This is a genomic window from Streptomyces sp. NPDC008121 (assembly GCF_042957155.1).
Taxonomy (GTDB): domain Bacteria; phylum Actinomycetota; class Actinomycetes; order Streptomycetales; family Streptomycetaceae; genus Streptomyces.
Genome location: NZ_JBIBHT010000001.1, coordinates 1 through 114890, shown reverse-complemented (window position 1 = coordinate 114890; position 114890 = coordinate 1). Strand labels below are relative to the sequence as shown.

The 114890-nt window shown below is 72.9% G+C and carries 92 protein-coding genes and 5 pseudogenes; 53 read left to right on the top strand and 44 right to left on the bottom strand.

Going from position 1 to position 114890, the window contains the following annotated elements:
* The first annotated feature begins 146 nt into the window (after window positions 1-146).
* Window positions 147-731 carry a hypothetical protein gene (locus ACFZBD_RS00485; protein WP_391132948.1) on the top strand — a complete coding sequence of 195 codons (585 nt, stop codon included), beginning with the start codon at window positions 147-149 and terminating at the stop codon, window positions 729-731.
* A 152-nt stretch (window positions 732-883) separates the two neighbouring features.
* Here ACFZBD_RS00485 and ACFZBD_RS00480 read toward each other — a convergent pair whose 3' ends face one another.
* Window positions 884-1315, bottom strand: coding sequence for a response regulator (locus ACFZBD_RS00480; protein WP_391132945.1), 432 nt, complete (start codon window positions 1313-1315; stop codon window positions 884-886).
* Window positions 1312-1680: a hypothetical protein gene (locus ACFZBD_RS00475; RefSeq protein ID WP_391132942.1), complete on the bottom strand. Its 369-nt coding sequence runs from the start codon at window positions 1678-1680 to the stop codon at window positions 1312-1314. The genes ACFZBD_RS00480 and ACFZBD_RS00475 overlap by 4 nt, the downstream gene beginning before the upstream one ends.
* A gap of 196 nt (window positions 1681-1876) precedes the next feature.
* Between ACFZBD_RS00475 and ACFZBD_RS00470 the strand changes: the two genes are divergently transcribed.
* Entirely contained in the window at window positions 1877-3484 is a 1608-nt protein-coding gene (locus tag ACFZBD_RS00470; protein WP_391132939.1) for an ATP-binding protein, read from the top strand.
* Window positions 3481-4671, top strand: a complete 1191-nt coding sequence (locus ACFZBD_RS00465; protein WP_391132936.1) for a SpoIIE family protein phosphatase — start codon at window positions 3481-3483, stop codon at window positions 4669-4671. Before ACFZBD_RS00470 ends, ACFZBD_RS00465 begins: the two co-directional genes overlap by 4 nt.
* Before the next feature lie 118 nt (window positions 4672-4789).
* Here ACFZBD_RS00465 and ACFZBD_RS00460 read toward each other — a convergent pair whose 3' ends face one another.
* Window positions 4790-5794, bottom strand: coding sequence for a GNAT family N-acetyltransferase (locus ACFZBD_RS00460; RefSeq protein ID WP_391132932.1), 1005 nt, complete (start codon window positions 5792-5794; stop codon window positions 4790-4792).
* A gap of 181 nt (window positions 5795-5975) precedes the next feature.
* On the opposite strand from ACFZBD_RS00460, the gene ACFZBD_RS00455 reads away from it, so the two are divergent.
* The 7 genes from ACFZBD_RS00455 to ACFZBD_RS00425 all read left to right on the top strand — a co-directional run bounded on the left by ACFZBD_RS00455 (window position 5976) and on the right by ACFZBD_RS00425 (window position 21549).
* Window positions 5976-7112: a trypsin-like serine protease gene (locus tag ACFZBD_RS00455; RefSeq protein WP_391132929.1), complete on the top strand. Its 1137-nt coding sequence runs from the start codon at window positions 5976-5978 to the stop codon at window positions 7110-7112.
* A 348-nt stretch (window positions 7113-7460) separates the two neighbouring features.
* A complete protein-coding gene (locus tag ACFZBD_RS00450; protein ID WP_391132926.1) occupies window positions 7461-8318 on the top strand; it encodes a DUF4132 domain-containing protein in 858 nt (285 codons plus the stop codon).
* Window positions 8319-8434: 116 nt separating this feature from the next.
* The gene (locus ACFZBD_RS00445; protein ID WP_391135817.1) at window positions 8435-13291 is read left to right on the top strand and encodes a DNA-binding protein; all 4857 of its coding nucleotides are present in this window, start codon (window positions 8435-8437) and stop codon (window positions 13289-13291) included.
* A gap of 184 nt (window positions 13292-13475) precedes the next feature.
* Window positions 13476-14633, top strand: coding sequence for an AAA family ATPase (locus ACFZBD_RS00440; RefSeq protein ID WP_391132923.1), 1158 nt, complete (start codon window positions 13476-13478; stop codon window positions 14631-14633).
* Window positions 14630-18526 (top strand): DUF5682 family protein, encoded by a 3897-nt coding sequence (locus ACFZBD_RS00435; protein ID WP_391132920.1) that lies wholly within the window; start codon window positions 14630-14632, stop codon window positions 18524-18526. Before ACFZBD_RS00440 ends, ACFZBD_RS00435 begins: the two co-directional genes overlap by 4 nt.
* Window positions 18523-20451, top strand: a complete 1929-nt coding sequence (locus ACFZBD_RS00430; protein WP_391132917.1) for a hypothetical protein — start codon at window positions 18523-18525, stop codon at window positions 20449-20451. The genes ACFZBD_RS00435 and ACFZBD_RS00430 overlap by 4 nt, the downstream gene beginning before the upstream one ends.
* A 192-nt stretch (window positions 20452-20643) precedes the next feature.
* Entirely contained in the window at window positions 20644-21549 is a 906-nt protein-coding gene (locus ACFZBD_RS00425) for a DUF817 family protein (protein WP_391132914.1), read from the top strand.
* Between the two features lie 73 nt (window positions 21550-21622).
* Here ACFZBD_RS00425 and ACFZBD_RS00420 read toward each other — a convergent pair whose 3' ends face one another.
* Complete coding sequence (locus ACFZBD_RS00420) at window positions 21623-22141, bottom strand: hypothetical protein (protein WP_391132911.1); 519 nt, start codon at window positions 22139-22141, stop codon at window positions 21623-21625.
* Window positions 22141-22386, bottom strand: coding sequence for a helix-turn-helix transcriptional regulator (locus ACFZBD_RS00415; RefSeq protein ID WP_055639523.1), 246 nt, complete (start codon window positions 22384-22386; stop codon window positions 22141-22143). The genes ACFZBD_RS00420 and ACFZBD_RS00415 overlap by 1 nt, the downstream gene beginning before the upstream one ends.
* A 452-nt stretch (window positions 22387-22838) precedes the next feature.
* Here ACFZBD_RS00415 and ACFZBD_RS00410 point away from each other — a divergent pair, with 452 nt between their 5' ends.
* The 4 genes from ACFZBD_RS00410 (at window position 22839) to ACFZBD_RS00395 (ending at window position 25807) form a co-directional block, all read left to right on the top strand.
* The gene (locus tag ACFZBD_RS00410) at window positions 22839-23309 is read left to right on the top strand and encodes a lamin tail domain-containing protein (RefSeq protein WP_391132907.1); all 471 of its coding nucleotides are present in this window, start codon (window positions 22839-22841) and stop codon (window positions 23307-23309) included.
* Between the two features lie 298 nt (window positions 23310-23607).
* Complete coding sequence (locus ACFZBD_RS00405; RefSeq protein ID WP_391132904.1) at window positions 23608-24039, top strand: 2'-5' RNA ligase family protein; 432 nt, start codon at window positions 23608-23610, stop codon at window positions 24037-24039.
* Window positions 23975-24175: a hypothetical protein gene (locus ACFZBD_RS00400; protein WP_391132901.1), complete on the top strand. Its 201-nt coding sequence runs from the start codon at window positions 23975-23977 to the stop codon at window positions 24173-24175. Before ACFZBD_RS00405 ends, ACFZBD_RS00400 begins: the two co-directional genes overlap by 65 nt.
* Before the next feature lie 246 nt (window positions 24176-24421).
* On the top strand, window positions 24422-25807 hold the full coding sequence (locus tag ACFZBD_RS00395) for an FAD-binding protein (protein WP_391132898.1): 1386 nt from the start codon (window positions 24422-24424) through the stop codon (window positions 25805-25807).
* A 9-nt stretch (window positions 25808-25816) separates the two neighbouring features.
* On the opposite strand, the gene ACFZBD_RS00390 is transcribed toward ACFZBD_RS00395, so the two are convergent.
* Window positions 25817-26296, bottom strand: a complete 480-nt coding sequence (locus tag ACFZBD_RS00390) for an ATP-binding protein (RefSeq protein ID WP_391132895.1) — start codon at window positions 26294-26296, stop codon at window positions 25817-25819.
* A gap of 298 nt (window positions 26297-26594) precedes the next feature.
* Between ACFZBD_RS00390 and ACFZBD_RS00385 the strand changes: the two genes are divergently transcribed.
* The 4 genes from ACFZBD_RS00385 to ACFZBD_RS00370 all read left to right on the top strand — a co-directional run bounded on the left by ACFZBD_RS00385 (window position 26595) and on the right by ACFZBD_RS00370 (window position 32350).
* The gene (locus ACFZBD_RS00385; protein WP_391132892.1) at window positions 26595-27407 is read left to right on the top strand and encodes a DeoR family transcriptional regulator; all 813 of its coding nucleotides are present in this window, start codon (window positions 26595-26597) and stop codon (window positions 27405-27407) included.
* Between the two features lie 97 nt (window positions 27408-27504).
* The gene (locus ACFZBD_RS00380) at window positions 27505-28587 is read left to right on the top strand and encodes a substrate-binding domain-containing protein (RefSeq protein ID WP_391135814.1); all 1083 of its coding nucleotides are present in this window, start codon (window positions 27505-27507) and stop codon (window positions 28585-28587) included.
* A 286-nt stretch (window positions 28588-28873) separates the two neighbouring features.
* Entirely contained in the window at window positions 28874-29713 is an 840-nt protein-coding gene (locus ACFZBD_RS00375; protein ID WP_391132889.1) for an SUMF1/EgtB/PvdO family nonheme iron enzyme, read from the top strand.
* A 624-nt stretch (window positions 29714-30337) separates the two neighbouring features.
* A complete protein-coding gene (locus ACFZBD_RS00370; RefSeq protein WP_391132887.1) occupies window positions 30338-32350 on the top strand; it encodes a hypothetical protein in 2013 nt (670 codons plus the stop codon).
* A 165-nt stretch (window positions 32351-32515) separates the two neighbouring features.
* On the opposite strand, the gene ACFZBD_RS00365 is transcribed toward ACFZBD_RS00370, so the two are convergent.
* Entirely contained in the window at window positions 32516-35281 is a 2766-nt protein-coding gene (locus ACFZBD_RS00365; protein WP_391132884.1) for an AAA family ATPase, read from the bottom strand.
* A 348-nt stretch (window positions 35282-35629) separates the two neighbouring features.
* Here ACFZBD_RS00365 and ACFZBD_RS00360 point away from each other — a divergent pair, with 348 nt between their 5' ends.
* Window positions 35630-36244: a TetR/AcrR family transcriptional regulator C-terminal ligand-binding domain-containing protein gene (locus ACFZBD_RS00360; RefSeq protein WP_391132881.1), complete on the top strand. Its 615-nt coding sequence runs from the start codon at window positions 35630-35632 to the stop codon at window positions 36242-36244.
* Between the two features lie 34 nt (window positions 36245-36278).
* Here the strand turns inward: ACFZBD_RS00360 and ACFZBD_RS00355 are convergent, their stop codons facing one another.
* The 3 genes from ACFZBD_RS00355 to ACFZBD_RS00345 all read right to left on the bottom strand — a co-directional run bounded on the left by ACFZBD_RS00355 (window position 36279) and on the right by ACFZBD_RS00345 (window position 38402).
* The gene (locus ACFZBD_RS00355) at window positions 36279-36782 is read right to left on the bottom strand and encodes a hypothetical protein (RefSeq protein ID WP_391132878.1); all 504 of its coding nucleotides are present in this window, start codon (window positions 36780-36782) and stop codon (window positions 36279-36281) included.
* Window positions 36783-36921: 139 nt separating this feature from the next.
* Window positions 36922-38025, bottom strand: a complete 1104-nt coding sequence (locus tag ACFZBD_RS00350; RefSeq protein ID WP_391132875.1) for a SpoIIE family protein phosphatase — start codon at window positions 38023-38025, stop codon at window positions 36922-36924.
* Between the two features lie 119 nt (window positions 38026-38144).
* On the bottom strand, window positions 38145-38402 hold the full coding sequence (locus ACFZBD_RS00345) for a WHG domain-containing protein (RefSeq protein ID WP_391132872.1): 258 nt from the start codon (window positions 38400-38402) through the stop codon (window positions 38145-38147).
* 271 nt (window positions 38403-38673) lie between these two features.
* Between ACFZBD_RS00345 and rox the strand changes: the two genes are divergently transcribed.
* Window positions 38674-40101 (top strand): rifampin monooxygenase, encoded by a 1428-nt coding sequence (rox, locus tag ACFZBD_RS00340; RefSeq protein ID WP_391132869.1) that lies wholly within the window; start codon window positions 38674-38676, stop codon window positions 40099-40101.
* A gap of 89 nt (window positions 40102-40190) precedes the next feature.
* Here rox and ACFZBD_RS00335 read toward each other — a convergent pair whose 3' ends face one another.
* On the bottom strand, window positions 40191-41336 hold the full coding sequence (locus ACFZBD_RS00335; RefSeq protein WP_391135812.1) for a DUF6596 domain-containing protein: 1146 nt from the start codon (window positions 41334-41336) through the stop codon (window positions 40191-40193).
* 22 nt (window positions 41337-41358) lie between these two features.
* Window positions 41359-41766 carry a YciI family protein gene (locus ACFZBD_RS00330; RefSeq protein ID WP_391132867.1) on the bottom strand — a complete coding sequence of 136 codons (408 nt, stop codon included), beginning with the start codon at window positions 41764-41766 and terminating at the stop codon, window positions 41359-41361.
* Between the two features lie 189 nt (window positions 41767-41955).
* Here ACFZBD_RS00330 and ACFZBD_RS00325 point away from each other — a divergent pair, with 189 nt between their 5' ends.
* Window positions 41956-42348: an SHOCT domain-containing protein gene (locus ACFZBD_RS00325; RefSeq protein WP_391132864.1), complete on the top strand. Its 393-nt coding sequence runs from the start codon at window positions 41956-41958 to the stop codon at window positions 42346-42348.
* Window positions 42349-42420: 72 nt separating this feature from the next.
* Window positions 42421-44316, top strand: a complete 1896-nt coding sequence (locus ACFZBD_RS00320) for a glycoside hydrolase family 15 protein (protein ID WP_391132861.1) — start codon at window positions 42421-42423, stop codon at window positions 44314-44316.
* Here ACFZBD_RS00320 and ACFZBD_RS00315 read toward each other — a convergent pair.
* Window positions 44313-45734: an MFS transporter gene (locus ACFZBD_RS00315; RefSeq protein ID WP_391132858.1), complete on the bottom strand. Its 1422-nt coding sequence runs from the start codon at window positions 45732-45734 to the stop codon at window positions 44313-44315. The genes ACFZBD_RS00320 and ACFZBD_RS00315 overlap by 4 nt on opposite strands.
* A 236-nt stretch (window positions 45735-45970) precedes the next feature.
* On the opposite strand from ACFZBD_RS00315, the gene ACFZBD_RS00310 reads away from it, so the two are divergent.
* The gene (locus tag ACFZBD_RS00310) at window positions 45971-46456 is read left to right on the top strand and encodes a hypothetical protein (RefSeq protein ID WP_391132855.1); all 486 of its coding nucleotides are present in this window, start codon (window positions 45971-45973) and stop codon (window positions 46454-46456) included.
* Window positions 46457-46507: 51 nt separating this feature from the next.
* On the opposite strand, the gene ACFZBD_RS00305 is transcribed toward ACFZBD_RS00310, so the two are convergent.
* Entirely contained in the window at window positions 46508-47227 is a 720-nt protein-coding gene (locus tag ACFZBD_RS00305) for an adenosylcobinamide amidohydrolase (protein ID WP_391132852.1), read from the bottom strand.
* A gap of 92 nt (window positions 47228-47319) precedes the next feature.
* Between ACFZBD_RS00305 and ACFZBD_RS00300 the strand changes: the two genes are divergently transcribed.
* Entirely contained in the window at window positions 47320-47949 is a 630-nt protein-coding gene (locus ACFZBD_RS00300) for a GPP34 family phosphoprotein (protein ID WP_391132849.1), read from the top strand.
* Window positions 47950-48004: 55 nt separating this feature from the next.
* On the opposite strand, the gene ACFZBD_RS00295 is transcribed toward ACFZBD_RS00300, so the two are convergent.
* From ACFZBD_RS00295 to ACFZBD_RS00270, 6 genes are all read right to left on the bottom strand, one after another.
* Window positions 48005-48301, bottom strand: coding sequence for a DUF1232 domain-containing protein (locus ACFZBD_RS00295; RefSeq protein ID WP_391132845.1), 297 nt, complete (start codon window positions 48299-48301; stop codon window positions 48005-48007).
* A gap of 135 nt (window positions 48302-48436) precedes the next feature.
* A complete protein-coding gene (locus ACFZBD_RS00290) occupies window positions 48437-48973 on the bottom strand; it encodes a transglycosylase SLT domain-containing protein (RefSeq protein WP_391132842.1) in 537 nt (178 codons plus the stop codon).
* Between the two features lie 516 nt (window positions 48974-49489).
* Entirely contained in the window at window positions 49490-50710 is a 1221-nt protein-coding gene (locus ACFZBD_RS00285) for a phospholipase D-like domain-containing protein (RefSeq protein WP_391132839.1), read from the bottom strand.
* Between the two features lie 124 nt (window positions 50711-50834).
* Entirely contained in the window at window positions 50835-51371 is a 537-nt protein-coding gene (locus tag ACFZBD_RS00280; protein ID WP_391132836.1) for a DUF4916 domain-containing protein, read from the bottom strand.
* Window positions 51372-51503: 132 nt separating this feature from the next.
* Window positions 51504-52754 carry a protein kinase gene (locus ACFZBD_RS00275; protein ID WP_391132833.1) on the bottom strand — a complete coding sequence of 417 codons (1251 nt, stop codon included), beginning with the start codon at window positions 52752-52754 and terminating at the stop codon, window positions 51504-51506.
* Window positions 52755-52988: 234 nt separating this feature from the next.
* Window positions 52989-53342, bottom strand: a complete 354-nt coding sequence (locus ACFZBD_RS00270; protein ID WP_391132831.1) for a phage holin family protein — start codon at window positions 53340-53342, stop codon at window positions 52989-52991.
* A gap of 202 nt (window positions 53343-53544) precedes the next feature.
* Here ACFZBD_RS00270 and ACFZBD_RS00265 point away from each other — a divergent pair, with 202 nt between their 5' ends.
* Window positions 53545-54072, top strand: a complete 528-nt coding sequence (locus tag ACFZBD_RS00265) for a GNAT family N-acetyltransferase (RefSeq protein WP_391132827.1) — start codon at window positions 53545-53547, stop codon at window positions 54070-54072.
* Window positions 54073-54563: 491 nt separating this feature from the next.
* Here the strand turns inward: ACFZBD_RS00265 and ACFZBD_RS00260 are convergent, their stop codons facing one another.
* The gene (locus ACFZBD_RS00260; RefSeq protein ID WP_391132824.1) at window positions 54564-55535 is read right to left on the bottom strand and encodes a TetR/AcrR family transcriptional regulator C-terminal domain-containing protein; all 972 of its coding nucleotides are present in this window, start codon (window positions 55533-55535) and stop codon (window positions 54564-54566) included.
* Between the two features lie 166 nt (window positions 55536-55701).
* Between ACFZBD_RS00260 and ACFZBD_RS00255 the strand changes: the two genes are divergently transcribed.
* Window positions 55702-56811 (top strand): FAD-dependent monooxygenase, encoded by a 1110-nt coding sequence (locus ACFZBD_RS00255; RefSeq protein WP_391132821.1) that lies wholly within the window; start codon window positions 55702-55704, stop codon window positions 56809-56811.
* Window positions 56812-56836: 25 nt separating this feature from the next.
* Here ACFZBD_RS00255 and ACFZBD_RS00250 read toward each other — a convergent pair whose 3' ends face one another.
* The 4 genes from ACFZBD_RS00250 to ACFZBD_RS00235 all read right to left on the bottom strand — a co-directional run bounded on the left by ACFZBD_RS00250 (window position 56837) and on the right by ACFZBD_RS00235 (window position 64825).
* Window positions 56837-60709, bottom strand: coding sequence for a CHAT domain-containing protein (locus ACFZBD_RS00250; RefSeq protein ID WP_391132818.1), 3873 nt, complete (start codon window positions 60707-60709; stop codon window positions 56837-56839).
* A gap of 180 nt (window positions 60710-60889) precedes the next feature.
* Window positions 60890-63106 (bottom strand): SpoIIE family protein phosphatase, encoded by a 2217-nt coding sequence (locus ACFZBD_RS00245; protein WP_391132815.1) that lies wholly within the window; start codon window positions 63104-63106, stop codon window positions 60890-60892.
* A 7-nt stretch (window positions 63107-63113) separates the two neighbouring features.
* Window positions 63114-63503 (bottom strand): anti-sigma factor antagonist, encoded by a 390-nt coding sequence (locus ACFZBD_RS00240; RefSeq protein ID WP_391132812.1) that lies wholly within the window; start codon window positions 63501-63503, stop codon window positions 63114-63116.
* 206 nt (window positions 63504-63709) lie between these two features.
* Entirely contained in the window at window positions 63710-64825 is a 1116-nt protein-coding gene (locus ACFZBD_RS00235; protein WP_391132809.1) for a hypothetical protein, read from the bottom strand.
* Between the two features lie 265 nt (window positions 64826-65090).
* On the opposite strand from ACFZBD_RS00235, the gene ACFZBD_RS00230 reads away from it, so the two are divergent.
* Window positions 65091-66128 carry a hypothetical protein gene (locus tag ACFZBD_RS00230; protein WP_391132806.1) on the top strand — a complete coding sequence of 346 codons (1038 nt, stop codon included), beginning with the start codon at window positions 65091-65093 and terminating at the stop codon, window positions 66126-66128.
* 103 nt (window positions 66129-66231) lie between these two features.
* Here the strand turns inward: ACFZBD_RS00230 and ACFZBD_RS00225 are convergent, their stop codons facing one another.
* Window positions 66232-66858, bottom strand: coding sequence for a hypothetical protein (locus tag ACFZBD_RS00225; protein WP_391132803.1), 627 nt, complete (start codon window positions 66856-66858; stop codon window positions 66232-66234).
* A 33-nt stretch (window positions 66859-66891) separates the two neighbouring features.
* A complete protein-coding gene (locus tag ACFZBD_RS00220) occupies window positions 66892-67707 on the bottom strand; it encodes an isocitrate lyase/phosphoenolpyruvate mutase family protein (protein ID WP_391132801.1) in 816 nt (271 codons plus the stop codon).
* 186 nt (window positions 67708-67893) lie between these two features.
* On the opposite strand from ACFZBD_RS00220, the gene ACFZBD_RS00215 reads away from it, so the two are divergent.
* The 4 genes from ACFZBD_RS00215 to ACFZBD_RS00200 all read left to right on the top strand — a co-directional run bounded on the left by ACFZBD_RS00215 (window position 67894) and on the right by ACFZBD_RS00200 (window position 70461).
* Entirely contained in the window at window positions 67894-68265 is a 372-nt protein-coding gene (locus tag ACFZBD_RS00215; protein ID WP_391132799.1) for a VOC family protein, read from the top strand.
* 93 nt (window positions 68266-68358) lie between these two features.
* Window positions 68359-69135, top strand: a complete 777-nt coding sequence (locus ACFZBD_RS00210; RefSeq protein ID WP_391132796.1) for a transglutaminase domain-containing protein — start codon at window positions 68359-68361, stop codon at window positions 69133-69135.
* A 190-nt stretch (window positions 69136-69325) separates the two neighbouring features.
* Window positions 69326-70063: an SOS response-associated peptidase family protein gene (locus ACFZBD_RS00205; RefSeq protein ID WP_391132793.1), complete on the top strand. Its 738-nt coding sequence runs from the start codon at window positions 69326-69328 to the stop codon at window positions 70061-70063.
* Between the two features lie 152 nt (window positions 70064-70215).
* Window positions 70216-70461, top strand: coding sequence for a DUF6479 family protein (locus ACFZBD_RS00200; RefSeq protein WP_391132789.1), 246 nt, complete (start codon window positions 70216-70218; stop codon window positions 70459-70461).
* A gap of 159 nt (window positions 70462-70620) precedes the next feature.
* Here the strand turns inward: ACFZBD_RS00200 and ACFZBD_RS00195 are convergent, their stop codons facing one another.
* On the bottom strand, window positions 70621-71397 hold the full coding sequence (locus tag ACFZBD_RS00195) for an NAD(P)H-dependent oxidoreductase (RefSeq protein ID WP_391132786.1): 777 nt from the start codon (window positions 71395-71397) through the stop codon (window positions 70621-70623).
* Between the two features lie 205 nt (window positions 71398-71602).
* Between ACFZBD_RS00195 and ACFZBD_RS00190 the strand changes: the two genes are divergently transcribed.
* Window positions 71603-72502, top strand: coding sequence for an EamA family transporter (locus ACFZBD_RS00190; RefSeq protein WP_391132783.1), 900 nt, complete (start codon window positions 71603-71605; stop codon window positions 72500-72502).
* A gap of 176 nt (window positions 72503-72678) precedes the next feature.
* On the opposite strand, the gene ACFZBD_RS00185 is transcribed toward ACFZBD_RS00190, so the two are convergent.
* Window positions 72679-74061 carry an STM4012 family radical SAM protein gene (locus ACFZBD_RS00185; RefSeq protein ID WP_391135809.1) on the bottom strand — a complete coding sequence of 461 codons (1383 nt, stop codon included), beginning with the start codon at window positions 74059-74061 and terminating at the stop codon, window positions 72679-72681.
* A 264-nt stretch (window positions 74062-74325) separates the two neighbouring features.
* Here ACFZBD_RS00185 and ACFZBD_RS00180 point away from each other — a divergent pair, with 264 nt between their 5' ends.
* Window positions 74326-75426, top strand: a complete 1101-nt coding sequence (locus tag ACFZBD_RS00180) for a DUF1152 domain-containing protein (RefSeq protein WP_391132780.1) — start codon at window positions 74326-74328, stop codon at window positions 75424-75426.
* Window positions 75427-75648: 222 nt separating this feature from the next.
* Here ACFZBD_RS00180 and ACFZBD_RS00175 read toward each other — a convergent pair.
* Window positions 75649-76161 (bottom strand): annotated as a pseudogene (locus ACFZBD_RS00175) (transposase family protein).
* A 10-nt stretch (window positions 76162-76171) separates the two neighbouring features.
* Complete coding sequence (locus ACFZBD_RS00170; RefSeq protein ID WP_391132778.1) at window positions 76172-76606, bottom strand: hypothetical protein; 435 nt, start codon at window positions 76604-76606, stop codon at window positions 76172-76174.
* A gap of 107 nt (window positions 76607-76713) precedes the next feature.
* Between ACFZBD_RS00170 and ACFZBD_RS00165 the strand changes: the two are divergent.
* A pseudogene (locus ACFZBD_RS00165) lies at window positions 76714-77253 on the top strand (transposase family protein); the annotation flags it as partial.
* Here the strand turns inward: ACFZBD_RS00165 and ACFZBD_RS00160 are convergent.
* Both ACFZBD_RS00160 and ACFZBD_RS00155 read right to left on the bottom strand, forming a co-directional pair.
* Complete coding sequence (locus tag ACFZBD_RS00160) at window positions 77203-77838, bottom strand: Imm21 family immunity protein (RefSeq protein WP_391132775.1); 636 nt, start codon at window positions 77836-77838, stop codon at window positions 77203-77205. The pseudogene ACFZBD_RS00165 and the gene ACFZBD_RS00160 overlap by 51 nt on opposite strands.
* A gap of 143 nt (window positions 77839-77981) precedes the next feature.
* Window positions 77982-78176 carry a hypothetical protein gene (locus ACFZBD_RS00155; protein ID WP_391132772.1) on the bottom strand — a complete coding sequence of 65 codons (195 nt, stop codon included), beginning with the start codon at window positions 78174-78176 and terminating at the stop codon, window positions 77982-77984.
* A 215-nt stretch (window positions 78177-78391) separates the two neighbouring features.
* Here ACFZBD_RS00155 and ACFZBD_RS00150 point away from each other — a divergent pair, with 215 nt between their 5' ends.
* Window positions 78392-79111 (top strand): leucine-rich repeat domain-containing protein, encoded by a 720-nt coding sequence (locus ACFZBD_RS00150; RefSeq protein WP_391132769.1) that lies wholly within the window; start codon window positions 78392-78394, stop codon window positions 79109-79111.
* Window positions 79112-79192: 81 nt separating this feature from the next.
* Here the strand turns inward: ACFZBD_RS00150 and ACFZBD_RS00145 are convergent, their stop codons facing one another.
* Window positions 79193-79744 (bottom strand): YciI family protein, encoded by a 552-nt coding sequence (locus tag ACFZBD_RS00145; RefSeq protein ID WP_391132766.1) that lies wholly within the window; start codon window positions 79742-79744, stop codon window positions 79193-79195.
* Between the two features lie 169 nt (window positions 79745-79913).
* Between ACFZBD_RS00145 and ACFZBD_RS00140 the strand changes: the two genes are divergently transcribed.
* The gene (locus tag ACFZBD_RS00140; RefSeq protein WP_391132762.1) at window positions 79914-80318 is read left to right on the top strand and encodes an SgcJ/EcaC family oxidoreductase; all 405 of its coding nucleotides are present in this window, start codon (window positions 79914-79916) and stop codon (window positions 80316-80318) included.
* A gap of 842 nt (window positions 80319-81160) precedes the next feature.
* Here ACFZBD_RS00140 and ACFZBD_RS00135 read toward each other — a convergent pair.
* From ACFZBD_RS00135 to ACFZBD_RS00120, 4 genes are all read right to left on the bottom strand, one after another.
* On the bottom strand, window positions 81161-82285 hold the full coding sequence (locus ACFZBD_RS00135) for a heparin lyase I family protein (protein WP_391132760.1): 1125 nt from the start codon (window positions 82283-82285) through the stop codon (window positions 81161-81163).
* A 290-nt stretch (window positions 82286-82575) separates the two neighbouring features.
* Complete coding sequence (locus ACFZBD_RS00130; RefSeq protein WP_391132757.1) at window positions 82576-83625, bottom strand: dienelactone hydrolase family protein; 1050 nt, start codon at window positions 83623-83625, stop codon at window positions 82576-82578.
* A 585-nt stretch (window positions 83626-84210) separates the two neighbouring features.
* Window positions 84211-85734: an aldehyde dehydrogenase family protein gene (locus ACFZBD_RS00125; protein ID WP_391132754.1), complete on the bottom strand. Its 1524-nt coding sequence runs from the start codon at window positions 85732-85734 to the stop codon at window positions 84211-84213.
* Between the two features lie 56 nt (window positions 85735-85790).
* Window positions 85791-87083 carry a GAF domain-containing protein gene (locus ACFZBD_RS00120; protein ID WP_391132751.1) on the bottom strand — a complete coding sequence of 431 codons (1293 nt, stop codon included), beginning with the start codon at window positions 87081-87083 and terminating at the stop codon, window positions 85791-85793.
* A 422-nt stretch (window positions 87084-87505) separates the two neighbouring features.
* Between ACFZBD_RS00120 and ACFZBD_RS00115 the strand changes: the two genes are divergently transcribed.
* Window positions 87506-87892, top strand: coding sequence for a hypothetical protein (locus ACFZBD_RS00115; protein WP_391132748.1), 387 nt, complete (start codon window positions 87506-87508; stop codon window positions 87890-87892).
* 213 nt (window positions 87893-88105) lie between these two features.
* Here ACFZBD_RS00115 and ACFZBD_RS00110 read toward each other — a convergent pair whose 3' ends face one another.
* Window positions 88106-88768, bottom strand: a complete 663-nt coding sequence (locus ACFZBD_RS00110; protein ID WP_391132746.1) for a TetR family transcriptional regulator — start codon at window positions 88766-88768, stop codon at window positions 88106-88108.
* Between the two features lie 78 nt (window positions 88769-88846).
* On the opposite strand from ACFZBD_RS00110, the gene ACFZBD_RS00105 reads away from it, so the two are divergent.
* The 10 genes from ACFZBD_RS00105 to ACFZBD_RS00060 all read left to right on the top strand — a co-directional run bounded on the left by ACFZBD_RS00105 (window position 88847) and on the right by ACFZBD_RS00060 (window position 101260).
* Window positions 88847-89827 carry a sterol desaturase family protein gene (locus tag ACFZBD_RS00105; RefSeq protein WP_391132743.1) on the top strand — a complete coding sequence of 327 codons (981 nt, stop codon included), beginning with the start codon at window positions 88847-88849 and terminating at the stop codon, window positions 89825-89827.
* 20 nt (window positions 89828-89847) lie between these two features.
* Window positions 89848-90438: an SRPBCC family protein gene (locus ACFZBD_RS00100; RefSeq protein WP_391132741.1), complete on the top strand. Its 591-nt coding sequence runs from the start codon at window positions 89848-89850 to the stop codon at window positions 90436-90438.
* 509 nt (window positions 90439-90947) lie between these two features.
* Window positions 90948-92645, top strand: a complete 1698-nt coding sequence (locus ACFZBD_RS00095; protein WP_391135806.1) for a SpoIIE family protein phosphatase — start codon at window positions 90948-90950, stop codon at window positions 92643-92645.
* Window positions 92642-93973 carry a cobalamin-dependent protein gene (locus ACFZBD_RS00090; RefSeq protein ID WP_391132738.1) on the top strand — a complete coding sequence of 444 codons (1332 nt, stop codon included), beginning with the start codon at window positions 92642-92644 and terminating at the stop codon, window positions 93971-93973. Before ACFZBD_RS00095 ends, ACFZBD_RS00090 begins: the two co-directional genes overlap by 4 nt.
* Window positions 93970-94374 carry an STAS domain-containing protein gene (locus tag ACFZBD_RS00085; RefSeq protein ID WP_391132735.1) on the top strand — a complete coding sequence of 135 codons (405 nt, stop codon included), beginning with the start codon at window positions 93970-93972 and terminating at the stop codon, window positions 94372-94374. The genes ACFZBD_RS00090 and ACFZBD_RS00085 overlap by 4 nt, the downstream gene beginning before the upstream one ends.
* Before the next feature lie 111 nt (window positions 94375-94485).
* Window positions 94486-95430 (top strand): RNA polymerase sigma factor SigJ, encoded by a 945-nt coding sequence (gene sigJ / locus ACFZBD_RS00080; RefSeq protein WP_391132731.1) that lies wholly within the window; start codon window positions 94486-94488, stop codon window positions 95428-95430.
* A gap of 146 nt (window positions 95431-95576) precedes the next feature.
* Window positions 95577-96842, top strand: coding sequence for an FAD-dependent oxidoreductase (locus tag ACFZBD_RS00075; protein WP_391132728.1), 1266 nt, complete (start codon window positions 95577-95579; stop codon window positions 96840-96842).
* A 251-nt stretch (window positions 96843-97093) separates the two neighbouring features.
* On the top strand, window positions 97094-97582 hold the full coding sequence (locus ACFZBD_RS00070; RefSeq protein ID WP_391132726.1) for a carboxymuconolactone decarboxylase family protein: 489 nt from the start codon (window positions 97094-97096) through the stop codon (window positions 97580-97582).
* A gap of 797 nt (window positions 97583-98379) precedes the next feature.
* Window positions 98380-99684: a serine hydrolase gene (locus tag ACFZBD_RS00065; RefSeq protein ID WP_391132723.1), complete on the top strand. Its 1305-nt coding sequence runs from the start codon at window positions 98380-98382 to the stop codon at window positions 99682-99684.
* Window positions 99685-99904: 220 nt separating this feature from the next.
* Window positions 99905-101260, top strand: coding sequence for an amino acid permease (locus ACFZBD_RS00060; protein ID WP_391132720.1), 1356 nt, complete (start codon window positions 99905-99907; stop codon window positions 101258-101260).
* A 37-nt stretch (window positions 101261-101297) separates the two neighbouring features.
* On the opposite strand, the gene xdhC is transcribed toward ACFZBD_RS00060, so the two are convergent.
* From xdhC to ACFZBD_RS00040, 4 genes are all read right to left on the bottom strand, one after another.
* Window positions 101298-102107 (bottom strand): xanthine dehydrogenase accessory protein XdhC, encoded by an 810-nt coding sequence (gene xdhC, locus ACFZBD_RS00055; RefSeq protein ID WP_391132713.1) that lies wholly within the window; start codon window positions 102105-102107, stop codon window positions 101298-101300.
* A gap of 1 nt (window position 102108) precedes the next feature.
* The gene (gene xdhB, locus ACFZBD_RS00050) at window positions 102109-104589 is read right to left on the bottom strand and encodes a xanthine dehydrogenase molybdopterin binding subunit (protein ID WP_391132710.1); all 2481 of its coding nucleotides are present in this window, start codon (window positions 104587-104589) and stop codon (window positions 102109-102111) included.
* Entirely contained in the window at window positions 104586-106049 is a 1464-nt protein-coding gene (locus ACFZBD_RS00045; protein ID WP_391132707.1) for an FAD binding domain-containing protein, read from the bottom strand. The genes xdhB and ACFZBD_RS00045 overlap by 4 nt, the downstream gene beginning before the upstream one ends.
* A 518-nt stretch (window positions 106050-106567) precedes the next feature.
* Window positions 106568-107068 (bottom strand): cupin domain-containing protein, encoded by a 501-nt coding sequence (locus ACFZBD_RS00040; RefSeq protein ID WP_391132704.1) that lies wholly within the window; start codon window positions 107066-107068, stop codon window positions 106568-106570.
* 226 nt (window positions 107069-107294) lie between these two features.
* Between ACFZBD_RS00040 and ACFZBD_RS00035 the strand changes: the two genes are divergently transcribed.
* The 6 genes and pseudogenes from ACFZBD_RS00035 to ACFZBD_RS00010 all read left to right on the top strand — a co-directional run.
* On the top strand, window positions 107295-107657 hold the full coding sequence (locus tag ACFZBD_RS00035; protein ID WP_391132701.1) for a PRC-barrel domain-containing protein: 363 nt from the start codon (window positions 107295-107297) through the stop codon (window positions 107655-107657).
* A 186-nt stretch (window positions 107658-107843) separates the two neighbouring features.
* A complete protein-coding gene (locus ACFZBD_RS00030; protein ID WP_391135803.1) occupies window positions 107844-108470 on the top strand; it encodes a methyltransferase domain-containing protein in 627 nt (208 codons plus the stop codon).
* A gap of 403 nt (window positions 108471-108873) precedes the next feature.
* Window positions 108874-109215 (top strand): annotated as a pseudogene (locus ACFZBD_RS00025) (DUF3662 domain-containing protein); the annotation flags it as partial.
* A 1839-nt stretch (window positions 109216-111054) separates the two neighbouring features.
* Complete coding sequence (locus tag ACFZBD_RS00020) at window positions 111055-111966, top strand: AAA family ATPase (RefSeq protein ID WP_391135800.1); 912 nt, start codon at window positions 111055-111057, stop codon at window positions 111964-111966.
* A 1642-nt stretch (window positions 111967-113608) separates the two neighbouring features.
* A pseudogene (locus tag ACFZBD_RS00015) lies at window positions 113609-114145 on the top strand (IS110 family transposase); the annotation flags it as partial.
* A gap of 40 nt (window positions 114146-114185) precedes the next feature.
* Window positions 114186-114233, top strand: a pseudogene (locus ACFZBD_RS00010) (hypothetical protein); the annotation flags it as partial.
* An 18-nt stretch (window positions 114234-114251) separates the two neighbouring features.
* On the opposite strand, the gene ACFZBD_RS00005 reads toward ACFZBD_RS00010, so the two are convergent.
* Window positions 114252-114485 carry a hypothetical protein gene (locus ACFZBD_RS00005; RefSeq protein WP_391132698.1) on the bottom strand — a complete coding sequence of 78 codons (234 nt, stop codon included), beginning with the start codon at window positions 114483-114485 and terminating at the stop codon, window positions 114252-114254.
* Between the last annotated feature and the right edge of the window lie 405 nt (window positions 114486-114890).

The following is a 114890-nucleotide window of genomic DNA, read 5'->3' as shown; positions in this document are numbered from 1 at the left end:
CGCTCGGGGCGAGCACGTTCGCGGACCTGTTCACCGGCCTGTGAGCTACGGAAAGAGTGATCGCGGTGTGTAGCAACGCGCGCACGCCTAGCATCGGAAACCGTTCCTGACCCGCCCGGGGCAGTCCGTGGGAAAGCGAGTCGCCGATGCGTCACACCACCCTCCGCCGGTCCTTGATCGCCGCGGTGCTCCTCGCGGGGTCGGTGGCCTGCGCCGCCCCCGCGTCCGAGCCCGGTTCCGACGGCGAGGGAAGGCCGGAGACACAGGCCCCCACGAGCGTGGACAGTGCGACCGGATGCCCGGACGCGGCCCTGCTGGAGCCCGTCCTCGGGCGGCCGCCGTTCCATCTGGCGCGCCACGTCGCCTGGGACGACGGCGGATGGCACTGCCGGTACGAGCCGGCGGGGCGCAACCCCCTCGGCTTCCGCCTCGACGTCTTCGCCCGCCCGAAGGACGCCACCATGGGCAAGCCCGGCACGGCGTCCGGCTTCGGGGCGCTCCCCGCGTTCGGCCAGGAGGCGTCGTTCCGCACGAGCTGCCCCGACGACCCCGGCACCGGCCGTCTGAGCGCCCACTTCGCCCGCAAGGGGGGACAAGCGGCCAACACGCAGGAACTCGTCTTCGAGTCGGCCGGAGACGTGATCCACGACTGCGACCGCCAGCTCCCCCTGATGAAGGCCCTCGTCAAGGTGTTCTACGACCATCAGATCGACCCGCCGGCCCGGGGCTGAGGTCCCGGCGGGCCCGAGGCGCTCCCGCAGCCGGAGACGTGCCGGCAGCCCGGGACGAGCCTACGGCCGGAGACGCGCCGAGGCGGCAGCCTCCCCGGCTGCCGCCTCGCCTACGCGTGTCTCGAAAGTCCCGTCCGGCCGTGGGCCCAGGTTCAGGCGCGCGGCGCCCGGGTGGCCGTGTCGAGGTAGAACGCGTCGATGCTCTGGACCGCCTTCTCGAACTCGTCGAGGTTGACCGGCTTGGTGACATAGGCGTTGGCGTGGCTGTGGTACGCGCCGGCGATGTCCTCCGGGGCGGACGAGGTGGTGAGGACGACCACGGGGATCGACTGCAGTGCCTCGTCCGTCTTCAGGATCTGGAGCAGGTCCCGGCCGTTCATCCGCGGCATGTTGAGGTCGAGGACGATGAGGTCGGGCCGGACGGTCCCCGGGGCGCGCAGGTGCTCCAGCGCGGCGACCCCGTCGGTGACCTGGACCAGATTGCGGGCACCGCGCTCGGAGAGCGCTTCCTCGATGAGCATGGCGTCGGCCATGTCGTCCTCCACGAGCAGGACGTCGTAGGCGCGGGCGGGGGCGGTCATCATCGGTGCTCCGTGGGGTTGTCGCAGGAGTGGTTCAAGAGTCCGGGCCAGCGCCGTCGGGCGCCCTGCCGCGTGATGGCGCAGGCGTCGCCGAGCTCCGGATAACCGGCGCCCGCACGGGCCGCGTCCGCGGCCGCGTTCTGCTGGAGGCGCTCGGCCGCCTTCCGTACCTGGTCCAGTACGTGCAGCAGGGCCAGCGCCTGACGGGAGCTGTCCGCCTGCGGCTGCGGCTGCGGTGGGGTCGGGCCGCCCGGAAGCCGTCCGCCGGACAGCATCTGACGGGTGAGGCGCTGCGCCAGATCGGCCACCGCCGAGTCGGCGAGGGCGGCCGCCCCCTCCGGCGGCGGTGCGAAGTTCTTACCCGGCATGCCTGGCACTCTAGGCCCTCGGCAGGACCTCGACAACAATAGTTGTCCTCCGGCACTTATGGTGTGCAGGCCGCACATCGACGGGGCAGTGATCCCGGCGGCGGCCGGACAACGGTCCGCGCATGGCGCGGACGGCGTCCGGCCGTGGTGCGGACGGTGTTCACGAAGAGTCGAGACGACGGCGGAGGGTAAGGCGATGACCGGCGAAAAGGGGCTGCCGCGCCCGCGGGGTCTGTCCACATGGACGACCCGGCGGTGGCTTCGTGTGGGCGTGGCCTCGTCACTGGTGGTCCTGACCCTGCTCGGTCTGGTGGGCGCCTGGGTCCTGAGCCGGACGGCCTCGATCAGCCAGGAGCTGGTCGACGTGAAGTCCACGGCGCTGACCTCCGCGATCCGTCTCGAATCGGCCATGCTCAACCAGGAGACCGGAATCCGCGGTTACGGCCTCACCGGCAACGCGGACTTCCTCGTCCCGTACGACCGTGGGCTGAAGGACCAGCGGGAGTCCTCCGCCCGGCTCTCCGCACTGGTCGGGGACGACGCCTCCGCGGTGGCCCGCCTCGGCACCGTCGACCGGGCGGTCGAGAGGTGGCAGCGGATCGCCCGGCCCATCGCCGCCTCCCCACCCGGCACGCCCGCCCCCGCGGGCACCGTGCGCGCCGCCGAGGGCAAGGCCGCCTTCGACGCCCTGCGGACGGCGATGGCCGACCAGCAGCGGGAGCTCCAGGCCGACACCACGCGCGCGCGAAACGACCTGGTCTCCACCATGCGCCTGCGGAACTGGGTCTTCAGCGCGATCGTGGTGGTGATCGCCCTGCTCGCCGGACTGGTCTTCGAGGGGCTGCGCCGCGGCATCACCATGCCGCTGGAGAAGCTCGGCGCGGACGCCCGGGCCGTCGCCGCCGGTGACTTCGCCCACCCCATCACCCCCACCGGCCCCGCCGACCTGCGTCGGCTCAGCGCCGAGATCGACACCATGCGGCAACGGCTCGTACGGGAACTCGCCTTCACCGAGGAGGCGCGCCAGCGCCTCGACGCGCAGGCCGCCGATCTCAAGCGGTCCAACGACGAGCTGGAGCAGTTCGCCTACGTCGCCTCCCACGACCTCCAGGAGCCGCTGCGGAAGGTGTCCAGCTTCACCCAGCTCCTGCAGCGCCGTTACGGCGGACAGCTCGACGCCAAGGCGGACCAGTACATCGCCTACGCGGTCGACGGCGCGAACCGCATGCAGACCCTGATCAGCGACCTCCTCGACTTCTCCCGGGTCGGCCGGGTCCACCACACCCACCAGAGCATCGACCTCGACTCCGTGCTGAAGCAGACCCTGTCGTCCCTCAGCATCAGCATCGAGGAGACCGGCGCGGAGATCACCCACGACCCGCTGCCGAGCCTGCTCGCCGACCCCACGCAGATGGAGATGCTCTGGCAGAACCTCGTCGGCAACGCCGTGAAGTTCCGCCGCCCCGGGGAGGCCCCGCGGATCCACGTGTCGGCCGAGCGGGAAGGCGAGCTGTGGCGGTTCGCCGTCACCGACAACGGCATCGGCATCGCCCCCGAGTACGCCGAGAAGGTCTTCGTGATCTTCCAGCGGCTCCACACCAAGGACGTCTACAGCGGCAGCGGCATCGGCCTGGCCATGTGCAAGAAGATCGTCGAGTTCCACGGCGGCACCATCGCCGTCGACCCCGCCTACACCGAGGGCACCCGCATCACCTTCACGCTCGCCACCGCACCGCGCGAGAACACCGAGCAGGTGCCGGACGAGCCGGAAGCCGGTCACGAGCGCGCGGAGCGGGTGTCATGACCGAGACCACACCCCAGCCGACCGAGCCGACGTACCGCATCCTGCTCGTCGAGGACGACGAGGCCGACGCCCTGCTGGTCGAGGAGTTGCTCCACGACACCGGACTGCGCTTCGAACTGACCACCGCCGCCACCCTGGCCGCGGCCCGTGTCGAGCTCGCCGGCCGCCCGTTCGACTGCATCCTCCTCGATCTGCACCTGCCGGACCTCTCGGGCGCCGTCGGCGTCACCACCGTCCGTACGCTCGCCCCGCACACCGCCGTCGTGGTCCTGACCGGCCTCTCCGAGCGGCAGGCGGGCGCCGACGCCATGGCCGCCGGCGCGCAGGACTACCTCGTCAAGGGCAAGGTCGAGGCGGACCTGCTGCGCCGCACGGTCCGCTACGCCGTCTACCGCAGCAAGACCGAACGCGCGAGCGCCGAGGCGCAGGCCGTGCGGCTGCGGGCGGAGGAGAACGCCCGTCTGGAACGCGGACTGCTGCCGCAGCCGATCCTCGACACCAGCACCGTCACCGTCACCACCCGCTATCTCCCCGGCCGGGAGCAGGCCCTGCTCGGCGGCGACTTCCTCGACGTGGTCGAGGGCGACGACGGCGAGCTCCACGCGGTGGTCGGCGACGTCAGCGGGCACGGACCCGACGCCGCCGCCCTCGGCGTCTTCCTCCGCATCGCCTGGCGGTCCCTGATCCTCGGCGGCCACCGCGGCCCCGACCTGCTCCACCTGCTCGAACGCATCCTGATCGCCGAGCGCGGCGAGGAGTCCATGTTCGCCACGTGCAGCCTGCTCACCCTCGACCAGGAGGTGGGTACCGCCACCCTGCACCTGGCGGGCCACGACGCACCCCTGCTCACCACCGCGGAGGGCACCCGCGAGACCCCCTCCGCGCACGGTCTCGCCCTGGGCATAGCCCCGCACCTGCGGTGCTGGCCGGCCACCGTCATCCCCCTCCCCAGGACCGGCGCCCTGACCCTGTACACGGACGGGCTCACCGAAGGGCACAACGGCACGGCGGACGAACGCCTGGGGGTCGAGGGGCTGGTCGCCCTGATCGAGAAGCTGCCCCCGTCGGACCCCGGCGCACACGTCGACCTCCTCATCAAGGAGACCCGCGCCCTGAACGCCGGGCGGCACACCGACGACCTCGCCGTCCTGCGTCTGGACTGGAGCAGACGGGAGCGGGAGGCCTGAGCGGCTGACCGCCGCCGCCGCGGGGCGCTCCCGTCCCGGCCACCGGCCGCGCCCGTCGCCGTCCTGCTCGGTTTCGGCCGGGGCGGGGCGGGGCCCGGGCCGGTGGTGGCGGCTGCGGTCAGGGAACGGCGGGCGCGTCGTCCCAGGCCAGCGACGCCATCCGCCATCCCGCGGGCGTCCGCAGGAACTGGGTGGTCTTGTGGCCGGAGCCCTCGAACCACTCGCCGCGGAGGAAGCCGGACTTGCGGTACTCGCTGAACCGGTGGGCGATCGACCCGAAGACCTCGGTCCGCTCGGAGACCTCCCACTCCGAGAACTCCGTCAGCGTCCCGTCGGTGAGCATCCTCCGCCGGGGCTCGATGAACGCGTCGAGGTCGTGGACGACGGGGTCGCCCCCGAGGTTCGCGATGATCCGCCCCTCCGGGATGAAGAGGTCGCGGATGACGTCGAGGTCCGGCCGGTGGCCCCCGGTGTTGGTGAAGGCCCCGACGAACGTGCCCATCAGCCGGTCGAGTTCGGCCACGACGCCGGACCTGGCGGCCGCCTCCGCGTCGGCGGGCCACTCGTCGGCCAGGATCGACCAGACCTCGCTGTCCTGCCGCTCGCCCCGGTAGGCGAAATTCCGTCGCAGCACGCCGTCGCGGCTCATGCCCAGACGGCGGGCGACGGCGATGCTGCGCGTGTTGCCGGCGGCGACCCACCATTCGACCCGGCTCATGCCGCGTTCCCGGAACGCCCAGTCGATCAGTACCCGGCAGGCCCGGGTCACCAGGCCCCGTCCCTCCCCGGCCCGCTCCGTCCAGCAGCCGATCTCGCTCACCCCGGCGGGGCTGTCGAAGCGGGTGAACATGACGCCGCCGACCAGCGTCCCTTCCCGCCAGATTCCGTAGATCCGTCCGCCGTCCTGCGCCTGGCGGTCGGCGTAGCGGCGGAGGGTGGCGGTGGCCGACTCCAGGTCGGTGCTGAGGGAGGCCCACGGGATCCACGGGTCCACGGAGGCGCGCGCACGGTCGATGTGCGCGAGGAACTCCGGCGCCTGCCAGGGCTCCAGCGGGCCGAGCCGGGCATCGTCGCCGAGCGGCAGGGTGAACATGGGCGCCTCGCTCTCCTGGGTACGTAACAAGCGTTCGGTACGTACGTTAGCAGCGGCCGGTTCGCGTACGGAGCCCGCGGAGGTGGGTGGCCGTGCGATCCGGCCATGGCCGAGGTGCATGGTATGGACCTGACAAGTGCGACGGGCTAGCGTGGCCGCCATCCTTCCTGAGAGCGCTCTCAGGAACCCTTTTCCACGCCCGGAGGTACTTGTGAGACGTACATCCGCCCTGTGCGCCGCCGCGGCCTTCATGCTCAGCCTCGGCCTCGGCGCCGCCTACACCGGCCCGGCCAGCGCCGCCCCCGTCGGCGAGACCACCGTGTCCGACGGCCTCCTCGACGCCATGAGCCAGGACCTCGGCCTGACGAAGAGCCAGGCCCGGGACCGCCTGGAGGCCGAACGGACGGCGGCGCGCGTGGAGCGCGACGCCCAGCGGACCGCCGGTCCCTCCTACGGCGGCGCGTGGTTCGACCCGACAGCGGGACGGCTCGTCGTCGCCCTCACCGACCGCGGAGAGGAAGCCGACGTCCGCGCTCTGGGCGCCGACACCCGGCTCGTCCGGCACAGCGCCGCCGCGCTCGACCGCACGAAGACCCGCCTCGACGCGCTCTCCGCCCCCGACGGCGTGGCCGGCTGGCACGTCGACCCCCGCTCCAACAGCGTCGTCGTCACCGTCGTCCGCGCCGACCGGTCCCGAGCCGCCGTGCGCGCCTTCGTCGACCAGGCCCGTGCCACCGGCCCCGTCACCGTCGAGGAGACCGCGGCCGCGCCCCGTACGTACGCCGCCGGAACCGTCGGCGGCGACCCCTACTACACCGGCAACGTCCGCTGTTCCATCGGCTTCTCCGTCCACGGCGGCTTCGTCACCGCCGGACACTGCGGACGGGCCGGGGCCGCCGTGCGCGGCTGGGACGGCTCCGCGATGGGGACGTTCCAGGGCTCCTCGTTCCCCGGCGACGACTACGCGTACGTGAGCATCCACAGCGGCTGGTGGACCGTGCCCGTCGTCCTCGGCTGGGGGACCGTCCCGGACCGCCTCGTCCGAGGATCGGCGGAAGCCCCCGTGGGCGCGTCGATCTGCCGCTCCGGCTCCACCACGCGCTGGCACTGCGGCACGGTCCTCGGCAAGAACCAGACCGTCAACTACAGCCAGGGCGCCGTGCACCAGATGACGAAGACCAGCGTGTGCGCGGAGGGCGGCGACTCGGGCGGCGCCTTCATCAGCGGCGACCAGGCCCAGGGAGTCACCTCCGGAGGCTGGGGCAACTGCTCCTCCGGCGGCGAGACCTGGTACCAGCCCGTCAACGAGATCCTCGGGCGCTACGGACTGACCCTGCACACCGCCTGACCCCTCTCTCCCCCCCCGCACCGGCCGTGCCGGCCCCTTCCACGGGCCGGCACGGCCGGTGCGTCCGCGTCGAGGCCGGGTTCCCGGTGGGGCGTGACCGACCGCCCGCCCCTTGCCGCCCCTGGGCTCGCCCCCGTCGCCCTCCCGGCCGCGCTCGCCCTCGTCCGCAAGGCGCGCACCCGCGCAGCGGTGTGACGTTCCGTCCGCCGTCCCCGCGCCGCCTTTCCCCACCCGAGCGTGCGTTGTCAGTGGCCCTCGTTACTGTCCTCTCATACCGCGGTTCAGGGGCTTCGACCCCGTCGTTCGAGCTGCGCGGATTCTGACGGAACAGGCGGAGGGGCACGGCTGATGGCGTGGCTGGCAGCGGGTGAGGCGTACGAGATCACCCTCGATGACGGGCGTGTGGTCGCACGACGCGCCGGGGGACGGCAGTTGAAGAGCCTGCCGAAGGCATTGCGGGACCATCCGGACGTCGATCGGCTCCGGCGCCTCGCCGAATGGCTGGACCGGCACGTCGCTTCCTGCGTCGCCCAGGTCGATACCTGGATGGTGTCCTCGCTCCCCGTGCCCACCGAGCTGATCGCCCGCGTGTGGCCCGACGAGGCGTGGCAGTCCGCCCTGCGCGACATGGCCGTGGTGGGCGACGACCCGGACGAGGTCGGCTTCCTGCGCGACGCCACCGCGGACGGCGAGCTGAAGGTCGTCGACCTCGACGGCGAGACGGTACGGCTCTCCCCGCGCACCGTGACCTTCCCGCACCCCGTCCTCCTGCCGGACCTCGACGACGTGCGGGACTTCGCCGCCGAACTGGGCATCACCCAGCGGGTGGAGCAGATACACCGCGCCACATGGGCCAAGCCGGACGCCGCGCACCCCGCGACGGCGACGGAGTCACGGGAGTACGCGGGCGGGAAGTACGCCTCCCGCTTCGGCCTCGCGGCACGCGCCACGAGCCTCGGCTACCGCGTCTCCGGCGGCTACGCCACGGCCAAGGTCCGTGACGGCGGACGCGGCACGGAGGCGTCCGTCTGGATCGGCGAGCCGTACTGGGACGGGGAGTCGGAGACCGGCGCGCTCAGCTGGCACGACGAGGACGGCCGCGCGATACGGCTGAACGACGTCGGGCCCGTCGCCTGGTCCGAGGGGATGCGCATGGCCGCGGCGCTCTACGCCGGCCGCACGATCGAAGAGGGTGGGGACGCGTGACCAGCACGACCGCTTCCGGCGGCACGACGACGGCGGCCGGCACGCCGGCTTCCGGCGACGACACCGCGACGACCGGGACCGCCTCCGCCCACGCGGAGCTGCTCAAGGCCGGGGCCGTGCTCCCGGTCGGCACCGAGGACGCGGGCGCCTCGGCGGTCGCGCTGACCGCGCGGAGCTACGGCCATCCCGTGCTCGGCGAGGACCGGGTCGTCATCCGCCTCGCCGCCGCCGAACTCGGCCCCGCCGAGGACCTCGCCGCCGGCTTCCTCGGCCTCGAGCCACAGGGAGAGCCGGTCGTGGTGGGCCTCGGCCGGCGCCGGGAGCTGGGCTTCCCGGAATGGGTGCTGGTGCACCACCCGGAGGACGGGCACCACGCCCTGGCGGTCGTGCCCGAGCTGGACCGACTGGCCCGGCAGGCGAAGACCAAGCCCAAGGCCGCCCTGGACGCCTGCCAGGAACTGGCCGGGCGGCTCGCCTCCGCCGTCCCGCACTTCCTGCCCGTCTTCTACGAACAGACCGCGCGGATCTTCCTCGCCGTCGAGAACACCACCTACGCCGGCCAGCTGTTCGGCCGCGCCCGCACCAGCGAGGCCCAGCACGGGCTGGCCGTCGACGAGGACCGACTCGACGCCGTCTTCCTCGAGTTCGCCCTCGCCGGGGCGCTGCCGGTGAAGGTGCTGAGCGGCTACGGCAAGGAGCTCGCGGCCCGGCTCGACCCCGCCGAGGCATACGCCCGCTACCGCCGGCTCTGCGTGCGCCGCACCGCGGGCGGACTCGCCCCTTCCGCCCAGGCCGCCGTGGAGCTGCGGCGCTTGGCCCGTGCCGCCGGCCTGTCCGGCGACGAGGCGGAACAGGAGTACCTCGCCGAGCTCCTGCCGCTGCCGGCCACGCTGCGGGCCGCCTCCGGCTGGTGGAAGTCGCACCGCGCGGCGCTCGTCGCCCTGGCCTGCCGTACGCCGGCCGTACGCGGCACGCTGCTGTCGATGACCCCGCCCGGGGACGACGGCGACCTGAGCGACCGCTGGCTGGGGATCCTCTCCGAATCGGGCGCCGAAGCCGGCCTGACCGCGGACGTACCCCCGGAGGAGCGCTGCGCCGACGGCGCAGCGGGCTGGCTGGAGCGCTACCACGCGGCCAGGCACCGGGGTTGGGGCCCGCGCCCCACGCCGCCCGCCCTGCTGGACCTCGTGCGACGCGCTGCCGGGCGGCTGCGCGCCGACCTGGCGGCACGCCCCGCCGGTGAGGAGGTCCTGCGGATCGGCGTCGAGGACGTCGACCTCCTCGACCTGCTGCTCTCGCTGGGCATCCCGGTCGCCGCCCCGACGGCCGACGCCCGCAACGGCCACCGCGATGTCCTCAACCTCACGGACTGGGCCGCCGGAGAGAGCCGCCGGGACCTCGTCGCGCTCGAAGCCGACCCCCGCTTCCGCCCCGCCTTCCGGCGCAGCGCGGACAACTGCACCGAAGGCTCCACCGGGGTGACCGTGATGCGCCGCCTCGCCGAATCCGCCGGCGGCCGGCCGATGCTCACCGAGTGGATGCGCGACGTGGCCGGCGCCTCGGTCGCGGCCGGGCTGCCCGGTCTGCCGAAGGCGATCGCCCGGCTGTCGTGGCTGCCCGCAGAAGCCTTGGCGCTTGCGCCGCGGGAGGTCGCGGCGGCGGTCGGCGCCGACCTCGGAGCCACCCTGGCACGCACCCTGCGCGGCGGCCTCTTCGAGGAACTGACCTGGCCTGCGTGGGAAGAGGCCCTGGCGGAGCTGGCCCCGGGGCGCCACCACGTCGACGACCTGACCGTCGTCGAGGCCTGGCCGTACCTGATCGTGGCCGGCACCAGCCAGGTCCGCGTCATCGACGCCGACTCCACCGTGCTCACGCACGACCTGCGCGTGCCCCAAGGCTCCCACCGCCGGTACGGCTTCCACTACGTGGACGGCGCACTGCTGGTGTTCTGGAGCGGCTACGGCCACAGCGCCGGCACCCAGGCCTACTGGCACACCGCGCCCGACCACGTGTTCACCCTGGACGGGCCCGGCTATTGGTCCTTGCGCTCGGAGCACCTCAGCCTTCCGCTGCCCGGCGGCGGCCGCACCACCGGCGGCGGTGTCCTGCACCGCGGGGACACGAAACTCCCGGCCGAACGCCCGGTGCTGTCCGACGGCACCTCGTTCTGGGTGTGGGAGCAGGGCGAGCGGCACGGCGACGGCGGCTGGGCCGAGTACGACCCCGCCCAGGGCGTCCAAGGCCGGCGCTCGCAGCCCGGCTTCCTCGCCGACGCGCTGCGCCCCCACCCCGCCGGAGCCGAGCTCGCCGCGTACTCCTCGTGGGTACGGCCCGCGGTGACGGCGAACGGCCCCGTGCCGGGCACGTCCGCGGACGGCCTGCTGGGCTGGCGGGTCGTCCGGCTGCCTGGCGGCGGCTGGTACGCCGAGGACACCGCCGGGCGTGCCGTCACCGTGCCCCGGGGCTCCGTCCTGCCGATCGCGGCCCTCACCTTCCCCGGTGACGACCGGCCCCGCGCGTTGACCCACCAGTGGCGCGCCCTGTCCCTCCACGACCCGGACGGCGTGGTCACGACGACGAGCGCCGGCGACCGGAGCGAGCTGTACGGCACAGCCGCCGCGGCCCTCCCGCCGCTCGCCTTCCTGCACATGCTGAGGCCCCGTGACCCGCGCGGGTCGGCCGCCCTGCGCGCCGCCGACGCGGAGAGCGCCGGCACCCTTCTGAAGGCGGCCGCCGTGGCCGACCGCGCGGCGGACCTTCCGGCGCTGGTGAGCACCGCGCTGCCCGCCCTCACCGCCCCCGAGCTGATCGCCGGCGTGGCCAAGGCGCTGGCCTTCGCCGTCCGGCAGCGCAAGGCCCTGGACGCCGTGGCCGCCCGGCTCGACCCGGCGGCCGGACCCACGGCGCCCCGCGTCGAAGGCCCTGCGGACTCCCTGATCGCCCAGGCGTTGAACGGAGTCATGGCCTCCGGGTACTCCCGGTGGGGCGCCGACTCCGACGTGACCCACCGCTTCCTGAACGGGCTGGCGGCCGCCCGGGCCGACACCTCCGCCACGCCACCGCCCGGACGGGTCCACTTCGACCTGCCGACGCTGCCGTACTCCGGCCTGCCCTTCACCCCCCTCCTGGACGACCCGGCCGCCCTCGCCTACCGCGCCGTCGCACCCGGAAGCGATGCGGAGCACCGGGCCGCGCTGCTCGACGTGCTCGGCCTGGTCGACACCCTCGGACTGGCCTCGGCGGCGGGCTCGGCCGGCCACTGGCGCCGCGTCCTGGTCCACCTCGGCACGCCGTATCTGCACACCCCCGACGGCCTGGAGCGCGGCCACGCCCACCGCAGCGTGCTCCCGCTCGGCGGCGGAGCGGCCCTCGGCATCACCGAGCACCACGCCGGCGTCGACGACGGGCGGGAGTTCGGGGCGCTGCTGTACGACCCGACCGGCCGTTTCGAGGTCCCCGCCCCCTACACCGTGCGCGACGTCACGGCCGTGGGGGACCGCACCCGCGGCCCCGGCTGGCTGACCGCCTTCCTCCGGGAGGCCAAGGCCCACGCCGAAGCCCCCTTCCTCCCGGAGGCGGCCGAGGAGTTCGGCCGTCTCACCGGCACGTCGAAGGCGCTGGCCCGGCTCGTCCTCGCGGGCATGCCGGGCGTGGACAGCTGGGAGAACAACTTCCTGCCGGCGGAGCTCCGCAAGACCCTCGGCCTGAAGGTGGCCGAGGCGCGGGAGGCCCGCGACCAGCTCCGCACGCTCACCGTCGAGGTGCGGCGGGCCGTGGTGGCGGCGCTCGTCCCCGAGGACCCGGCGCGGCTGTGGAGCGACGGGCCCGACGCGGCAGCGGCGGCGGCCGTGTGGAACGCCCGCGTGGGACGGCGGACGCCGGTGCCCGACTGGCTGGCCGCGGAGGCGGCGCGGGCCGCCCGCGGGGGCTGGCCCGCCCACCAGGCGCTCTCGGCCCTGCTCGACCCGGCGTCGTCCACGGAGCTCGGCGCCGACGTCCCCTGGCACATCGAGGGCGACAAGGCGGCGACCGTCGCCCCGGCCGAGGCTCCGTTCACCTCGACCGTGTTGACGGGCGCGATGGGCCTGACGGCCTGGCTGGCCCACCGGCTGCCCGCCGGCGATCCCGTACGGGCGACGCTGCCCAGCGCGCTCAGCGCCGTACGGCAGCGCCTGGCCGCACCCGAACTGCTGCTCGCGGCCGGGCACTACACCAGCCTCGCGGACTTCCGGAAGGTCGCCGGAACCCCGACCGAGACGGCACCCGACCACGAGCGGTACGGCGCGGTGCTCATGGCCACGTACGACGGCCAGCCGCAGCCGGCCGTGCGCCCCGTGCTGCTGGACTCCACCGGATCCGACCCGTACCTGCCCGCCCTGCGCGGCCAGGACCAGCAGCCGACCGCGCTGGAAGCGGCGCTGCGGCGCGCACACGACCCGGCGTTCGCCCGGCTCCTCGCCGACCCCGGCGCCCCCGCGTCCGGAGAGCGGGACGCGGAGGGCACGTGGTGGCCGCAGGACCCGTCGCGGTCGGTGCCCGCGCTGGTGGCGGAGGTCGCCCGGGCCCACGCTCTGGGGGACGACGCGGCGACGCTGTACCTGACGCTGCTGGCCATGCCCGACCCCACCGACCGCAACACCGCGCGGTGGACCGGATGGAAGCCGGCCCGCCTCAAGGCGGCCCGAGCCGAACTGGCCGCCACGGACCTGGTGGTGTCGGCGGTACGGGCCCGCGCGGGACGCTCCCTGTTCCTGCCCGGCGGCTGGGCCGAGCAGACGTCACCCGGGCTCCCCGTCGAGCAGTGGAAGCTGCCGATGTACGGGCCCGTGGCGGGCGGCAGGCCGGTCCTGGGGGCCCTGGTGCCGACCGAACCGGCCACCGAGCTGTACGCCCGAGCGTGGCAGCGGATCCTCGACGGCGACGTCCCGCGCTTCGAGGAGCTGAAGGTCCGCCGCACCAGGCGCCGCCGCTGACCCCCGCCGCCGTCCAGAGCGGCGCGGCACGACCGCCCACCGCCGTCCAGAGCGGCGCGATGGCCCACCGCCCTGGTCCGGACGGCGCGGCCCGGGCCGCGCCGTCCGCCCTCAGGCGCGGCGCACCCCGCCCGGGTGCGCCGCGCCGGCCACCCGTACCCGAACCATTCGGAGGAACACCCGCATGACCCTCACCGACCAGCCCGCCCCCGCCGCCCGGCAGATCCAGCCGGCCGAGGAGCGGTACGCGGCGGAACTCGCCTTCCTCGCCGCCCAGGACCCCGGCCCGCGCCCGCCCGGCTGGGCCCTCACCCCGCGCGCGGCCGTCACCTTCGTCTGCGGCAGCGACGGCAAGGAACTCGCCCTTCCCGGACGCCGCGCCGGGCTGCCGTCGAAGCAGGCGATCGCGCCGAAGTTCGTCGGCGAACGCGCCCTCGTGGAACGCTGCGTGGTCACCCTGGCCGGCGAGCGCGGACTGCTGCTCACCGGCGAGCCCGGCACCGCCAAGTCCATGCTGTCCGAGCTGCTCGCGGCCGCCGTCAGCGGCACCAGCGCCCTGACCGTGCAGGGCACCGCGGGCACCACCGAGGACGCCTTCCGCTACGGCTGGAACTACGCCCTGCTGCTCGCCCAGGGCCCCACCCCCCAGGCCCTCGTCGACTCTCCCGTGCTCGCCGCCATGCGCACCGGACGGGTGGTGCGGGTCGAGGAGATCACCCGCTGCCTGCCCGAGGTGCAGGACGCCCTGGTCTCGATCCTGTCCGACCGCCGCATCACCGTGCCCGAACTGACCGCCACCGAGGACGCGGTGGTCGCCGCGGTCCCCGGCTTCACCGTCATCGCCACCGCCAACCTGCGCGACCGGGGCGTCTCCGAGATGTCCGCGGCGCTGAAGCGACGGTTCAACTTCGAGACGGTTGACCCGATCGCCGACGCGGACGCCGAGGCCGTCCTCGTCCGCCGCCAGGCCGTCGCGGCGGTGCAGCGCGCGGGCGCGGCCTTCGGGGTCGACGACGCCGTCCTGGACGCCCTGGTCACCGTCTTCCGGGATCTGCGCTCCGGGCGCTCCACCGAGGGCTGGGACGTGGAGCGGCCCGGCACGGTCATGTCCACCGCCGAGGCGGTCCAGGTGGCGGCCTCCCTCGGCGTCGCGGCCGCCTACCTCCCGGGCGGGGACGTCCTGGACCTGCTGCCGGGACATCTCCTGGGCGTCGTCCGCAAGGACGACCCGGCCGACCACGCGCGTCTGCTCGGCTACTGGGACGGGCCCGTCCGCCGCCGCGCCGAGAGCGGCTCGGCGATGTGGCGCCGCCTCTGGGACCTGCGCGGGAGCCTGCGTTGACGACCGTCGATCCGCGCACGGCCGTGGACGCGCTGGCCGCCTCGCGCGAGCCGTATCTCCTCGGGGTGCGCCACCACAGCCCGGCCCTCGCCGCCATGGTGCCCGCGCTCCTGGAGGAGGCGGACGCCGAGGTGGTCTGCGTGGAGCTCCCGGCCGACTTCCAGCCCTGGCTGGAGCATCTGGCCGACCCGGAGACCGTCGCCCCGGTCGCCCTCGCCGGGACCGGCGCGGGCGGACGGCTGTCGTTCTACCCCTTCGCGGACTTCTCCCCGGAACTGGCCGCGGTGCGTTGGGCCCGGGCCCGCGGGGTGGAGGTCGTCTGCTGCGACCTGCCACTGTCCGACCCTGGCTGGGTCGCCGACGCCCCTGCGGATACGGAGACGGGCGCGGCTACGGGTACGGACGCGGGACCCGCGGGGAGGGGTGAGACGCGGGAGGGGCGCCCTTCCTTCGCCGGGGCGCTCGCCGCCGCCGGCACCGGGCGGGACGGCGAGGACCTGTGGGACCGGGCCGTGGAGGTCCTGGCTCCCGGCTGCACCCCGGAAGCGGTACGCCGCGCGGCCCTGGGTGTCGGCTGGGCCCTGCGTTCCGACGCGCCCGTGCCCGCCACCGACCTCGCCCGCGAGGCCCGGATGCGACAGGTCGTCACCGAGGCATCGGCGGGCGGCCGTCGGGTCGCCGCCGTGATCGGCGCGTTCCACGCCCCCGCCCTGCTCGCCGCACCACGCGCCTCGGCCGACGCGCGCCCCGGGGGCGAGGCTCCGCAGACCGGCCGGAGCGGCTCGGCGGCTATGACCGCGCAGGAGGCCGTCCACCCGGCCGTATCGGCCGACAATCCCACCGAGACCCGGCCACGGACCGCGCCCACCGCGTCGAAGAGCGGCGCGGCCTCGAAGGGCTCCGTCACAGCGAAGAGCACCGCAGCCACGCATGGCTCCGCCACAGCGGAGAGCGGCGCGCCCACGGGAAGCTCTGCCACAGCGATGAGCGGCGCGTCCACGGAAAGCGCCACAGCGAAGAGCACCGCGCCCACGGAAAGCTCCGCCAAGGCGAAGAGCACCGCGCCCACGGCAAGCTCCGCCGTGGCCGGTGCGGTGACCTCCTTCGTGCCGTACTCCTTCGACCTGCTCGACTCCCGGTCCGGCTACCCCGCCGGAATCCGCGACCCGCTGTGGCAGCAGGCCGTCCTCACCGCCGCCGGCGACCCGGACCGCGTCCGCGAGGCGGCCGGCACCGCGATCGTCGGTCTCTGCCGGGAAATGCGCCGCGCGGGCCACACCGCGGGCACCGGCGAAGCCGCTGAGACGCTGCGTCTCGCCTGCGACCTGGCCGCGCTCCGCGGACTGCCCGCGCCCGGGCGCGGGGAACTCCTGGAGGCCGTCACCACCGTCCTCGGACAGGGCGAACCCCTCGGCCGGGGCCGGGCGCTCGCCCGCGCGCTGGAGGCCGTGCTCATCGGCACCGCCCGAGGCCGGACCAGCCCGCACGCACCCCGCTCCGGCCTCGGCCCCTCGGTCGAGGACGAGCTCACCCGACTGCGGCTGCCCCGCCCGGACGAACCCGAGCCCCGCGAGGTCCGCCTCGACCCGCTCCGTTTTCCCCTCGACGGCCGCCGCGAGGTGCTGCTCCAGCGCCTGCTGGTCATCGGCGCCTCCTACGGCGAACCCCTCGCCGTCGCGGCCACCGGGGACGGCACCGCGCTCGGCACCAAGTGGCGGCTGAACTGGACGCCGTCCGTCCCCGCGCGACTCGACCTCGCCGGAGTCCGCGGAGTCACCGCGGCCCAGGCCGCCGCCGGCACCCTGAGCGAGACGGCGCGCCGCGAGGTCGCCGAGGGCGGCCCCACCCCGGACCAGATCCTCGCCGGCCTGACCGCCGCCGCACGCTGCGACCTGCCCGACCTGGTCGAAGCACGGCTGCGCGAGGCCTCCGCCGTCCTCCCCGACACCGCCGGCCTCCCCGAACTCCTCGCCGCGCTGGACCTCTTGGAGGGCCTGCGCCGCGGCCACTACCCCGGCACCACGGCCGAGACGCGCACCCTCGCCGGAGCGCTCTCCGGTGAGCTGCTGGAGGCCGCCGTACGGTCGCTGCCCGGGCTGGCGGGAAGCGACTCCGCCGCCGACGCCGGGGCGCTGGTGGCGCTGGCGGACCGGACGGCCACCCGGCACCTCGGCATCCGGATGGACCAGGCCCTGGCCGAACTCGCCGGCACGGCCGCGCCCTTGATGCAGGGCGCCGCCCGGGCCGTACGCGTGATGCTCGACCTGGACCCCGCCGCGGGCCTGGGCGAGCGGGTGGCCGGCTGGATCGACGGGGCGACCGCCCCCGACACGCGACGCGCGCTCACGAAACGCCTCGCGGGTCTCCTCACGGCCGCCGGACCGCTGCTCCAGGCGTCCCCGGAGGCGCTCACCCCGCTGCTCGACCGGGTCGACTCCCTGGCCGACCAGGACTTCCTCGACCGGTTGCCGGCCCTGCGGGGCGGCTTCGACGCCCTGTCGCCGGCCGCCCGCGACCGGATGCTGGCCACGGTGACCGAGCGCCTCGGCGACCGGCTCGACCTTTCCCTCGACGCCCCGCCCGGCCTGCTCGCCCTCTGGGCGGCGGCCGACGCCGCAGGACTGGCCGCGCTCAAGGCCCTGCCCCTCCCTGCCCCCCAGGCGCACGGCGGGCCCCCGGCCGCCGCCGACACCCCGCCCTGCCCCGCCCCCGAAGGTGCGGACGACGCCGTACCGGCCGGCCACCCGACGGGCGCGGCAGGGACGTCCGACCGGAGACTCGGTCCCGCCGACCGGTGGCGGCTCCTCCTCGGCCGCCACGCGGACCGGCTCAGCGCCGACGCCCGCCGCTACGCCCGGGCCCTGGACGAGTTGTACGGCGGCGGACGCGGAGAGGGCGCCGACGACGTGGGCGGCGCATCCGGTCAGGGCGGCGGCCAGGAGGCCTCCTTCCCGACCGCCCGCGAGTGGGCGCAGGAGTTGGAGGCTCTCTTCGGGGCCGACGTACGCGAAGAGGTCCTCGCCGACGCCGCGGACGCGGGCCGCTCCGACGTCCTCACCCAGCTCGACCCTGCGGCGGTACGCCCCTCGGTGGAGCTGCTGAGTTCGGTCCTGTCCCTGGCCGGCGGCATGCCCGAGTCCCGGCTCGCCCGGCTGCGGCCGCTGGTCAAGCGGCTCGTCGACGAGCTGGCGAGGGAACTGGCCACCCGGCTGCGTCCGACGCTGGCCGGCCTGTCCACCCCGCGCCCCACCCGTCGGCCCGGTGGCCGGCTCGACCTCGCCCGCACCCTCCGCGCCAACCTCGCCCACACCCGGCGCACCGACGACGGCCGTGTCGTCGTCGTACCGGAACGGCCGGTGTTCAGCACGCGCGCGGGCAAGGAGTCGGACTGGCGCCTCGTCCTGGTCGTCGACGTCTCCGGCTCGATGGAGGCCTCGGTGATCTGGTCGGCCCTGACCGCCGCGGTGCTGGGCGGCGTTCCGACCCTGTCCACGCACTTCCTCGCCTTCTCCACCCAGGTGGTGGACCTGTCCGACCGGGTCGAGGACCCCCTGTCGCTGCTGCTGGAGGTCCGGGTCGGCGGCGGTACGCACATCGCGGCCGGACTCGCACACGCCCGTTCGCTGATCACCGTGCCGAGCCGCACCCTCGTCGTCGTGGTCAGCGACTTCGAGGAAGGCGCACCGCTCGCCGGGCTGCTGGGGGAGGTGCGCGCGCTGGCCGCGTCCGGCGCGCACCTGCTGGGCTGCGCGGCGCTCGACGACTCCGGGACGCCTCGGTACTCGGTGCCGGTGACCCGCCGACTCGCCGCCGCCGGCATGCCGGTGGCCGCCCTCAGCCCGCTCGCCCTCGCCCGCTGGGTGGGCGACCGCCTCCGTGGAGAACCCCGTTGAGCACCGAACTCCTGCCTCCCGTCGCCCCCGACGTCCTCGCCGAAGCCGTGGAGCAGCTCAGCGCACGGCTCCGCAAGAAGCTCGACGCCGCGATCGCCGGCTGCGCCGCGAACGCCGCCGTGGCGGGTGACGGTGCCGTCGAGGTGCGCTTCGGCGAGGACGCGGTGGTCACCCTGCGCCCGGCCCCGTCGGGCGCGGTCACCGATCCCGGACAGGCGGTCTGCACCTGCCTGCTGGCCCCGCGCTGTCTGCACCGGGCCGCTGCGCTGGGCGCCGCTCCCCTCGCGGACGCACCGACGCGGCCGGAGGCACCGGAGGAGACGGCCTTCGCCCCCGAGCCGCCCGCCGGACCCGCCGACGAGCCGGCCGGATCCACCTCGGAGGTCCCGCCCAGTACGACCGAACCCGGGCTCTCCGCCGGGACCACCGTCGACCACCGCGCCGCGCCCGCCCCGGCTTCGGCGGCCGGCCCGGCCCCCTCCGCCGATCCCGCCCCCGTCATCACCGCCACCGCCGCGCAGGTCCGGGCGGCGACCGCGCTCTGGGAGGCGGCCGCCGAGGCGCTCTCGGCGGGTGTCTCGGCGGGCGGGGCGGTGGTCCAGGCCGAGCTGCTCCGCGCCGCCCACACCGCTCGGCTCGCCGGGCTGCCCCGCGCCGAGGCCGCCACGCTGCGCGTCGTCCGCGGACTGCGCGCGGCCCGCGACCGGAGCCAGGGGCAACGCCTCGGCGACCTCGCGGCCGCCTTCCGGGAGCTGCTGGCCGGCGCCGCGCTGCTCGCCTCGGGGTCCGCCGCCCCCGACGCGGCCGGCACGACACGCCGCGCCTACGCACAGGGCGGCAGCCTCCGGGTGTACGGCCTGTGCCGGGAACCGGTGCTCTCCGCCACCGGGTACGGCGGCGTGGCCACCCACCTCACGGACCACGAGGGCGCCTGCTACACGGTGTCCGACGTACGCCCCGGGGGACTGGCCCGCGCCCGGGGGGCGGGGTCGGCGTCCGTGGCGCTCGGCGGTGCCGTCCTCGATCACGCCGGGCTGGCGCGCGGGGGCCTGCGGATCGTCGGCGCGACCGTCTCCCCGGACGGGCGGCTCGGGGCGGGCAAGGGCGTGAGCGCGACTCCGCTGCGCGGGGTGGACTGGACCGAGGAGCCCGCGGCCGCGCTCTTCGCCCGACCCGTGCACGAGGCGATGGCCGCCGCGCTCGCCGGCGGCCCGACCGAGAACGGTGAGACCGTGACGCCGCTGCTCGGCTGCGACGTGGAGGTGGTCGGCCCGGCGGGGGAGTACCTCGTGGTCCGGGTCGCCGGAGACGGCCCGTTGCTTCGGCTGCACCCGGCCCACCCCCATCCGGAGCTGCCGCACGCCGCCAACCTGCGCCGGCTCGCCCGGCACCCGGGACTCGCACTGCGGGTGCTGGGCCGCCCCGACCTGGACCTGGCGGCGACCCTCCGGCCCCTGGCGGTGGGCCCGGTCCCGGGAGCGTCGTACACGCTCCGCCTGCCGGAGGAGTGGCGGGGCCGCGCCGACCTGGGATACGACCGCCTCCAGGGCAGCCACTTCCCGCGCGGGACACCGGGCCCCGAGGCGTGCGCCCCGGTGGCGGAGGGGCCGGATCCGCTGGCGGACGCCCCGCTGTGGCGGGTGCGGCGGCTGCTGGAGACGGGCATCGCGGGCGGGCGACGGGCGGTCGCCGAGGCAGGCCGCGGCCCGGACACGGCGGCCCTCGTCGCGCCGCTGCGTAGGGCGGGCCTCGGCGGGGCGGCGGAACTGGCGGCTGCCCTGACGGCGGAGGCGGCTCACCGCCCCCGCGACGCCTTCGGCCGTCTCACCGACGCCTCGGCCGACGGCTACGCCCGCGCCTGGCTCGCCTCCGCCGTCCACCTCGCGGCGGCCGAACGGTCCCTGGTCGCGGCCTCCTGGTCGTGACCTCCGTGACCGGGCCCGCGGCGGCCATGCCCTCGGAACCTCCGTGACCGGGCCCGCGGCGGCCATGCCCTCCGAGGCCATGTCCTTCCGCGACGGTGATCAACCGGCCCGAAGGCCGCGGGGGCATGGCCGGGCGGGTGCGTTTGTGCTGGTCGGGAACCGAAGCAGGCCACGGGTACGTCATGCTCGGGCATGACGTACCAGCGGATCCTCCACGGCTGCGCGCAGTTCTGGCGTTTCGGGCTCGACCAGGTCCGGGCCGTCGCCTTCGCCGTCGTGCTCGTCGGCGGCATCGGGGCCTCCCGGCTGCTGCCCGCCGATCTGCCGGTCGCGCGCTACGACCTGCTGCTGCTCTTCGGAGTGGCGCTGACGGTTCTGGCCCGCAAGGTCGGCTGGGACGGGCCCCGGGACACCGCCGTGATCCTGGGCTGCCATCTCGTCGGGCTGCTCTTCGAGCTGGTCAAGGTGCGGATGGGCTCGTGGAGCTATCCGGAGGACGCCGTGTCCAAGATCGCGGGTGTCCCGCTCTACGGCGGGTTCCTGTACAGCGCCGTCGGCAGTTACTGCTGCCGGGCCTGGAAGATCATGGACCTGTCGCTGTCCCGCTACCGGCCCCGCACGATGGCGGTGCTCGCGGCCGCCGTGTACCTCAACTTCTTCAGCCACCATTGGCTGCCGGACGTCCGCGTCCTGCTCGCCCTGCTGCTCGTGGCCGCCATGGCCGGGACCTGGGTGCACTTCACCGTGGGCGCCGCGCGCTACCGCCTGCCGCTGGCCCTGGCATTCGCGCTGATCGGCTTCTTCCTCTGGGTCGCCGAGAACGCCGCGACCTTCGTCGGCGCCTGGAGCTACCCCCACCAACTCGACGGCTGGCAACCGGTCCCCCTCGCCAAGTTCGGCGCCTGGGCCCTGCTGATCAGCGTCACCTTCGTCCTCGTCGCCCGCACCCGTACCGCCCCGGACGCGCCCGCCCCCGCGCCCCCGGCGCCCGCGAGGCACCCCGGCCCGGTCGTGACGGCGCGGGTGGCTCCCGCCGGCCCGTGGCGGTCCCCGGCCCGCCTGTCCCGCGTGCTGCGGAGGAAGCGCCCGGTGGGGTGAACCCCGGCCACGGCCGTGCGTACCGCGGACCTCTCCCGGTCCCCGGTACGCACGGCGCGCGGTCCGACCGGCGCTACGCCTCGGCGTCGACGTCGTCGTCGCGCAGGTCGTCCTGGACGCGCAGCCCCGCCACCCACAGGGGCATGATCCAGTGCACGGCCAGCACCCCGGACAGGACCGGGGCGACCTCCGCCCGGAGAGGCTCGTCCGTCAGCGTGCCGTAGGCGACGGCGCCGATCGCCGCGGCGATGAGGAGCCACAGGGTGGCGCGGTGGGACAGGGCGCGCACCCGGTCGCGCTCGATGAGCTGGCGCTCGTCGAGCATCCGGCCGCGCAGTTCGAGCAGTCCGCGCGTGGAGCCGTTGAGGAGACCGGTGAGCAGGACCCAGGGGAGCAGGACCACGGCGATCACGGCGGCCGGCCAGAACCAGGGTCCGAAGACCGTGGCGATCCAGGCGCCCACCCCCACCGCGGTCAGGGCGACATGGGCTGCCACCACCGCCCGGCGACGGCCCGCGGTGGCGTGGAACCTCGCTGCCCGTCGGTCGTTCATCACCTGGTACATGCGCCGGTCGTAGCGCGTCGTGGTCATCACTGCTTCCTCCCGTAAACCTCGTCGGTGAGCGGCTGGAACGGCTCCAGGGAGAACAGCGCCTCCACCGGCAGGCCGAAGAACCGGGCCACTTTCAGCGCCAGATCGAGGCTGGGGTTGTACTGGCCGCGCTCGATGTAGCCGATGGTCTGGTAGTGGACACCCACCGCCTCGGCCAACGCCTGACGAGACACCTTCCGCTCAGCCCTGACAACCGCCAGCCTGTTGTGTACCTGCTCGCTCATGTATAAGAAGTACTACATCTCGACGGGTACATGCAACAAGATCGCCGACCGTCACCTCGGTCCGCCGGGCTTGGCCGTGCATGCGTACGAGAAGGCTTCGCATGAACGAAGAAACGTGCGGAACAGCCGTGACGTGGGCCCGTACCCCGGTCGGAGCAGTGCGCCGGGTGTCGTCGCACGCGTATGCGCCGGCGTCCATGCGGGATCGCCCTTGATCACCATGGGGTGGGTGTAGAGGTCAGCGAATGTCAGGATCACGACCGATACGGGTGTTTGACGTATACAAGCGACAGTTACGGAAATGTCCGCGTTCGGTAACGGCAAGCGGTCGGGCTGTCGGCGCGCTCCGAGGAGCCGCAAGGTAAGCGTCCTCGGCCCACACCGGACCGAGGTCGCACCCACATCCACCGGGAGCCTTCCGGTGGAGAAACGTTCTTGAGGGGACATCACCCATGTCTGCTTCTTCGACCGCCCGCCGCATCGCGGCGACCGTCCTGGCCGCCGGCGCGATCACCTCCGTCGCCGCCCTGCCGGCCGCCGCCCACGACGGCGACCGCCACCAGAAGCCGCGGGTCGAGATCAGCCGCGTCCAGGCCGACAGCCCCGGCCGCGACAACCGCTCCAACCGGTCGCTGAACGCCGAATGGATCGAGATCACGAACACCACCCGTCACTCGGTCAACCTCAAGGGGTGGACGCTCCGCGACGACGACGGAAACCGCTACACCTTCGACCGCGTCCGCCTCGCCGGCCGCGCCACCCTCCGCATCCACACCGGCGAGGGCCGCGACACCCGGACCGACCTCTTCCAGGACCGTCGTGACTACGTGTGGGACGACCGGCGCGACAAGGCCATCCTGCGCGACGACCGCGGCCGCACCGTGGACACCCACTCCTGGGGTCATCACCACCACCGCCGCTGACCCCCGGCCTGACCGGCCCCTCCCCCCGAGACCGTCGCGGCCGGAGGGGCCGGACAGGCTTCGCTGAACCCCGTACACGTGTGCGCCGGGCAGTCCGAACTGCCCGGCGCGCCCGTGTGTCCACGCCCCGCCCGGCCGCTTGGCGGAAGGGCTGATCGTTTCTGCGGTGAAGCCGCTCGTCCGCCCGGGTGAGGCCACTCCGCCGCCGCCCACCCGTGTCGGTCGCCGGGGCAATCCCTGCAACGTCGCCGCCCGACGCGGGATCGGCGGAGAGCACGCTCATGTACGGAGGAAGCGCATGGCGAAGGACCACACGACGAACGCCTTCATCTCCCTGAGGGTCCCCGGCACGCTGGTGGACGCCCTGGTGGAGCTGCAGCACGACTGCGCGGACCGGGTCGACCCCCAACAGCCGGAGCACATCCACATCACCCTGGGCTTCATTGGCGGCGCCGACGACCGCAGGCTGGCGGACGTCCGCGGCCTCGTCGAACAGGGGGATTGGCCCGCTCCGGTCGTCCGCCTGACCGGCGAGGTGCGGCACGGCAGCTGGAGTCTGCGGAAGGACCCCGCCTATCGCTACGACGAGGACGTCGTGCAGAAGGGCGAGCAGGTCCGCCTTGGTGTCGAACACAGCCCCGAACTGGCCCGTCCAGGAGGAGATCATGCGCGCCCTGGACATCGTCGAGGAGGACTTCTGGCCTCACGTGACGCTCGGTCTGGCGCGTGAGGACTTCCCGGCCGCCGAGGTCAAGGGCTTGAGGCTGCCGTCGGCCGGCGGCCCGGCGCCGAGCGTGGACGCGCAGAAGGAGGTGTCGCCCACCGAATACACGCTCCTCGCCCGTCGGGAACTCCCCTCCCGCTGAACGCGTGTCGCCCTCCCCGCTGCCCGCGAGTGCCCGCCGAGCGGCGTCGCCCCGGAGTCGACATGTCGCCTATCTCCTTTCCCAGGTGGATTTTTGGTGGACTCTTCGGCAGGGAAGAGATCACCATGTGAGGAAAGTGTGTCGACGTGCGGGGGCGCCCGGCCGCCTCACCGGATCGGCACACCGTCCCCCGACTCCATCCGGGCAAGGGGGACGACCCTGCCCCTGACCCGATCTGGAGTACGCGTGACGCCTTCCCACCCCGCCTCCCCGCAGCCCGACGCGGCCGCGGCCGCCCCGGCCGTCGGCGCCTTCGACGCGGTCCCCGCGCTCGACGGGGAGCTGAGCTTCGCCCCGGCCGTCCTCGACGCCGCGTCCACCGACTTCGGCGGTCTCGTCCGGCAGCCGCCCGCCGCGGTCCTGCGGCCCGGATCGGCCGAGGACGTCGCCGCGATGGTCCGCTACTGCCGGGAACGCGGGGTGAAGGTCGCCGCGCGAGGACAGGGGCACTCGACCAACGGGCAGGCGCAGGTGCCCGCCGGGCTCGTCATCGACCTCGGCTGCCTGGACGCCATCGACATCCGCGAGGACACGGCGGTCGTCCAGGGCGGAGCCCGGTGGAGCACCCTGGCCCAGGCCTCCCTGACCCGGGGGCTCACGCCGCCGGCCTTCACCGACTACCTGGAACTCTCGGTCGGCGGCACGCTGTCGGCCGGAGGCCTGGGCGGGCAGATCGGCCGTTACGGCACGCAGGTCGACAACGTCGTCGAACTCCAGGTCGTCACCGGCGAAGGCGAGCTCACGACCTGCTCGTCGTCCGAGCGCCCCGACCTCTTCCGGGCCGTCCTCGGCGGCCTCGGCCAGTGCGCCCTCATCACCCGCGCCACGATCACCCTGGTGCCCGCGCCCCGCTCCGTACGGCACTACGTCCTGATGTTCCCGAGCGTCGCCGCGCTCACCGCGCAGCAGGCCAGGCTGATCGAGGAGGGCCGCTTCGACTACCTCGTCGGGCAGGCCCTGCTCACCCCGGACGGCTGGTCCTACATGCTCGAAGCCGCCGCCTACGACGGGACGGCGGCCGACGACGCCCGGCTCACGGCCGACCTGGAGCCCACGACGACACAGGCCCAGGACGTCGACTACTTCGACTTCGTCAACCGGCTCGCCCCCGCGGTGGAGGCGTTCCGGGCGATGGGGGAGTGGCAGCGCCCGCACCCGTGGTACGACAGCCTGCTCCCCGCCTCCACGGTGCACTCGGTCGTCACCGAGACGCTGGCCGGCCTCACGTCGCGCGCGATCGGGGCGACCGCGGTCATCCTGCTGTACCCCATCCTCACCGCCAAGTGCGCGACCCCGCTCCCGGTCATGCCCGACGAGGAACTCGTCTATCTCTTCTCCCTGCTCAAGACCGCCTCCCCCGGAGCCGATCCGGCGGAGGAAATGGTCGCCGCGAACCGCCGCCAGTACGGCGCCACCCGCGAAGCGGGCGGCTGCTGGTACCCGATCGGATCGGTGCCCCTCACCCGGGACGACTGGGAGCGCCATTTCGGCGCCTTCTGGCCGGAGTTCGAGGCCGCCCGGCACCGCTACGACCCCGACGGCGTCCTCACACCAGGCCAGCGCATCTTCTGACCCGGGCGCTCAGGCCGCGGCGAGCCGCGCCCAGTGGATGGCCGTACCGTCCGGGAGGGTGTCCGTCTCCCGGACGTCGGTCAGCGCCTCGACGATGCCCAGACCCCGGCCGTGCTCCTCGTCCGTGCAGGAGGACGTCCAGGGGCCGTCGTGCGGCGCCGGCCCGCCGTCGGAGACGCCCACCCAGACGCGCCGCTGCGCCGGATCGCGGTGGAGGTGCAGGACCAGGGGCGGCAGCGCGTGCTCGACCGCGTTGGTCACCAGCTCCGAGACGACCAGCGCGACCGAGTCCGCGTCGGGCACCACCCACCGGTCCAGCAGCTCCCGCGCGAGGCGCCGAGCCGCACCGACCGCCTGCGGGCAGTGGTCGAGCGGGCGGACGACACCGGCGGTCGGGGAGTGACAGGAACGCGGCGGGAGGGAACGTACTCCCACGTCGTCACCGCCCGTGTCGAAGCGGACGGCGTCGTGGGGATCAGTGACGTACATGGGGACTCCGGAAGATCTCTCTCCAAAAGGTGACTCTTGCGAGCTTTGCCCCCCATGGAACCGTCTGGTCGGTCGGTCCGGATCGGGGAAAGTCCCTAGGTCATGTCCGGAAACTCCCGCCTGGCCCGTGACGCCTGGCCCCGGCCCGGGGCGTCCTAGGGACTTTCCCCGATCCCCTCGGTGCGCGGGCGGGCGAGCCTGGTCGGGGCCCACAAGGCCCCGGACGACGAGGCGCGAGGCCTCGGGCAGCCGAACCGTCAGCCTGCCGGATCCTCGCTGACGGCGGGACGGAGAACCTGTGAGTGACCGCTCGCGCGACACGCGCATCTCGATGATCCTGGCGCTCCTCGCGCAGAGGCGGGAAGTGCAGGTGCGCTTCCTGCCCTCCCGTCTCGGCGTCTCCGGCGCCACGGTCCGCCGCGACCTGGCCGTGATGGAGGAGAAGGGCCTGATCCGCCGGTCGTACGGCAAGATCGCCGCGGCGCACCGCGGAGCGGAACCACCCGTGAGCCTGCGCGGTTCCCAGCACACCGAGGCCAAGCGCCGCATCGGGGCCCTCGCCTCGACCCTGATACCGTCCCGGCCCCTCACGGTGGCGCTGGGGGGCGGCAGCACCGTCGGCTTCGTCGCCAAGAGCCTGGCGGGACGGGCGGGCCTCACCGTCGTCACCAACGGGCTCGACACGGCGACCTCGCTCATGGCCCGGCAGCTGGTGAAAGTGGTGGTCACCGGTGGCACGGCCCGCCCGCTCTCCCACGATCTCGTCGGGACCGTCGCCGAGAAGACCCTGCGCTCCTACCGGTTCGACGTCGCCGTCGTCGGGACGGACGGCGTCAGCCCGCAGGTCGGGCTGACGCGCTACACCGCCCCCGGCGCGGAGATCGACCGGATCATGCTCCAGCAGGCCGAGTACACGATCGTCGTCGCGGACAGTTCGAAGCTCGGCGCGGTGCAGCGGGCGAAGACGGTCGGACTGGCCTCCATCGACACCCTGGTCACCGACTCGCTGGCCAACGCCGACATGGTCGCCTCCCTCCGCCGGTGCGGGGTGCGCACCACCGTGGTGATGGTCCCGGCCGCCGCGAAAGGCCACCGTGCCCACTCCGTCTGACCCCGGCCCGGGCCCCGGCCCCGTCCCCGACGTCCCCGCCACGCACCGCGGCGACCGGAAGCGGCGTACGGAGGCACGGTGGCCGCGCCGGGTCTCGATGGCCGAGGTCGCCTCGCTCGCCGGTGTCTCCGCGCAGACCGTCTCACGCGTCGCGAACGGCGATCCGGCCGTCTCCCCGGGCACCCGCCGGAAGGTGCTGGACGCCATGGGCACGCTCGACTACCGCCCCAACAGCGCCGCCCGGGCGCTCAGACGAGGTGACTTCCGCACCCTCGGCGTGATCACCAGGGGCCTCTCCGACAGCGGCACCGTGCCCGGCACCGGCGACGTACGGACGCTGGAGGCCCTCGTCACCAGCGCCGCCCACGAGGGTTACGCGGTCACGCTGATCCCCCTGGACGCGCTGAACCAGGAGGACGTCACGGGCGCGTTCGCCCGGCTCGACGAACTCGCCGTGGACGCGGTGGCGCTGATGGTGGAGCTTCCCCTCCTCGACACGGCCCTCCTCGCCGTACCACCGCACGCCAAGGTCGTCGTGGTGGAATCCGACGCCTCCGGACCCTTCCCCGCCGTGGGCACGGACCAGCACCAAGGCGCCGACACGGCGGTCCGCCACCTGCTGGACCTCGGCCACCGCACCGTCTGGCACGTGGCCGGCCCGGAGGGGTCGACCGCCGCCCGTCACCGGGCGGCCGCCTGGGAGGAAGCCCTGCGCCGCGCGGGCCGTCCGATCCCGCCGCCGCTCAGGGGGGACGGGACCGCCGGCTCCGGCCATACGGCCGGCCTGCGTCTGGCCCACGAACCCGACTGTACGGCCGTGTTCGCGGCCGACGACCAGATGGCCCTCGGCGTCCTGCGTGCCCTGCACGAGTCCGGACGGCGGGTGCCCGAGGACGTCAGCGTCGTCGGCTTCGGCGACATCCCGACGGCGGGATCGCTCATACCGCCGCTGACGACGATCCGTGTGGACCGCGCCGCCCTCGGCCGGCTGTGTGTCGACGCGATGGTGCGGCAACTGCGCGGGGAGTCCCCGACGGGCACCACCCTGGTGCCGACGGCGCTGGTCGAGCGCGAGAGCACCGCCACGCCCCCGCGCCGCCCCGACCCCCTGTCCTCGGTCTTCCGGCCGCGGGCCTCCGGAGTCGCCGACTGGTGCCACTGCCGCACCTGTACGGGGTGAGGCGGGCGCCGTCGTCCACGGAGCGGCGGGGGAGAGCCGGGGCACTCAGACGTCCCGGCATGACGACTCCAGAGCGAGGGGTTTCCGGACGATCTTGGGGAACGGGCTGGTGGTTCTGATATTCCGTGTCCCGACCGGGAGGTGTCCATTGACCGCACATGAGGTCGGCGTGACGAACGGGAAGACTCCGAGGGGCGGCTCCCCCCGCCGCACGCCCGACGCGGCGCCCCGGACGAGACCCGCGGCGCCCGCCCTCCGCAGGGCGCGGCGAGCGTCCGGCGCGAGGATGGTGTCCGTGCCCGGCGGGACGTTCCGCATGGGCAACGAGGACGGGCTCGCCAACCCAGGTGACGGGGAGGCACCGGTGCGAGAGGTCACCGTCTCGCCGTTCCGCTTGGACGAGACGGCGGTGACCAACGCCCGCTTCGCCGCCTTCGTCAAGGAGACCGGATACGTCACCGGCGCCGAACGGTCCGGCTGGTCCCGCGTCTTCGCCGGCTTCCTCGCCCCGGACCTCGAGCGCGCGAGCCGCACCCCGCCCGGGGCCCCCTGGTGGCGGGCCGTGGAGGGGGCGTCCTGGCGTCGTCCCGAGGGTCCGGGCTCCGCCATCGGCGACCGCGCCCGGCACCCCGTCGTCCATGTGACCTGGGACGACGCCCAGGCCTACGCGGCATGGGCGGGGCGAAGGCTGCCGACCGAGGCCGAGTGGGAGTACGCGGCCCGCGGCGGCCTCGACCAGGCGCGCTATCCGTGGGGCGACGAGCTGACTCCGCGCGGCCGGTGGCGCTGCAACATCTGGCAGGGCGATTTCCCGGAGGGGGACACCGCCGACGACGGCTACGCGGGGACCGCTCCCGTCGACGCGTACCGGTCCAACGCCTACGGCCTGTGCAACATGGTCGGCAACGTGTGGGAGTGGGTGGCCGACCGTTTCACCGCCGAGCACCCGTCCGCTCCCCGCACCGACCCGCGCGGCCCCGAGGAGGGCGAGGACCGGGTCCTGCGCGGCGGCTCGTACCTGTGCCACGACGCCTTCTGCAACCGCCACCGCGTGGCCTCCCGTACTGCCCGCGCGCCCGGCTCCAGCGGCGGCGACCGCGGCTTCCGCTGCGCCGCCGACGCCTGACGGCGGACCGCACAACGCTCATCCGGAGTGAGCGTTTCACCTGGCCGGAAGAGGTGCCCACGGCGGCCGGAAGCGTACGGAAGGGCGGGGGAGGGGGTCGGGCTCCGCTCCCGTCACGTGCGGTGTTGCCACCGGTGCCGCCCGGCTCCGGACGCCGGTCCGCTCCGGCTGCGACCGGTCGGTAACTTCGCGGCCGGGCAGGCTGGTTGACGGCCCTTTCGCCCCGTCCTCATGCTCTGGCGACCCCGGGCGCGCCCACGCACCGGACACGGATGCGCCAGATCCTCACCGACCGGCAGCGAACGGAGTGAGACAGCGCGAACACCGATGACGGCGTGGTCGGGCCCGCCCCGCACCGGAAGGAAGACGGACATGAACGAAGCCGGCAGAGCGGGGCGTCGAGGGCTGACGCTAGGGGTGTTGTCGGTCGTCCTCGGTACGCTCGCCACCGGTACCGCGACCGCGGTACCCACTGTCACGGGGCCCGCTCTCACGGGACCGGCCCTCACGACACCGGCCCTCACGGAACCGGCTCTTGCGGGCGCCGCCGCCGCGGGCCGGGCTCCCGCGTCCCACCCGGTGCGTCCCGCGCGGACGTCCGAGGCGATCGACCTCGGTTCGTGGATGTCCCAACTCGCCGGCACCCTCGGGAACCGCCCCCTCAACGGGATCGTGATGCCCGGCAGCCATGACGCCGGGACCGCGGGCATCACCAAGGACAGCGACATGTGCGACGCCGGCGACACCGTCGACGTCGCCCGCTCGTGGCCGGAGCTGGCGGCCGGGATGTCCCGCACCCAGAGCGGCTCGCTCGTGCAGCAGCTCGACGCCGGCTCCCGCTATCTCGATCTGCGCCTCTGCAAGCAGGGCGACCGCTGGTACAGCTACCACGGCGGGCCGCTGGGACGGCTGTTCTTCGACGCGCGCGGCCCGTTGGGCATCACCGTGCCGGGCGAGGCGCGCGAACTCGCCGACTGGATCCGGCGGCACCCGCGCGAGATCGTCATCCTCCGGGTCAAGACCACCGGCCCCGCCGCCACGCTCAAGGAGGACAGCCGCGCGGCCGTCACCGAACTGGGCGGCCTGGTCGGCGGCGGCCGGCCCGGCAACCCGGCGATCGCCGACGGATCGCTCGGCCCCACCTCCACGTACGACCAGTTCATGGCCGCCGGCAAACACGTGGTCCTCGTCGACGACACGGACAGCACCTCCTACCCCTGGGCCTGGCGACAGCCCCTCGTCCAGGACTACCGCGGCAGCTACGTCGGCGTCAGCGGCGACTGGAAGGACATCCTCAAGGGCGCCCTCGACCCCGGCCTGCGAAAGAAGACGTACGACGCGGTGCTCCGGCGCGGCGACGAGGTGCTCGGCAGGACGCCGGACGCGGGCAGCGAGCGGAAGCTCTTCGTCCAGCAGGCCATCATCGACCCCACCCACTCCATTCCGGACGCGGCGATGATCCAGATCGCCCGGATGCTGCGGCTGGTGTCGGCCTGGGAGGCCGACAACTACCTGATCAGCATGGAGAACGAGCTGAACGCCCGACTGCTCGCCAAGCTGCGGGCCGAGTGGAACCACACCGGCGTCACCGACAACATGAACATCGTCATGACGGACGATGTGAACCAGAACCGGGCCGGGGTGGCCGCCGGTGAACTCCAGCGGGAGATCATCTCCAAGAACCTTCCTCAGCGGGTCACGGCGCACACCTTCCACCAGGCCACCGTCCGGGCCGACGGCACCTGGACCGGACCGAGCCCGCTGAGCGGGGTCGGTCAGGCCTTCCGCTTCGCCGGACCCCGGCAGGCCGTGAGCGCCATGCCCGACGGCGGCGTCCAGGTCCTCGGCGTCGGGCTGGACGGCAACATCTGGCACGACATCCTCCGGCGCGACGGCGGCCGGCAGGGCTGGAACCTCCTGCCGGCGGCGGACAACCGGGCCGGCGGCTTCGCCGCCCGGGACATCGCCGTCACGGGCACGCCCGACGGCGACGCCCAGATCGTCGCCGTCGGCAAGGACGGCTACGCGTACCACAACATCCGGCACGCCGACGGGAGTTGGCAGGGCTGGTCCTCCATGCCGGGCCAGGACGGCGGACTGGTGCGGGCGACCAGGGTCGCCGCCGCCGGCATGCCCGACGGCTCCGCGCAGATCCTCGTCTACGGCGCCGACGGCAGGATGCGCCTGGGTATCCGGGCCGCCGACGGCAGTTGGAGCCCGTGGTCGGTCGTCGCGGGCGTCAACGCCCCGGACTTCGCCGGACCCGCCCTGTCGATTGCGGCCCTGCCGAACGGCGACAGCCAGATCGCGGCGATCGGCAACGACGGCAACATCTGGCACACCCTCCGCCGCGGCGACGGTACGTGGTCGGGGTGGGGAACCCCGGCCGGGGTGTCCGGCGGCGCGATGGGGGCCTCCGCGGTCGCCCTGACCGGCCTGCCCGACGGCTCCGCCCAGGTGGCCGCCGTCGGACGCGACGGATACGTCCACCACGCCGCACGCCACGCGGACGGGGGCTGGACCCCGTTCCTGCGCGTGGGCGGCGTCCGGGGCGCCGCCGGCTTCGCGGGCGACCAGGTCGGCATCGCCGGCCTCCCCGACGGCTCCACCCGGCTCCTCCTCACCGCCCGCCCGTGACGTCCACCCGGGAGTAAGGCTGCCCCTTCCTCTCGCGCGGAGCGAAGCCCCCGGGCGCCCTGTTCCACCGCGGTGGAACAGGGCGCCCAGGGGCCGCAGCCCGGGCCGGAACGCTCACTTCCGTGAGCGTTTCCCAGGCCCGGACAGGGGGCCGCCTCCGTCCCCTCAGCTCTCCCGGGACTGCTCGCCGGACTCCCCGGACTGCATCAGATCGCGCAGCTCCCGCCGGCCCTTGATGGCGTTCTTGGCGTAGATGTTCGCCAGGTGGTACTCCACCGTCTTCACGCTGAGGTACAGCTCCGCCGCGATCTCCCGGTTCGTCCAGCCACGGCCGACCAGCCCGGCGATGTCCCGTTCCCGGTCCGACAGCCCGTGCCCGAAGCCCCCGCCGTCCCCGCGCCGCGCCGACGAGGTGCCGAGCCCGTCCAGCATCGCGCGACAGCGCAGGCGGAACGGCTCCGCGCCGAGGCCGGCGAAGACCTTCTCGGCGGCACGCAGATGCTCGCGCGCGCCCTGCGTGTCGCCGGTGGCGAGCAGCACGGCGCCCAGGTCCTGCCGCGCACACGCCTTGTGCAGCACCGGGTCGCCGCCGTCCGCGGCCACCGCGAGCGCGTCCGTGTAGGCGCGCACGGCGGCTTCCGGCGCGCCTTCGGCGACGGCGATCGCGCCGCCGACCCACTTGCCCACCACCGGGAGCAGCGCGCCGTGCGGCCGCGCCGCCGCCAGCTGGCGCTGCACGGCCCGGGCCCGGCCGGTGTCGCCGGTCCGCGCGTACGCCACCCCGAGCAACGGCACGTGCCGGAGGGCGTACAGGCGCGCACGGCTCTCGTTGACGGGGTCGTCCACGGCCGGGCCGATGAGCGCCACCACCTTCTCGTAGTCCTCCGCGGCGAACTCCACCACCGCCTGGGAGGTGGCGATGTGGAAGTCGGGGCCCTCGAAATCCGCCGAGGCCACGGCCCGTGCCTCCCGCATCGCGGCCCTCGCCTCGTCGAACCGGCCGCTGAAGGCGTGCAGGACGGCGATGAAGCAGTTGAGCGCGAACGAGTCGGAGGCGCGCCCGGTGGTGTGCGCGATGTCGAGCGCCACCGAGAGGTTGCGTCGGGCGTCCTGCCATTCGCCGAGGGCGAAGTGGCTCCACAGGCTGTGGGTCAGCGCGGAGACGCTGCTGATCCTCGACACCCCCACGTCGCGCCGCCGGGCCGCCGCCGAGAGGTCGTTCAGGCCTCCCGCGAGATCTCCTGCGAGGCTGCGGAACATGCCCCGGTAGATGAGGGCGTCGGTGTGGGTGGGAGGGACCCGGACGGGGAGGTCGGGCAGCTCGCCGAGGTGCTCGAGGCCGACGGCGGGGCCGCCGATGAGGGCGTGGCCGTACGCCAGGTTCGCCTGCGCCATCCCCCGTATGGTCGCGTCGTCGGTGTGCCGCAGGGCGAACCGGGAGGTCGCGAGCGTCGCTTGCCCGAGCCCCAGCGAGCCTTCCGCGACGCCCAGTTCGGCGGCGGCGGACGCGGCCAGGGCCGTCTCCCCGCGGGCGGTGAAGGCCTCCCGCGCCCGCGCGAGATACGTACGGGCCCGGGCGTCCTTGCCCTGCGCCAGGCTGAGCAGGCCCAGCGCCTCGTCGCGCTGCGGCCCGTCGGGGGAGGCGAGGACGGTCGCCTCGTGGCGCAGCGCGGTGCGCGGCTGACCGCCCGTCACCTGCAGGCGTACGGCCGAGACCAGCGCCTCCTGCCGCTGCCGGACCTCCGGCTCGACCTGGGAGGAGGCGAGCAGATACGTGGCCGCGAGCGCCGCGTGACCGGCGGCCACCTCCCGGGTGGCGGCGTCCCGCAACTCCGCGGCGAGCGGCGCGTCGTAACTCTCCGCCGCCGCCACCCGGTGCCGCCAGCTCTCCGGCGGACCCAGGATCCGGGCGACCCTGAGGTGCATCCGGTCGCGTTCCGCACGGGGGAGGGCGGCGTACAGCGCGTCCCGCTGGCCGACGTGGACCAGCCCCAGGGTCGGCGCGGCGCCCGGGACCCACACGGCGGCATGCTGCTCCACCAGGCGGTCGGCGTCGGCGCCGACCGAGTCGGAGTCCAGCAGCCGGCCCAGGAGCGGGACGGGCGCCGGGGCGTCGAGGACGGCGAGCATGTCGAGGAGCGCGCGGCTCGACGGGGGGAAGGACCGCGACCAGGCGCCGACGGCTTCCCGAAGCGACGTGGGCACGCTCGTGACGGCCGGGTCGTCGGGGAGGTCACCTCCGAAGGCGCCGACCGCGGCCTCCAGGAAGAGGGGGTTGCCGTTGCTCCACACCGCGAGGTTCCGCAGCCGCCCCTCCGCGTGCGGCCGGGAGGTCCGGTCCTCGACGAAGTCGCGTGTCTCGTCCGGGGTGAAGCCGGTGAGTCCGATGTGCTCCGGTGCCGGCTCCAGGTCCGTCAGGCCCATGTGCCGTACGGTCCGGGCGGCGTGCTGCGTGGAGACGACGGTCAGTACGCGCTCCGCCCGCTGCCGCAGCAGGGCGAAGCCGATGGCCTGCAAGGACTCCATGTCGATCCGGTGCGCGTCGTCCAGCCAGAACAGCACCGGCGCGCGCTCGAGCAGGGCGTCCAGCAGGTGGATGACCGCCGCGCCCGTCCCGAGCACCGACAGCTGAGGGTCCGGGCGTTCCCGCCCGGGCGTACCCGCCGGGTAGGCGCCGCCGTCGGTGAGGAGACCGGTGACGGTGTAGAAGGGCAGCTCGGTCTTCGGGGGCACGTCCCACGTCCTGAGGACGGTGAACTCCTTGTCGACCCGCTCCGCGAAATGGTCGACGAGGACGGTCTTGCCCATGCCCGCGGAGCCCGAGACCACTACGACCCGGGGGACCCCACGGGCGGCGGTCCGTGCGGCGGCCCGCAGGACTCCCAACTCGCGGGAGCGCCCGATGAACCGGCGGCCACGGGACTCGTTCATGCGTACTCCCGACGCTGATGCTCGACGGGATCAGCAGTTCCTCGCATTCTACCGACGGCCCCGTCCCGCCTGGTGGAGCGGCGGGCGGGGCGGTACGGGGCGCGTCGCCGGAGGGACGACGCGGCCCGACCCGGGGGTGAGGTGCTGCCGGCGCGGGGGGAGCCGGCGTCGCGAAGCCCCGGCGGACCCGCCCTAGGGGAAATCCCTGGTCCGCCGGGGCGCGGGCCGCGGTTGACTGAGTCGCACCGAAGCAGGACGGATACGGCGCCGAAGCGGGACGCGTACAGCGGCGAAGCGGGGCGCGCGCGGCACAGCGGCGCGACGCACACAGTCGGAGGAACCACCAGCATGGCCGAGGCACTCACCGGGCCGACGCGTCGTCGGAGACTCACCCCGGAGCGCCGGCGCGAGCTCCTGCGCGTGACCGCCCAACTCGTCGGCGAGGTCGGCTACGACCAGGTGACCATGGCCGCGGTCGCGCAACGGGGGCGGTGCAGCACGGCCACGCTCTACCGGCAGTGGCAGAGCAAGCCCCGGCTGGTGATCTCGGCCTGGAAGGAGCTCTCCGGCGAACACGGACACGGCCTGGAGCGCGTCGACACGGGCAGCCTGCGCGGTGACCTGATGGCCCTGGTGGAGCGCCTGCTGGCCGACGACGCGGGCGGGGGCGCGTTCATCTCCGTCCCCGCCGTCATCGTCCAGGACGAGACCGTCATGGAGATCGCCCGCGAGATCCTGATCGACCCCCTCCTGAAGGATCTGTCCGCGCTCCTCGACCGCGCCGTGGACCGGGGAGAGATCGAGGCCGCCAACCCGATCGTCGGCCTCACCCACCAGGTCCTGCTCGGCACCTGGCTCGCGCAGACCATCGTGCACCGGACGCCGGCCACCCGTGAGCTGATGGAGACCGTCGTCGACCTGGTGCTGCTGCCGACCCTGGTCGTCCGCTACCACCCGGCCTGACCCCCGCGAGGACCGGCCCGGCCGGGGGGCGTGGTCAACCGGCCGGGACCGGCGCGGGCGTTACGGCCGCGTGGTGGCAGCCGCTGTCGTCGGGGGCGGTGACGGGGATGCGCATCCTGCGCAGCAGATCACGGGTGGTACGGACGGTCAGGGTGCTGCGCCAGGTGACGTCCGGGTGGCGGGAACGCAGGTGGGAGAGGGCGCGGGTGCCGAGCCCGGTGGAGTGGAACGGGCGGTCGATGTCGAGGGCCGTGACGACGCCCGCGGCGCAGTTCGCGCAGATGCGGTAGTGCACCTGCCCGATGACCCTGCGGCCGTGCACGAGGAGCAGGCACTCCTCCCCGGGCCCGGGGTCGCCGGGGAGGTGCGAGGACAGGAACTCGACGGCGCGGTACGCCAGCAGCCGACGGCGCAGCCGCCCACGGGCCGTGCCGCGGCGCCCGTGTCTGCCGCCGCGTGCGGACGCCTGGGCGTCGAAGACGGAACGGAACAGGGTGCTCGTCGGGGTGTTCGTCGGGCGCGCGTGTTCTCCGGACATGACCTTCGTGTGCCCTGACGAAGGCATCTGACGCTCCCTCGGACGAGTGGCCCGCCCGGAAGGCGCGGCATGGGCGCCTTCCGGGCCGGTGGAGCCGGTCGGCGTCAGTCGACGCACCGGCCGGCCGCACGGGCCGGGCTCAGTCCTCCGGCAGCCGCCGGATCGCGACCATGGCGGCGTCGTCGCCGAGACGGCCGTGCGGGGTGTGCGCGAGCAGGTCCTCGCGCAGACGGCGCAGGAGGGCCCGGGGGTCCGCTTCCGCGAAGGTGCCGAGGCGTTCGGCCAGGGGATAGAAGGTGCCGAAGGCGTCGCGGGCCTCGATGACCCCGTCGGTGTAGAGCAGCACGACATCGCCGGCTTCGAAGGGGAACACCTCGGGTGTCAGGACGGCGCGGCCCGCGAACTCGGTCAGCCCGAGCGGCGGCGCCGGCAGTCGGACCTCCAACGGCGTCACCACGCCGTTCCGCAGGAGCAGCGGCGGCGGATGCCCGCAGTTGACCAGGTGGAGCGTCGGCGTGCTGTCGGGGACGTCCAGCAGGGCGGCGGTGATGAACGCCTCGCCGGGCTCCTCCTCCGCGGCACCGGCCCCCGGGTCGCCCAGGCTCGACGATACGGTCCCCTCCAGGTACGTCACCAGCAGGGAGAGTTCGGCCTGCCGGTGGGCGGCGGCCCGGAAGGCGCCGAGGAGCAGGGCCGCGTCCCCGACCGCCTCCATGCCCTTGCCGCGTACGTCCCCGATCATCAGCCGGGTCCCCTGGGACGTCCGCGCGGCGGCGAACAGGTCCCCGCCGATCTGCGCCTCGTCCTCGGCGGCCAGGTAGACGGAGGCCAGCCGCAGGCTCCCGATACGGTCCGGCAGGGGCCGCAGGACGACCTCCTGTGCGGCCTCGGCGACGTACCGGAGCTGTGTCATCTCCTTCTCGTGCCGCTCCCGCAGCGCCGCGAAGAAGGTGACGAACGCGGAGATCAGGATCAGCGCGATGATCTGGAAGGTGTGGTTCAGGTCCGTGAGGCTGGTGCGTACCAGGGCCACGGCCATCTGGGCCAGCACGGCCACCGCGCCGATCAGGCCGGTCGTCCTCGGCCCGGCGAACGAGGCCGTGACCGCCGGCGCCGCCGCCAGGAACGGCCCGAGGTGCACCTCCGGCGGAGCGAGGATGTCCACCACCGTGACGACCACGATGAGGCCGAGCGGGACCGCGAGCAGGGCGTGCCGGCGATTCGCGTCCGTCTGCACCCGCACGATGGATGTGCACCTCCGCCGAGTCGATATGCGGTGATCTGTGATGATCAGGGTGCACCCTAACCCTCCCGCCCGGCCGAAGCGCGGCTGACGGGCCCGCCCGTCGCCGGCTCACGGTGTCACGGGCGCGGTGGCAGCACTGTCTCGAGTTCGGCCGCGAGGAGTCGGGCGGGGTCGAGGTCCATGCCGGCGAAGTGGCCGGCGAGCTCCAGCGACAGCACGCCGTGCTGACGGGTCCAGAAGGTCAGGAACCGGTGGAGGGCCTCCGCCGGGGCCGGGGACTCGAGGGCTGGCTGCGCGACCTGAAGACGGCCGCCGAAGCGCGCCACTCCTCCGCAGCGCACTGACCCCTGCGCGACCGCGCGAGGTGGGGGCATGGGCCGGACACGACAAAGGCAAGGAGTCACCGACTCCTTGCCACTCTCAAGGTATAGCGCACAGGGGGGCTTGCGGCAAGGCCGGGTCCGTCCCGCAGAATGATCCGCCCAAGGCCAGGACCTGCGGAAACGGCGGATCCACCACCGGCGGGTCCACCACCGTGGCGCGCGGTCGTACGGAGACGTACGGAGTCGCCCGCGGTGGGGCGCCGTGTCCGCCGACCCGTACGGAGCGGCCGGCCCCACCCCCTCTCGTGAAACGGACGTTGTGATGATTGACGTGATCGTGGTCGGCGGCGGTCCGACCGGCTTGATGCTGGCCGCCGAACTGCGGCTGCACGGCGTACACGTGGTCGTGCTGGAGCGGCTGACCGAGCGGAGCGAACAGTCCCGCGGCCAGGGCCTCCACGCGCGCAGCGTCGAGATCATGGACCAGCGCGGCCTGCTGGACCGGTTCCTCGCGGTGAGTGAGACGTTCCAGGCGGGCGGCCTCTTCGGCGGCATCATCAAGCCGTGGCCCCAGGACCTGGACACCGAACACCCGTACGGCATCGCCATCCCGCAGCCGCTCACCGAGCGGCTGCTCGAGGAGCACGCCCGCGAGGCCGGCGTGGAGCTCCGGCGCGGCAGCGACGTCGTCGGGCTGAGCCAGGACGAGGACGCGGTGACGGTCGAGCTGGCGGACGGCACGCGCCTGCGGTCGCGCTACCTCGTCGGATGCGACGGCGGGCGCAGCCTGGTGCGCAAGCAGCTCGGCATCGGGTTCCCGGGCGAGCCCGCGACGGTCGAGACGCTCCTGGGGGAGATGGAGCTCACGGCGGATCCGGAGACGATCGCCGCCGTCGGCGAGGAGGTCCGCAAGACCCAACTGCGCTTCGGGGCGGCCCCCCTCGGGGAGGGGGTGTACCGCGTCGTCGTCCCCGCCGACGGCGTGGCCGAGGACCGGGCGGCCCCGCCGACCCTCGACGACTTCCGGCGGCAGCTCCGGGCGTTCGCGGGCACCGACTTCGGCGCTCGCTCGCCGCGCTGGCTCTCCCGGTTCGGCGACGCCACCCGCCAGGCCGAGCACTACCGCGTCGGCCGGGTGCTGCTCGCCGGCGACGCGGCGCACGTCCACCCGCCGACCGGCGGGCAGGGGCTCAACCTCGGCGTCCAGGACGCCTTCAACCTGGGATGGAAGCTGGCGGCCGCCGTCGACGGCTGGGCGCCCGAGGGGCTGCTCGACAGCTACCACGCCGAGAGGCACCCGGTGGGCGCCCGCGTCCTCGCCAACACCCGCGCCCAGATCACCCTGCTGGGATCCGACCCGGGGCCGACCGCGCTGCGGGAGCTGTTCTCCCGTCTGATGGACTTCCAGGAGGTCAACCGGTACATCACCGGGATGATCACCGCGGTGGAGGTGCGCTACGACCTCGGCGAGGGCCACGAACTGCTCGGGCGGCGGATGCGGGACCTGCGGCTGAAGCGGGGGCGCCTCTACGAGCTGACGCACCGGGGCCGCGGGCTGCTGCTCGACCAGACCGGGCGGCTCTCGGTGGAGGGCTGGGCGGACCGGGTCGACCACGTCGTCGACGTCTGCGAGGAGCTCGACGTCCCCGCCGTGCTGCTGCGGCCGGACGGCCATGTGGCGTGGGCCGGTGAAGACCGGCAGGACCTCCTCGACCGGCTCCCCCGGTGGTTCGGCGCCCCCACCGCCTGAGCCCGCGGCCCGGCCTCGTCGCACACCGGGGACGGCCGGGGGGAGCCCCGCCCGCAAGCCCCGCCCGCGAGCCCCGGACGGCAGGTCCCTCAGCGGCGCCCCTGCGCGTTGAGGCGGGCCGCCCGGAGCGTCAGATGGTCGCGCTCGGCGAGGCTCGGGGCCTTCAGGGCCGCCTCGGCGTACAGGCGTGCCGCCGTCGCCGTGTCACCGTCCCGCTCGTGGAGGTACGCCGCCACGGCGGTGTACCGTGGCAGCGCCTCGTCGAGCCCGGCGAGCGCGGCGAGACCGGCCCGCGGCCCGTCGGCCTCCCCGACGGCCACCGCGCGGTTGAGCCGGACGACCGGGCTGTCCGTCAGGCGCGCCAGCTCGTCGTACCACTCGACGATCTGCACCCAGTCGGTCTCCCCGGCGGTGGGCGCGTCGGCGTGCAGCGCCGCGATGGCGGCCTGCGCCTGGAACTCCCCCAGCCGGTCGCGGGCGAGGGCCGTCTGCAGGATCACGACGCCCTCGGCGATCGACGCGGTGTCCCACCGGCCGCGGTCCTGCTCCGCGAGCGGCACCAGGCTCCCGTCGGGGGCGGTCCGCCCAGCACGCCGGGCGTGGTGGAGCAGCATCAGGGCCAGCAGCCCCGCCACCTCGGGGTGGTCGATCGAAGCCGCGAGCTGCCGGGTGAGCCGGATGGCCTCGGCGGCGAGGTCGACATCCCCCGCGTAGCCCTCGTTGAAGACCAGGTAGAGCACCCGCAGCACCGTCGCCACATCGCCCGGCCGGTCGAACCGCACGCCGGAGACCGTGCGCTTGGCCCGGCTGATGCGCTGCGCCATGGTCGCCTCGGGCACCAGATAGGCCCGGGCGATCTGGCGGGTGGTCAGGCCGCCGACGGCGCGCAGCGTCAGCGCGACCGCCGACGAGGGCGTCAGCGACGGGTGGGCGCACAGGAAGTAGAGCCGGAGCGTGTCGTCCACGGAGCCCGCCGGCCCGGGCGCCGGCTCCTCGTCCACCAGGTCCTCGCGGCGGCGGCGTGCGGCGTCCGACCGGGCCGCGTCCAGGAACTTCCGCCAGGCCGCGGTGACGAGCCAGCCCTTCGGGTCCCGCGGCGGATCGGCCGGCCAGACACGGACCGCCTCGACCAGCGCGTCCTGGACGGCGTCCTCGGCCGCCGCGAAGTCGGCTCCGCGGCGGACGAGGATCCCGAGGACGCCCGGGGTAAGGCTCCGGAGCAGCGCCTCGTTCATCGGAGAGGTCACCGTCGGTCGCTCAGTCCTCGATGGTGGGCGGCGCCGACAGGAACGGACGCAGCTCCAGCCACTCGTGGATCGGCTTCCCGCCGGCCCCCGGCGCCGCGGACAGCTCCCCGGCCAGCTCGACCGCCCGCTCGTAGCTGTCGACGTCGATCACCATCCAGCCGGCGATGAGGTCCTTGGTCTCGGCGAACGGGCCGTCGGTGACCGGCGGCCGCCCTTCTCCGTCGTACCGTACGAACGTCCCCTCGGGCGCCAGCGCCTGCCCGTCGACGAACTCGCCCGTCTCCTCCAGACGGGTGGCGAAGTCCCGCATGTACTGCACGTGCGCCGAGACCTCCTCCGGCGTCCACCGGTCCATGGGCACGTCGTTCACCGCGGCCGGAGCGCCGCGGTAGTGCTTGAGCAGCAGGTACTTCGCCATGATCGTTCTCCTCGGTCCTGATGCGAGCCCTTGTGGTCGCCTTCACCTCGGGGACGGAGCCGGTCACCGGTTCTCGACATCACCCGGGAAACTTTTTCGGCGACCTCGTCGTACCCCGCTGGCATGCGGCCTTCCGGGACCGACTGTATGAATGGGGGAGGGGGACGGCATCCATGATCGGAGCGAAGCATGGACGACTACCCCCTCCTCAACCTGTTCTGGACGATGCTGTGGCTCTTCCTGTGGGTCATGTGGTTCTTCCTGCTGTTCAAGGTGGTCACCGACATCTTCCGTGACCACAGCCTCAGCGGCTGGGCCAAGGCCGGGTGGCTCGTCCTCGTGCTCGTCCTCCCCTACCTCGGCGTCTTCGTGTACCTCGTCGCGCGCGGCAAGAGCATGGGCGAACGGGACGTGAAGCAGGTCAAGGAGAACGAGGAGGCCTTCCGGACGTACGTACGGAAGGCGGCGGGAACGGAGAGCGGCTCGTCGGTGGACGAGCTGGGCAAGCTCTCCGCGCTCCGGGACAAGGGCGACCTCACCCAGGAGGAGTTCGAGCGCGCCAAGGCCAAGCTCCTGGCCTGAACCGGCGGCCCCGCCGCGTCCCCCGGCCCCCCGGCGAACCGGCCGGGCACCGCTCCTTCCCGTGGAGGATCGATGCGCCCCTACCCGCCGATCGCCGAGCACGGCCTCATCGGCGACCTCCAGACCTGCGCCCTCGTCTCGTCCGAGGGCGTCCTCGACTGGTTCTGCACGCCCCGCTTCGACTCGCCCAGCATCTTCGCCGCCCTCCTGGACGCCGAACGGGGCGGCCACTTCGCCATCACCGCGGAGCCACCCCCGCCGTCCGACGGCACCGGCCCCCTCGCCGGCGGCCCGCCCCCGCACCGCCCCGAGGTCGTCACGCGCCAGCTCTACCTGGCCGACACCGCGGTCCTCATCACCCGCTTCCTCACCCCCGAAGGGGTCGGGGAGGTCGTCGACTTCATGCCCGTACGCGAACCGCACACCGCCACCGACCTCCACCGGGTGGTGCGGGTCCTGCGGTGCGTTCGCGGGGCGGTGCGCTTCTCCCTGGAGTGCCGGCCGCGCTTCGACTACGGCCGGGCGCCCCACGGCCTGACCTTCGACGGCGCCGCCGCCCGGTTCGACGGACCGGGCGTCACGGCCCATCTGCAGGCCCTGGGGGCGGTGCCCCTGGAGCCCGAGGGCACGGACGTACGGGCGGCCGTGGCCCTGACCGAGGGGGAGCGCGCGGCCGTCGTCCTCACGGTCTGCGACCCGGCCCGGCCCGCCCCGCCGCCCCCGCGCGTCGACGACATGACGGCGGAGTTCGACGCCGTCCGCGCCTTCTGGCACGGCTGGATCGGACGCTGCACCTACCGCGGCCGCTGGCAGCAGATGGTCAACCGCTCCGCGATCACCATCAAACTGATGACGTACGCCCCGACCGGCGCGCCCATCGCCGCCGCCACCATGGGCCTGCCCGAGCGGGAGGGCGGCGAACGGAACTGGGACTACCGCTACACCTGGATCCGTGACGCGTCCCTGTCGGTGCGCGCCATGCGCGACCTCGGCTTCACCCGGGAGGCGAACGCCTTCCGCGGCTGGCTCGCCCGCCGGCTGCGGGACGGCGGCGCCCCGAACGGCGAACCGCTCCAGATCATGTACCGGGTCGACGGCGACCCGCACCTGACCGAGGAGATCCTCGACCACCTGGCGGGCTGGCGCGGCTCCGCACCCGTCCGCGCGGGCAACGGCGCCGCCGACCAGCTGCAGCTCGACATCTACGGCGAGGCCGTCCACGCCCTCGCCCAGTCCGGCCAGGTCGATGACGTCGTCGGCTACGACGACTGGCGGCGCGGCGCCGCCCTGCTGGACTGGCTCTGCGCGCACTGGGACCGCCCCGACGAGGGCATCTGGGAGACCCGCGGGGGAGCGAAGAACTTCACGTACAGCCGCGTCATGTGCTGGGTCGCGCTCGACCACGGCATCCGCCAGGCCACGGCCACCGCCCGCCCCGCCGACATCGCCCGCTGGACCGCCGCACGGGACGCCATCCTGGAGCAGGTCATGACCCGCGGCTGGAGCGAGGAACGCCGGGCGTTCGTCCAGGAGTACGACAGCACCGTCCTGGACGCCTCGCTGCTCCTCATGCCGCTGGTCGGCTTCATCACCCCCACCGACCCGCGCTGGCTGTCCACCCTCGACGCGATGGACGCCGACCTCGTCACCGACAGCCTCGTCCACCGCTACGACCCGAAGACCTCTCCCGACGGACTCGCCGGATCCGAGGGCACCTTCTCCCTCTGCACCTTCCTGTACGTCTACGCCCTCGCCAGGGCCGGCCGCCCCGAGATGGCCCGCTACGTCTTCGACAACATGCTCACCTACGCCAACCACGTGGGCCTGTTCGCCGAGGAGATCGGCCTCACCGGCGAACAACTCGGGAACTTCCCCCAGGCCTTCACCCACCTGGCGCTCATCACCGCCGCCCTCGCCCTGGACACGGCCCTCGACACCGCGCGCGACCTGCCCTCGGATACCTCTTAGGTCTTGCGGACGCCGGGCTCGTCCGCCCGCATCGAGAGGGGCGGAACCACTCCGAGCGCCACGAGCCGGTGGCGTACGACCATGACGATGACCGCCGCGGCGAAGATGACCACTCCGCCGAGGCGGAGGACCGCGTCGTACGCGTCCTCGGCCGGGTGCTGCGGGGTGAGCGCCGAGATCGCCGCTGCCGTCCCGGCCAGGGCGATCGCGCCCAGCGTGACCAGGAACGTCAGCAGCACCCCCGACGCCTCCCCGGCCCTCGCCGGGGCGACGACCTGCTGGGTCGCCACGCTGGAGTAGGTCCAGCCGAGCCCCAGGCCCAGACCGCACCACGCGAACACCGGCACGTACAGCCACCACACCGACACCAGCGTCAGGGCGAACATCCCCGTGCCCGCGATCGCCCCGGCCAGCGCCATCACCGCCGTCGGCCGCATGCGCCGGCCGAGCCGCGCGCCCAGCGGTCCGCTCAGCGCCACCAGCACCGCCGGAGCCAGGAACACCGTGCCCGCCACGATCGGCGAGAGGCCGCGCACGCCCTGGAGGTAGAGCGTGGCCAGGAAGACGGTCACGCCGTACCCCATGTTCGCGACCGAGCCCATCCCCGTCACCAGGACGTACGGCACGTTGCGGAACAGCCGCAGGTCGATCAGCGGATGCCGGATCCGCCGTTCCCGCACCAGGAACAGCCCGCCGGTCACCACGGCCACCGCGCACGCCCCCAGGGTCCGGGCGCTGGTCCAGCCCCAGGCGTCCGCCCGCTCCACGGCCAGGGTGAGGGTGGCCAGCGCGCACACGACCAGCCCACAGCCGACGAGGTCGAGCGCGCGCGGCGCCGACGTGTCGCGCGAGTCGGGGACGTACACCAGGGTGATGAGCAGCGCGAGCAGGCCCAACGGGGCCATCAGCCAGAAGATCCAGCGCCACCCCGGGCCCTCGGCGAACCCTCCGCCCACGAAGGGACCGAGCGCCGTCCCGATGTTGGCGACGCCGAACACGGCGCCCAGGGCCCGGGCACGGGTCTCGTCGGGAAACAGGTTGGTGATCACCGACACGGACACCGGGAAGACGAACGCCGCCCCGATCCCCTGCAGCACACGGGCCCCGACCAGCAGACCGAGGCCGGGAGCCAGCGCGCAGCCCACCGACCCGGCCGTGAACAGGGCGATCCCGGCCAGCAGGGTGCCGCGTCGCCCGAAGACGTCCCCCACCCGGCCGCCGACGATGAAGAAGCAGCCGATGGCGAGCATGTACGCGGACAGGGTCCACTGCGCCGTCGAAGCCGAGACGTCGAGCTCCGCCGCGATGCCGGGGATGGCGAGGTTGAGGGCGAAGAAGTCCAGCTGGATGCAGAACAGGGCGACGGCGACCGCGACGAAGGCGCCCTTCCGTGCCGCCGCCGGAGACTGAGCGCGCATGCGGGGTTTCCTCCCAGGCGACGCCGTGACCCACGGCGGAAGGCCGTCCGTTCCTCACCCCATTCTGGAGCCGCGGACGCGGGCCCGCAGGCCGGGCCCGGGGCGCGGATGTGCGCGGGAACGGGGCCACGGAGGGACCTCCGACGCTACGATCGGGCCGCTCCCTCCGCGCCGGAAGAGAGCGCGGAGGCTGGGGGTCGTCGGCCGCGGGGCCGCGGAATCGGTGGGGGGACGGCATGGCGTTGAACGAGCACTACGCCCTGGGCATCGGGTGCCGGATGGGCGTCGACGGCGGGCTCGGCGGGCCCATGGTGAAGTGGAGCGTGGCCTCCCTGTCGGCGCCGGAGCTGCGCCGGCCGGGGAGCGGCGAGACGGACGTCGCGTTCTCCTGCCCGCGTTGCTCGAAACCGTTCACGGTCAAGGTCGAGAGCGAGGGCAAGGCGCGGGTCAAGCGCCGGATCTATCTGGTCCTCGGCTGGACGCTCCTTCTGTCGCTGCTGGTCACCTTGCCCCTCCTCTTCCACTTCAGAGGGCAGACCCGGGAGGAGTCCGACACCTCGACCAACCCCGTCGGTGTCCTCTTCGCCCTGAGCGCGGTGGGCTTCGTCGCCGGGCTCACCTTCCGGTCCCTCGGCGCCCGCTACGAAGGCGTCAAGAAGTTCCGCCTCGTCCGTCCGGACGGTACGAAGACCGCGTGGGTGCAGGGACACCGCATGTTCTGACCGCTGACCGCTGACCGCTGACCGCTGACGCGGCGGCTCGCGCGCCCGCCGTCAGCCGTCGACGGCCCTGCCGGCTCCGCGCAGGTGGTTCTCCGCCTTCAGGCAGGCCTGGTACGCGGCCTCGTGCACGGCCCGGGCCAGGCGTGCGCCCCACACCGAACGGGGACCGGCGAACGACTCCGCCGGACACCCTGCGGAGGGTTCCCGCGCGGCGACGCACACCGCGTCGGTCGGCGTCCCGGAGGCGTCCACCCCGGCGTCGCGCAACGCCTGCACCTTGGCTTCGGTGGCGGTGGCGACGGCGTTCACCAAGGCCGCGTCGGAGAAGGCGACGGGCACGGACACGACGATGTTGATCGTCCCCGCCGCCCGCGGGCCCGGCAGCCCCGGAGCGGGACCGGCCGCCCACCCCCGTACCCCGAGACCCGCCGTCACCACGGCGTGGACGCCGCCGTCCGACGCGCTGCCGTGGTCGGCGACCGAGGCGGCCGTCATCAGCCCCACCCCCGGTCCCGACGCGCCGGCCCGCGCCGCGAGTCCGGCGAGGTGGGCGTCCGGGTCCATCCGCCGGTATCCGTGGGGGACCTGCGCGTTCAGCACCCAGCGCCGCTCCCCGATGCCTCCGCCGAGCGGCGCGCTGGAGACCATGCGCCGACCCTCACCCGGCATCCACAGCAGCATCGGCCACTCCCGGCCGTCCTCCACGCGCGACAGCAGCGGGAGACGGTCGAGGACGGCCAGGTCAGGGGAGACATGGAGCGCGGAGGACATGGCCGCACCCTACCCGCGGGCAGGGCGGAACCGTCGGCCGGTAACCGTCGTCTGTCCGGGAAAGCGATCAAGAAACGATGCGGGGGAGTGGGATGGCGATCACGCTGGCCGAGGAGGTCGTACTGCTGGCTCTGGACGACGAGTCCGGAGCGGTACGACAGCGCCAGACCGTCGCGTACGCGGTGGCGGCGGGGATCCTGCTCGAACTCGTCCTGGCCGGCAGGGCGTCCGTCGCCGGCAAGCACGTCGAGCTGACGGATCCGGCGCCGACCGGGGACCGGCTGCTCGACGGCCGGATCGCGCTGCTGGAGGCGTGGCTCGGCGGGCGCCGGCGGCGACGCGTGGCGGACTGGCTGACGAAGGACCAGAACAAGGCCCTGGGCGCGGCCCTGGAGAGTCTGTGCGCGCGCGGCGTGGTCGTCGAGGAGCGGCGCAAGGCGCTCGGCGTCTTCCCCGTACGCCGCTACCCCGAGGCGGACGGCGCCGTCGAGGCCGAGCTGCGCGAGCGGCTCCGCGCCGTCGTGCGCGAGGGCGCCGCGCCGGACGTACGGACCGCGGGCCTCGTCGCGCTGCTCCACGGCGCCAAGGCGCACCGCCTGGCCTTCCCCGACGCCCCGCGCCGCCAGGTGACCGAGAGGGTCGAGGAGGTGGCCGCCGGGCACTGGGCGGCCGAGAGCCTGCGCACCGCCATCCGCAACATGCAGGCGGCCGCCACCGTATGACGGCGACTCCCGCGGCTGTCACGGCCGGGCGTGGGGCGGCGGGGCCTCGCAGGGGTCAGCCGGGCAGCCGCTTGGCGTCCGCCCCACTCCGGGCCGCCGCCGAGTGCAGTGCCCTGAGGGCCACCAGCAGGACGCCGATGTCGTCCAGGTAGACCGGATCGGGGATCAGGTCGACCGGCGACACCGTGTAGATCACGGCCGTCCAGAACAGGGCCTTGGACTGCAGGGGGACACCGGCGTCCCGCAGCAACTTGCGGGCCCGGAAGACCCGTACGAGCAACACGGCCGCGCAACCCGCCAGCGCGAGGGCGAGAACCACGGCGGCCACGAGAAGCCAGGAGGAGCTGTCCATGGCGCTCTTCTACCCTTCCTCGCTCCGTCGGCACCGGGCCGGTCGCGCGAGATGTGACGCGGCGCAGGCCCGCCTCGGGGGAGGCGGGCCTGCGCGCGGGGACCTGCGGGGTGCCGTTCGGGCGTCCGCGTCGGATCAGTAGGCGGAGTCGACGTTGTCGATGGAGCCGTACTTGTCCGCCGCGTAGTTGGCGGCCGCGGTGATGTTGGCGACCGGGTCGGTCAGGTCGTTCGGCGTGCCCTCGACGTGGTACGCGTCGAACGTCGGCTGGATGACCTGGAGCAGGCCCTTCGACGGCGTGCCGTTCTGCGCGTTCACGTCCCAGTTGTTCTGGGCCTCCGGGTTGCCGGAGGACTCACGCATGATGTTGCGGTGCAGACCCTCGTAGCTGCCGGGGATGTCCTCGGACTTCATGATGTCCAGGGCTTCCTTGATCCAGCCGTCGAGGTTGTCGGCGTACTGCTTCTTCGCCTTCTTGGCGGGCTTCGCCGCCGGAGCGTCCGCCGCCGACACCGCGGCCGCCGAGACATGCGCCGGAACCGTAGCGGCCTGGGCGGGGGACGGCGCCAGCGTGAGCGCCGCTGCCGCGGCACCTGCGGTGGCGATGCCCGCGACGGAGAGCTTGCGGAATCGGACGATGCGGCGGGTGGTGTTCTGCGTGGTGGCGGTCATACGCGGGTGACTCTCCCTCTTGGGACGACATGGGGATGCCGACCGACGGTGCGGTACGGCGGAAGCGGAGCGATGTCTCCGCGAGGCGGCCGGGCGGTCGAGCGAACACGTTCGGCTCTGCGGCCCGTCACCGGGCTCCCCGGACGACAGCCATGGTTACGGGCGCTCCGGACGGGACGCAAGGATGTGACGTACTACCCGACCGCATAGCAAATGTCGCGAATGCTCGCCGGATCCCCTCCGCGCGCGGATCCGCCGCCCTCCGGAGTACTACCGCGCCTAGGACGTGACGTGGCTCCTATGCGGGGCATCACAGTCACGGCCCCGCGCCGGCCCCGGGCGTGACTCACCGGTGGCCTCTTCGCACGCTCCGTGGTCATGCCCGGGCGTGCGGCGTCCGGCCCGATCGGAGCCGCGGGGACGGCGTCGATCGGGCCGGTCAGGACGGTCGCCGAGGGAGGACGGAAAGCGGGGAGACCCGGGCGCGACCGCCCCCGGCCTCCGAGGCCCCGCCCCCTACAGGTAGCGGCGGATCGGCTGGACGGCGGCCTCGCGGGCCCGCTGGACAACGGAGCGTTTCTGCCAGCGGCCCGTCCGGACCAGCCGGCTCGCCGCCACGTCCGCGTCGAAGTGCGCGTCCAGGGTGGCGGTGAACTCCTCGTCCAGCACGGCGAGCATGACCTCCTCGTCATGGTCGAGGGAGCGGCGGTTGAAGTTGGTCGACCCCACGAGCGCCGCCGTGCCGTCCACGGTGATGACCTTGGCGTGCATCATCGTGGGCTGGTACTCGTGGATCTTCACGCCGCAGGCCAGCAGATCCTCGTAGTAGTGCTGGCCCGCCAGCTGGCAGACCCGCTTGTCGGTGTACGGCCCGGGCAGCAGGATCTCCACCTCCACCCCGCGCCGCGCGGCCGCGCACAGCAGCTCGATGAAGAGGGCGTCGGGGGAGAAGTAGGCGGTGGCCAGCCGGAAGCGCTCCTCAGCGGATTCGATCACGACCCGGATCAGGGTCTGCATGTCCTGCCACCCGAAACTGGCCGAACCGCGGACCACCTGCACCACCGCGTCGCCCTGCGGCCGGTGGCCGGCGAACCGGTCGCGGTCGTCGAAGAGCTCGTCGTGGCACTCCGCCCAGTTCTGCGCGAAGGCCGCCGCGATGCCGTCCACGGCGGGGCCGCCCACCTTGATGTGGGTGTCGCGCCACTCGCGCGGATTGCGGGCGTCGCCGCACCACTCCTCGGCGATGCCCACCCCGCCGGTGAAGGCCACCTGCTCGTCCACGACGAGGACCTTGCGGTGGCAGCGGTGGTTCTGCTTGAGCGGTGACAGGTACAGCGGCTTGCGGAACCACGCCACCTGCACGCCGGCCCGGCGCATCTCCCTCAGGAGTTCCTTCTCGATCAGCCGGCTGCCGAAGCCGTCCAGCAGCAGCCGCACGCGGACTCCGGCCCGGGCCCGCTCCGCCAGCGCGTACGCGAAATCACGGGCGATGTCGCCCTTCCAGTACACGAAGGTCATCATGTCGACCGTGTGCTCGGCGGAGCGGATGCTGTCCAGCATGGCCGGGAAGATCTCGTCACCGTTGCGCAGGGCGACCAGCGAGTTCCCCTCGGTCGCCGCGATGCCGATCAGCCGCTCCAGACGCCGGCGTATGCGCAGCGCGCGCTCGCCGACGGGCCGGCCGCCCGCCGGCGGCGCCTCCACGGCCGACTCCGATACGTCCTGTGTGCTGGTCATCGTTTTCCTCCCCGGGCCGACGCGCGGGGACGCGTCAGGCCGTGACCGCTACGGCTGCACTGGCTCGAGTGCACCGGGGACTGTAACCCGAAGCCGCCCGAGGGCAGCAGTCGGGCCGGTCACTTCAGTACGCGTATCCCACATGCGCGAGGGCCTGCTTCAGGAGCACCGCGTGGCCGCCCGGCATCTCGTTCTGCACGGAGGCCGACGCGGCTTCCTGCGGACTGAGCCAGACCAGGTCCAAGGCGTCCTGCCGGGGCCGGCAGTCACCGCTCACCGGCACGATGTAGGCGAGTGACACGGCGTGCTGGCGCGGGTCGTGGAAGGGGGTGGTGCCCGCGGTGGGGAAGTACTCGGCCACCGTGAAGGGCTGGAGGGAGGCGGGGACGCGGGGCAGGGCCACCGGGCCGAGATCCTTCTCCAGGTGGCGCAGGAGCGCGTGACGGACCCGCTCGTGGTGCAGGACGCGGCCGGACACCAGGGTGCGGCTGATCGTCCCGTCCGGCCCGATCCGCAGGAGCAGGCCGATGCTGGTGACTTCGCCCGTCTCGTCCACGCGTACGGGAACGGCCTCCACGTACAGGATGGGCATCTGGGCCCTGGCCATGGCCAGCTCGTCGCTGGTCAGCCAGCCGGGCGTGGTTTCGGTCGTGTCAGACATCGCCTGATCATACTTTCCTGGACGGCATCCGCCCAGATCACCCGCGTGCTCGCAGGAGGGAAGTTCCGGCAGGTCGGCAGGGCCGTGCTGCCGCGCCGGGGAGGAGCCGCGAGCAGCCGCCGGGGCCTCGGGTCAGAGCGCGGAGCGGGGCGCGGATGCGGCGCGGGCGTCGTGCCGATGCCCGGGCGCCTTCGAGGAGGGGGTGGGATGCGATGCGGTGTTCGCGGTGTCCGGTGCCGCCTGGTGCGGCGCACGGGACGTCGCGTCCCGCCCCTCCGTGGGCGCCCCGCCGATCGAGCCGCTCAGTGTCACGCCGAGCACGGCCAGCGCCGTACCGGTCGCGAGCAGCGCGCGGCCGGAGCGGAAGGAGGCGGCCGGGGCGGAACGGCGTTTCGGGACCGAGGGCTTCCTGTGCGAGCCGGTCGGCCTCTCCGCGTCGCGGGGGGCCGACGGGGCTCCCGGTCGTACCGGGCCCGCCGCCTCTGGCTCACGTATCGGGTCCACCGCCTCTGTCTCACGTACTGGATCCGCCGCTTCCGCCGGCTCTCCCAGGGCCGCCGGTATCGCGTCCAGGGCCCGGAGGCAGGTGTGCGCGTCGGGCCGGTTGGTCTCCTCCGGGTCCGTCATGGCCCGCAACAGCTCGACGAGGTCCGCCGGGAGGTCCTGCGGTATCGCGGGGGGCCGGTGCAGCCGCGCCAGTGCGGCCTCCAAGGGCGCGCCGGGATACTCCAGTTCACCCTTCACGGCCTCGAGGAGCACCAGCCCGAGGCTGTACACGTCCGCCGCCGGCCCCGCGCCCTTGCCGAGCACCTGCTCCGGTGCCATGTAGGCCGCCGTCCCCACCAGGGTGCCGGTCGCGGTGTGGACGGCGGAGGTGTCGACGATCCGGGAGATGCCGAAGTCGGTGAGGTACGGCGTGTCCGCCCGGTCCAGGAGGATGTTCGACGGCTTCACGTCCCGGTGCACGACACCGGCCTCGTGCACGTGGGCGAGCGCCGACGACAGCGCGGCCCCGAGGCGGCAGGACGCGACGGGTGTGAGGGGCGAGGAGGCGAGGCGCCGGCGCAGGGTCGTCCCTTTGACGAGCTGCATCACCAGGTAGGGCCGCCCGTCCTCCTGGCCGGAGTCATACAGCGTCACCAGGCCGGGGTGCCGCATCCGTGCCAGCAGGCGGCCTTCGCCGACGAACCGCTCCTCCGTCTGGGAGTCGCTGCCGGGGCGGAACAACTTCACCGCGACGGGCCGCCGCAGCCGCAGGTCCAGTCCCTTGTACACGTCGGCCGCACCGCCGCGCCCCACCAGGTCGTCGAGCCGGTAGCGCCCGGCGACCGCGTGCGCCGTGAGCCGGAGCTCCGGCCGTACCGACCACGGGCGGACCTTCATCTCTGCCCCCTGCGTTCCGTTGGCACCTTCCGCTGTCCGCCCGCCGAGGTACGTCATGGCCGGGCCGGTGACCGCACGCCTGCCGGGGGCGGCCGGCGCCGTACGACAGGACCGCGACCCGCCCGTGTGCGAGCACGGAACTACGCGTTCCCCGGAAGCCGTGGAACATCCGTGCGGGCGCGCAGGAAGTCCCGTGGGCGACGGCGCCGGCGCCCCTGACGGGTGGTCAGCCGGTCACTGGACCAGCTCGTCGGCCACGTCCTTCACCGAGTCGATGGAGACCGCCAACGCCTCGCGGGACGAGGCCCGGGCGCGCCGCAATCTCTCGTAGCCGTATCCGGCGAACGCCACGGCCCCCACGCCGTACGCCGCGGCCAGCGCCCCTGCGGCGCGGGGCGCCGGCCAGACCCGCTCCAGCGCCCGTATCGCCGACTCCTGGGCGGCCAGCAGAGCCAGCGCGCCGAGCACTCCGCCGGCCCCCAGGGCCACCGATCCCCGACGCCCCTCGGCCACGGCGGTCACCAACTCCGCCTTGACCAGGTCGACGTCCTCACGAACCAATTCGATGACTTCCCGTGACAATGCCATGTCTTCCCGGTACCCCTGACGCGGCGGGACACGCAACGGACATCACGGACCCTCACGGCCCGTCATGCGGCGGCCGTCCATGCTCGCACCGGCCACTGACAGCGCGCACGGGGAGACGTCGGGGCCGCGGCGTCACAAGCCCCCCGCGTCCAGGGGTGCGGCCCTGCCTCGGGTCCGGCGCGGCAGGCCTAGACTCCCCGGTGTGACTGCTCCGGCCCCAGCGATCCGCCCCGCGGTCCCGGCCGACCTGGACGCCGTGGCCGGGATCTACACGCACTACGTCCGCCACACGGTGATCACCTTCGAGGAGATCCCGCCGCCGGTGACCGCCTGGCGCGGGCGGCTGGACGATCTGGCCGAGCGGGGACTGCCGTTCCTGGTCGCCGAACTGTCCGGCGACATCGTGGGCTACGCGTACGCGGCCCCGTGGCGCCCCAAGCCCGCCTACCGGCACACGGTCGAGAACTCGATCTACCTCGCCCCCGACCACACCGGCCACGGCCTGGGCGCGGCCCTCCTGGACGCGTTGCTCGCCGCCGTGGCGGGGACGGACGTACGGCAGATGATCGCCGTCATCGCCGACGCCGGCACCGATGCCTCGATCGCCCTGCACCACCGCTTCGGCTTCACGCGGGCGGGACGGCTGACGGCCGTAGGCTACAAGCACGGCCGCTGGATCGACACCGTACTGATGCAACGCCCGCTCGGCCCGGCCCCGGCACAGGGCTGAACGGACGGACGCCGGGCCGGGGCGGCTAGGTCCTGTCTCTTTGACGTCACGTTGATCGGGCCACGTGCGAGGGTGGTGCCATGCCGCAGCTTGGTCACCGCCTCCGGTCCTTCAGATTCGCGCTCGGACTCTCTCCGACGAGCTTTGCAGCATGCCGGGAAACAGGTGGTCCGGCTGTGGAGCACGCCCTTTCGGATGAGGCGACGCTTTGTGGCATACCGCAGCGCCAGGTGACGGCCTATCGGCATCTGTTCGTTGCGAAGGGGTCCGGGAGCTGCTCGGACTGCCGGATGAGGGCAGTCGATGCCTCGGCCAGGCCCTGAAGTTAGGACTTCCCGAGCGAGCGGCCGACCTCAGTCTTCCGTAGCCGGGTCCAGATCAAGATGGCTGCGAGGTGGAGAGCGGCCTCGTAGGCGATGGCGTGTTTGTCTGCAAGCGGGCTGCACGGCGACCGCCCCGCGGTGGCTCGGAGAACATATACGGGACAGCCCTCAGGCGGCAGGCCCCCGGCCTTCGATGAGGGGTGTCAGGCCGTCGAGGAGCGCGGAGAGGCCGAAGTCGAAGAGCGCGTCGAGACGCAGGTCGTAGCCGTCCTCGAAGGCTCCGACGACCTTCGCGAAGGTCGGGAAGCGGCCGGATTCAGCCAGTTCGCGGAGGGCGGGGGCGCGGCTGTCCATCCACTGGTCGTCCGACTGGCCCGTGGCGGCTTCGGCGTGCGCTTCCCTCTCCAGGTGTACCGCCAGGCCCTGGACGTGGCTGTAGATCAGGACGTGGATGTCGAACAGGGTCGTGGGGTCGAGGCCGTGGCCGTCGAGGGCTCCCAGCATCCACTCGCCGTGGACCATCAGCCGGGGGACGAGCAACGGGCGCGAGAGGGAGCCGAGCTGGGCCAGCCACGGGTGCTTCCGGTACAGGCTCCACAGCGTCCGGGCGCCCAGCTCGACGCGGGTACGCCAGTGGTCGGGGACGTCCGCGGGGTAGGACTCCTCGCCGAACGCGGCGTCGGCCATGTGCAGGACGAGGTCGTCCTTGCTCGGGACGTACCGGTAGGTCGACATCGCCGCCACGCCGAGCCGGGCGGCGACGCCGCGCATGGAGAGGGCCGAGAGCCCTTCGGCATCGGCGATCCCGATCGCGGTACGGACGATCCGGTCGAGGCTCAGCTCTTGCTCGGGGTGCTGGGCGGACGACGGGCTACCGGGACTCGGGGCGGCCGGCGCGGCGGGGGCGGTCCCGGCGACGACCGTGCCGATCCGGGGCCGGGCCTCGACGAGGCCCTCCAGGCGCAGGGTGGTCAGCGCCTTGGTGGCGGTGGCCAGCGCGACGCCCCATTCCGCGGCGATCCGCCGGGTCGAGGGGACCCGGTCCCCGGGGGCGAGCTCCCCGTCCGCGACGCGCCGCCTGATCGCGGCCGCGATCTGCAGATAGGGCGGATCGCCGACTGCTCCTGTGGTCTGCGTCACGTGCCTCCGCCTTCCCGTCCTGTACTAGTGCAGAGGCTAGCAGCGCGAAGGCTCGTCTCCGGGTGACTGGCCTAGTACAGGCACTGGTTCAGGGCGGTTGAAGCGCCTGCGCGTACGCCGTACGTTCAGTGCGCGTACACCGTAAGAACCTGTGGAGGAGCGTCCCATGCGCACCGTACTCATCTCCGGCGGCGGCATCGCCGGTCCCGTCCTTGCCTACTGGCTCCGCCGTCACGGCTTCGCGCCCACCGTCGTCGAACGCGCTCCGGGCCGGCGCCCCGGGGGCCAGGCCGTCGACATCCGCGGCGTCGCGCTCGACGTCATGGAGCGGATGGGCCTGCTGGACGAGGCGAGCCGCCTACGCACCCGGATGCGCGGCATGTCGATCCTCGACCCCGACGGCCACGAGGTCGACCGCACCACCGAGGCGACCTTCAGCAGCGGCCGGCTCGACAGCGAAGACATCGAGATCCTGCGCGAGGACCTGGTGCGGCTCGTGCACGACCACACCCGCGCGGGCGTCGAGTACCTCTTCGGCGACAGCATCACCGCGCTCGCGGAGGACGAGACCGGCGTGCACGTCGACTTCGCGCACGGGCCATCCGGCACCTACGACCTCGTGGTCGGGGCCGACGGCCTCCACTCCACCGTACGGCGCCTCGCCTTCGGCCCGGAGAAGCGGTACGCCCACCACCTGGGCAGCTACCTCTCGGTGTTCGGCGCGGACAACTTCCTCGGCCTGGACCACTGGCAGATGTGGCTGCGCGACGGCGACGCCGGCTTCGGCATCATGCCCGTACGCGACAACACCGAACTCCGGATCGCCTTCGGCTTCGAGTCCGCCCCCCTCGCCCACGACCTCCGCGACACCGCCACCCTCCGGCGGCTCGTCGTCGACAGGCTCGCGTCGACGCGCTGGGAAGGCCCCCGCCTGTCCGAAGCCGCGCGCACGGCGCCCGACTTCTACTGCGACGCCATGGCCCAGATCCGGATGGAGCAGTGGTCCCGTGGTCGCGTCACCCTGCTCGGCGACGCCGGCTACTGCCCTTCTCCCCTCTCGGGCCAGGGCACCAGCCTGGCCCTCGTGGGCGCCCACGTCCTGGCCGACTCCCTCGCCCGGGCCGACGGCGACCACCGATCGGCATACGACCGCTACGAGCGTCGTATGCGCCCCTTCGTCACCCTCAACCAGGCGTTGGCCACCGAGAACCCCGGCGGCCCGGCCTCGGAGGAATCCGTCGCCCGCGCCAAGAACGCGCTCTGCCTGGACGGCTGACCCGCCGGGCCGTGGCGGGACGGGCTCAGCGCGGGGCGGGGTTGCCCTGGTGGGTGAAGGCCGCCCAGAGGTGGATCTCGGGCAGGTCGGGGCGGGAGGCCTCGCGGAGCAGGGGGCCCTCCAGACCGGGCGGAGGGCGGCGGGACGGGTCGAGCATCCACAGCTGGGCGGCGCGGAGCGCGTCGGCGGGGGCGAGGCCCTCGTGGGTGAGGAAGTGGTGGAAGACCGTCATCATCAGCGCGGTCGCACTGTCGTCGACGGCCCAGCGGGAGCCGACCACGTCGGCCGCGCCCCGGGCGACCAGGGCCGTGGAGAGGGTCAGGGCCTCGTCGTGATCGCCGGTGCTCACGTCCGTCTCGCAGGCGCTGAGCACGACCAGCGGGCCGTCCGGGCCGGGCGCCGCGGCGGCGGAGTGGTCGAGGATCCGGGCGACGGTCAGCTCGCCGTCGGCCAGCGACAGTGCCGAGCGCGTGGGACTCGGCCCGGCCACGCCATGACAGGACACGTGCACGACCGCCGCCGCCTGATCGCCGCCCGGCAGCGCGGCCAGCAGGTCCGCGCAGTCGCCCGGCGCGTCCGGAACGCCCTCCGCCGCCACGAACTCGCCGTAGCGCCGCGCATCCGGATAACAGGCCGTCCGCAGCGCCTCCGTCTCGATCTCGGCCCACACCAGGTCGAGCCGCGGGTCGCTGACCAGCACCTGGCGGCCGCTCGGGGGCAGCCGGTCACGGGCGGCGGCCCGGACGAACTGGGCTCCGGACGGGGCGTAGCTGAACACCGCGCCCTGGCAGGCGTAGAGGGGACCCCCCAACGGGATGTGCCTGCGCGCGGCATGCCAGGGAACGACACCCAGCGGACCGCAGGGGACCAGCACGATTCGCGGTCGCCGGCCGTAGGCTCCCAGCGTGTCGAGGACCGGCCCGATGGCGGCTGCCCAGGCCCAGTCGCAGAGCTCGCCGAGCGCCGCCCGCCATTCCGCCTCGGCTGCGTCCCGCGCCGTACGCCCCGCAGGCGTCGTACCCCGATCGGCTATCGCGCGGGTACGGGCGGCGGCCGCGGCGAGGTAGCGCTGCAACTGGTGGCTGCCGGGGGAGAGCAGCAACGGCAAGGGGAGTACGCCCGGTTCGGTGTCCCCGGGCCGCAGGATGAGCGCGTGTCCCGGGACGTGCGGGCGGAAGCCCTCGCCGGGAACCAGATAGACCAGCGCGTCGGCCCCCGAGGCGGCCAGCGCCGCGGACAGGCCGGCGACGTCCGGAGTGCCGAGCAACTCCCGCGCCCCGGCGCCGTTCCCCGCCCCCAGGGCGGCGAGCGCCGTGCGCCGCAGGCTGCTCGGCAGCTCGGCGCCGGGGACCGTCGGCGCCTCCGCGACCGGGTCCGTGGACCGGAGGGCGTCCCGCTCGCTCGCCTCCCCACCGGCCGCGGGTCGCTCCGTCGCACGCCCGTCGGACGGACCTGCCTCCTTGCCCCCGCCGACGGCGTCGCCACCGCCACGCCCGGCGGACGGGCCCGCCTCCTTTCCCTCGCCGACGGCGTCGCCACCGCCACGCCCGTCCCCCTCACCGACCGGGAAGGGGCGCCGCGGTGTCTGCGCCCGCCACCGTGCGGCGAGATCCCCGTGCCCCCGGTCCGCCAGCAGCCGCGGCACGCCGTGCGCGGCCGCAGCGGTCTGCAGCACCAGGGACCGGCCCAGCTCCAACGCCTCCACCGCCTCGGCGCCGCGGCCGCCCTCGGCACACCGCTGGGCCAGCCACAGCGCGTGGCCCGTCGCCGACCGAGCCGCCGACAGCGCGTGATCGGCGCCGAGTTGCAGCAGGACGTCGGCGGCCGTCAGCTCCAGGGCCTCGCGGCGTGTCTCCCGGCTCGCCTCGGCGTCCTCGCTCCCGCGCGGGCCACCGGTCACCGCGCTCGTCCAGTAGGCCGTGGACAGTGCGGTCAACACCTCGACGTTCAGCGGCGGGGCGTAGCCCGCGGCGGCCATGGCGCGGACCCGGCTCAGCTCCTCGATGCACGGGTCGAGCAGCCTGAGGTCGCTGCGGTGCGTGGTCGCACGGAGCATGAGACGGCCGAGGGCGAGCCGTAACCGGGCCTCCTCCCAGTGCGGCATGCGGGCTTCCCCGAGCACCCGACGGGCTTCCACGACGGCTCGGTCGACCACCTCCGGGCGGGGGTCGACCGTGGCCAGCTCGATCATCAAGTGGGCGCGCCCGGCCGGGACGTACGGCACGAACAGCGGAGGCATCGTGTCCGGATCGACCTCGACCGCCTCCCGCAGGTACCGGACCGCCGCCAGCTGGTCGGACCGGTCCCCGGTGCGGGCGGCCCGTCCGGCGTGGACCAGGCCCAGCGTGCCGGTGACGAAGAAGCGGGTGCTCGCGTCGGGTGACGGGTCGGCGTACCGCTCGGTCAGTGTCCCGATCAGTTCCTGCGCCGCACGGGCCACGGCTGCCGGGTCCCGGCTGCGGCCGGCCGTCTGGGCGGCGGTGACGAGGCCGAACAGCGCCACCACGTCTTCGCCTTCGCCGGCAGGGGACACCGCCTGGGCCATGGCCAGAGCGGTGACACCGTCCTGGAGGCTGCCGCCCAGCGTCCCGGCGGTGGCGACGCGGTGGGCCAGGAGGCCGGTGAGGTGCCGGCGGGTGGCCGCAGCCCGCGCTCCTTCCGCCGGAAGGGCGTCGATGGACTGCCGGAGCCAGGCCACGCTCCGCTCCAGGCGGGCGAGTTCGCCGTTCGACACCCACAGGTTGTCGATGGTCGTCGACAGGATCGTCTCCAGACCCAGCTCCCGCCGCCAGGCCGCATGCACCGCGGGGTCGGGGTCGGGAAGCGATACCGCCGCGTCCACCTCGTCGAAGTCCAGCGTCCCGGGCACCCGGAGACGCTCCGCCACCAACAGGGCCGCGTGGAACTTGGCGACACGGATCCGCTCGGGCGCGTCCACGGGCAGAGGAAGGAACACCTCCCTGACCGCCCGCGCGACACCGTGGACGCGTGCGGCGAGCGACCGGGGGCTCCGCACCTCCGACCGCAGCGCCACGAGCAGCTCGCGCAGCGGCGCCCGCTCCGGACGGTCCAGGCCCAGATCCGCCAGCTCCCGGTCGGCGTCCACCGGAGAGATCGGGGGGTCGGCCACCGTGACGCACAGCCACTCCAACAGGCGCCCGAAACCGACCGGGTCACGCCGCGCCCAGTCCAGCACCCCCCGTACGCTGTCGGCGGGAGCCTCCGCATCGGGCCCCTCGGGCAGCTCGGGCCCCTCGGGGCTCGCCGCACCGGACGGCCCCGGAACTTCCGCGGCGGCGCCGCCCTCCGGGGATGCGGAAGGCGCGTCTTCTTCGGGCGGGGCGGGGAGCGACGACAGCAGCGTCGCGACGCGCTCCATGACGGGCAACACCGCCTCCCGCGTCCGCAGGTCGCCGACGACGACGCGGGCGAGCACCTCCATCGCTTCGGTCAACCGCTCCCGTAGGGCCTCGACCAGGTCCGGTGGGGCGGAGCCCTCGCGTACCTCCGGTGGAAGATCCGGGGGGATGAGCAGGGTGGCCAGACACTGCCGGGCCGCCATGGCGAGCCCGTCCTCCAGCGGCCTGGCCCGGTCGGTCCACCGGAGGTGGCCCAGAGCGGCCGCCCGTTCCCGCGCGTCGGCGTCCGGCCGGCCCCTGAGCCGTAGCTGCATCAGCAAGCCGAGCCAGGGCACCACGGTCGCCCGGGCCGGGTCCCGCTCCGGCAACAGCCGCTCGATCGTGACCAGATGCTCGAACACCAGCCGGACGGCGGCCGACCCGGGGTCTTCGCGCGCCTGCTGCAACGTCGCGTGCGCTTGGCGTACGGTCACGGCGGCCCAGGCCCGGAGCCCGTTGACGTCTTCCTCGCCGTGGTTCCCTCGCTCCGCGTCGGCCATGCGTCCTCCCCGCGACCCCGAGCAGTGGCCCGCGACCTTGAGCCGTGGCGGGCCGGGCCCCCGTCGCGCCGCCCGTCCCCTGTTCCGCCCGTCTCCTGTTCCGCCCGACTGCGGGACGAAGTCCCGCCGATCCAGGACAGGTTAGTGCGCCAGGGGTCGGGCTACGGGCGGATGGCGGCGTCAGGTCGCGGTGAGGGCGAGTGCGGCCTGGTCGTCGTCTATGTCATGGGGGCCCGTGAAGGAGCGGACCGCCCGGGTGAGCGCTTCGATGATGTCCGGTGCCGTGTGCTCGGCGCCGAGGGCGCCGCTCAGGGCATCGGCGAGCCGTTCCTCGCCGAACTGCTGGTTCTCGTCGTTGCGCGCTTCGGTGATGCCGTCGGTGTAGAGCAGCAGGCTCTGTGCCGGCTTGAGGCGCAGGTGCTGGTGGGTCAGGTGCGGATCGGGGGTCACGCCGAGGAGGGAGCCCTGGAGGTCGACCGTCCGTACGGCGCCGTGGCTCTCGATCAGCAGGGGGAGCGTGTGGCCCGCGCGGACGAGGGTGATGTCGAGGCCGCCGCCGTCGGCCGGGGCGAGATGGCCGTAGACGAGGGTGACGAAGCCGGTGCCGTGGCTGTCCGGGCGCTCGAGCAGGGCCTTGTTGACGGCATGGACGACCGCGTCGGGTCCGGGCAGCAGCGGTGCCACGGCGCGGGCGGTGTGCCGGACCAGCGCGGTGGTCGTGGCCGCGAGCGCGCCACGGCCGCACACGTCGCCGAGCATGAACGCCCACCGGCCGTCGGACAGTGGGAAGAGGTCGTAGAAGTCGCCGCCGATCTCGAGCCCTTCACCGGCGGGGTGGTAGTAGACCGCCGCCTCGGCTCCCGGCAGCGTCGGCACCTGCGGCAGCAGGAGACCGGCCTGGAGGTCACGTGCGAGGGTGACGCGCTGGGTGTACTGGCGGGCGTTGAGGGCCGCCGACGCGGCCCGTCGGGCCAGCTCCTCGGCGAGGGCGACGGTGTGGCCGTCGAACGCGTCCTCGCCGGTGGACAGGAGCGTCACGGTCCCGAAGGCCCGGCCGCGGTCCAGCAGGGGGACGCACACATAGCCGGTGACCCCCAGGTCGTGCCACGGGCCGGGCCCGGTGGGGACACGGCGGGCGACCTCGCTCAGGCCGGAGGCGAGGACCCGGGCGACGGCGTCGTCGTCGGCGTCGTACACGGGGATGTGGGAGGCGAGGAGGGCTTCGTCGGCCTCGCGGGCGGCGGCGGTGGCGATGCGCCGGACCCGGCCCGCGTCCACGACGTCGACCGCGCAGAGCGGAGCCAGGACCGGCACGCAGGTGCCGGCCAGCCGCTGCAGGGTCTGGGCGTGGTCCAGTTCGGAGGTGAGCAGGGTGCTGGCCTTCAGGAGGAAGGCGAGGTCCCGGCGGGCCGCCTTCTCCTTCGCCTCGGCGGCCAGGCGGGCCTGCTCGGCCTGGTGGCGCTCGATCGCCAGCGCGGCGGTACCGGCGAAGACCCGGGCCAGGGCCAGGTCGGAGTCCTGGGGCGCGCGCGGAGTCCGGTGGTACATCGCGAAGGTGCCCAGCAGCGAACCGTTGCGTGCCAGGATGGGCGTGGACCAGCAGGCCGCCACCCCCGCGGCGTCGGCGAGGTCGCGGAAGTCGTCCCAGAACGGGTCCCGCGCGATGTCGCAGACGACGACCGTACGGCGCCGGTGGGCGGCGGTGCCGCAGGAGCCGACGCCCTCGCCGGTCGCGATGCCGTCGATGGCCTCGTTGTAGAAGTCGGGCAGGCTCGGCGCGGCGCCGTGGCGCAGATGCCGGCCGTCGGGGTCGGCGAGCAGCACCGAGACCAGCACCTCCTCCGGCGCGAGCTCCTCGATGGTGCGGGCCATGCCCTCCAGGACCTGCTCCAGGGAGGTGTCGCGGGCGATCTGCTCCAGCAGGGCGCGGTGTTCGGCGGTGAGCCGCTGCGCCTGCTTGACCTGCGTGGTCTCCACACCGAGGATCCGCACCCCGGTGACATTGCCGCCCGCGTCCAGCCGGGGCTCGTAGGTGAAGTCGAAGAACGCCTCCCGCGCGGCGGGCCCGGTGCCCAGGACCACCCGCGTATCGCGCCCCGTGTGCGGCCGGCCGCTGCGGTAGACCTGATCGAGCAGCGTCAGGAAACCCTGGTCGGCGAGCTCCGGCATCAGCTGGGCGATCGGCACGCCCGTGCGGACGCGGTCCCCGCCGCCGATGGCGGCGAAGAAGGCGGCATTGGCGGTCTCCACCATGTGGGCGGGGCCCGCGAGGGACGCGAAGACGGCGGTCGACCGGCCGAACAGGTCCCGGAGGTCCTGATCCTTCGCCGCCTCCGCCGCCGGACCACCGCCCGGGGCGGCGCCCCGGGAGGGCTGTGCTTCTGATACGCGGGGCATGCCCGTGCTACCTCTCACTTGCTGCCCGAACCGACACCGGTGCACCCTCGCCCGAAGACGCCCGCACACCGTCGCCGGCGGCGAGGGCATCCGCCACTGTGGCGCATACGGCGATGGCCTGGTCCAGACCGGTCAGCTTGAAGACTCGCGCCACCGAGCCGGGAACCGCGGCCAGCCGTAGCAGACCCCCGTACCCCGCAAGACGCTGGTAAATCCTCACCAGCACGCCGATGCCGGAAGAGTCACAGAAGTGCAGCGCCGTGCAGTCCAGCACGAGCAGCCTCGGCCGGTCGACGAGCACGTCGTCGGCCGCCTCCTGCAACTGGACGGCGCTGTCGTAGTCCAGCTCGCCGCGCAGGATGAGGACACCACCCCGCGGGTCCAGCCCGACGTCCACCGCGAACACCCTCAGCCGCCTCCACCTCGTCACGAATCGGCACCGATCCGATGATAGAGACGGGCCGCCGGACCCACCGAGGCGGTCCGGCCCGTCGCGCCGCGAAGCGCCGGGCGAGAGGGCTGGGTGGGAGGCCGGGGCGTCCGGCAGGCGGCGGCCGCAACGGGAAGCCGCGTCCGGCGAGGGGCCAGCCCCGGCTGCCCGGCCTACACCGCCGCGTTCCCTCCGCTCCCGCTTCCGCTACCGCCCCCGCCGCTCGCCCGGCCGGAGCGTCCGTGCTCCAGCGCCCAGCGGTGCAGCCGCTCGCCGTCCCGCGTCAGCCACGTGCCGTCGCCCAGCACGGTGATGTCCTGGCCCACCGGCAGCGGGTAGTCCAGCCGGCCGAGCGGGCGCAGCGTGTCCGCGTCCAGCACCCAGTGCCGGGTCTCCGCGGGCCCGCCCTCCGGGTGGACACGGCCCGGGAGCAGGACGTGGCGTCCGTCGAGGACCTCGGCGGAGGAGAACTCGTCGTTCTCCGGATCGACGGCCAGCTCCGCCAGGTCGAGCAGCGCCGTCTGCTCCCCGGAGTCGAGGTCGTACGTCGCCAGCTCGTCACGGTCGTCGTCGAGGAACAGGTACTCGGCGTACCGCTGGGTCAGCACCCGGGAGCCCGGCAGGAAGCCCGTCAGGGCGCGCATCCACGTGCCGCCGAGGATGCGCAGACCGTCGTCGCCCGCGTCGGCCCACCAGGTCGACCAGCTGTGCCAGGCCGTCCAGCAGGACACCACCACGGCGCCGCCGTCCGGACGCCAGGCCTGCACCGCGCCCGACGCCAGCGAGCGAATCTGTCTCCGGCCGAGCACCTCGCCGGTCGCCGCGTCGAGAAGGACCAGTTCGTCCCAGGTGTAGTTGCGCTCCGGCTCCAGGTCGTACACCAGGGCCGCCTTCGCCCGGTCGGGCTCCAGCGTCGGTACGACCACACTCACGCGCCGTCCGTCGGGGCTGACGGCGGGGGTGGAGTGCGCCCGGTCGGCACCGTGCCAGGGAGCGTGCGCGAATTCCCACCGGACGGCGCCGCCGGGTCCCAGCGCCCGTACCGACGCGACGCCGGCCACGACGAACCCTCCGTCGGGCGCGGGCGTCGCGCGTTCCTCCTCCCGCGTCCGCAGCGAGGCGGTCGCGCCCTCCGTCCTGCCCGCGAGGAAGTCCTCCCGGTCATGCACCTCCACCAGCCCGGCCGCCCGGACCAGGAGCCGACCTCCGGCGACCGCCTCCACCGAGCCCGGCGCGTGCGTCGTGCCGAGCGGCACCACGGCGACGCGTTCTTCCCCCGTCGTGATCATGCCCGCATGCTCGCAAGCCCCCGGTGCTCCCCGCCAGCCTTTTCCGGGGCGGGGCGACCGCCGGGCGCCGCCGATCCCGATGCCGTCGGCCACCGGCGGCCTGAGCACCGCCCGGCCGCGTAGGCGCAACCGAGCCCTGACCTCGAGAGATCGCAGGCCAGCGCATTGCGGAGTGTGAAGGTTTGATGGATGATTCTCCGCCGTGACGATCTTCCTCGCCGTCGTGGTCGGCGTGCTCCTTCTCGTACTCTGCAGGATTTTTCTCGTGCCAGGCCGGGCTGACCGGTGGGTGCGGGAGGAGTTCGTGGCCGCCCACTACGGGCTCGTACCCCGAGACGTGCTCGACGCGCGACGAGCCGGACCGCCGCCGGCGCGGCACCGGCTGGAGGAGATGCAGGCCGTTGCCGACGCCGCGTGGGAAGGGCAGTGGCAGGCGGCCAAGGCGTACGTCGAAGCGGCCGGCGACGACTGGGACGAACGCTGGTCGCGGACCGAGTTGCTGCAGCAGGTGGCCACGGAGGACGACGGCTGGCTGGAGGCGTGGCGGGCGGCCGAGCCCGGCAACTGCGACGCGGCGACCCTCCACGGCAGCCTGATGGTGCACCGGGCCTGGAAGATCCGCGGTTCCGGGTACGCGAACGAGGTCCCGACCGAGCGGATGAACCAGTTCCGCGCCATGCTCCCGGCCGCGATCGAGCAGGCCCGGCAGGCCGCCGAGCTGGACCCCGTGAACCCCGGCCCTTGGGTCGTCATGGTCACCGCGGCCCGCGGAGCGGGGTACAGGCCCCACCGGTTCCGTCCGCTCTGGGCAGGCCTCGTGTCCCGCGCCCCCCACCACTACGCGGGCCACTGGCAGGGCTTGCAGTACTGGTGCGCCAAGTGGTTCGGGAGCGATCGGCGGATGATGTCGTTCGCCAAGCGGGCGGTCCGCAAGGCCCCGCCCGGAAGTCCGCTCATCGGGATGTATCTGCACGCTCTGCACGAACGGGAGAAGCGCTCCGACCCCACGGCGCTGGGCGGTACATGGGCCTCCCGGAGACGCCTCCGACAGGTCGCCGCATCGCTCTCGGAGGTCGCGGACGACAACGAGCACGTGCCCGCGCTGCGGCATCTGCTGGCGCACTTCATGGTGCGGTCGAGGATGAACGCCGCCGCGGTGGAGCAGTTCCGGCTGCTCGGTTCGTGGTGTGGCGCCGAGCCGTGGCTGCAGCACGGCGACCCCGTCTGGGCCTTCGAACTCGCTCGCGGCACGGCGGTGAAGCGTTCCCGAGCCACCCCCGTGGCGAGCCCCCAGCGGATGTAGCAGCGCCCGGACCGCGCCCGGCCCGGTTCGCTGGCTTGCCCGCAGGGCCCCACCACTCGTCCCGGTCGTGACCTCCAAAGTCCCCGACATCTCAGACGAGGTCTCAGGTGTTCCTCTGCCCGCTCGTGCCTGAGCGGCGCCCCCCGTACGAGGCAGTCAGGGCGTCGGCAACGGCGGCTGCATCCGCGTCGGCTACGTCTGCCGGGTATTCCGGCAGGAGGTCGTCCCAGACGGGCAGCCACGACCCGTACAGCTGGGTCTGGCCCTCGGGCCGGGCGAAGAACCACACGTGCAGGTGTGCGGACCCGTCCCCGATCCGGTAGACGTGGGCCCGCGAGATGTGGGGCAGTGCCTGCATGTGGCGGACGATGTGAGTGGTGAGCACGCCCAGCTCGCCGGCCAGCTCGTCGGGCAGATCGGCCATGTCGTAGTGGTCACGTGGGTACAGCATCAGGACCAGCGGCACACCGACGCCCGGTATCCGAGCCAGCCGCCACTTGTCGTCGAACCAGATGCCGTCGTCGCGCGAGCGGCACTCATCGCAGTCCGCAGGGTCTTCGCCGTGCCGTCGCGGTTCGGGCAGAACGGGCGGGCGGAGCGCGGACACGCGTAGTCCGTCAGCCTCGAAGGGGCTGATGTCCCATCCGGTCATGCGCGCCAGCGGAATTCGGACCTCGTCATCCGCGGCCGCACGTGCGCGTTCGTAGAACTCTTCAGGTCGCAAAGCCATGATCGCCAGAGTAGCTGTGCCCCGCAGACGCGACTAAGCGGTCGCCGCGAAGTGCTCGTTGAGTTCGGGGAAAGCGATACCGTCGCGGACCGCGTCACAGCGACCGGTGTCGTACAGCTCTTGCGCGGCTCGCCGGACCACCGCGTATGCGGCTTGGGCGACACCGGAACCCAGACTGACCCGTGCTGCGCCGAGTGTGCCGAGCTCGTGTACGGAGGCTCCCGGGGCGGCCATCACATTGAGCGGTACGGGGATGGCCGCGGCCAGCTCCGTGATGGTGGCCGGCTCGGTGACACCGGGGACGAAGATGCCGTCCGCGCCGGCGTCCACGTACCTGCGAGCCCGCGTCAGCGTGTCCCGCAGCCGTGTGGCGGGGTCTCCGAGGCCGAACAGGAAGGTGTCGATGCGGGCGTTGAGGAAGAGTGGAACCCCCGCTCGATGCGCCGCCGCACGTGCCGCTGTCAGGCGTGCGGCGAGTCCGGCCGGATCGCGGGTCCCGTCCTCGATGTTCACACCGACCACTCCGACGTCGATCACCCGGGCGATCGTCTCGGCGACGGCGGCCGGGCCGTCGCCGTACCCGCCCTCGATGTCCGCGGTCACCGGCACCCCGACGGCCGCCGTGATGCGGGCGATCACGGCCAGGGCCTGATCCCGGGACAGCTTGTCACCGTCTGCCACGCCGAGGGACCATGCCACCCCCGCACTGGTGGTGGCGATCGCGGTCGCGCCCGCGGCCTCGGTGATACGCGCGCTCGCCACATCCCAGACGTTGGCGAGCGCGAGCGGCCGATGACGTGTGTGGAGCGCGCGGAAGAGTTCGGCTTTATCGCGTCGTGCATTCTGCATGAACTCAGCGAACCACAGCGGAAATAGGGCGGCTGGCAGGAATCCGACATGAACGTCGATAACCGTTGGCGCCGGACGCCGGGAATGTCGAGGCGCAGGTGATGATGTATTTCTCTGAGGGGGAAAGGAAAACGCATGGGGGCGCGAAGAGCTTGTCCTTACTCCCTCTATCGATATGGTCTTCGCATGATGACGCATATCGCTTCGGCGACTCTCTACGTGAGCGACCAGGACGAGGCTCTGGCGTTCTACCGGGACGTTCTCGGATTCGAGCTCGTGACGGATGTCGACATGGGACAAGGCGCCCGGTGGCTCGAGGTCAGGCCGAGCGGAGCCCAGACGTCCATCGTCCTGTCGGATGCCGCGGCGTTCGGTAAGTCACCGGGCGAAGGCGCGTATCTGATCTTCGCCGCCGACGATGTGGCGGCCACGGTGCAGCAGCTCCGCGAGCGCGGTGCTGAGGTCTCGGATCCCAAGGTCGAGCCCTGGGGCACCTATGCGCTCGTCGACGCTCCGGACGGCCACAAACTGCACTTCAACCAGCGCGCGGCACGATGACCCGATCGACCTCGGCTCACCCCGACGGGAGCGCGGCCGGTGCGGCCCATGGCCGCTCGATCACCCCCGACGCGCCCCACGTATCATCCGCGCATGACGCACCCTGCACTCACTCCCTGGTGGCGCGCTCGGCGCTCGGCGCCCGAGGGGCGCGCCGTCGAGGGGTCCACCGATGCGACTCGCATCCTCGACCTGCACCACGCCTCCGTGCGCGATCTGCTTGCCGATGCCCGGGCCGCGGCCCCGGACGCGAGTGAGGACCGGAGCCGGCTGCTGGCGGCACACGGGTTGATCCGCGACCGGGTGCGGCCGGTGTACGCCATGAACGACGCACAGCCGGTCTCGCGCACGCTGGCGAAGGGCCGGGGTTCGTGCAGCCAACGGCTCGCGGTGCTGGAAGCCGTGGCCCGAGCGGGCGGCATACCCACCCGGGTCCGCGGCCTCCTCATCGACGGCGCCTTCTGGTATCCGCGCTTCCCGCGGCTACGAGCGATCGTCCCCGCGACGGTCCTTCTGGCCTGGCCGGAGTTCCGCCTGGGCACTGACTGGGTGGGCGCGTCCGAGCTGTACGCGCCCATCGACGTGCTGCGCGAACGCGGACCGGAGGGGTTCACGAACCGGGGCGGCCAGACATTGTTCGAAGCGCTCTCGGTGACGGCCGTCGACTGGGACGGCGAGCAGCCGGCGCCGTGCACCGTGCCGGGCGCAGGCGACACGGGGTGCGGAGCGGGGGACCTGTCGGCGATGGTGCGGCGGGACCTGGGCCGGTTCGACTCCCGCGACGAGCTCTTCGCGACTCATGGACAGACCTTGTGCCCGATCGCCCGAGTCGCCGGCGACACCGTACTGAGCAGGCGCTCGGCCGCGTAAGGCCGTGCCGCGCAGTGGCCGGTGGGCGGGGGGACCCGCACCACGCTTCCGGCGGGTCCGCCCCCAGCTGTGTGGGAGATCAGCCACATCACGGTTGCCGGCCAGGCCCGATGACGCGTCGGCGGCCCCGGCGGGGAAGTCCCTCGGGGATTGCCGACGTCGGAGCGGTGCGCCGTGGCAGAGTGACGGCATGTGCGGCCGTTATGTCTCCACCCGCGGACCCGAGGACCTGACCCGGCTCTTCGACGTCGCCGAATGGCGGCCCGAGGAGACCCTGGAGCCGAGCTGGAACGTGGCCCCCACGGATCCCGTCTACGCCGTCCTCGGCCGCCCCCCGCGCGAGGACGGTGACGAGGCTGTGCGGCGGGAGCTGCGGGTGATGCGCTGGGGGCTGGTGCCATCGTGGGCGAAGGATCCGAAGGTCGGCTCCCGCATGATCAACGCCCGGGTCGAGACCGTGCACGAGAAGCCCGCGTACCGCCGCGCCTTCGCCAAGCGCCGCTGCCTGCTGCCGGCCGACGGCTTCTACGAATGGGACCCGGTGCGGGACGCCGAGACCGGCAGGACGCGGAAACAGCCGTACTTCATCCACCCCGCCGACGGGGAAGTGATGGCCCTGGCCGGCCTGTACGAGTACTGGCGCGACCCGGAGGTCCAGGACAAGGACGACCCGGACGCCTGGCTGACGACGTGCACCATCATCACGACCGAAGCCACCGACGCGGCCGGCCGCGTCCACCCCCGGATGCCCCTCGCCCTCACCCCCGACCACTACGACACCTGGCTCGACCCCCATCACCAGGACACCGACGACCTCCGCGCGCTCCTCGGTCAGCCGGCGGACGGACGGCTCGACGCCCGGGCCGTGTCCACGGCCGTCAGCAACGTACGCAACAACGGGCCGAGGCTGCTGGACGCCGCCACTTGACGGCGCACCGGGCGGAGCGACCGGTCGGCACCGCCCGTGGAGCTGTTTGCGGTGGCCGAATGCGGACAGACGCGGTGAGCGCCCGAAAGCGCACGTCAGCCGACCTGCCGAGCCGCTCACCGTACGCGTTCCGGCCCGCATGAAAGGTGATCATGACCGCACATACCTTCGCCGCCGCGCCCGCTCTCGCCTCGGCCGGATCCAACGGCGTGCTCTTCGCCGTCCTCATCGGAGCGGTCGTCGTGATCCTGCTCCTCGCCGCGTTCTGGTGGGGCAGCCGTCGTGCCGCTCGGCGACGCCGCCCCGTCGGAGACCCCACCCAGTCGCAGGCCGGGGCGGGCCGCGACTCGTGGACGACACCCGAGGCGGACGACGACCTCGGCGACTCCCGCCGCTGACGCCGGTCAAGCGGCAGCGGAAGGAATCCGCCCGGCGGGGTGGGGTGCAGGCGCACCCCACCCCGCCGACGTATGCCGCCCCCTCGCCTCCCCGGAAGGCTGAACGCGCCGCGCGCGCCTGAACGTGCGCGCGCCCCCGCCCGATGCGCAGCGCCCTCCTCACGCCCCCCGCCTCGGCGATACGGACGCCTCCCGCGCCTCGTGCACCTCCAGGCCCTCGGAGCCGGGAGCGAGGGACCCGTCAAGGACGAGATCGTCGTCGTAGTCACCGCCGGCTTCGGTGCGGTAGGGGAGGGGTTCCTCCGTGAAGAGGCTGCCCAGACGGGCGGTCAGGGCCGACACCGCGGCCTGTGCGTCCTCGCGCGAGGCGCGGTCCGCGGAGGGGATAAGCAAAGGGGGCAGGGCGGCCATGCCGGTGTAGAAGTACGTGCCGTGCAGCAGCGGCCAGAGGATCTGCCGCAAGGACCCGTGGATGCCCCGGGGCGCCATGGACGAACCGCGCGCCCCGGCGGTCACGACCGTCAGCGCCCGCTTCCCGGCCAGCGCGCCGGCCCCGTAGCGCGCGCCCGTGCCGTAGCCGAGTCCCTTGACCAGAACCCGGTCGAACCAGCCCTTCAGGATCGCCGGAGGCCCGTACCACCACAGCGGGAACTGCACCACCACCGCGTCGGCACGCAGCAGCTTCTCCTGCTCGGCACGGACGTCCGGCGCGATCCGGCCCGAGCGGTACGCCTCGTACGAGGCGTCCGCGACCAGCAGCCGGCCGCGGTGATCCGGATAGTCCGCCGCGGTGACGACCGGGTCCCAGCCCATGGCGTACAGGTCCGACTCGCTGACCGTGTGCCCCAGCCGGCGGGCCTCCCGGACCCCCTCCGCACGCAGGTGACCGTTGAGGGACTCGGGTTCCGGGTGCGCTGAAAGCCAGAAGATCTCCATGGCGGGCGCCCTACCCCGACGTACGCCCCTGACGCCTCCGCCCGTGGCCGAAGCCCGGCACCCGACGCGGTGGCTCCTCGGTGTGGTGGGAAGACACGGGATCCGTGCCGTGTACGGCGCGAATCTCATGGTTTCCGCCAGCAGCCGCCACCGGACCGACCTCGATACGTTCACGCCATCCGTGTGTGCCGAGGTGGGGGTTGACGTGAGAGCTGTGGCATCCGTACTGGTGGCGGCCGTCCTGTGGGGCACCGTGGGGCCGGCGCAGATCTGGGCCGGCACCGGCGCGCATCCGGTGTCGCTCGGCGCCGCGCGGATGCTGCTGGGCGGGACCGTGCTCGCGGTCCTGACGGTCCGTCCGGCCGGGCTGCGCACCTTACGGCTCCCGGGCGCGGCCCGGTGGCTCGCGGTGAGCGTGCTGGTCACCGCCGCCTTCCAAGTGTGCTTCCTGCAAGCGGTCGAACGCTCCGGAGCAGCCCTGGCGACGGCGGTCGCCTTCGGGACCGTACCCGTCGTCAGCGGCGTGTGCGGGCGCCTGTTGTCGGGCGAGCGCCCGTCGAGGCGCTGGGCGGCGGGCACGGCCTGCGCCGTCGCCGGGATCGCCCTGCTGCTGCTCCCGGGCGGCGGGGGGCGTGCGGACGTCCTCGGCATTGTCCACGGGGTCGTCGCCGGGGCGAGTTTCGGCGTCTACATCGCCGCGACCAAGGAGCTGGGCGCACGCGGCGCCGACCTGAACGCGGCGGCCCCGGTCAGCGTCCTGTGCGCGGGCGTTCTCGTCTCCCCGTACCTCCTGCTCGCCCCGGAAGGGCTCGCCACCCCGCGCGGCCTCACACTCGTGGGCTGGCTCGGCCTAGGGACGACCGCGCTCGGCTATCTGCTCTTCACCCGCGGGGTCGGCCGGCTCAGCGCCGCCACGGTGGGGACGCTGAGCCTGACGGAACCGCTGGTCGCCACGGTGCTGGGGGTGACCCTGCTCGGCGAGCGGCCGGGGCCGCTCGCCTCCGCGGGCGCCGCGCTGCTGCTCGGGGGGCTGGTCGCCGTCTCCGTACCGGGGCGCCGCCGCCGGCCGACGGAGACCTCCCGTCCCGAGCCGGTCCGGAGCTGACCCCGGGCGGAAGACCCTCGCCCGAGTTGACCCCGGGCGGAGGCCGATGCCGTCCGGTCAGCGGACAGCGACGCCGTCCGGTCAGCGGCCCGTTCGATGCCCACGCGTCGCCGCCACTTTCGCCGCCGGGTTCGCCGCCGACGTGGCCCCCACCGGGCCCGCCGGGCCCGCCGCCGTCACCGATCCTGGTACGTGCTCATGTTCTCGCGCACCCTGGGGGAGAAGAACATCGGACCGATCCCGTCCGCCCGGGCCATGCCTTCGAGGGTCAGCCGGAGCGTGCCGCCGGAGTCCCGGAGCCAGTTGTGCCCCAACAGCGTGTCGAGCTGCGGACCGAAATCGGCCTCGAAGCGGGTGCCGAACCGTCGCTCGTAGTGCGCCACGTCCAGCCCCGTCGATTCGAGCAGGTGCTGCAGCACGTACATCCGGCGCCGCTCGTCCCCGTCCATACGGAACGCCCACTGCGCCCGCCGGAACCGCTCGCTCGGGGTCGCGATGTAGTCGTCGATGATGCGGCGCACCTCGGGTACGGCGACGGCGTAGTCGGTCGTGTAGTGCAGATCGGTGGTGAAGGAGCGGGCGCCGACGCCGAGCCCGACCATGCCGGCCTGCTGGTTGTACTCGCTGATGCTGCTGCCGTCGGTGTCCTCGACGGCGGCGGTGCCGATCCGCCGGAAGACCCGCATCGAGGTCTGCTCGTAACCGGCCGACAGGAGGTAGTCGCGGCCGTAGCGGTACAGGCGCAGCCGCTGGTCGTCCCATTCCGCGGGGGTGGCCGCGTGCCGGGTGCTCAGGCCGGTCAGCGGGCGCACGTACAGCGGGTAGAGGTAGACCTCCTCGGGTTCCCAGGCAAGAGCGGCGTCGAGCGAGACCTTGAAGGTGCGTTCGGTCTGGCCGTCGATGCCGTAGATGAGGTCGATGTTGAGGATGGGGAACTCCGCGTCCCGCAGACGGGCGAGGGCGGCTTCCGCCTCCTCCCGCTTCTGCGGGCGGACGGCCGCGCGGGCCTCCTCGTCGATGAAACTCTGCACACCGATGCTCAGCCGGGTGGCGCCCCGCTCGGCGAGCACGGCGAGACGGTCGGCGGTCGCGGTGGCCGGCGAGGTCTCCACCGACCAGGACGCCGCCTGCAGGTCGGCGCCCATGACGTGCTCGGAGATGTCGCAGAGCCGGGTCAGCTCATCGGCCGTCAGGTACGTCGGCGTGCCCCCGCCGAAGGCCGCGAGCGTGAAACGTAACGGCCGCCCCTGGGCGTCCAGGGCCTGCCGGGTGACCTGCGCCTGTCTCTTCAGCGTGTCCAGGAACGCCTGGGTGACGTCCTCGGGGGCGCCGGTACGGGTGAAGAGGTTGCAGAAGCCGCACCGCATCTCGCAGAACGGTATGTGGACGTAGAGGGAGAGGGCGTCCAGGCGCTCACCCGACCACAGCTCGCTCAGCAGCGGCCCGTTGTCGAGCAGGCGGTACGCCTTCTGATGGGGGTACGCGTACACGTACTGCTGATAGGGCGTCTCCGGCTCGGTGGCGGGCCGAGCGGACCGGATCGACGGTGACGGAAGCATGACTGACTTGGTCATGACGCGAAGTGACTCACTCTCGGACGACGACGTCACGTTGGGTGACAGATCGGGACCCTAGGGCGACCGGCCGGTCGATATCTGTAGTGTGATCGCCAAAAAATCCGTTTCATCGGATGGAGCTTCGTATGCACTTTTTGCGGCCTCGGGGCTTTATCCGTAATTACCAGGCTATATGCGGCAGTTGACGGGTGGGAAACCGTCCGACGCCTCTGGCGGAAGGGCAGGTCTTGGGGTTCTCTGTCCGGCATGAAGCGACTTCTCATCGCCGCGGGCGGTGGCGGTGACGCCATCACGGCGGCCATGGTGCACGCGGCGCTGCACGGCCCCGACACCCCGGCCCTGGTGCTCACTTACGCCTGGGAGAGGCTGGTCGTCGACCCCGTTCCCGGCCCCCGCGGCGCCGCCGACTTCACCGGCGCCCCGACGCCCGCGCCGAGTCTGACCCTCATCACCCCGCAGACCACGCCGAACGCCCCGGCGGGCTCCCTGCTCCCGCGCCTCGCCGCCCACCTGCGACCCGCGCTGGGGTTGCTCGACCCCTACGACGGCACGCTCGGCCTCACCCGGCAGATCGAGGCGGCGGCCCGCTGGTGCGCAGCCGACCGGATCGAACTCGTGGACGTGGGCGGGGACATCGTGGCGCGAGGCGACGAACCGACCCTGCGCAGCCCCCTCGGCGACGCGCTGGCCCTCGCGGCCTGCGCCGCCACGGGCATCCCGACGAGCGTGTACGTCGCCGGGCCAGGGCTGGACAACGAAGTACCCCTGTCCGACCTAGTGCCCCGGCTCGGCGAACCCGCCTTCGCCCTCACGCCCGAGGACACCGACGGCGTACTGGCCGTCTTCGACTGGCACCCGTCCGAGGCCGGCGCCATGCTCGTCGCGGCGGCCCGAGGCGTACGCGGCATCTGCGGTACGCGCGACGCGCCGCGGCCCGTCGTACTCGACGACACCGCTCGCCAGGTCCACCGCCTCACCTGCGAGGAGGCGCTCCGGCTCAGCCCGTTGGCCGGGGCGCTCGACCTCTGCCCCAGCCTGGAGGCCGCCGAGAAGGCCTCGACGGCGGTCTGCGGATTCTCCGAGATCGCCCGCGAACGCCACCGCGCCGCGACCGCCCCAGCGTCCTCGCCGCGGGGGCGCCCCTCGACGGACGCGGCGACCCTCCTCGCCCGCTTCACCACCTGGGAACGATCCCGGCTCGCCGAAGGCCTCGACTACGTCACCACCCGCAGGATCACCGAAGACCTCGCCCTCACCCGCCCGGAGACCCGCACCCTCTACCGGGCCCTGGGGGAGGGGACGCCCCCGCGTCGCGTCGCCCCGCTATGGCGCCTGGCGAAAGCGTGAGCGGCGGCTCGCGCACGACACCACGGGCCGCGCGAGCCGCCGCGCGGGCGTGAGACGGCCGCTCCGGGGCAGGAGGGTGTCATGAAGATACTGATCATTCTGGTGCTCATCGGTGTGGCCGCGGCTTGGTACATGCACTCACAGAAGCGGCGTTGAGGGCTGTCCCGTCATCGCTCTTCGAGTCGGGATGAGCAGGTGCAGATGCGGTGCGTGCGCTCGCCGCTATCCGGCCGTCGCGAGGTTGTGCAGGCGGGCAATACCGAGCATGGCATGGTGGACTCCGTCGCCTTTGAGCCGGCAGTCGCGGAGGATCTTTGAGGTCTTCATGCGAGCCAAGACGTGCTCGACACAGGCCCGGACCTGTTTGTGGGAGCGGTTGTGCTCCTCCTTCCAGGCCGCGAGGTCGGTCTGGCCGCGCTCGCGGCGGTGAGGGACCACGAGTCCCGTGCCCGGATAGCCGCCGTCGGCCATCGTGAGTGCCCTGCCGACGGCGGCTTTGGCGCCGGACTCCTCCCACGCCTTGCAGTCGTAGCTGGCTCATGGTCAGGTTCGTCCGCCAGTAGGTGGCGACCAGCAGTGCCCTGTCCTCGAGCGGAAGGCTCCGTGGCCGGCTCTGCGGTTCGCGTCAGCCCCTTCGCGTCGCAGCATGGTCACCAGCTTCCGGAACAGCCTCGGGCTGAGCCCCGTGAGCGGGCCTATCCAAGACGACTGTGACGCCGTGATCACACCAGTCACGCCAAGATCATCACACCGAGGTCAAGCAGAGGTCCCCAGCCCAGCTCTCACAACGGACCCGACCCGTGGGAAATGTGAGCTCCAGGGCGACGCGCCCGGTGTTCGGTGCGTGTTCCTCCCGCACCTCCAAAACATCCTCCCCGACGTGCCCCGCGAACGGCGTCTCCTCACGGATCGCCCCCACGGTGACGCGTCCCGAGTCGCCCATGTCGTAGCCGGCATGCGGCTTCGACGCCTCGATGATCAGACACCAATCCGATCCGGTCGTGAGGTGGATGGCGGCACCTCGGTCATCGATCAGCCACACATCCAGCGGGCCCGCGGGGGCATCACTGCCGTACAGATGCCACGATCCGACGACCTTCGCGAGCCGACGACCCACCAAGCTCTGCGCGCTCGCCCCAGCACCGTGAAGCAGGCACTCGTTCGACTCATCAGGCTCCATCGGCCGACAGTACCGCCGACCGATCTCCCAGGTCACAACGTTATACGGGACAAGCCTTGGCCGTTCGGGGCGAGTCCCGCCGCGCGAGCTCTGCGACGATCTCGACCGTGTCACGCGTGATCACAGCGTCCGAGCGGTCCTGGATAGCCCCGTTCACTGGTGTGGCTCCGCGCCAGTCCAACCGGGTGGTGCGTGCCCTGCGGCGGGAAGGCGCGGACATCGTCCGGCGGGGCTGCCCCTGGGGGATTCCGCTGGAGGACCGGGTGCTTCTGATGGCTGCATACTGGCGCACGCGCGCCAACCTGACACTGCGGCAGCTCGCCCCGCTCTTAGGTGTCTCGAGGTCCGCAGCTGGCCGCATCGTCATGCACCTCGGGCCTCTTCTCGCGTTCCGGCCCCGGAAGCGGTTGCACAAGGACACGGTGCTCATCGTGGACGGCACCTTCATTCCCACCGGCGACCACACTGTGGCGGAGCAGTCCAAGAACTACCGGTACTCGATGAATCACCAGGTCGTCGTCAACTCAGAGGCCCAACTGGTGGTCGTGGTCGGCCGGCCACTGCCGGGCAAGCGCAATGACTGCAAGGCATGGGAGCTATCCGGGGCGAAGACCGCCGTCGGAAACGCCGTAGTGATCGCCGCAGGATTCGGCGGGCAGGAGCCGGACCAGGCCTACCCAGTTCTCCTCGTCCACCTTGGTCTGGGTGGCACTGACGCTCCAGCGGCCGGCGGTCAGTGGGACCGACGCCTCAGCGGGCAGCCCGCCGCCGGGGTATTCGACGCCCAGGTCGGCACCTGCCTCGGCGGAGTCCATGAGCACCGCCGGACCGTCCAAGACCCAGGTGCCGCACTTTTCCCACGCCGTGGCCGGGTCTGCGAGGACAGTGTCCGCCGCTGCTCTCAGCCCGGCCTCGGAGTCGGCGGCGAGCCACCGCAGAAACGCTCGGTGCTCGGGCAGATAGCAGCTGGTCGCCGGCTCGTCCGCCAGCACCAGTGCCTGCGCACCGTTCTCGTCGATGGGGATCACACCGGCCAGAACGTCCTCCACCGCGCAGGCCCGGTCGTAGTCGTCTGGGGCGGTGGCATCTCCCGCCATGAGTCCACTCTCCGTACACCCGCCCCAGGAGGCCAGAGCGGAGACGGGGACGACGATCAGAGGGCCGCCCATCGACTCCACCCAAACAGGGGAGGGGCCGGGGGCATCGTCAGCGGGGGATGAAGGAGTGATCATGCAAGTCAGTGTGCCCTCGCCCACTGACAACGTCGCCGCGCTCATCGGAACCCAGCACGAGGAAAGGCTCAGCGCCTATGGCAAGCAGCAGTGCCCGAGCGCTTCGGCTCGTGGAAAGGGCGTCCACACCCGCCTGTTGCGGGTCAGGCCAGCTCGAAACCGCTCTGAATGACCCCGTATTCCGCAGGTGTCTCCCAGCAGGTGTAATGACGGCCAGGGAGATCCGACACGCCAGTCCCCAGCTCTTGCGCCAACCAGGCCGCACCTGTCTTACCTGTCTTCGAGGGGTCATCGACGGCCTGGTAACAGGCCGTGGCGCCGCGCAGTTCGACGATCACGTACCTCACGCGGTTGCCCGCGCCGACCACGCCGCCATCGCCGTGCTGCCCTTGCGTCCCGCTCGGAGGCTGCTCGCAAAGCCCACAGTTCAAGTCGTCCCTCGAGGAGTACACGACGTGATCGTACGTACCCGATCTCGTCCCGATCCGACCGCCCGTCCCGAAGGCCCAGGCGAGAATCGAGGCCCAAGACCACCGACGAAGGTGAGACGACCGTGAGGCACGCACTGAACCTATGGCGTCAGGAACTCGGGGAAGTGCCCGACTCGGTCTGGCAGGAGACCGAACTGCGCGTGCTGATCCTTGCCGACAACGGACTCACGGCCCTCCCGCCAGAGATCGGACGACTGCACCGGCTGATGACCCTGGATCTGGGCCACAACGCGCTCACGTCAATTCCTGACGAGCTGGGCAGGCTGACGAACCTCGGCGACTGCCTCTACTTGCACGACAACCAGCTGTCATCGATCCCGGACTCCGTGGGAAAGCTGACCAAACTCCGCTACCTCAACATCGGCGAGAACCTGCTCACGACCCTCCCCGAGGCCATCGGGGCGATGACCGGCCTCATCGAGTTCAGGGCACAGCACAACCGGCTGACCACGCTGCCCGACTCCATCGGCCGGCTCCGCAACCTGCGTGAACTCTGGCTGCGAGGCAACACGATCGAGCACGTGCCACCATCGATCGCTGACCTGCACGAACTCCGTCACCTCGACCTGCGTGAGAACTCCGTAGCGGAGCTGCCACCGCCACTGGCCGGCCTGCCGAGGCTGCGGCACATCGACCTGCGGAGCAACCGTCTCCGCCACGTGCCGGACTGGCTCGCCCTGCTTCCCTCGCTGGAAAAGCTCGATCTGCGATGGAACGACATCGATCCCTCCCTGCCGCTACTGGCCGAACTCGAGCGGCGAGGGTGCGTCGTCCTGACGTGAGGGAGACGGCAGGCGACTGTCACACCGCCATCACGACGGCCCGCACCTGCGGAGTGCCAGGGCCGGAGCAACTGCCGGATCTCACCTGCGGCCTCCGAACGCCCAGTCGTGGACCTCGACGTCGGCGTACTCGGCCGGGTCCAGGACCGAGCGTGCCGTATCGGCATCGGAGGCCTGGACCAACGCGGCCGTTCCCAGCCAGGCATCCCCGTCATCGGACAGCAGAGGCCCGTACGCGATCAGTTCTTCCTCCCGCCCGGCCGGCACATCGAGGCGGACGGGCGTGCCCGCGCCCAGGCCGAGCACGAGATAGCGGTTGCCACCCCGGCGGCCGCTGGGGAAGTCCCACATGCTGCGCCCCAGGAGGTTGCACCATCGACGCAGGAGCACGTCCCGGTACACACCGGCCTGGTACCCGGGCTCGTCGAAGGCGAACGCCCGTGCCGCGGCCGGGCCGGGCAGATCGACGATGTGGACGCTTCCGCTGGGCGTGTCACCGTCGGCGGCGAACGTCGGCCCACGGGCGATCATCGCCTCTTCGTACCCGTCCATGTAGGACCAGTGCTGCTCCAGCAGCTCCATCCGCAGAGGACGTGATCCGGGGCGGTCGCGGTGAAAGCAGAAGAACTCCATGATCGCGAACTCTCCCTCGGAACCCGCGGCACATCAACGCCGAGGCGCTGTCGGCGGATCCCCGGCGCGGTCCCGGTGCCGTAACCGCGTACGTGCCCGGTCGACCGCTTGAGCACCATGTGATCACGGGCTTGACCTCAACCAGGCTTGAGGTGTGAGGCTGATCCACATGACCACGGAATCCACATCCCACGCGGCAGACATCCAAGCGATCAACCGGCTTGTCGCCACCGTCGAGCGCTCCCAGCGGAACAAGGACCCCGAGGAGTTCCTCCGCCTCTTCCACCCGGACGCGATCTGGACGACGGCCCACGGCAAGGTCCTGATCGGCCTCGACGCGATCTCGGAGTTCACCCGCAAGGTTCTTCCGGCGGCGAGTTGGGACGGCCAGGTCACTTACGAGGTGGTCCACGTGCTCTTCATCCGCCCCGACGTCGCGGCGGTCAAGGTCCGTCAGCGCTACCTGGCACCCGGGGAGGAGAGCGAGGGCGCCCCGCTGTACGTCATCTCGAAGCAGGCCGACGGACGCTGGCTGCTGACCGCCTGCCAGAACACGGAGGTCGTCGGCGGCTAGCCTGCCTGTCGAACGTGTTCGGATCCAGGCCTTCGGTGAGCGGGCGGCCTGGGCGTACGGCGACGACGAGCCGGTCCCTGCCGATGAGGCGGTGGCGGATATCGGGGACCTGCCCGGCAGATCGAGGCCCCTGCGTACCCCGGATGGGACGAACGACGTGTGACACCGTGCCCCAGGGCCATGCGAAATTCCCTTTGTGAGCTGCCGGCCGGGTGCTATCAACACAGGGTGACTGTGTTTGTGTGCTCGGCCTGCGGGCTTGCCATCACTGGGCCGCTGACCGAGCTGCCCGAGGTGCCCGCCCGTCCAGGGGACCAGGGCTACCCCAAAGCCGACGGATCACGTCGTGCCACCGCGACCATGCCTCTCGGCTTCTTCTCCCGGGAACCCGAGCCGTGGGGTGCACCGCTCGTGCCCTGTGCCGAGCCCCGCCCGGTCTTCGCCGGCGGCCCCTGTCTCGGAGACCCGGACGATGTCGACGGGTACTTGGTGTCCGCCGGCCCTCGCAACACGGTGGTCCTGCACCCCGACGACGCTCGTGGCCTGCGGGAAGACACTGATTATCTCAGGCACTGCAGCGGCTGCTGTGGTCTGCACGGCCAGGCCGGCATGAACCGCCGGTGCCCCTGTGGCGCGCACGTAGGCACACTCATCAACGACTGCAACACCGCGTACGAGCTCCACCTGGAACCCAGCCAGGTGCGCTCCGTCGCGGATCGAAGACGGCGTGGAACAGCTCTGGGAGAAGAACCCGGCCACCTCTGACGGCGCACCCGCGCCGCTAGCCGGGCCCGGGATGGCGGGGGCGTCTCGGCCGTCGCTTCCAGGGGTGGCCGGTGAGCCTACGGGCGGTGGGCGGCCCGTCGGGGTGAGAGTGTCGCGTTGCGCCGCCGGATGAGGAGGAAAGCGCCACCGGTCAAGGCCGCGACGCCGGCGGCGGCGACGACGATCAGGCCGGTGGAGCCGGTGTCCGGGAGTGCGGATCCGTCGCCCTTCGTCGTACCGGGCGTGGTGCCGTCGGCCGCCGCGACCGCCGCCGCTGACGGAGTGCCGCCGGACGCTGCCGTCCCGATCTTCGCCGAGGGGGACGCGGTAGGCGAGCCGGTGGAGGCGGAGCCCGGCGAGAGCGCCGTGGCACGTGGGGGAGAAGCGGCACCATCGGTGGTCTTGGGGAGCGGGCCGGAGGCGGAACCGGGGGCCGTACTGGTGATGGCGATGTCGTCGACGAAGAGGACCGCCTCGGATGCTCCGGCCCGAAGCCGCGGCCCCTTTTCGGGGCGCCAGCCCGGCCGGTAGGCGCCGATCCTGAAGTGCGGCGGCTGCCCGCGGTGATAGTTGTTGGCGCCCTGGTGCGAGCCCACGTTCACGCCGTCCCGTGCGACGGTGATCGCGCCAGGCGTGTTCGGGGAGGACCACGTGATGGTGAAGGTCCACTGGTTCCAGTGGCCCAGACGCGCCGCGCCGAGCGGGATGATCCTTTCCTGTATCCGACCGCCGCTCATCCAGTGGACCTTGAGCCGCCAGTCACCGCCGTGGATCGCGAGTGCCACGACGGGCTTGATCCGTGCGGAGTCGTCCTGCGTGCTGAACCACTGGGCGACGAGGGTGTCGAAGTCCTGCTTCTGCCAGTCGCCGGGGAGGTAGTTGGCGAAGCTGAAGCGATGCGTGCCCGCGTCGAGCCCCTTGATGACCAGTTCGGACTTGAACGAGCGCCCGTCGTTGGGAATGTTGACGCGCGCGGCCTTCCCCGATCTCCCCCCGGGCGCGGGCCCCACGACGATGCGCCCGGCGCCTTTGAGCGCCATGAACGGCAGTTTCTGGGAGGAGGATTCGAAGGTGTACGAGACGGAGTCGGCGGCGATGGCCGGGGTGGCGGCCGTCACGCCGAGGACCAGGAGGGCGCTGGCGCATGAGATCAGGAGGCGGGCGCTGCGGCCGGTGGGGGACAGCGGCTTGGCGAAGTGCATGGGCGATGTTCCTCGTGCAGGGGGCGAAGTCTCCGGCAGGTGGCCGAAGAGAGGGCGGCGGAGCAGCGAAGCCCGGACGTCAGCCGGCGGGGATCGCAGGAGCAAGGACGGTCGGGACGCGGTCGAGGACGTCGAAGGCGCGCTGAGCAGCCTTTAGGGGCCGGGCGGGCGCTTCGGCCGTGCGCAAGCACGACGGTGGCCGCGGCCCAGCCGGGGTCTGCGAGGGCAGTGGACGTGAGGGCGGTACGTCCCTCCTGACGCACGGACCGACCGGGGAACCTCGGTAGGGGTCAGCCGGGTTCGCCTTTGCTGATGGTGAGGTTCGTGGGGAGGGGCGGGAGCAGGCGTTGCGGGGTGCTGACCTGGCGGATCGCGTGCGGATCGCTGTAGGTCTGGGGTGCGGCGGGGGTGAAGGTGAGTCGGGGGCCGCTGCTGTGGAGGTTGCGGCCGGTGGGGGCGGGGCCCTTCAGTGCGGGGAGCCGGTACGCGGTGGCCTTGAGCAGTGCCTGTTGCATGAAGTCGGCGGTCAGCTGGGCGACCTGGTCGCGTGCCACGTCGGGCCGGGTGGCCTGGGAGGCGCGGCAGGCGCCCACGCTGCCGTCGCTCTTGGCCGGGGCGAGGTTGGTATTGAGCATGGCGTGGCCGGTGCCGGCGAGCACGACGTCGGCGGCCACGGGGGTGGTGCGGGATGCGGCCAGGGCCTTCGTCTCCTCCAGCCCGGCGTCGGGCCCGGCGTCCTCGTCGCAGGCGCCGCGGATGTTGAGCACCGGGACCTTGTGGCGGGACCCGTCGCCGTTGGCGGCGGGCTCGATCGCGACGGCGGCGAAGAGACCGGGGCGCTCGGCGGTGTGCTCCAGTGCGTAGCCGCCACCGCGGCTGTGGCCCACCACGCCGATGCGGGAGGTGTCGATCCGGCCCTGGGCCCCGCTGATGGCCAGGCCGCGGTTCCGGCCCTTGTCGAGGTCGGAGAGCAGCTTCAGGTGGGCGTCGAACAGGTCGTTGTATGCCTTCACGGGATGGGCCTCACCGGCCCACCACGCCTCGGCGCCCTTCACGTCCATGGCGACGGCGACGAAGCCCTTCCGGGCGAGGGCCTGGACGAGGTAGGACACGCCCGCGTCGTGGCGCAGGTAGTCCGGGCCGACGCCGAGCTCCTTCGGCTTGCCGGGTTCCGCGCAGACCAGCGGCCAGGTCGTCTTCACCGGCCGGGCCGCGACGCCGTCGTTCTTGGCTTCCGGCTCCACGCAGGTGGGGTGGTTGCCGTGGACGACGACCACGACCGGGCGGGGGCCCGTGCCGGCCGGTATGCCCAGGACACCGTGCGCCTGGGACGGCCCCACCCCTGCGGCCTCGTACGTGTTGCGGACGGCGCCGGGAGGAAGGTGATACCGGACGAGCTGCGGCTGGGCCGGTGTCGTCGGCTTGGGCTTCGGCGCGACAGGCCGCGTCGCCTCCGGTGTGGCCGCGTTCGGTCTCTCTGATCTTGCCGGCTGGGCCGTCGACGTTTGGGCCGCCGCGGACGATGCGCGCGGTGTGGGGGCAGCGGCGGGCTGGGCCACACAGCCCGTGGCGCCCGCGAGGGTCAGGGGTACTGCCATGGCCGCGATAGCGCTCGAAACGGCCTTCTTTCTTGTCATGCCCAGCAGGATGCGCATCCTGACGACACCGTTTTCCGTTCTTGGCGGAAATTGCTAAGTGGGCCACAATTCCGCCCTGACCGTGCTAGGGCCCAGTGGCCTGGCCGTGGTCGGTGATGACGACCGGTTCGCGGGTGGGGCTGCCCTCGCGGGCGATGGCGCCCAGACGGGCGCGAGGGACTTCCTGCGGAGACAGCGCCCGGCGGCCGTTCGTCGAGCGGTGAGCGCAGACCGCCCGAGCAGGGCACCTGCCGGGCATCCGCCCCGGACAGGCGCCCTTCTCCGCGTCTAGAAGAAACCCAGCCTCTTCGGCGAGTACGACACCAGCAGGTTCTTCGTCTGCTGGTAGTGGTCCAGCATCATCCGGTGCGTCTCACGGCCGATCCCGGACTGCTTGTATCCGCCGAACGCCGCGTGCGCCGGGTAGGCGTGGTAGCAGTTCGTCCAGACGCGGCCCGCCTGGATCGCGCGGCCCGCGCGGTACGCGGTGGAGCCGTCCCGTGTCCATACGCCCGCGCCGAGGCCGTACGGCGTGTCGTTCGCCGTCGCCATCGCGTCGTCGAAGTCGGTGAACGAGGTCACCGCCACCACCGGCCCGAAGATCTCCTCCTGGAAGACGCGCATCCGGTTGTCGCCCTCGAAGATGGTCGGCTGGACGTAGTACCCGCCCGACATCTCTCCGTCGTACTCGATCCGCTGACCTCCCGTCAGGATCTTGGCGCCTTCCTGCTGGCCGATGTCCAGGTACGACAGGATCTTCCGGAGCTGGTCGTCCGACGCCTGCGCGCCGATCATCGTGTCCGTGTCCAGCGGATGGCCCGGTACGATCCGCTCGGTGCGGGCGACCGCCGCCTCCAGGAACTCGCCGTAGTGCCCGCGCTGGATCAGCGCACGCGACGGGCAGGTGCACACCTCGCCTTGGTTCAGGGCGAACATCGTGAACCCTTCCAGCGCCTTGTCGCGGAAGTCGTCATCCGCCGCCGACACGTCGTCGAAGAAGATGTTCGGCGACTTGCCGCCCAGCTCCAGCGTGACCGGCTTGAGGTTCTCGGAGGCGTACTGCATGATCAGCCGCCCCGTCGTCGTCTCACCCGTGAACGCGATCTTCGCCACACGCGGGCTGGACGCCAGCGGCTTGCCCGCCTCCACCCCGAACCCGTTGACGATGTTGACCACGCCCGGGGGCAGCAGATCCGCGATCAGCCCCATCAGGACGTGGATCGAGGCCGGGGTCTGCTCGGCCGGCTTGAGCACCACCGCGTTGCCTGCCGCGAGCGCCGGTGCCAGCTTCCACGTCGCCATGAGGATCGGGAAGTTCCACGGGATGATCTGCGCCACGACGCCCAGCGGCTCGTGGAAGTGGTAGGCGACGGTGTCCTCGTCGATCTGGCTCAGCGTCCCCTCCTGGCCTCGCAGCACTCCCGCGAAGTAGCGGAAGTGGTCGATGGCCAGGGGGATGTCGGCGGCCAGCGTCTCGCGCACCGGCTTGCCGTTCTCCCAGCTCTCCGCGACCGCCAGCTCCTCCAGGTGCGACTCCATCCGGTCGGCGATCCTCAGCAGGACGCCCGCCCTCTCGCCGGTGGCCGTCCGGCCCCAGGCGGGCGCCGCCGCGTGGGCCGCGTCCAGCGCCCGCTCGACGTCCTCGGCGGTGCCGCGGGCGATCTCGGTGAAGGGACGGCCGTCGACCGGGCTCGGGTTCTCGAAGTACCGGCCGCGCGCGGGCGGCACGTACGCGCCGCCGATCCAGTGGTCGTAGCGGGACGCGAACGAGACGATCGCGCCCTCGGTACCGGGCGCTGCGTAGCGGGTCATCCACGGGCCTTTCTCGAAGAGCGCCGCCCGCCGTCCGGGCGGCGCTCACGCAGAGGCTAGGAACCGCGACGTTGCGACCCCGTTGCACGGGCCGCCCCCGCCCCCAGCTCGGCGTCGAGCGCCCGCACCCGCGCCTGCACCGGCGGACGCCGAGCCGCCGGCACCGCGGCGGCCAGTGCCCGCCACACCGCCAGATCGTCCTCGCCCCACGGGCTGTACGCCCAGTCCGCCAAGAGCGTCGCGTCGCCCCGCGTGAGCAGCGCGGCCCGCAGCTGGTCGGCGAGCAGCCGCCGCTGCCGGACCACCCAGGGCGCGCACGAGCCGGGCAGCAGCGGACCCGCGTACGCGCCGAGCGCCGCCGTCACCGAGCCCGAGGCGAGCCGACGGGCCACGGTGTCGAAGTCCGCGTCCAGCGAAGGGGCCAGACGGTATGGCCGCGAGCACAGCACACCCGGCCCCAACACGGCCCGCAGCCGGGAGAGTTCGGCCCGCAACGTGACGGGCGTGACCGTCTCGTCCTCGTACAGCGCCGCCAGCAGTTCGTCCCCGCCCAGGCCCTGCGGATGGTGCGCCAGCACCACCAGGATCTCGCTGTGACGACGGCTCAGCCGCACCTCGCGGCCGTCGAGGACCAGCAGCGCCTCGTCGCGGCCGAGCGCCGACAAGCGGCCACGCTCCACGGCGGGCGCCGGGGCGAGCAGCGCCAGCTGCGACTCGGCCGCCCGCGCCACCGCCTGGACGAACGCCAGACTGTGCGGGTGCGCCAGCCGGTCCCCGCCCGTGATGTCCACCGCCCCCAACAGCCGCCCGGTGCGCGGATCGTGGACCGGCGCGGCCGCGCACGTCCACGCCTGCACCGGCCGCCGGAAGTGCTCGGCGGCGAAGACCTGCACCGGCCGGTCGAGGGCGATCGCGGTCCCCGGAGCGTTCGTCCCCGCCGAGGACTCCGCCCAGCGCGCCCCCGCCACGAAGTTCATCCGTCCGGCCCGGCGCAGTGTCCCCGGGTGCCCCTCCACCCACAGCAGCCGCCCCTGCGCGTCGCAGACCGCCACGAGGTGCTCGCCGTCCGTCGCGTACCCGCCCATCAACTCCCTGATCACCGGCATCACACCGGCCAGCGGATGCCCGTGCCGGTACGCCTCCAGGTCGTCGTCGCCCAGCTCCACACAGGCCGCGCCGTCCGGACTCACCCGCGCCCGCGCCGACCGCCTCCACGACTCGGCCACCACGGGACGCACGGCCCGCCGCACCCGCCCCTCCGCGGTGAACGCCTCATGGGCACCGCGCAGCGCCCCCGACCGTTCCACGGGATCCGCGCCCGGCTCCAGAGCCACCCAGGGGTCGCTCAACTCGGCCTCCCCATTGAGGACATCGGTGACACCCGGCCCCGTACCGGCGCCATCCTCGCCGCTGCATCGGGCGACCACAAGCGGTCCTCACCGGCCGGCCGGCACCTCACGCCACCCCCGGTCGGCTCGGTCGGCTTCTGAGCCGGTAGGGCCGGGGAAGCGAAGCGATCGGCGTACCGCGGATGCGGGAACCGGACGGTGCTTGAGTGAGTGTCAGGTCCATCATGCCTGTTCGGAGGCGGTTTCGGTAGGACGCAGGGCACGTCCGCCCGGCCTTGTGGCGGCCGGTACGACGCGCCAGACTCGTCGTCATCCACTCTCCGGCCCACGTGTCGGCAACCTTTCCCGGTTGTCGGTGCGTTCGCCGTGCTGTCTCGCCGCGTGACATGCGCCGGCCGGGAGTGGGAGGACGAGGGGGATCGATGGATCAGGACATGGTCGTGCTGGCGAGGGTCAGGCTGCTCAGTGTCAACCGGCGGGTGATGCGGGGCGCCGAGGGGCTGTGGATCTACCGCCTTCTCACACAGGTCGAGCCGGAGGCGTACGGCTCGAAACTGGCGTACGTCCTCGTGGAGGCGAGCGCGTCGCCTCTGGTGCGGGAGTTGCCCGAGCGACGGTTGGCCCTGTTGGACGAGGCTGTGGAGGTGGCGACGGCACTCGCGACGTCGAACCCGTACCGGGCGAAGATGCTGGCGAGGGCGCTGGCCGCCAGGCAGCGCGAACGGGAGGGCCGCCCTACGGAGCGGCTCACGTCCGACGGGCGGGAGCGTCGGGCGGTTCTTCAGGAGGAGCCGCACGAACGCGTGTGACCCGTGGGGGCCGGGCGTTGACTCCCGGGCCGGGACGGTGAAGAAGGAAGGGGCCCAGGCGCGCTTGGCCACCGCGAAGCGGGCTCGGGCACCTCCAGGCTCGGGCCCCACCGGGCTCGGGCACGCCCCTCCCTGGCACGCCCCTCCCTGGCACCTCCCTCAGCGCTTCTTGCCTTCGCGGGCCACCGTCGTCGGCAACCGTGGGGGGCGCGGTCAGGGCGTTCCGCTCGGCTCGTCCCATGTCCGGTGGTAGTCGGCCCAGTCGGGCCGCGGTCCCGGCAGCCCGGTGTGGGCCGCGCGCAGGCCGTCGAGTGTCAGGGCCAGCATCCGGCGTCGCGCGTGGTCGTCCTCCTCGGTACGGCGGGGGTACCGGCTGAACATCTCGATGACGTGCGCGATGTCGAGGGTCGTGACGTCCTCGCGTACCGTCCCGTCCCCCTGCCCCCGGAGGAGCAGGCGCTCCGCCAGCCCCTTCGCCTCTTGGTTGGAGGCGGCGATGTCCTCGGGCAGGCTGAACGTCCCCGCGAGGGCGGCGAACGCCCCCGCCCGGGCGTCGACCGCCGCGGCCATGTAGTGCGCCAGCGCCTCCCAGCCGCTGCCCTCCCGCTCCAGGGCGGCACGGAGTTCCCCGATCGTCTCGGCGATGCCGATCGCGCACAGCCGATGGAGAAGCTGCTCCTTGCTGCCGTAGCGGCGGTAGAGCGTCCCGATCCCCACCCCGGCCCGTACCGCGATGGCGGACACGGGGGCCTCGGCACCCTGCTCCGCGAAGACGGCGCGGGCCGCGTACAGCACGCGGACGTCGTTGCGTTCGGCCTCGGCCTGCCGGCCGAAGCGGCTGCCCGCCCGCATCCCTCCGGCATCTGGATTCTTCATGCCGTCCAACCTATTGCCTATCGGAGCCAAGCACTCCGATACTCCTATCGGAGCGAATCGCTCCGATAGGAGGTTCCGATGGAGAACACGTCCCTGCTGGCCCTGTCAGCCCCCCTCTTCGTGCTGCTCGTCGTCATCGAGATGGTCTACTACCGGCTCCACCCCGACGAGAACGCCAGCGGTTACGGCGTTCGCGACACCGCCGCCAGCTTCGCCGTGGGCGCGGGCGCCGCCGTCGTGGACATCCTCTACAAGACGATCGCCGTCGCCGTCTTCGTCGGCCTGTACGAACTCACCCCCCTGCGGATCGAGGTCACCTGGGCGACGTTCCCGCTGATCCTGCTGGCCCAGGACTTCTGTTACTACTGGATGCACCGGAAACACCACACGGTGCGCGTGCTGTGGGCCAGCCATGTGGTGCACCACTCCAGCCGCAAGTACAACTTCTCCACGTCGGTCCGCCAGCCCTGGACCGGCCTCACCTCGCAGATCTTCTACATCCCGCTGGCCCTGGCCGGCGTGCCTCCCTGGGCGATCCTCCTGTGCGGCGCGATCAACATGCTGACGCAGTTCTGGCTGCACACCGACCGCATCGGCCGGCTGCCCCGCCTCATCGAGAGGGTGATCAACACCCCCTCCAGCCACCGGGTGCACCACGCCTCGCAAGGCGGCTATCTGGACCGGAACTTCGGCGGCATCCTGATGATCTGGGACCGGATGTTCGGCACCTGGGCCGAGGAGACGGACCGTCCCCTCTACGGCCTCACCAAGAACATCGACACCTACAACCCCCTCCGCATCGTCTCCCACGAGTACGTCGCCATCGGCCGCGACCTGGCCCGCGCCACGCGGTGGCAGGACCGGGTGCGCCATCTGCTGGGCCGCCCCGGATGGCAGCCCGTACAGGAGGCGCTAGTACAGGAGGCGGAGGCTCAGCGTTCCCATCCCGGCCCGAAGGCCGCAGAATCACCGGTGATCGGTTCGGGCGACTGCTGTCCCGGCGCGGCAACCGGCGTCCTGTGCGCCTGCGCGGCCGCCGGTACGGAGATCGCACGCTGAGAACACGGGAGACGAACACCATGGGAGGCGACCTCTTGGACGGACAGGACGACCCGGCCGCGCGGACGTGGGAACTGCGGGAAACCGTCGTCGTCGCGGCCCCTCCCGAGGAGGTGTTCGCGGCGGTCAGCGATGTACGGCGCATGCCGGACTGGAGCCCTGAGTGCATAGGGGTCCGCGTCATCGCGGGCCGTAACGGCCCCCGCCCCGCGTTCATCGGCTTCAACCGCAACGGCTTCCGCTATTGGTTCACCGTCTGCCGTGTGACCCGCTGCGAGACGCCGAAGGAATTCGCCTTCCGTGTGTCGATCGCCGGACTCCCCATCGCCTCCTGGGGATTCCGGCTCAGCCCGGTCGAGGACGCTGCCGAGGGCACCGACGCCACGTACGTCACCCAGTACTGGCACGACCTGCGCCGCGGGCGCCGGGGGAGGATCACCGACCTCCTCGGCCGCGTGGCCGCCGGCACGTCTCCGGCGGCCCGGTTGCGTACGAACCGCTCCGGCATGGCCGCGACGCTGGACCGCTTGAAGCGGGCGGTGGAATCGGATGCGGAGCGGAACCGTACGTCCTCCCGGGCCACTCCCTCGTCGGCCTCCGGCGCCGACTGACACGACGGGCGCCGAATGTCGCCGACTGACGCCGGCTGGCCCGACTGACGCCGGCGCGAGCCGCACGGCGTCCGCGGCGAGCGGACCCTGCTGTTCCCCGACACGGGTGTCGGCAGACCGGGCGAGGCGCGAGTGTGGGATTGCGCACTACCCCGGATCCGGGTATTCCTTCCTCATTTGCGGTGGTTTTCTAGTGACGGCTTTGTGTGTGCGATGTGTGAGTGTTGCCGTGCGGCATCTGTTCACGGGGGAGAAGGGTCGCTCGGCTTGATGCGTCACAGGTAGTGCGGAATGGTGGACCGTGGATCTGTTTTCCAGGTGGAAGGTGGTGGGTCCCGCATAGCGGGCCCCCGCGTATGACTGTTTCCCCGAGTGTTTCCGGCCGGTCGCGTGGTGTCGTCTCGAGTACGAGTACGTCCTGGCTGCGCGCGCCGTACCCGGCGCTGGTGGTCTGCCAGGACGGCGGTGTGGTCGAGGCCAACGAAGCGGCGAGCGGGTTGTTCCCCGGCATGATCAGCGGTGCGTGGCTCGCCGATGTCGCGCCGTCCTGGCTCGCCGACGCCCATCGGCGTCTCGCCGGGCCGCCGCGGCCCCGCAGCAGGCCGTCCGGCCGGCCGCAGCACTCCCGCACCGGCCCCGACCGGGATGCCGCTCTCGACCGGGATGTCGCTCTCGACCGGGATGTCGACGGCGACGGGAATGCCGATGTCGACCGCGGCGTCCGCCGTGATGAGGGCCCTGATCTCAGGCGCGGCCTCGGCCAGGGGGAGCGCTCCGACGAGCGGACGGGTCCCGCGCCGGTCCAGGGGCGTCACGACGGGCGGCTTCTTCGCGCTCATGCCACCCTGTCGGACCACGGGGACGTCGCCTGGTGGCTGGTCGACGACACCGACCGGGCGGTGCTGGAGCAGGCGCTCGAGGGCGAACGGCGGCGCACGCTGTTCCTCGCGGAAGCCTCGTCGAAGCTGCTCGCGTCCTTGAACACCGAGCGCTGTCTGGAGATGACCGCGCTGCTCGCCGCCGAGCACCTCGCGGACGCGGCGGTGGTGGTCGCCCCGCCGACCGGTCGGCGCCTTCCTGTCGTCTACGCGGCGGGGGGCCGTACGGAACGCCGCAACGCGGCCGTGGATCCGGCGGACCTCCCGGGGCTGGCCGAGGCTCTGCAGGGCTTCCCGCCGGTGCCGTCCAGGTGGATCGATCCAGCGGCCCTGCCGTCCTGGGCTGTGCCCGACCACTTCGACGGCGTCCCCGGTTCGGTCGCCGTCACCCCGCTGCCCGGCCATGGCGTCCCCGCCGGCGCGCTGATCCTGCTGCGCCGCAGTGACCGGGCGGCTTTCGACACCTCCGAGGAGCTCTTCGCCCGGCTGTTCGCCGCCCGCGCCGGCGCCGCCCTGTCGGCCGCCCGGCTCTACGGCGAACAGGCCCGCATCACCCAGACCCTGATGGCCGAACTTCTGCCGCCCGCCCTGCGGCAGGTCCACGGTGTGGAGTTCGCGGGCGGCTACCGCGCGTCGAAGGACACCGAGCGCGTCGGCGGCGACTTCTACGACGTCCACCCCGGCCCCGAGGCCGGCCGGGAGCCCCTCGCGGTCCTCGGGGACGTCTGCGGAAAGGGACTGGACGCGGCCGTCCTGACGGGCAAGATCCGCAACACCCTGCACGCGATGGTTCCCCTGGCCACCGACCACCAGTACGTCCTGGGCCTGCTCAACGACGCCTTGCTGACGTCCCACCACACCCGGTTCGCCACTCTGGTCCTGGCCTCCGTCAAACGCGTGGGCCCCCAGGTCCGGCTGCGTCTGACCAGTGCGGGGCACCCCAGGCCCCTGCTGCTGCGCACCACCGGCGAAGTGGAGGAGGCCGACACGGCCGGCACCCTGGTGGGCGCGCTGCCGACCGTCACCTCACGCTCGGCGACCGTCTACCTGGCCCCGGGGGAGACCTGCCTGCTCTACACCGACGGCATCACCGAGGCCCGTGGCGGCCCGCTGGGGTCGGCCATGTTCGGTGAGAGCCGCCTGCGGGCCGCGTTCGGCGAGTGCGTCGGCCTGCCGGCCGAGGCCGTCGTCGAACGCATCCGGATGCTCGCCTCCCAGTGGGTGGGCGACGGCCCGCACGACGACATGGCGGTGGTGGCGATCACCGCCCCGCACACCACCCATCTGACGGCGGTGAACGGACACACTCGGGGCAGGTACACCGCATGACTTCTCGCATTCCGGGCCCGCCCGCCGCGCCCGCCGACCCCCCTCCCGCGATGCCGGACGCTCCCACCGCGGTCGCCCGCGGCCTTGCCGTCGCCCCCGCCACGCCCAGCCCGGTCCCTGCCGCCGCTCCGGCTGCCGTGGGGACGGGCGCTGCGGTTGCCGCCTCCGGCGCTCCGGCCTCCGCCGGCCTTGGGGCCGGACCGGTCTTCGGGGAGGAGGATGCCGAGACGCTGCGGGAGCGGCTGTGGTCGGCGGTCCAGGCCCGCGGCGAGCACGCCGCCGTCGCCGTGTGCTTCGAGGCCCTGGACGGCGGCATGACGGCGGAGGACGTCCTGCTGGACGTGATCGGGCCGGTGCAGGCCCGCGTCGGCCAGGAGTGGGCGGCGGGCCGCATCAGCGTCGCCCAGGAACACGCGGCGACCGCCATCCACGACCGGGTCATCGCCGCCGTCGCCCACCGGACCCCGCACGCCCCTTCCCGTACGCCGCGAAACTCCTCCGGTACGGCGCCGACGCGGGTGACCGTGGCCTGTGTGGAGGGGGAGTGGCACGCCCTGCCCGCCCGGATCCTGGCCGAGGTGCTGCGCGGGCGGGGCTTCACCGTCGATTTCCTCGGCGCCCAGGTCCCCACTCCGCACCTCATCGCCCACCTGCACCAGACCGGCCCCGACGTGGTCGCCCTGTCGTCCTCGATCCCCACCCGCCTGCCCGCCGCGCACGCCGCGATCACCGCCGTCCAGGCGATCGGCCTGCCCGTCCTGGCCGGCGGTGCGGCCTTCGGCCCCCAGGGCCGCTACGCCCGGCTGCTCGGCGCGGACGGCTGGGCACCCGACGCCCGCGCGGCGGCCGAGATACTGGCCGCCCGGCTGGAGCGCCCCGCCCCGGCCCTCCCGGCCGGTGTCCCGGACGCCGCAGGCCGACTGCCCCACCTGGAGGACCAGGAGTACACCCTGGTCGTGCGCTCCAGACCACAGCTGGTGAAGAACGTCCTGACCGCCCTGGAGGACCGGCTTCCGGAGATGCGGTCCTACACCGACCAGCAGCGGGACCGGACGACCGAGGACATCGCCCACATCGTCGACTTCCTCGCCGCCTCCCTCTACACCGACGATCCCGACCTGTTCGCCGGCTTCGTCACCTGGACCGCCGGCATCCTGCAGGCCAGGCACGTCCCCGCCACCGTCCTGACGCCCGCCCTGGACCTGCTGGCGGCCGAACTCGGCGACTTCCCCCGCGCCCTGACGCACCTCGGGGCCGCACACGCCGCCCTGACCGCCTTCCCCTCCCGCACCACCGCCCCCGTCCCCGGCCCCGGAAACCACGCATGACATCCCACCCCCACGTCCCGTTCCGTCTCGACGCCGCCACCGCCGGCGACGGGACCCTGCATCTGACCCTCGCCGGCGACCTCGACTGGGACACCGCCGAGGACCTCCTGCGGGCCGCTCGCGCCCACCTCGCCCCCGAGCACCGGCCGGCCGATGTGCACCTGGACTGCTCCGGGCTGACCCTGTGCGACTCCACGGGTCTGTCCACCCTGCTGACCCTGCACCGCGAGACCGCGACGGCGGGGGTACGCCTCCACCTCGAGGGCCGGCCCGAGTTCTTCGACCGGCTGCTCCACCTGACCGGCACCTACCAGCACTTCACCGGCGCCGCGTCCCCGGCCGAGGCCCGCCCGGAGACCGACGAGGACACCGGCGCCCCGCCCCTGCCCCGCCCCCGATAGCCCGTGCGGGGGCGGCCCCGGGTCCCGGTAGAGAGCACCCCCGTGGTCTCGGCCCGGGGCTCGCGGGATGCCGCCCAGGGCTCCGTCCGGACTCGGGCTAGGATCCGGTCCATGGCGCTGACGGCGAAGGACGTGGACCGTTTCGAGGCCGCCATGCCCCGTCTGGAGGCGGTCGCCTACCGTCTCCTCGGCTCGGTGAGCGAGGCCGAGGACGCCGTACAGGAGACGTTCCTGCGCTGGCAGGCCACCGATCCCCACCGGATCGAGGTCCCCGAGGCCTGGCTGACGAAGGTCCTGACCAACCTGTGCCTCAACCAGCTCGCCTCGGCCCGCGTACGGCGCGAGTCCTATGTGGGCCAGTGGCTGCCCGAGCCGCTGCTGGAGGGCGACCCCATGCTCGGGCCCGCCGACACCGCGGAGCAGCGCGAGTCGGTCTCCTTCGCGGTGCTGACGCTGATGGAGCGGCTGGCGCCACGGGAGCGCGCGGCCTATGTGCTGCGGGAGGCCTTCGGATACTCCCACCGGGAGATCGCCGGGATCCTCGAGGTCGGCGAGTCGGCCGCCCAGCAGCTCTTCCACCGCGCCCGAAAGCATCTCGCGGAGGGCAGGGCGCGTGCGGAGATCGACCGGGCCGCCGCCCGGCGCGTCGTCGAGGAGTTCCTGGCGGCCGCCACCAGCGGCCGGACCGAACCGCTGGTACGGCTGCTGACCGCCGACGCCCGGGCGATCGGCGCCGGCGGCGGGAAGATCCCGGCCCGCGCCAAGGCGTTCGAAGGCGCCCAGGCGGTCGCGACGTTCCTGCGCGGCCTGTTCAGCCCCGGGCCCGCCAAGCGCGCCCTGGCCGGCGGATCGCCCGGTGTCTATCTCACGACCGCCAACGGCGGCCCCGCCGTCGTGGCGGTCGTCGACGGCCGGGTCGTCGGCATCATGTGCCCGGAGGTCACGGCCGAGGGCATCGCGGCGTTCCGCAACCAGGTCAACCCCGACAAGCTGCGGCGCGCGAGCGCGAGGTGGGCGGCCGCCGACCACGGCGCACCCCTCTTCCACGCCTTCTGACCGCGACCACCCCCGCCTCCCACCCCGCCCCGGTTGGGGTGTGTCCCGCTTCACACCTCCCGTCCTGTCAGGGATCGGGGCGCTGTCCGGTTCAAGAGGTGCAACCGCGCATCTCCCGCAGCGGACCGTGCAGACAGGAGCAGGACATGCAGCACCGCATCATCGTTCTCGGCGCCGGGTACACCGGCGCGGTCGCGGCCGGCCGTATCGCCCGCCGACTGCACCGCGACGACGTCGCCATCACGCTCGTCAACCCCGAACCCGACTTCGTCGAACGGGTCCGGATGCACCAGCTCGCCACCGGTCAGGACCTGCCGTCCCGGCCCTTCAGCGGCATGTTCGCGGGGACCGGCGTCGAGGTGACGCTCGCCCGGGTCACCGGCGTCGACGTCGACCGCAAGACCGTCACCCTCGCCCCCACTGCGACTCCCGCACCCGCTGGCACCGGCACCGGCACCGGCACGGAGGCCCCGGCCGCGACCGGCGCCGACGGCGGTGTGCGGCAGCTCCCGTACGACACCCTCGTGTACGCCCTCGGCAGCGGCTGGGACGACGGAGGCGTGCCCGGTGCCGCGGAGCACGCCTTCGAGATCGCGTCCCGGCCCGGAGCGCTGCGGCTGCGCGCGCGGCTCGCGTCCCTGCGGGCCGGGCAACCTGTGGTCGTGGTCGGCGGCGGCCTGACCGGTCTGGAGGCGGCGAGCGAGATCGCCGAGGCCCGACCGGACCTCGACGTGACCCTCGCCGCCCGCGGCGGCCTGGGGGAGTGGCTGAGCGGCAAGGGCCGCGGGCACCTGCGGAAGGTCTTCGACGGGCTCGGCATCACGGTGCACGAGCACACCGCCGTCACGCGCGTCGACGCCGACCGCCTCACCACCGCCGACGGCAAGGTCATCCCGGCCGCGGTCACGGTGTGGACCACCGGCTTCGCCACCCACCCCCTCGCCCGGGCCACCGCCCTGGAGGTCACCGACGCGGGCCGGATCATGGTCGACCCCAGCATGCGCTCGCTCTCGCACCCGGACGTGTACGCGATCGGCGACGCGGCCCTGGCGATGGGTCCGGGCGGCAAGCCACTGCGCATGTCCTGCGCCTCGGGCACCCCCATGGCGTGGCTGGCCGCCGACGCCCTCGCCGCCCGCCTCACCGGCGGGAAACTCCCCAGCATGCCGGTCCGCTACTTCAACCAGTGCCTCTCCCTGGGCCGCAGGCAGGGACTGATCCAGTACGTCACCGCCGACGACCGTGCCGTCAGCGCGGCCCTGACCGGCCGGACGGCCGCCCTCTACAAGGAACTCGTCTGCAAGGGCGCCGCCTGGGCCGTCGCCCACCCGACCCTCGGCCTGCCCACCCGCCGCCGCCGCACCACGGCGACCACGGCCCGGGCGAACTCCCCCCTGCCCGCCTCGACCTGACACCTCCGGCACCACGGGCGCCCGCACCCCCTGTCACCGGGCGGGCGCCCCGTCACGAGCCGGCCCGTCCCGAGCCGGCCCCGCCCCGGCCGGTGCCGTAAGGCCTTACCCGTACGCCCCCGCCGGGGCCGGGCTGTCGGCCATCGACCGTCGGCCGCAAAAAAAGATTCGTCGCATCCGGTCACACTTCCGTCGTCTGCTCCGTCAGTGAGGTGAAGACACCGGACAGGCCGATGCGAAGGAGCCCCGCCATGACGACCACCCCGATCTCCCGGATGCCCGATCCCGCCGCGTTCGTTCCGGAGGTGAGCGAGGTCAGCGCGGCCCTGTTCCGGGCCACGGGCAACCGGTCGGTGCCGCGCACGACGATGAGCCTGGTGCACCTCCGGGCCGGGCAGATCGTCGGCAACACCTATCTGACCATCCTGAACACCAGCTTCCTCCGTAAGGCGGGAGAGACCGAGGAGCGCATCACCGCGGTCGCCTCCTGGCAGGACGCCCCGTACTTCACCGATGCCGAACGCGCCGCGCTCGCTCTGGTGGAGGCGACGCTCCAGCCGGCGCCGCACGGCCGGGAGCGGGTCACCGACGAGCTGTACGCCGAGGTGGCCCGGCACTACGACGACAAGGCGCTGGCAACCCTGACCATCGCGATCGGCCAGATCTCGTTCTTCATCGCCCTGGCCGTGATCGGCAAGCCGGCTCCGGTCGGATCCCTCGCCGACGAACAGTGGTCCTGACCCCGCCCCTGTCCTCGTCCCCTCATTCGGCGGCGCGGCGGTCAGCAGAATATGACCGATCGGCAACAAACTGACCGGATGGGCAACTTTCTGACCGACTCGATCATCTCGTTGCTCGACATGGTCAGACGCAGGTAAGAGGGCCGAGCATGAATGCGGTACCGGTGGACGGGGCGTCCCCCAGAGGGTCGGAGAACGAGCGGCTTCCGGGCGGCGATGACGCCGCGCGGGTCGACGGCGCGGACGGGGTCGGTGGTGGCGGGAGCGCACGTCCCGCCACGCCGGGGGAGACCACCCGTGAAGCGGTAACGGACCCGGAAGGGGACGCGGCCGCGCCGGACGTGGAGCCGGAAACACCCACGGCCACGCCTGACCCGGCCCCGTCCGAGGCGGACACGGACCCGGCCACGCCGGACCCGGACCCGGAAGCAGAAGAGGTCACGGCGTCGCGGGACGAGCCGGTACGGGCTCCGGGCCCCGCGCTGGATCCCCGGTCGGCGGCCGCCGGCGCTGCCACCCGCCCTTCCTGGGCCGCCCCGGACCCCGAACCTGTCTCCGCGCCCGAACCGGCACCGAAACCCCAACCCGCACCGACACCTGAACCCCCGGCGGTACAGGCACCGGACCCCGCACGCGCACCCGCCCGGGAACCCGCGGACGCCCCTCCGTCACCGCCTCCGGCCTCCGCCCCCACCCTCACTCTCACCCTGACTCCCTCCTCACCCGCCGGCGCCCGCGACCGCGCTCCGAGTCCGGTGCCGGCGCCGGAAGCCGCGTCCCCGTCACCTGCATCGCTCGTGTCACCCGCGTACGACCCGCCGACGGAGCACACCGACGAGCTTCCCGCGTCCCCAACCGCGAAGCGGACCTCCCTGCGGTGGCTCAAGATCTCCACGTCGCTCGTCCTGCTGGCGGCCGTGGCCTTCGTCGCCGTGCAGGCACTGCGGCCGCTGCCCGCGCCGGCGGTCGGCGGCGCCAAGGCCTCGTACGCCCTGCCGGGCCGGTTCGAGATTCCGTGGCCCGACCACGGACAGGGCGCGGTCCACCTTCCCGGCACCGGCCAGGTCGCCGTGTTCGGACCGCAGGAGTCGGTACCGACCGCCAGCGTCGCGAAGATCATGACGGCGTACGTCATCCTCCAGGGGCATCCCCTGAAGAAGGGCGAGGAAGGGCCGCGGATCGCGGTGGACGCCCAGGCGGTCGCGGAGGGGACGTCCAGGAACGAGTCCAGGATCCAGGGCCTGACGCAAGGAGCGACCTTCAGCCAGCAGGACATGCTGAAGATGCTGATGATCCCGTCGGGCAACAACATCGCCCGGCTGCTGGCCCGCTGGGACGGCGGCGGCGCCTCCACGGCGCCCTTCGTGGCGAAGATGAACGCCGCGGCCAAGGACCTGGGGATGCACGACACCGTCTACACCGATCCCAGCGGCCTGGACTCCCGGACCGTGAGCACGGCCGTCGACCAGCTGAAGCTGGCGGAGGCGGCCATGAAGTCCGACGTGTTCCGGGCGATCGTCGCCCTGCCCGACGCCACGATCGAGGGGCTGCCCGAGCCGCTGTACAACAACAACGCCAGCCTGCTGCTCGCCGGGTTGAGCATCAAGGGCATCAAGACCGGTTCCAGCACGCCGGCGGGCGGCACGCTGGTGTGGGCGGCCTACAAGACGGTCGGCGAGAAGACGCCGCTGATCCTCGGCTCGCTGATGGGCCAGCGGGCCGAGGGGCCCGATCCCGACGCCCTGCGGAGCCTGGACCTGGTGAAGACCAACGCCCAGAAGGTCGTCGCGGCCGTCCGCGCGGGCCTCACCGACGGGAAGATCGTCTCCCGGGGACAGACGGTCGGGTGGGTGCGGGACGCGCTGGGCCGTCGTACGCCCCTGGTGGCCGTACGCGACATCGAGGTCGTCGGCGTACCCGGGCAGAAGCTGGACGCCGTGCTCCGCGTGAACGGCGCAGGGCTGCCCAGCTCGGCGGCACCCGGCACGGAGGTCGCCACGCTGACGGTGGGCAGCGGCCCGCAGGCCCTCCGGGTCCCGGTGGCGGTACGGGAAGGGCTGACCGAGCCCACGCTCCTCGACAGGCTCACCCGCCTCCCCTGACCCGCGCGCTCCCCGACGCCGGGGACCCGGAGCCGCCGCGAGGGCCCCGGGGCGTCGGGGAGGCATGGACGGCCGGGTGCACGCGGATTCGCTGCCCGAGTGGGCGGAAGGGGCATTGCGGGCGCACATCGGGGGCACCAGTCGACTCGGACCCCGTCGGCGTGCCCCCCACGTCGACGCCCACCCGGCCCCGACCTCGACATCCGAAGAAACAGAGACCATGACCCCGCCCCCCACCAGCCCCGCACCCGCGACCCAGGCCCCGCTCCGCAAGGTCCTCACCACCCGGCTGCTGTACTTCTTCATCCTCGGCGACGTGCTCGGCGCCGGGGTGTACGTGCTGATCGGCCAAGTCGCGGCCGCCTCGGGCGGCGCCGTCTGGGTGCCCCTCACCGTGGCCCTGCTGCTCGCGCTGCTCACGGCCGCCTCGTACGCGGAGCTGGCGACGAAGTACCCCCGCGCTGGCGGCGCCTCCCACTACGCCACGCGCGCCTTCGGTCCGGCGGTCGGGTTCTTCACCGGCTACTGCATGCTGGCCGCCGGCATCGTCTCGGTCGCGGCGCTGGCACGCGGCTTCGCCGGGGACTATCTGCGGGCTTTCGTCTCCCTGCCGCTCGTGCTGGTCGCCGTCGCGTTCCTCGCCCTGCTGGCACTGCTCAACGCGCGCGGCATCCGGGAGTCGACCCGGGCCAACACCCTCGCCACGCTGGTCGAGGCGAGCGGTCTCCTGATCATCGTCGGACTGGGCGTGTGGATCACCCTCCGAGGAGACGGGGACGTCGGCCGGCTGACGCAGCTCGGCACGACGGCGGAGGGGCCCCTGGCAGCCGTGCTGAGCGGAGCCGTCCTCGCCTACTACTCCTTCGTCGGGTTCGAGACCTCCGTGAACGTGGCCGAGGAGACACGCGACCCCGGCCGGTCCTACCCCCGCGCCCTGTTCGGCGCGCTGCTGACCGCGGGCGCCCTGTACGCGGCCGTCGGGGCCACCGCCTCCGCGGCCGTACCGACCGGGACGCTCGCCGCGTCCGACGGTCCGCTCCTCGAGATCGTCCGGGCCGCCGGACACGTGCCGGTACAGGTGTTCGCCCTGATCGCGCTGGTGGCGGTCGCCAACGGCGCCCTCCTCACGGGGATCATGACCTCGCGCCTCGCCTACGGGATGAGCCGGGAAGGGCTCCTGCCCGGCTTCCTCGCCCGCGTCCTTCCCGGCCGGCGCACGCCCTGGGCCGCGATCGCCGTCACCACGGCGCTGTCCGCGCTGCTGGCGACGAGCGGGGGGATCGACGTCCTGGCCGGCACGCTGGTCCTGCTCCTGCTGGTCGTCTTCTTCGTCGTGAACCTGGCCGTCCTCGTGCTGCGCCGCGACGACGCGGCGGGCACCGGTCACTTCCGTACCCCCACGGTCGTCCCGGTCCTCGGCGCCCTGTCCTGCGTCGCGCTGGCGACCCAGGTGGAGGCACCGGTGTGGTGGCGGGGCCTGGTGGTACTGGCCATCGGCGCCCTCCTCGGCGCCTTCACCCTGCTCCGCCGCCGCCACACGCCGACCCCCGCCGAACCGCCCACCACCCGCGTCTGACCCCCGCTCCACCCGATCGCCCCGCCCGGCGCGAACCTCAGCTGCCCTCGGACTCGAAAGTGCGCAGCAGATCGGCGGCGACGCTCACGGCGATGGTGGAGGGATCCTTGCCGGTGATGTCGGCCAGTCCGATCGGGGTCTTGATCCGAGCGATGGTCGCCTCGTCGTGACCGCCCTCGGTGGCGAGGCGTTTGCGGAACCGGGCCCACTTGGCCGCCGACCCGATCAGGCCGATGGAGCCGAGGCGGGGGAGACGGAGGGCGGCGTCGCACAGTGCGGCGTCCTCGGCATGGTCATGCGTCATGATCAGGACGTGGGTGCCGTGCGGCAGTTCCTCCAGTACCTCCTCGGGCAGCAGCGGCGTGTGATGGACGTGGACCTGCGCCACCGCGTCCGCCAGTCCGGCGAGCCGCTCCTCAGTGAGCAGATCGGGGCGGCTGTCGATCAGATGCAGGTCCAGGTCCTGACGTGCCAGGATGCGCGCCAGCTCCAGCCCGACGTGCCCGACGCCGAAGACCGCCACCGCCCGGACCGTCGGCAGCGGTTCGAGCAGCACCGAGACCGTGCCGCCGCAGCACTGCACGCCATGCCGGTTTACCGCCTTGTCGTTGAGGGCGAAATCCATCAGCTCCGGCTCCGGCTTGCCCGCGGCGATCATCTCCCGGGCCCGGTCGATCGCCACCGCCTCCACATTGCCGCCACCGATGGAGCCCCATGTCGTCGTCCGGCTCGCCACGAGCTTCGCGCCGGCGTCGCGCGGGGCGTGACCCCGCACGGTCACGACGGTCACGAGCACGCCGGGCTCCCGGCGTGCCCGCAACCGCGCGACCGCGGCGACCCAGGTCATGTCAGGCACCGCTCAGCGCTTCGGCGTCGGGACGGACCGCGCCGTCGGCCGGACCGGAACGGAGGGACGGGCCCACGGCGCGACCGTTCTCGACCGGCCGGACCCCGGCCTGACCGTCGGCGGAAGCCTCCCCGGCCGGGCTGCCCTCGCGAGCCTCGCCCTGACGAGCCGCCTGGACCGCCCAGTACACCGCTTCCGGCGTCGCGGGCGAGGCCAACTCGACACTGATCCCGCCCGGCCCGAACGCGGCGGCCGCCTGCCGCAGCGCTTCCCGTACCGAGAACGCCAGCATCAGCGGAGGTTCCCCCACCGCCTTGGACCCGTACACCGCACCCTCTTCGGTGGCGTTCTCCAGGAGCCGGACGTGGAACTCCTCGGGCATCTCCGAGAAGCTCGGCAGCTTGTACGTGCTCGCGGCCTGGGTGAGCAGACGGCCGCGGTGGGGGCCGTCACCGGCGTCCCAGCGCATGTCCTCAAGGGTCAGCCAGCCCGCGCCCTGCACGAACCCACCCTCGACCTGGCCGATGTCGATCATCGGGGAGAGGCTGTCGCCGACGTCGTGCACGATGTCCACCCGCCGGATCCGGTACGCGCCGGTGAAGCCGTCCACCTCCACCTCGGCCGCGGCGGCGCCGTGGGAGAAGTACTTGAACGGCGAGCCTTGGAACGTCTTCGCGTCCCAGTGCAGCCCCTCCGTGCGGTAGAAACCGGCCGCCGACAGCTGCACACGCTGGAGGTACGCGGTGCGCACCAGGTCGTCCCAGGCCACTTCCCGGTCGCTGCCCAGGGCGCGCGCGACGCCCTCGACGATCCGTACGTCCGAGGCACTGGAACCCAACCGTGTGGCGGCCACCACCCGCAGCCGCTCGCGCAGCTGCTCGCAGGCGTTCTTCACCGCCGCACCGTTGAGGTCCGCGCCTGCGCTGGCCGCGGTGGCGGAGGTGTTGGGCACCTTGTCGGTACGCGTCGGAGCCAGCCGTACCTTGTGCAGGGGGATGCCCAGCGTGGTCGCCGCCACCTGCAGCATCTTGGTGTGCAGGCCCTGACCCATCTCGGTGCCGCCGTGATTGATCAGGACCGAGCCGTCCTTGTAGATCAGCACCAGCGCGCCGCCCTGGTTGAAGGCGGTGAGGTTGAACGAGATCCCGAACTTCAGGCCGGTGACGGCGAGCGCCCGCTTGGTGTGCGGATGCGCGGCGTTGAAGGCGGCGATCTCACGCCCGCGGTCGGCGATGCCGGCGTCGTCCTTCACCTGCTCCCAGACGGCGGAGATGCGCTCCGGCTGAACCACCGGCTGTCCGTACGGCGTCGACTGGCCCGGCCGGTAGAAGTTGCGCTCCCGCAGCTCCATCGGGTCCAGCCCGAGCAGCGGCGCGCACCGGCCCATGATGTCCTCGATCACCAGCATGCCCTGCGGTCCGCCGAAGCCGCGGAAGGCGGTGTTGGAGACCTTGTTGGTCCGGGCGATGCGGCCGGCGACGCGGGCGTGGGGAATCCAGTACGTGTTGTCGATGTGGCACAGCGCGCGGGCCACCACCGGCTCGGACAGGTCGAGGCTCCAGCCGCCGTCCGCGGTCAGGGTGGCGTCCAGGGCCTGGATGCGGCCGTCGGCGTCGAAGCCGATCCGCCACCGGGCGTGGAACCCGTGCCGCTTGCCGGACATGGTCAGATCCTGCGTCCGGTTGAGCCGTACCCGGACCGGCCGGCCCGTCAGCCTGGCACCGAGCGCGGCGACGGCCGCGAAGCCGTGCGGCTGCATCTCCTTGCCGCCGAAGCCTCCGCCCATCCGCAGGCACTGCACGGTCACCTCGTGGCTGTGCAGACCGAGGACGTGCGCCACGATCTCCTGGGTCTCGGAAGGATGCTGAGTACTGCTCTGGACGAACACCTGCTCGGCCTCGTCGACATAGGCGAGCGCCGCGTGCGTCTCCAGGTAGAAGTGCTCCTGGTCGGAGAACTGGAACTCGCCGCCGAAGACGTGCGCGGAGTCGGCGAAGCCGGCGTCGACGTCACCGGTCACCATCACGGGCCGGGCGCCGTGGAAGCTCTCGGCCGCGATCGCGTCCTGCAAGGTGATCACGGACGGCAGTTCGTCGAGGTCCACCTCGACGGCCTCCGCGCCGAGCCGGGCCGCCTCCAGCGTCTCGCCGAGGACCCAGGCGACGGCGTGACCGTGGAACATCACCGTGTCGGGGAAGAGCGGCTCGTCGTGCTTCATCCCGGCGTCGTTGACGCCGGGCACGTCGGCCCCGGTCAGCACCCGGACCACTCCCGGGACGGCGAGTGCCGGCTCCGTGCGCAGGTCGGTGATGCGGCCGTGGGCCTTCATGACCTGGACCGGGTAGGCGTGCAGTACGTCCTTGGTGCGGTGGACCAGGTCGTCGGTGTAGAGGGCGGTGCCGGTGACGTGCTGGACGGCACTCTCGTGCGGCATCGACAGACCGACGACGGGCTTCTCGGGACGCTCGGACAGATGACTCATGACGACACCGCCTCGGTGGTTCGCGTGTACAGCTTGCGCAGGCTCTGGCCGAGCATCGCGGAGCGGTACGCGGCGCTGGCGCGGTGGTCGGACATCGGCGTGCCCTCGGACCGGAGCACCGGCACCGCGGCCTCGACGGTCTCCGCCGTCCAGGGCCTGCCCTCCAGGGCGGCCTCGGTGGCGATGGCACGGATCGGGGTGGCGGCCACGCCGCCCAGGCCGATGCGTGCCTTGCGGACGATCCCGTCCTCGATGCCGAGCGCGAACGCGACCGCCACACTGGAGATGTCGTCGAAGCGCCGTTTGGCGATCTTGTGGAAGGCCGCGACCGGGGACAGCGGCAGCGGGACGCGCACCGAGCGGATCAGCTCGCCCGGCCGGCGCACGCTCTGCCGGTATCCGGTGAAGTACTCCGCCAGCGGGACCTCGCGCTCTCCGTCGGCGTCGGCGAGCACCACCGACGCCTCCAGCGCGAGCAGCACCGGCGGACTGTCACCGATGGGGGACCCCGTCCCCAGATTGCCGCCGAGGGTGGCGCCGTTGCGGATGAGCCGGGACGCGAACTGCGGGAACAGATCCGCGAGGAGCGGGACGGCGCCGTCGAGACGGCGCTCGATCTCGGTGAGGGTGAGCGCGGCCCCGATCTCGATGTGGTCGGAGGCGACGCGCAGTTCCCGCAGCTCGGGCAGTCGGTCGAGGGCCACCACGCAATCGGCCCGCCGGGCACGGATGTTCACCTCCACGCCCCAGTCGGTGGAGCCGGCGACCAGCACCGCGTCGGGCCGCTCGCGCAGCACCTCCAACGTCTCGGCGAGGGTGTTCCTGCGCAGGAACGTCCGGCCGTCCCGGGTGTACTCGGTGGCGACCGGCGCGGGCGGCGACTGTTCGCGGCGCCGGGCCAGCGGGTCCTCGTCCGTGGGTGTGCCGACGGCGTAGGCGGCGTCGCGGATCGGCCGGTAGCCGGTGCAGCGGCACAGGTTGCCGCTCAGCGCGTGCAGATCGAAGCCGTTCGGGCCGTGCTCGGCGTCGCTGCCGCCGGCCGGGTGCGTGTGCGCGCAGCGGTCGGGGCGGTAGTACTCGGCGGCCATGCTGCAGACGAACCCCGGTGTGCAGTACCCGCATTGGGAGCCGCCGCGGACCGCCATCTCCTCCTGCACCGGGTGCAGGGTGGGCGGTGTGCCGGGGCTGTCGACGGAGGCGAGGCCCTCGGCGGTGATGACCTCCTGGCCGTCGAGTGCCGCGGCCGGGACCAGACAGGCGTTCACCGCCACCCAGTCGGTGGGCTTGTTCACGCCGGGGCGGGCCACCAGGACCGAGCAGGCGCCGCACTCACCCTCCGCGCAGCCCTCCTTGGTTCCGGTGAGGCCTCGCTCGCGCAGGACGTCCAGCACGGTGGAGTGGGGAGCGGCCGGTGACAGGGGTGTCTCTTTCCCGTTGACCGTGATCCGCGCGGCTACCACGACGGGCCTGCGTTCCGGACAGTGATCGGACGGTTCATCATGTTCGCCAAGACGGGCAGCTTTCTGTGTTTCCGGACGCGCCACAAGACAGGGGCGGTCGGGCGCAGGACGGCACGCGACAGCGGCGTACCAGGAGATCAGAAGAGGGGGGCGGAGAAACCGCGATGTGCCGTCGACGGACACATCAGGACGGCGTCGTCAGCAGCCGTGCGCAATGCGACCCGGAATCCAGACCGTGCTGTGGGCGAGGCGACTCAGGTCGGAGCTGGTGTACATCCGCTGGTCGCCTCCTCTCGGTCGTCATGGGTCTGCGCTGACCGCAAGGTAATGACTGGCGCCGTCGAGGTCAAGGGGCCGGAGTGTCACCTCCGGGCGAAAGCGGATGCCCGCGGCGCCTGGAAGACGGCTATCGCGACGCCTCGAGCAGGGCTGCCGCCAGGCGGCGACCGTGAGGGGGAGGGGGCCGGAGCAGCCGGGGCGCGGCCGGGCTGTGGGCGGCTGGGCTGTGGACGGCCGGACTACGGCTGGGTCGGTCGGCAGTAGCACTGTACGAGTTCGGCGTGCGCGGGGAAACGTGAGACTAGTTCGTCGGGCCGGCCGAGGGTCATGTCGGCGTAGTCGAACCCGGGTGCGACGACTTCACTGATCAGGGCGTGGTCTCCCGCGGCGAGGTGGGATGCCTTCCACACCCCTCCGGGTACGGCCAGGGTGAGCACCTGCCCCCGGCCGGTGTCCTGCCCGAGAACGGCGCTGCTGTAGTGCCCGTCGGGGTGGAGCAGGTGATAGGTGATCGCTTCGCCGTGGTGGTGGAAGTGCAGGATGTCGGAGCGGTTCAGGTGCCAGTACCCGACCGGCGACCAGTGGGTGAGCAGGTAGTGGATGGAGGTCAGCGTGTAGCGCTCGCCGGCGGGTGTCCGGACGCGCGGCCGGTGGTCCGCCTGAAAGGTCCGCCGGAAATACCCGCCTTCCACGTGCGCTTCCAGGCCGAGGGCGTCGATCCAGTGCTGCGCCGTGATCAAGGCAACCTCCTGTGTGGACCGCCGACGGGGGTGGGACCGATTCGAGTGTGCCTATGTGGACCAGATCGTAAGGGGCTGACTTGGCTGGTCGCCGCTGCCCTCGGCGAGGGCGGGTCGGCGGCGACGGGCATGGGGACGGTGTGACGGGGCACGTGAGAGCGGGCCCGTCATACGGGGCCCGGGCGGGTAGACCGCCAGCAATTCGACATTCAGGAGCTGTTCGTACGTGACCGAGAACGCGTGGAATTACCGTCCGTCCTTCAACTACGCCGTCGGCACGGACCTCGTCGGCTACAAGGTGGAGGCGGTCGACGGAAGCATCGGAAAGGTCGACAAGCACTCCGAGGAAGTGGACGACGCTTACATCGTGGTCGACACCGGTGTGTGGATCTTCGGTAAGGAGGTCCTCCTGCCCGCGAACACGATCTCGCGCGTCGACACGGAGGGCAAGGAGATCACATTGGACCTCTCCAAGGAGCAGATCAAGAACGCCCCTGAGTTTCACCGTGACAAGCACCTCGACGAGGTCGAGTACCGCGATCAGGTGGCTTCGTATTACGAGCAGACGGGTGGCACAGACCGGAAGTAGCCGCAGGTCGGGGATGCTGTGCGCCCGGGATGCTGAAGTGGTGCGGGATTCGCGCGGTGTCCCCCGCAGACGTGGTCGGCCGAGACATGGCTTGCATCGATATGGCTCGCATCTGCGACCATGATTCCTACGAAAGGCATTCTCCTTGCTCCGCAGGGGCTCGGCTGACCGGAAGGCATGCGCGACGTGACTGAGCCACGTGACCGTTGGGCGGAGCTGACCGGCGGGAAAGCCGGCGAGGAGTACGCCCGGAGGTTCGCGCGGCTCGCCGAATCGGGCCATGACATCCACGGCGAGGCCGCTTTCTGCGCGGCGCTGCTGAAGCCTGCGGCCCGGGTCCTGGATGCCGGCTGCGGCACCGGCCGCATCGCGATCCGGCTCGCCGAACTGGGCCACCACTGCACCGGCGTGGATGTCGACGCCTCCATGCTCGCCGTCGCCCGCCGCGACGCTCCCGACCAGGAGTGGATCCTCGGCGATCTGGCCCATCTGGATGCCCTCGGCGTGCGTCCGGACTTCGACCTGGCCCTGGCCGCCGGAAACGTCATCCCCCTGCTGGCCCCGGGCACCGGGTCAGCCGTCCTGCGGCAGTTGGCCGCTGTGGTGCGTCCGGGTGGGTTGGTGGTGACAGGGATGGGCCTGGATGCGGCGCATCTGCCGCTGCCGGAGCCGACGGTGACTTTGGATGAGTACGACCGCTGGTGCACGGGGGCTGGGCTGGTCTTGCGTGGGCGTTTCGCCACGTGGGGCGGCGATCCCTACGAGCCGAGCTGCGGCTATGCCGTCAGCGTGCACTCCCGCTCTGCGCTGTAGGGCTCAGTTCCCCTGTGCGCGGGCTCGGCGCCTTGGGGGTGCTGGCGGGGGAGGGGATAGGTCCCCAGGTGCGGGCGGTGTACGTCGGGGGCTCAGGTGCTCGCTGGTGCGGGTGAGCGAGGTGTAGGGCCGGGCGGACGTCCGCCGCGGCTCTCTTCATTCGCCGTCTGGGGGTCTGTACGGCGGCCACGACCAGCCGACCCGGGAAGAGGCAACGCCAGACCCCGGCCACCTCAGCCGCCCTGTCGCGCCCCGCCCCGCCCTGCTGCCCCCGTGGTGGTGGGGGCTGTTGTGGTGAATTGGGGCGACACGCCATGGGTAATCACGGATTGTGGCTATATTGCTACTATCGGTGTTGTGTTGTTCTGCCCGTGTTGGGTGGCTGGGTAGCCCGGAGGCTGTGATGGGGACGCTGGGCAGGATCGAGCGGCGTTTCGAGGCTGTGGTGAACGGGACGTTTGCGCGGGTGTTCAAGTCGGCGGTGCAGCCTATGGAGTTTATCGGGGCGTTGCGGCGTGAGTGTGATGTGAACGCGCGGATCTGGGATCGGGACTGCACGATTGTGCCGAATGGGTTTGTGGTGGAGTTGTCTCCGGGTGATCACGAGTTGCAGAGTGCGTGTCTGGTGATGTTGGGCCAGGAGCTGGTCGGCAGGTTGCGTGATTATGCGGAGGAGCAGCGGTATTCGTTTGTGGGTCCGTTGAAGGTGCAGTTGCAGCGTAGTGAGGGGTTGCGGGCGGGGCAGTTCCGGGTGCGGAGCCGGTTGGAGGTTCCGCCGGAGGTGCAGGGTGTGTTGCAGGCCGGTGCGGGTCACCACGCCGGGTATGCGACGGCCGGGTATGCGGCGGCGGGGGGGCGGGGGGGGGGGGGGGATAAGCAGGTCCTGACGGTGGAGCAGTTCATATCGTTTGGTCTGGCGTTTGCTGCGGACGGGTCGCTGGTGCGGGCTGTTCCTGCGGGGTCTTTCGCCCCGTCGGGGTGGGGGGAGGGGGTGTGGGACGGCAGGGGTGGCGGAGTTGTGTCCCGGACGGGCCGGGTGGCGCGTGCGTTGCCTGCCGGTTCGGGTGCGCGCCTGGCGCTGGGGCCGGGCACAAGCCACACCAGCGGTGGCGGTGTGGCGTTGGGGCCGGGCCCCAGCCACACCAGCGGTGTGGTGGTGGGGCGGGGCGGGGGTGGTGCTGTCCGCCCTGCAGCAGGGGAGGGGGTGTCGCGGCTGGTTGCGGGTGCGGGGGAGTCTTCCAGGAGTGGGGTGGCGGTGGGGCCGGTGTTCACGACGGTGCCGCCTGGTGGTCTGCGTCGTGAGCAGGCCCTGCCCCGCCGCCCGGCCCCGGTCACATCGCATGTTGGGGAGGAGGGCCGCCGTCTGGTCGCCGGCCCGGTACCCGGCACACCGCCCGCCGGTGCGGGAGCCCCTTCCGGTGCGGTGGCCCGCTTCGGTGCGGTGTCCCGTGCTCCTTCGGAGACCGGCTCCGGTGCGGTAACCCAGCCCGGTGTGGTGTCCCGTGCCTCTGCGGTAGCACGCTCCGGTGCGCATTCCGGTGGCTCTGCGGTGTCCCGCCCTGGTGCGGTGGCCCCTGCCTCTGCGGCGGAGGGTCGCCGTCCTGCTGCCGGTCTGATATCCGGCGCACCGCCTGCCGGTGTGGAATTCCCTGCCGGTGCGGTGACCCCTGCCGGTGTGGTGTCCGGTGCTCCTGCGGTAACCCGTGTTCCTGCGAAGACCGGCTCTGGTGCGGTAGCCCCTGCCTCTGCGGTAACCCGCTCGGGTGCGGTGTCTGGTGCTCCTGCGGTGTCCCGTGCCGGTGTGGATACCGGCGCTTCCGTGGCAACTCCCGCTTCTGTGGTGTCCCGCTCGGGTGCGGTGGCCCCTGCCTCTGCGGCGGAGGGTCGCCGTCCTGCTGCCGGTCTGATATCCGGCGCACCGCCTGCCGGTGTGGAATTCCCTGCCGGTGCGGTGACCCGTTCTGGTGCGGTGTTCCGTTCTGGTGCGGTGTCCCGCGAGGGTGCGGTAGCTCCTGCGTCTGTGGTGTCCCGTTCAGGTGTGGTGTCGCGTGCTGGTGCGGGGTCCGCTGGTGGTGTGGGTGTGGTGTCTGGGGTGTGTGTGAGGTCCGTTGCTTCTGCGAAAGGGTTGATCGTGTCTGATGACCGGGATGGCCGGGATGACCGGGGTGGCCGTGTGGATGGTTGTGTGTCCGATCGGGAGGGTGTGGAGGGGGCGGGGCTGGTGACGCCGGCTTCGGGTGGTGCTGCTGCGGAGTCTGTGCAGGGGGTGCAGGGGGTGGTGGGGGATGAGGAGCGTGGTGAGGTGGTGTTGCGGGGGGAGCCGCAGGCGGGGCTGCGCGCGGAGGCGCGTGGTGGGCAGGGTGGTGTGTACGGTCCGGGTGGGGAGCGGGGGCCGGTGTCTTTCAGCGGGGGTTATCCCTTCGGGCAGGCTGGGGTGGGGCAGCGTTTCGGTGGGCCGGTTCCTGCCGGGGCGGGGTGGCCGGGTGGGGAGCGGGGTGGCCGTGGGGGTGTGTTGGGGCGTAGTGCGGCGCTGGAGCTGTCTTCGGACCGTTTGCTGCGGGGCCGGCCGGGGGAGCGGCGTGGGTTGAGCCGGCTGCGTATCGGTGGCAGGAACGCGGAGCGGGAGCGTGAGCAGAAGCTGGCGATCCTGCGGACGCCGGTCATGCAGTGCCACAAGATCGCTGTGATCAGTCTGAAGGGGGGTGTGGGCAAGACGACCACGACGACGGCTCTGGGTGCGACGTTGGCCACGGAGCGCCAGGACCGGGTGGTGGCGATCGATGCCAATCCGGATGCGGGGACGCTCAGCCGGCGGGTGCGTTGTGAGACGAGCGCGACGATCCGTGATCTGGTGGCGGAGCTTCCGAACATCGACAACTACATGGCGGTGCGGCGGTTCACCTCGCAGTCTCCCAGCGGTCTGGAGATTCTGGCGAACGAGGCGGATCCCGCGCTGTCCACGGCGTTCAACGATGAGGACTACCGTCAGGTGGTCGGCTGTCTGGGGCAGCACTATCCGATCGTGCTGACCGACTCGGGGACGGGTCTGCTGCACAGTGCGATGCGGGGGATCCTGGATTTCGCGGATCAGCTGATCGTGGTCGCCACGCCGAGTGTGGACGGTGCGACGAGTGCCAGTACCACGTTGGACTGGCTGAGTGCGCATCACTACGACGATCTGGTGCAGCGGAGTATCACGGTGATCTCCGAGGCCCGTCAGAAGAGCAAGATGGTGCGGGTGAACGACGTCGTGGACCATTTCCGTGCCCGCTGCCGGGGTGTGGTGATGATTCCGTTCGACGAGCACCTGGCCACGGGTTCGGAAGTCGATCTGGAGCAGATGAAGCCCAGGACTCGCCGGGCGTACTTCGATCTGGCGACGCTGGTGGCCGCGGACTTTCCCCGGACGCAGCCCGAGGCGGTGAGCTGGGGCGCTGCCTATCCGCACTCCGGCTACAACGCGGCCAGTATGTTCGCGGCCCCGCTGCGGGGCTGACCGGCCGCCGGATAGGGCCGGGGCGCCCGCCCGGGGGCGCCACGGGTCTCGTGTGTGCTGCTTTTGCGTGCTGCCAGCGCCCGCTGCCGCAACGCTTCCCCAGGCTCAGGCCCAGGCCGGTGCGGCAAAAAGTAGGGGGGCCGGCAGCGTTCGGCCCCCCGGGTGTTGCGGTGGGGGCGGGCACTCGTTTTTCCCGTGAGCCGGCCCGCCGGAGCCGTGTGCGCAAGGCCCTGCCGGCGACGGCCCGCCCGCTTTGCCTTGGGTGTTCTCCGGCGGGCCTGGCCGGCCGGCACCGGGACCCGTCGTCGGGCTGGCCCGGTCAAGGATCCGCAGCGAGCGGGCCCTTGACCGGGCCTCAGCCGGTCCCGATCCGCCGCTCCGGCCGTGGACACCCGGGGCGGGGCGGCGGCTGCGGCGCATCTGGCATTCCGTCAGGCCGTGGCCAGGGCTTGTGCCCTTGGTGCATGCGGGGCTGATGAGGATCTGCGAGAACGACCAGCGATGCTTTCCCTCCACTTCGTTGCAGCTCGAACTAAGTGGGGTGTGTGGGGAGCGAAGAGCGCACGTGAGGGCCCGGCGACCGAAGGTCGCCGGGCCCTGTTGATCGGTGACGGTCAGGCGAAGTCGTTGCCCGCGGGGCTCGGTGCCGTGCGATCGCCGAGATTGTCCAACCCTGCCGACGCAGTGCGTGAGCATCCACGTCTTCCTCCCGCGTGAGCATCCAGGCCCCCGACCAGGCCCGCTACCGCTTGGAGCACCAGAGCAGCGGCCTGCGGCTGCCGGTTCCCGCCGGCGGGACACGCAAGGAAGCTGGACGGCGGGGAAGTCGTCTACGTCGACCCCTCCGGACTCGAGGGACTGCGGTTCAACGGCGCAGGGTTTGCGGGCTCCGATGTCCTGCGGCACTGGCAGGCGACCGAGGAGGCGCAGACTTGCCGCGACACCCCGGGCTGCGGACGCGTCAGGGCGGCCACGACAGGGCGCGCAGGACCCGGCGGCTGGGGAGTTCACCTTCCAGGACAAAGCGAGGAAGTTCCGGGCCGCGGTGACACTACGTCGTCTACCTCCGCGCACCGGACGAGCAGGGGAGCCGCTGCCGGCCCGTCTTCGACACCGCCGTTTCCGGCCTGCGCCTTGGCACCTGAGCTACCGGCCCGCCCTAACCCCGGCCCGCCCCAGCCCCGGCCCGGCCGGGACTGGGGTCGGCGGGCTTCACGCCGCCGCCGACGCCTTCGCCAGCGGCCCGCCGCCGCCCCCCCGTAACACCGCGTCCCTCTGCCGTCGTTGCTGCTCCGGCGGCGCCGCCCGGGCTCGCCCGGTGTGTGTCCGGGCAGACGAAGACCGCGCCCCCGCTCCGGGGCCGTGAGCCGGATGCGCACCCGCAAGGGCGGCGGGCCCGGCCGGCCCCCCGTCACCTTCTTCGTGGCTCCGCAATGGGGCCTCCGGCCTTCGGGTCCGGCATGACTTCCCCCTTGTTGTTGATGGTCCCGGGGGGGCACCGGGTCCGGAGGCATCGCCGGACTGCTGATGACGGGCTTGGGCACCAGTTTCACCCAAGGCCGGAAAGGCTCTCCGTAACGTTCATGTGGCAGCTCGGTGCCGAGGCAAGGCCGGACGAGAAGCGTGATGGGGGAGCCTGCGCATGATCGACACCAGCACCATCGGCGTTCTCCTCGGCCTGGACGTCGGCAAGGGTGAACACCCCGCCGCCGCCGTCACCCTGGCCGGGAGGAAGGCGTTCGACAAGCGCCTGCCCGACACCGAGCTTCCGCGAGCTGTTCGCCAAGCTCCAGGCCGAGCACGGAACGGTGCTGGTCGTGGTCGACCAGCCGGCCTCGGTCGGCGCCCTGCCGCTGGCGGTCGAGAGGGACATGGGCTGCCCGGTCGCCTATCTGCCCGGCCTGACGATGCGGCGGATCGCCGACCTCTACCGGGCGAGGCGAAGACGGACGCGAAGACGCGTTCATCATCGCGGACGCTGCCCGCGCGATGCCCCACACGCTGCGGGCGGTCGACGGCGAGGACGAGACGATCGCCGAGCGGAAGATGATCGTCGCTTCGACGACGACCCGGCCGGCGAGGCAACCCGGGTCGCCAGCAGGCTGCACGGCCCGCTCACCCAGATCCCCCGGTCCTAGAGCGCGTGCTGGGGCCGCGGTTGCAGCATCCGGCTGTCCTGACCCGGGCACCTCGCCGCCTACGCAGGACTCGCCCCCGCGACCCGCAGTTCAGGGTCTTCGATCCGCGGCGAACAACCCTCTCGGTGAGGAGTCCAGAGCACCCGGTCAGTCCTCCGGCCGAAGCCGCTGACGAGCGGCCTCCAGCCGCTGGTCATAGTCAGGCGCGAACAGTGCAGGAACCGTCTTGTCGAGCGTTCCTGCGATTCGATGAATCGGTGCCCAGACCGCCGGATCGTCAACAACTCGGCCGAGGCCGGTCATCTGGAGCTTCTCCAGCCAATGCGACAGCACCAGCGCCTCGTCACTCGTGAGCTTGATCGTGACCTGGCTATCACTCATGCACACCCCTACGGCTCAGCCCGCCCTTGACCGCACGAACCTACTGGCCTTGGACCTTGACCCAACACAGAGGGCGGCACCCCCCAGCCCTCCCGCGCGCGCCGGGGCCCGGTGGGGCCCGACCTGCGGCGGACGCGACCGGCATCCTCATCCGCCGCAGCCCCGCTACGACCGGGTGCGCAACAGGCCGGCACATCCCCGGGCCTGACGGCCCGCACACGTAACCCCCGCCCCTTGCTCTCGTACGTGAGCGAGTAGTGCCGGACCTGACGGCCCGCCGCCCCGCCCCCTGCCGCCGCCTCGTCCCGCGCCGCCGGTCCGCCGGCGCCGTGAGCGCGCTGAGGACAAGGCAGCAAGCAACGAGCACCAAGCAGGGGGCACCAATCCAAGCCACAGGCACCAAGC

Coding starts and splice junctions, on each gene's coding strand:
- ACFZBD_RS00325 (WP_391132864.1), top strand. CDS start 41,956: ATGGACGACTACCCCCTCCTCAACCTGTTCTGGACGATGCTGTGGCTC.
- ACFZBD_RS00355 (WP_391132878.1), bottom strand. CDS start 36,782: ATGTCCGGAGAACACGCGCGCCCGACGAACACCCCGACGAGCACCCTG.
- ACFZBD_RS00485 (WP_391132948.1), top strand. CDS start 147: ATGCGTCACACCACCCTCCGCCGGTCCTTGATCGCCGCGGTGCTCCTC.
- ACFZBD_RS00215 (WP_391132799.1), top strand. CDS start 67,894: ATGATGACGCATATCGCTTCGGCGACTCTCTACGTGAGCGACCAGGAC.
- ACFZBD_RS00220 (WP_391132801.1), bottom strand. CDS start 67,707: ATGCAGAATGCACGACGCGATAAAGCCGAACTCTTCCGCGCGCTCCAC.
- ACFZBD_RS00475 (WP_391132942.1), bottom strand. CDS start 1,680: ATGCCGGGTAAGAACTTCGCACCGCCGCCGGAGGGGGCGGCCGCCCTC.
- ACFZBD_RS00420 (WP_391132911.1), bottom strand. CDS start 22,141: ATGACCACGACGCGCTACGACCGGCGCATGTACCAGGTGATGAACGAC.
- ACFZBD_RS00465 (WP_391132936.1), top strand. CDS start 3,481: ATGACCGAGACCACACCCCAGCCGACCGAGCCGACGTACCGCATCCTG.
- ACFZBD_RS00085 (WP_391132735.1), top strand. CDS start 93,970: ATGACATCCCACCCCCACGTCCCGTTCCGTCTCGACGCCGCCACCGCC.
- ACFZBD_RS00305 (WP_391132852.1), bottom strand. CDS start 47,227: ATGTCCTCCGCGCTCCATGTCTCCCCTGACCTGGCCGTCCTCGACCGT.
- ACFZBD_RS00410 (WP_391132907.1), top strand. CDS start 22,839: ATGTCTGCTTCTTCGACCGCCCGCCGCATCGCGGCGACCGTCCTGGCC.
- xdhB (WP_391132710.1), bottom strand. CDS start 104,589: ATGAGTCATCTGTCCGAGCGTCCCGAGAAGCCCGTCGTCGGTCTGTCG.
- rox (WP_391132869.1), top strand. CDS start 38,674: ATGATTGACGTGATCGTGGTCGGCGGCGGTCCGACCGGCTTGATGCTG.
- ACFZBD_RS00270 (WP_391132831.1), bottom strand. CDS start 53,342: ATGGCATTGTCACGGGAAGTCATCGAATTGGTTCGTGAGGACGTCGAC.
- ACFZBD_RS00110 (WP_391132746.1), bottom strand. CDS start 88,768: ATGAAGAATCCAGATGCCGGAGGGATGCGGGCGGGCAGCCGCTTCGGC.
- ACFZBD_RS00115 (WP_391132748.1), top strand. CDS start 87,506: ATGGATCAGGACATGGTCGTGCTGGCGAGGGTCAGGCTGCTCAGTGTC.
- ACFZBD_RS00200 (WP_391132789.1), top strand. CDS start 70,216: ATGACCGCACATACCTTCGCCGCCGCGCCCGCTCTCGCCTCGGCCGGA.
- ACFZBD_RS00375 (WP_391132889.1), top strand. CDS start 28,874: ATGGTGTCCGTGCCCGGCGGGACGTTCCGCATGGGCAACGAGGACGGG.
- ACFZBD_RS00310 (WP_391132855.1), top strand. CDS start 45,971: ATGGCGTTGAACGAGCACTACGCCCTGGGCATCGGGTGCCGGATGGGC.
- ACFZBD_RS00250 (WP_391132818.1), bottom strand. CDS start 60,709: ATGGCCGACGCGGAGCGAGGGAACCACGGCGAGGAAGACGTCAACGGG.
- ACFZBD_RS00135 (WP_391132760.1), bottom strand. CDS start 82,285: ATGCACTTCGCCAAGCCGCTGTCCCCCACCGGCCGCAGCGCCCGCCTC.
- ACFZBD_RS00075 (WP_391132728.1), top strand. CDS start 95,577: ATGCAGCACCGCATCATCGTTCTCGGCGCCGGGTACACCGGCGCGGTC.
- ACFZBD_RS00335 (WP_391135812.1), bottom strand. CDS start 41,336: ATGAACGAGGCGCTGCTCCGGAGCCTTACCCCGGGCGTCCTCGGGATC.
- ACFZBD_RS00275 (WP_391132833.1), bottom strand. CDS start 52,754: ATGAAGGTCCGCCCGTGGTCGGTACGGCCGGAGCTCCGGCTCACGGCG.
- ACFZBD_RS00300 (WP_391132849.1), top strand. CDS start 47,320: ATGGCGATCACGCTGGCCGAGGAGGTCGTACTGCTGGCTCTGGACGAC.
- ACFZBD_RS00365 (WP_391132884.1), bottom strand. CDS start 35,281: ATGAACGAGTCCCGTGGCCGCCGGTTCATCGGGCGCTCCCGCGAGTTG.
- ACFZBD_RS00125 (WP_391132754.1), bottom strand. CDS start 85,734: ATGACCCGCTACGCAGCGCCCGGTACCGAGGGCGCGATCGTCTCGTTC.
- sigJ (WP_391132731.1), top strand. CDS start 94,486: ATGGCGCTGACGGCGAAGGACGTGGACCGTTTCGAGGCCGCCATGCCC.
- ACFZBD_RS00160 (WP_391132775.1), bottom strand. CDS start 77,838: ATGATCACTCCTTCATCCCCCGCTGACGATGCCCCCGGCCCCTCCCCT.
- ACFZBD_RS00330 (WP_391132867.1), bottom strand. CDS start 41,766: ATGGCGAAGTACCTGCTGCTCAAGCACTACCGCGGCGCTCCGGCCGCG.
- ACFZBD_RS00360 (WP_391132881.1), top strand. CDS start 35,630: ATGGCCGAGGCACTCACCGGGCCGACGCGTCGTCGGAGACTCACCCCG.
- ACFZBD_RS00470 (WP_391132939.1), top strand. CDS start 1,877: ATGACCGGCGAAAAGGGGCTGCCGCGCCCGCGGGGTCTGTCCACATGG.
- ACFZBD_RS00440 (WP_391132923.1), top strand. CDS start 13,476: ATGACCCTCACCGACCAGCCCGCCCCCGCCGCCCGGCAGATCCAGCCG.
- ACFZBD_RS00210 (WP_391132796.1), top strand. CDS start 68,359: ATGACGCACCCTGCACTCACTCCCTGGTGGCGCGCTCGGCGCTCGGCG.
- ACFZBD_RS00295 (WP_391132845.1), bottom strand. CDS start 48,301: ATGGACAGCTCCTCCTGGCTTCTCGTGGCCGCCGTGGTTCTCGCCCTC.
- ACFZBD_RS00145 (WP_391132766.1), bottom strand. CDS start 79,744: ATGGAGTTCTTCTGCTTTCACCGCGACCGCCCCGGATCACGTCCTCTG.
- ACFZBD_RS00245 (WP_391132815.1), bottom strand. CDS start 63,106: ATGCCCCGCGTATCAGAAGCACAGCCCTCCCGGGGCGCCGCCCCGGGC.
- ACFZBD_RS00170 (WP_391132778.1), bottom strand. CDS start 76,606: ATGGAGCCTGATGAGTCGAACGAGTGCCTGCTTCACGGTGCTGGGGCG.
- ACFZBD_RS00400 (WP_391132901.1), top strand. CDS start 23,975: ATGCGCGCCCTGGACATCGTCGAGGAGGACTTCTGGCCTCACGTGACG.
- xdhC (WP_391132713.1), bottom strand. CDS start 102,107: ATGACCTGGGTCGCCGCGGTCGCGCGGTTGCGGGCACGCCGGGAGCCC.
- ACFZBD_RS00380 (WP_391135814.1), top strand. CDS start 27,505: ATGGCCGAGGTCGCCTCGCTCGCCGGTGTCTCCGCGCAGACCGTCTCA.
- ACFZBD_RS00070 (WP_391132726.1), top strand. CDS start 97,094: ATGACGACCACCCCGATCTCCCGGATGCCCGATCCCGCCGCGTTCGTT.
- ACFZBD_RS00415 (WP_055639523.1), bottom strand. CDS start 22,386: ATGAGCGAGCAGGTACACAACAGGCTGGCGGTTGTCAGGGCTGAGCGG.
- ACFZBD_RS00100 (WP_391132741.1), top strand. CDS start 89,848: ATGGGAGGCGACCTCTTGGACGGACAGGACGACCCGGCCGCGCGGACG.
- ACFZBD_RS00090 (WP_391132738.1), top strand. CDS start 92,642: ATGACTTCTCGCATTCCGGGCCCGCCCGCCGCGCCCGCCGACCCCCCT.
- ACFZBD_RS00390 (WP_391132895.1), bottom strand. CDS start 26,296: ATGTACGTCACTGATCCCCACGACGCCGTCCGCTTCGACACGGGCGGT.
- ACFZBD_RS00235 (WP_391132809.1), bottom strand. CDS start 64,825: ATGATCACGACGGGGGAAGAACGCGTCGCCGTGGTGCCGCTCGGCACG.
- ACFZBD_RS00450 (WP_391132926.1), top strand. CDS start 7,461: ATGGCGTGGCTGGCAGCGGGTGAGGCGTACGAGATCACCCTCGATGAC.
- ACFZBD_RS00060 (WP_391132720.1), top strand. CDS start 99,905: ATGACCCCGCCCCCCACCAGCCCCGCACCCGCGACCCAGGCCCCGCTC.
- ACFZBD_RS00095 (WP_391135806.1), top strand. CDS start 90,948: ATGATCAGCGGTGCGTGGCTCGCCGATGTCGCGCCGTCCTGGCTCGCC.
- ACFZBD_RS00480 (WP_391132945.1), bottom strand. CDS start 1,315: ATGATGACCGCCCCCGCCCGCGCCTACGACGTCCTGCTCGTGGAGGAC.
- ACFZBD_RS00185 (WP_391135809.1), bottom strand. CDS start 74,061: ATGCTTCCGTCACCGTCGATCCGGTCCGCTCGGCCCGCCACCGAGCCG.
- ACFZBD_RS00180 (WP_391132780.1), top strand. CDS start 74,326: ATGAAGCGACTTCTCATCGCCGCGGGCGGTGGCGGTGACGCCATCACG.
- ACFZBD_RS00140 (WP_391132762.1), top strand. CDS start 79,914: ATGACCACGGAATCCACATCCCACGCGGCAGACATCCAAGCGATCAAC.
- ACFZBD_RS00285 (WP_391132839.1), bottom strand. CDS start 50,710: ATGACCAGCACACAGGACGTATCGGAGTCGGCCGTGGAGGCGCCGCCG.
- ACFZBD_RS00280 (WP_391132836.1), bottom strand. CDS start 51,371: ATGTCTGACACGACCGAAACCACGCCCGGCTGGCTGACCAGCGACGAG.
- ACFZBD_RS00105 (WP_391132743.1), top strand. CDS start 88,847: ATGGAGAACACGTCCCTGCTGGCCCTGTCAGCCCCCCTCTTCGTGCTG.
- ACFZBD_RS00290 (WP_391132842.1), bottom strand. CDS start 48,973: ATGACCGCCACCACGCAGAACACCACCCGCCGCATCGTCCGATTCCGC.
- ACFZBD_RS00205 (WP_391132793.1), top strand. CDS start 69,326: ATGTGCGGCCGTTATGTCTCCACCCGCGGACCCGAGGACCTGACCCGG.
- ACFZBD_RS00345 (WP_391132872.1), bottom strand. CDS start 38,402: ATGCCCCCACCTCGCGCGGTCGCGCAGGGGTCAGTGCGCTGCGGAGGA.
- ACFZBD_RS00225 (WP_391132803.1), bottom strand. CDS start 66,858: ATGGCTTTGCGACCTGAAGAGTTCTACGAACGCGCACGTGCGGCCGCG.
- ACFZBD_RS00255 (WP_391132821.1), top strand. CDS start 55,702: ATGCGCACCGTACTCATCTCCGGCGGCGGCATCGCCGGTCCCGTCCTT.
- ACFZBD_RS00315 (WP_391132858.1), bottom strand. CDS start 45,734: ATGCGCGCTCAGTCTCCGGCGGCGGCACGGAAGGGCGCCTTCGTCGCG.
- ACFZBD_RS00005 (WP_391132698.1), bottom strand. CDS start 114,485: ATGAGTGATAGCCAGGTCACGATCAAGCTCACGAGTGACGAGGCGCTG.
- ACFZBD_RS00425 (WP_391132914.1), top strand. CDS start 20,644: ATGACGTACCAGCGGATCCTCCACGGCTGCGCGCAGTTCTGGCGTTTC.
- ACFZBD_RS00195 (WP_391132786.1), bottom strand. CDS start 71,397: ATGGAGATCTTCTGGCTTTCAGCGCACCCGGAACCCGAGTCCCTCAAC.
- ACFZBD_RS00370 (WP_391132887.1), top strand. CDS start 30,338: ATGTCCCAACTCGCCGGCACCCTCGGGAACCGCCCCCTCAACGGGATC.
- ACFZBD_RS00320 (WP_391132861.1), top strand. CDS start 42,421: ATGCGCCCCTACCCGCCGATCGCCGAGCACGGCCTCATCGGCGACCTC.
- ACFZBD_RS00405 (WP_391132904.1), top strand. CDS start 23,608: ATGGCGAAGGACCACACGACGAACGCCTTCATCTCCCTGAGGGTCCCC.